Raw genomic sequence first — 115,343 nt, 5'->3', positions numbered from 1 at the left:
GATTATTTGCGCGACTACTTTTGAAATAGCGCCTTTAACTTCAAGTTCACTTGTTGCGTCGATCGCGTTATTTAATTCTGCTAAATGCTGTTCTTCAACTTCAATCAAATGCTTAAGTAGGTCTGGGGGATTTAATTTGACCTGCTTGCTCAAAATATTATGATAATAGTCTTCTATGGAAGTAGAAGTCATGGTTTCTTGTTCGGATAATTGATAGCGGTCTTGGGCAATTTCGACAAGTTCAGGTATCTGTTTGAAATAGCTTTTCGCCATGTCAAAACAGACTTGTTTAATGGCATAGTGTTTAATGTTTTGACCTATAAGGTTATAAAAATCACCACCTAATCGGCACATTTGAATTACCGCTTTGAGAAGCGTCCGGTTGGCTTCTAACCTATCTTCTTTATTATTGTTAACCATTGACATTCTGAGCTCCTTAGTGAATCTTTACCTTAAATTTAGGTGCGCATGTGTTCTTTGTTTACGCTATGTGAAAAGTATTGCTACTTACCAATCTTGTTTAATCGCTATGCTTTACTTGTTATTCAATATTTGCGCCATAGTTTAACTTACTGATTTATATGTATTTATTGGCAATTCTTGATTGGTGATATATTGAGCTTGAGTAAATATTACTTACTTATGTTCGAGGGAGTTGTAAGTTTGCCGAATTCAATCAAGCAGTAAATACCTACTGCTTGATTGAAAATCGTATCGCTTGCATGGCATCCAGCCTAGTTTTTGGGTTGAGAAAAGACCTTCAAGGACTGCGGGTTCTGGGTTACTTGAATGCTATCAGCTTCTCTGTTTTCCCCATCTACTACATACTTTAGTTTGCCTTCGGATTTGACTGTTATGCGTTTAGCTGTGGTGTGCTGAATAGTTTCGTCGTCGCCACTATCAAACATGGTTCGCAGCGCTAGTTGCGCTAATTTTAAGTAATTTTCACTGGCGCTTGAGGTATTAGTAAGCCAAGTAACATCTAACAAACCGTCAGTAAAATCTGGTAGTCCTCCACCTTGTGCTAATACAGTGGTGGCTGGCGCCGCATTGGCAATGACTAGACTTCCAGTATGAATCGATTGCGGATCATTGTTGTCAATTTGGATATTTAAGTTGGCGCTGTTATTGACTTCTATAGCATCGTACAATGCCCCTAAATAAGCGAGTTGACCGCTATTATTCTTTTCATCACGATTAGCCTTTTCTATCATTTTCTGTTCAAAGCCAATGCCTACCACTAAAAGTACAAGTTCATCATTGCAAGTTGCAGTATCAATTTGCATAACATTACCGGCAATAATAGCATCGCAGGCAACTGCTACAGGCGTTACTTTCGAAGAAGGGCCATAGAGTGCGTGACCAAGCGCGTTAGCGGTTCCCATAGGCATTATACCCAACGTTAAATCTGTGTTGACCAATTGAGTCGCAACTTCTGTCAAGGTGCCATCACCGCCGCATGCAATAATGCATTTTGCACCTTCTTTTATGGCTTGTTGAGCCATTTCTTTGCCATCTTGTTCTGGCGTTGTTTGGTATATTTGCAAATCAAAGTGAGGTGACAGGCGTTGAATAATTTCCTCTTTGCTGTCTTGCCATTTACCGCCGCCAGCAACAGGGTTGGCAACTATAGCGAGTCGATTTTTTTGAGTAAATACGCCTTGGCTGTGCAAGTCTTTTAGCTTTTTTAACTGATGTTTATTCAACCTTGCGGTGGAACGGGTTTGATTGATTTCTTTGATGGCTTCTTCTACTGACAATTCTGGACTTTTACTTAACAAGTAAGCGGCCATAACCAATACTGAGCGACCTCTACCTAGCGCACAATGGACAACGACGGCTTTGCCGGTTTTAATATGATTGTCTATCCAGCTAATGGCTTGCATCAAATCATCTTTCGAAGGAGTTTGATGATCTAATACGGGAACATTCAGATAGTCCATATTTTCACCATGGGCAGAAACATCTAGCCCATCGAATTCAGCCGTCACATCGAGTACCGCTTTGACTTCTAAATGATTTAGCTCTGGCATATCGGAAGGAAATAAGCGGCAGGCAAGAAATAGCTTGTCACGAATTTTTTGGATTGGCGGGACGCTGTCGTTTTTACGAGCCCAAGCGTTAAACAACTGCACACCAACAAAAAAGGGCACAAAAACCCACTTCACATAGAATGGGATTGAACCATCAATTTTTTTTCTAAAAATTTTAGGTGATTGGACTGAATAGGCAAAGGTGACCAAAATAAGCGAAAGGCCAATCCAGATAAACAATACTTTGAACAAAAAGCTATCAATCAGCAAGGCAAGAGCTAATGATAAAATCCCGCCCAGTCCATAGTATTTTATAATAAACATACTTCACCCTATTTCGAAAATTGAATCTACTCGACAAAGTAAAGCGAACTACGTGCCAACCTTAATGTTTTCTATCTTATTGATATATAAATAAAAATTATAGTCCTATGTGTTTAAAGGTTAAATGGGCGCAATAAATACAGGCGCTTTCGCATTTTTTACACATTACAAATATTTGAGTTGAATTCCTATACCGTAACGTTGTTGGTGACGGTTGTAGTCAATCAAAGAGTCACCATAACCGTTAAAATATTGGAATACGACATCGTACCTTTTGTTTAAAGGATAGGTGATATTCAACTCAATGCTGCCTTTATTATCTGATTTTAAATTATTTCTGACTAAAGTGAGAAAATTGAAGTTGCCGACCTTTTTTCCATATCCGATCTCAAAATGCCCGAGATAATCGGTAATGTCTGGGTTGTCATCCCCTTCTGGGCTATTTACTGTTTCTTTTTCATCTTCTGGGATCCGATACCAGGCTTTAAGGTAATACACTGAGTCTTTGTCACTAAACAATGCAGACGCATATAAACGGTTCCAGCTCCTCGATTTTAACCCGCTTTGGCCATTGGAATTATGATTTAACCCCAAGTGAACTTGATCAAATTTTATGCCTAGGAATCGATAATGGGTTTTCCAAAAATAGAATATTTCCGGTTCATAATTAGTTTCACGAAATGGTTTTGATGCCTCATCGTTATACACCTGCCAAAAAGATGTCACACTGAAACCGGCGTATATCCCAGATAAGTTGTCATCGTTAATGTGAATTGGCAGCTTCACACTGATTTGATATTTTGCTTCTAGATTATCGACGTTTTCTGAATCCAGCTCAGTTACGCCAATAGTGTTAGGATCTTTTACGTAAGTAACTGGCAAAATATAATTGGTTTTATATTGGGTTATTGCAAAGGGAATTTTTAATGCTAAGTCATCTGAGGCGTCGCGTTTTTCCGTTAAGGTTTCTTCAACCTTACTTGATTCTTCTTCCAGATCTGAATCGGTAATTACTTGCGCCACGGCAAATTGGCTAACAGTTAAACTTATCAGACTAACAAGAATCACTATCCTTTGTTTTAAACGTTCCATGGGGTTGCTGCTCGATGAAGATAAAGTAAACAGATCTTTTCATTAATTACTGACTTTTAAAAGCACAAAAGGCAACTTTTCTTTAAATATTCAGAATTCGTTAAACCAGTATTTTCGTTTTATGACAATGCTTAGTTGTTTAGCTTACTGCGGGGCTGAGAGCTTGCGGACATTAAATAGTAAATTGTTTATAATCTAATCTCCGTTTTTTATTCACAATAAGAAAAACACGATTATGCCAATCATATTCACCGTTTTGCTGATGTTCATCCCTTTAACTGCCATATCAGCTGAAAACACAATTGTTACTGCAAACTTATCAACTAATCGTTCTGTCGACTTCAAACCTGATGCTGCAGCGCAGGGGGGAAGTCATAAAGGGAATATCAACGTGCTATCTTGGAATGTGTCAGGAGATGCGTTTGTGAAGTCTCCTGAGGTACTTAAAGCACTTGTCGCTAGAGGCAAGTCGAATATTTTATTATTAGACGAAGTTTCCCCTTTAACCAATAAATCGCACTTATATAACGCTTTACCTAAAGATAGTTTGGCACAAAACACGGATTGGCATATCAATTTTGGCAGCAGTGGGGGACGGCAACGAAATGTTGTGATTAGCCGTTTTCCTCACGAAGTCTTGCCGGAATTCTCAAACATAATCCCCTATCCAAAGTCTGAAAAAAAGCGCATACACCAGCGTATGATTAATGCAGGTGATGTGAAGTACGCCAATACCTTAGATGACGGAATAGCAGTTAACGGAGTGATATTACTCGAGGGTGGAAATAGATTGTTGGTGGTTTCTGCTGATTTAGAATGTTGTGGTAGTGACCCGAGCAGTTGGGCTGAAGATAAAAGAAGAATTGAGGCAAGGGAAATACGCCGATTAATTGGAAAAGTAATTGAACGCACCCATGTGGATGGAATAATTTTAGCGGGAGATTTCAATCTGGTTAGTACAGTAATGCCTTTGCTGATACTTTCAGGGCCTTACTCTAAACCCCATTTTGGTTTGATCGCCGCAGAGTTGAAGCATTTGGATGGGAAACAAACTTGGACTTGGGATGGTCGAGGTAAAAAGTTTCCCTCTAGAGTGATGGATTTAGTAATTTACAGTCCGAATAGACTTCAGTTGGTCGGCGGTTACATATTTGATCCCGATGACATTACCGCAATGGAGAAAAAAAGTATGGGGATTCAATCGCTTACTTTTTCTAAGCTATCTGAACATCTACCAGTGATAACTCACTTTGAATGGCGATAACATTTACTAACGCATCTAAACAATAAAAAAAACCACTGCCCCCAGTAGTGTTGAAGACAGTGGCTTGCTCTAGAACTTAATCAGAGCAACAGGACCCTAAGTAGGGGAGAGGAACTAAATCGTTAATGAGGTTTTTGCATTTCCACCTGATATTTATCAGCCAGTTGGTCTTTTTGATTGGCTGACAATACCTTTCCAGCTTGCTGGAAAAATTCGTGTTCTTCTTCTTCCAAGTGATGCTCAACTAAGTGTTTAAGTTTTTTCATAGTAGCTAACCAGCCTGGTGAACTCATTTCAGTTTCGTCTAGCTTTTCAATTAGCTCATCAATTTCGTGATGCTCTGCAATTGCGTGTCTCGATTGTTCAATGGTTTGGTCAGACTTCATCAGTGGCGAATAAAAATAACGTTCTTCAGCAATTGCGTGATCTACTAATGCTTGTTTAAGTTCGCCGTAGAAATCACGACGGCTCTGTGTGTCACCAGAGGTTTCTACAAGTATTTTCATCAGTAGACGTTGTTTTTCATGGTCTCTACGAATAGCTTCAAAAATTTCCATTGGATTCTCCCTAAAGAATGTAATTTCGTTTAATTTGCGTTTCTGTGTTAGCTATTGCGAACTTGGTGCCATAACGTCAAGTTTCATCTAACTTTTTGATATTAAAAGATTAAAATATTATTTTTAGCGCGTGAAATTAAACTGAATATGGGTTGATACGGAAATTATTACAGGACAAATGTATCTTTTTCAGACTTGCGGGGTATAAAGAGTTGATGTTCAAATTCAGTAAATAGCAGGGAGTAAAATATGAAATCGTTTTTGGTCGCTTATTTAGGGGTGGCAGTTTGCTATCTGATTTTAGACGGTATATGGCTAGGACTCATTGCTAAAAATACGTATCTGGAGGCGATGCAAGGTATGTTGCGGGAGTCTTACCCGTTAATGCCTTGGATAACATTTTATCTATTGTATTGCGCTGCGGCTGTGTATTTAGTGGTTCTAAAGAACCAACATGCGCAGTGGTGGCAAGTATTCCTCGATGGTGCTGTGTTAGGGGCTGCGGCTTATGGCGCTTATAACCTCACTAATTACGCAATATTAGAAGGATGGCCTTTGGGAATCACGGTAAAAGATTGGGCTTGGGGAACCTTTGTAACTGCGGCTAGCTGTTTATCAGGATGGTTACTACTTTCTCAGTTTAGTCAGGACGCGCCTTGAGTCAATACAATGCGAAAGCTGACGGGCAGCTTTCGCATTGTATTGGCTATCTAAGACTTTTTTAAGCCCGAATTTGACCGTTGCCGTTAACTAAGTACTTTTCGGTGGTTAAAGACTCTAAGCCCATAGGTCCGTAAGCATGCAATTTAGTTGTTGCTATACCAATCTCAGCGCCTAAGCCCAATTGACTGCCATCTGAAAACCGTGAAGAGGCGTTTACCATAACCACTGAGGCATCTACGCTGCGTTGGAAACGTTTTGCTGATACTTCGTTTTGTGTACAAATAACTTCAGTGTGATTACTGCCAAATCTTGCAATGTGATCCAGAGCATCATCCATGCTATCCACTGTTTTTATCGCAATTTCCAAATCTAAATACTCTTCTCCAAAGTCCTCATCTTGAATTACGTTACAGCGGGCTATGTGTTCAGCAGAACGTTCACAGGCATTAATTGTAACTGAGTGGCGAATCAGCACATCGCTAACGATGGGTAATATCTGTTCAGCAATGTCTTTATGAACAACCAAACCTTCAATTGCGTTACACACACCAGTACGTTGTGTTTTACCATTGATCAACAACTGAATAGCGGTTTCAAAGTCGGCGTCAGCATCAAAATACAAATGACAGACACCTTTGAAATGCTGAATGACTGGTATTTTACTGTTTTCAGTTACGTAATTTATCAGGCCTTCACCACCGCGAGGGATAACAACATCAATAAACTCACGCTGTTCTAGTAGTTCCTGCATCAATTTACGATCAGGATTAGGTACAACCGTAATGAGTTCTGCTGGTAAATCATGCTCAACCAGTACGTTTTGTAGAATTTCGGAAATCGCTTTGCTTGAGGCTAGAGCTTCCTTACCGCCGCGTAAAATAACCGCATTGCCAGATTTGAAGCACAAGGCTCCTGCATCGGCTGTTACATTCGGTCTGGCTTCGTAAATCATGCATACAACACCCAAAGGCACGCGCATTTTACTAATTTCTAAACCATTGGGACGTTGGCCCAATTCACGTTGGATACCCACAGGGTCAGCAAGATTAACGATGGTTTCGATACCCACCGCCATATCTTCTACTCGCTGAGTATTCAAAGTGAGTCGGTCCATCATGGCATCAGATAACTGGGCCTGCTTGGCATTATCCAAATCCACTTGATTTGCTTTCAATATGTGTTGCTCACCATTTCTAAGTGCTTTTGCCATGTCTCGTAATACACGGTCTTTCTTCTCGGTATCCAATACCGCTAGTTTTCTGGCTGCCTTTGCAGCCTGTAGAGATAGGTCTCTAATTAAACTCATTGTTTCTCCAATAGTGCTATATTTTTGTCTGATATAATCGGACCCGTCTGACGCTGAAATTCGTTGGCGAAATCTTGGTCCGTTTGTTCAGCAATAAATGTCAAAAGACAACTGCTGTAGTTTGACCGAGCTTTTGCTAACCTTGTACCGTCGCCTTTGCGTACAAGAACGGTATCACCAACTGAAAAGCTACCTTTAATTTCGATGATTTCATCACTGGTTAGAGCATCATCATCGTCCAATGAAGTAATGTCGACGTCGTTGCCAACCACTACCACACCTTGCTCTTTGGATGTGTGTTTCATCCAATGCTCATGTTCTTTCATTGGTGTTTCGTGTGGCTGAAAATGAGTTCCTGGATTTTTACCTTCTAACAGCATGTTGAAGGTGATTTCGGTAAACCCGTTAACAATAAAAGTATCGATGCCGTGAGAAACTGCTTTTTCTGCCGCTTCGATTTTAGTGCGCATTCCGCCTGTGCCTGTTGCACTAGTCGTCCCACCAGCCATTTTGTAAATGTCTTCGTCAATCTTTGAAACCCAAGATAAGAGTTTTGCATCGTCATGAGTATGAGGGTTTTTGTCATAAAGACCGTCGATATCAGAACAGATGATGAGAGAATCAGCATCGGCTGCACCTGCAACCATGGCAGCAAGGTTATCATTGTCACCTACGCGCAAATTGTCGGTTGTCACAGTGTCATTCTCGTTGATGATCGGAATGATGCCGTTTTGCAATAATGAAAAAATTGTTTCGCGTATGCTCACGTAGCGTTCCCTATCTCGTAGGTCGCCGTGAGTTAGTAATATCTGTGCTGAAGGAAAGTCAAATAAACGGTCCCAAGTGGCCATCATTTCAGTTTGCCCTGCGGCAGCCATAGCTTTTTTGATGGCGATACTTTCTGTTTCACCTTGGAATAGGTGACGGCCAGCCGCTACTGAACCAGACGAAACCAATACTACTTCGATTCCTTTAGCGCGACATTTAACAATAAATTGTGCGATTCCCAATAAAAAGTGTGAGCTACACCCCTGATTTTTAGGTGCAATAAGTGCGCTTCCTACTTTAATTACGATTCGTTTCCAATTAAACGTATTCATTTTTCCTGCTTTTTAACTATTAATAATTTGATTTGAGCTAATTAATCGTATTGAATTAATTAGTATACGAACGATATTATGCCTTTTTTTGCTCAAATAAGCAACGACGGGGGCTCTGAGCGAGTTGTTATAGATGTTAATATAAAGATCTGTCTGGATAGCTATTTACCCTAATCAACCCTATGTGAATATGTATGCATTTAATGCGAATAACTAATCATTGTGAATAATATAATTAATTGTAAATTATTATATTAAAACGCTTTTTTATTGCGCTATTTCCTTTATTTGGTAGAGTTCAATGCAAATTAATAGGTAGTTACCACTATGAAAAAATACGAATCGCTTTTGGTTTCTTTGCGTAAGGTCATCCGCGCGATTGACTTGTACTCAAAAAAATTAAGTAAAGAAACAGGCTTAACTTCGCCGCAACTTATTGTCTTACAGCATATTTCGTTTAGCGATGGCGTGATGGTGAAGGATATTGCAAACAGCATAAATTTAAGCTCTGCTACTGTAACCAGTATTCTTGATCGTTTAGAGAGTAGGGGCTTTGTGATCCGTGAAAGGTCTTCTATTGATAAGCGTAAGGTAGAAATTCACCTTACCGAAGAGGGAAAAGACGCAATTAAAGAGTCTCCAACCTTGTTGCAGCAGCATTTTATTGCACGATTTGAAGCCATGGAAGAATGGGAACAATCGCAAATGCTGGCGACAATGGAGAGAATGGCTATGATGATGAATGCTGAAGATATTGATGCAGCGCCACTATTGCAAGTGGGCGGAATTCAAGCTCCTGAGTAGTTTAAAAGAGCACTTTTTACAGTGCGGCCAGTCGCTAAATTGTTTAGTGTTCTAATTGATTTTTGTGGCTCTATATTAACCACCACACTTGATGACCCATGCCCAGCTAGATTAGAACAATCGTATGCCCGTTATCAAAATCTCAGGTTGTCATTATTCGTCATCAGAAATTGATTTCCCTCCTACGCTAAATTGATAATAAACATCCAAAGCTTGCTCTATTCCGCTAGTTGCTTCTAAAAACAATTTAGGTAATATCTGATAACGCAAGGCTACCTCAGTTGAAGAGTCAAACACATTTACGCCATAACGTAACTGCACTCCCGGTGCTATATTTCCTGATAATGAAATTTGCGTACCATCGTCGTCACTGTTGGCGCCTAAGGCTAAATCCTCGATACCTAATTTGCGGCCTAATTGGTCGACCTTATTTTCGCTTCCTTTAAGTCCTTGGCTTAGCAGTGCTGCAGCGAGAACTTGATCATTGGACGTTTGACTTTCGCTAGACATGCTTTTACCCAATAGTAAGTATGATAACGCCTCACTTTGGATCATCGTAGGAGTCGAGAATACCTCGACTGATGGTTGCTCCGCAGCACCTGATACTCGGACACCCGCAATAACATCGTCTTCGGTTTTGCTTTCGTCACGAATGGCTTCTATATCTAAGCGCGGATTGTCCAATGGACCTGAAAATAAAATATTACCTTTTTGAATGACTAAATCTTGACCGAAGGCCTTATAAGTCCCATTAACTAAATTAAGACTGCCGTTACCAGTTAACCTCTGGTTTGACTGTTTTAGCTCTAAGGAACCGCGAAGGTCGGTCTTTAAGCCGAATGCTTCCAGTTTTACATCGTCAGTTTTTTTCGGATCAATGTTGACGTTAAAAACCATATTTAGGTCACGAGTTACGGTTTTTTCCTCAACAGGTTGATTGACTATAATGGTATCGTCAGAGGGTGATTGCGCATTGGCCGGTAAGTCTTTAACTTTAATGCGGGCATAAAAGACATCTGTACTGCCGGACACATTGATTGCCTGTTTCGTCATTTCTACCTGTAAGTTGGGAGAAAAGCGGGTTCTGACTAAATCGCGATACTCCAATTCAAATGTATCTCCTTTAAGGCTGAAATCACCGATTAACTCTTCCGTCCAATCTAATGTCCCAGCACTGCTACCTTTGCCATTACCAAACATAAAGTCACCTTTGAGTTTGGCACTCTGGCCGGCAAATTCCATATCTTGGTTCCAGTCTGAAACCCGCCCAGGTATTTCTTCTCCAGCAAAGTTGAAGTTTTTGAGTTGTAATTTGCCGTCTAGAAGTGGGGTTTTTAAATCGCCAGATAGTGCTAAGTTGCCATTCACAGTTCCTGATAGTTCTGTTAATTGGGGGATCAGTTCTTGATATGGCTTGGCTAAAATATCTTTTAGTTTTAACTCCCCCTGTAAGTTGCGCTTTTGTTCGAGGTCGGTGATGGTTAAATCTAAATCAATTGCGCCAGAGCTCTGTGTTTGAAAGTCAAAATGGGAAATGACTTGTTGCCCATCCACAGACATATCAAACGCGAGTTTTTGCATATCTACAGGCTTTTTTAAGCCCTTTATTTTTACAGATGTAGGTGAAAAATGTCCTGCAACTTTGGCAACAGGTAGGGAATCTGCCTGCCATTTGCCTTTTGCGGTGAAAAAGAATTGAGTATCAGTGGATATGTTCTGCAACTGCGGAACAAACTGACTGATTATTTGTAATAGTTCCAGTTGATTGCCATGTATATCGAATTCTGCAATTTGGTTTTTAAAGGAGGCTTGATTAACACATAGTTCGGCCTGTTGGTCGTTCCAACAATGTGCATCTATTTGGTAGTGCTGGTTCTGCCAATCAGCTAAAAGTTGGGTGTTTTGCTGATCTAGAGAATATGCACCCCATTGGCTGCTGAAGTTACCAGTTATCCACTGGCCAACCCATTTTGTTTCTTCAAGATGACCTTCGATTGTGGAATCTATCTGAAATGCTTGGCTATCGACTTTGGTAATCAGTTTATGTTGCTTTGCGTCACCGGCTAGTTCGAATTGAATCGTATTGATAGGTTCTTGATTAATCACCAGCTGTTCAAGGTTGGTGCGAATATCAAAGCGTTTATTTTCATCCCAATTTACACTTCCTTTTGAGCTTAAGCTGTGCAATGAAATTGTTTGATAGTTAACTTGCGATGCTGTTAATTCATATTCAACTTTCGGTTCAGTTAAAGTACCTGAAATATTGGCGCTTAGTCCTGTGCTTCCGTCCAAATCCGGATACAGTTGAGTTAACTCTTTGCCAATAAAGTCTAATTTTGCTGCAAGAGTATTTTGACTGTCGAGTTTTCCTTTGACGGTGAGCGTGTTTTCACCATTGGCCAAACTTAAACTCGGAATGTCTAACCCCGAGTTTTTATCATAGGAAGCGTTACCAGCTGCTTTGAGCGGATAACCTAACCAATTCCCATCGGCACTCAGCTTGTCTATTTTGGCTTGCAATACGTCTGAACCGTACACGCCACTATGCATAAGGCTTGCGTTAATACTGCCCTCTAAATCCGACCAGAATAACCCAGGTTGAATCTGTTCAACTAGAGCTTTACCTTGCCAGCGGGCTACATCGGTTAACACAACTACGCCGGAGGTGTGAATATTTCCCCCAAGAGTATTGATTTGAGCCTTAGTCAGTTGAATTTTTTGGTTGTTACCACTTGCTGCAACCTGCACCTGACTGGTGGGAATTCCGGTAGCAGATAGGCTAGTTTGCAAATCGAGCTGATAGTTCTCCATATCGCCCACTAAACTAAGATTTCCTGACGAAATATGTATCGGTTGTTCTGCAGGCAAGGTCACTGGTTGCCAGTTTATTTTAAGATTTATTGGTAGCTTAGGTGAGTCTAATGTAGCGCTTCCTTGTGCTGTAGCATTAATGTCCCCAGTTATTTGGGTGTCGAATTCTAAGGCTTTTAAATCACCATTGGCGTTAGCCTGGAGCACTAGTTGATTCTGGTTGTTGTCGGTGGTTTGCGCCTTACTAGAAAGGGCCAACAGATAATCTTTGCTTAGCGCTAAATCGACTTGCACATTGATCAATTCATGTTCCAATTCGAACTGTTCAATAGTAAGACTGCTGTCCTCAATAATTACTCCGGTTGATAAACGGTTGAATGCAAAAATTTCCTCATCTACTTGCATAATACGGGCATTGCGAATAACTATCTTTTTGCCATTAATATCAATGGGAATCATCAATGGTGGTAACTCAACGGGTTGGTATTGCCAGTTAGATATTTGCCCAATATTAATCGTGGGTTGTTGATCTGTAGCAGCTTGCTTAGGCGGTTCCTTATTGGCTAAAACGATCTTTGGCTGGCGTATTTCCAATGATTCTATATTCAATACCTTGTGCATGTTTAGGTTGGCCAATAACGACTGCCAGGATATTTTGGCGACGTTTTCAATCTCTACTGAGAGATTATTGAGTTGGATGTTCGGTGCAATTACAGCCACGGGTAAGCTGATTTTTTGCAAGGCTTCTTGTGTCTCAGTTGGCTCAGACTCGCCCACAGTAATTGTGGTTTTGCCTAAGTAAAGTTCGCTCAAGCAGACTTGCATTAATAAGCTACATGACCAATCAATATTGGTTTTTAAATTGCTGGCATCAATATCTATAGTGCTAGATTGGAATTTGATTTTTTGAAACTCAAGCGTCCCTAGTAAACCACCTGATTTGTGCCTAATGTTCAGGCCATCAACGGAACTGTTGGCGATGGCTATGACGCTTGAGGTTCCCCATGGCGTGAATAAAAAGCCGATTAGACAAATTAAAATGATTAGTATGTATGCGGTCCATTTCCCCGTGCGCTTTAACCACATCATATAGAAGGCCCCATCGCTAAATGAAAACGTACTGAATTACCGTAATCACCATGTCCACTGGCAAGATAAAAGCGAATTGGACCTACCGGAGACATCCAACTTGCGCCGACACCTAGACTGTAGGCTAATTTTTCTAAAGGCTTGTTGCTTGCGCCCCCCACATCCGTGAATATTGCCGCTCGCCATTCATCTGAAACCGGGTAGCTGTATTCGATACTTGCCACATTCAAGTATTTTGCTCCAAGTAGCTCACCATCTTCACCATCATCATCGAATTGCCTAGGCGCAAGTGATTGATAGGCGAATCCTCTGACACTTTGGTCGCCACCGGTAAAATAGCGTAAATCTGATGGTACTTGGTCAAAGTCATTGGTTGATAGAGCGCCGACTTCGGCACGCATTAAGAACCGATGTTCCCCAATACTTCGTAACCACTTGGTTTGAAATGTCACTCTGGCCAAGTTGATATCTGAAACAACAGCGTCGCTTGCTGTTTCAATAGTTACCAACTGCAAATCCCCCCAATTCACATCTAAACCGCCTCTACTGCGATGACGGGATAGGGTGAAACCTGGAATTAATAGCGTGGTAGTTTGCAAAGGTGTTTCTGCTTGTTGGAAGCGAGATTGCTCTAAACGGACGAACGCAATTTTATTCCACTCATTATCTTCACCAGTCCAATGTCGCTGTAAAGCCAGTGAAATCGTGTCACTGTTAGTATCATTATCATATAGCGACTTCACACCAAGTTGGGCTGATACATAGTTATTTAACGGATCTTCAATGGGAATTTTATATTTCACACTAGCCGTTTGTTTGGGCTCAGAAACATATATATTTGCGCTCATACTGTGCCCATCGCTATTTACCCATGGTCGCTGCCAACCCAATGTAACCCTAGGACCTGTATCCGTAGCGCCGCCTACTCCTACATTAAAAATATCTCTGGGACGACTTACTGCGACAACTTCAATTGGAATCTGATGTTGCTCAGCTTCGCCCAATAATGGACGGGCAACAACTTGCTGAAAGTACTCAGTTTGCCCCAAGCTTTGGTTAAATTCGCCTAGCTTAGACGCGAGATAGGGGTCACCCTCTTTAAATGGGAGAACTTGCATAATAAGTTCAGAGGCTCTTTGATCCTCAGGTATCTTTAATTTACCAAATTGATAACGTGGACCTGTCTGGTATTCGAGACGGATTTGCGCGCTGTTTTGTTCTACATCCACCTTTATTTCACTAATAATAAATTTACTATCAAAAAAGCCTCGGTTTAACGCAACGGAATCGAATCTAGACTTGGCAGATTTATATTTACCATGAATTAATGGCTCCCCTTTTTTGATTGGAAACTTATTGATAATACTTTTGAATCCTTCGTCTTCTTTACCATCACCAGTAACTATGACATTTAGTTGAGTAATTTTTACTTGTGGACCTGTTTCAAGTTTTAACTTGAGTGAGCTACATTTCTCGCTGGAATTGTAAGCAATCGAATCGATGGAGAGATTGTAATAGCCAAATGCGCGGCCAGCTTCAGTGACTTTGTTTTCAATGGTTATTTGCTCATCTACAGATAAATTGCAATCCGCTGGAGCTGAGAGCGTGCTTAGGTGTGCCGCAATATTGGTTTCCAAATCGCTATCATCAACGCCCTCTAAAGACACATCAATAGCAACAGCTTGGCGACAAGCCAAAACAAGCAAGAAGCTTAAAAACCAAGCATTTTTTAATTTCTTAAACACTAAATAAATAACCCTACTGATTAGACCCACATACTCGAAAACGGTTTTATATCACTGCAAAAATTATGATTAAGCAAAAACCATGACAACTTAATTAGATAGTGCGTGATTAGAGTAAGAAGAGTGCTCCTAAACCAAGAAAAGACACAAATCCGACAATGTCAGTGACAGTGGTCAAAATCACTGAGCCAGACAATGCAGGATCTAACTTTAGCTTATCTAACAGCACAGGAACCCCTACGCCAGCCAGAGCAGCGGCACATATATTGACTAAAATTGCACAACCTATTACCAGCCCTAACATTCCACTACCAAACCAATATGACGCGACAGTGGCAATGACTATTGCCCAAATAACCCCATTTAAGCCGCCGACTTTTAGTTCTTTGATCAACAACGCCTTCAGGTTTGCAGCATTTACTTGCTTAAGTGCTAATCCACGAATAATCAAAGTTAAAGTTTGACTACCTGCGATTCCACCCATACTTGCTACTACTGGCATTAAGACCGCAAGTGCCACTACTTGTTGCAAAGTGGCTTCAAATAAACCAATAAACCATGACGCCAAGAAGGCCGTAAGTAAATTAATGCCTAGCCACAATGCCCGATTTTTAGCGCTCTTTTTAACCGAAGAAAAAAGATCCTCATCTTCATCCATACCTGCGCCGGCCATTAATTGGCGCTCATATGATTCATTTAATAATTCACATGCTGAACCAATATCGACCCGCCCTAGAAACTTAAAGTTTTCATCTACCAATGGCAGGCTGGTAAAACCCGAACGTTGAACGCTAAGTGCGGCGCTATTACAATCATCACTGGCTTTAACAATGGTAATATCATCCTCGGCTATATCTGCCAGGGGAGTGTGCTCTGGAGTCGAGTAAATTTTGAAAAGCTTCACCGCTTCAGAATATTGCCCGGCTCTGTTTACCAAATAAATACAATCTGCATAATCAGGAATTTCTCTGCGTAAAAATCGTTTCGCATCGCTGACCTTTGCAGACAAGGGTAAAATCAAGTTTTCTGGGTTGCGCCAATGGCCTATTTGCTCTTCTGAATATTGATTTGCACCTTCGTATAATTGTCTTTGCTTCTTATCCATCGCCTCTAATGCGAGATCCAATAATCGGCTATGCAAAGAATCTGATAGCTCTAGTAGGGATTCAGCATCAACGTCGGTGAATAGTGCTTCTAATTCTTCATCAGGAGTGGCCGCGAGTAAGGTTTCCCTTGGATCGCCACGCATTTCTACCAATACATCGAGTTGCTTATGTCGGGGCAAAGCATGCCACGCGCTAATGCGTTGCTCCAGCGGCAGAGACTCCAATAGCAGTGCTATATCAGCCTCATCTTGAACTGCTATTTTACTATGTATTATCTCGCTATCGGATTCATCATCGAGATTGACGGCTTCGTGGATTAAATCGGAAATTTGATCTGCCATTTTACTTCACCTTAATTTATAACCATTTTTTCCACAGCATGGCTGCCAACATAATTATTGCGACTATCACCATTGACGACGCTAAATAATTAAACGCTTCTGGATTCTCAGTACCTGGTAACCCCGCTACATTCATACCAAATATCCCAGTTAAAAATGACAGCGGAAGAAAAATCGCAGTCACTAGGGATAAAACATACATACGCATTCCTTGCTGCTCAGCGATGCGGTTACGAAGCTCATCTTGCAGTACCATTGAACGTTCTTTAGCTAAATCGAGATCCTCAACATAGCGAGTCATGCGATCGGTCAAATCTCTTAGTTCATAGGCTTGCTCTTGACTAAAGAATTTAGCCATTCTGTATAAGTTGTCTAATGCGTCACGTTGTGGCGCTAGATAACGTCTGACGGCCGCTGATTTTCTGCGCACCATGCTCAGTGCATAACGGTCAGAACTTTCGAGTCCACCTTCCGCTTCAAATGCTGACAGCTCTTCGTCTAGCGCTTCAACGACCTCACTAATTCGACTGGCGATTTTACCTATGAGCAATAAAATAAAGTCAGCAGTATCGGTTGGCGCGTCGCCACTTTCAATCATACTCTTGGTATCTTGGACTGAATATAATATGCGGTCTCTGCGACGAGCCGTAACAACATGATGATCATTAAACCAAATGCGCAGTGACACCATGTCTTCTAATTCGGAATCTGGGTTGTAATTTATGCCACGTAGATAAATCAAAATACCATTGTCTTGTAACAACGCTCTTGGACGAGTTTCTAATGCAGACAATGAGTCACATATCACATCAGATAAGCCTAGCCCTTTCATGGTATCCCATGCGTCAAGGGTGTCAGCTTGGAGATGAACCCAGTTGTAACCAGCGCTGATCTCTGGCGTGAATATATCGGCAGTTTTCCCATCACTACTAACCCCTTTTTCATCAACAAATAGTGACCAAATGAGACTCGTTTGTGATGAATCAAGTTGACTGTGGTTAGACATCTTTATTTCTCCTTTTACAGCTTCTTCGCTACAACGTGATAGTGCCCACAATACAAACGTCCATTTGTGAGAAGGCTGTTTCAACCTTGTGCAGAATAAATATTTGTCGACATTAAATCGAACATGCTTTCTGCTTATCTACATCTACCTAGGTGATAAATAGTGGAGTTCAATAGGTTAATTATAGTCGCGCGATCATCTTCTATTAGGCATATAATAACAATATATTTTGTGGCTTTAGATGCAGTCTTACGAGACTATTTGATTGTGGATTAGGAATGCGCAATAAAATCGCCTAAAACAGCAAACAAAATTAACTTTTACTGTGCTCAAACAGAATAAAATAGGTTTAAGGAAAAGTCGTGAAATTAAGGTTGCTTGTGATACTGGGACTAATGATGTTTCTAACCTCGTTCAAAAGTTCCGCGTTTGTTTTTACCATTTCAGAAAAACAACTAAATGCAGTGCTTTTGCTGAGTTTCCCCATTGTTCGCGAATATCAGGGCGTGGAAGCAACGTTTTATGATCCTAGTGTAAAATTAGACGCACTGGACAAAACCGTCGATATCACTACCACAATAAAAGGCTTACAGGATGGTAAATTGTTTATTGCCCGTGGCACCATCGAGGGCCAGTTTGACTATGATCCGTTAAATCGACACCTCAGAATCGAAAAACCCATTCTCAAAGATTTCAAAATGATTGAAAATCAACTCGAAGATAGTGAGCATGCTGTGCGAACTATTAAACAAACTATTGGACGTAATTTACCAGAGATTATGCTGGTGGACTTCAATCAACTTAAAATGGGCTTTGGTGAGATAGCTCCAAAAGATGTTGATATTACCCCGCAGGGATTAGCTATTACTTTTTAATCGCACAATCTGTGCAGTATTGACTGAATCAGATTGTTGCCTATAACGTCATATCGCGACGAATTTAGGCTCTTCAATTAACTGCTTGAAGGTTGAATTTTATTAAATTCAATAAACCATAATTCCATAAACTCTTGCATGATCTTTTGTTCGATTTCTATCGCTCTTTCTGTGGGACAAAAAATAGTACAGCGAATTTCAGTGTGACCTACATTGTTGGTGGACACTTCAATGACAGGTTCTGGCCCAGGTATTTTAACATCTAGTCTTCGCTCAATTATTTGATTGTAACGGGTTGCCACTTCGTAGAAATCTGCGCATTGTTGCTGAGCTTTTTCTCGCAAATTTTCAATGATTAAGTAAGGGTTAATGTCTTCATCACGGGTAATGGTAAAGTGATGAGTAACATAGCGCTTTAAGAAGTTTAGGTTTTTGATAGGGCTGCTAATCAACCTATTGTTCGGTACAAACAAGGTTTTACCTGAGTATTGATAACGATCGATGTCCACTTCCAACATAGTGGTTTTAACCCAGTCGATGGCTGATACTTCACCAGCGAAACCGTCAACTTGAATCCAATCGCCAATCCTAAACGGACGCGTAGACATCACGTAAAAGAATCCAATAATACACTGAATAAATTCTCTCGTTGCAATCACAATTGCCACAGCAAATGCAGCGATGGAAAGAGCAAAATTTTGAATTTCATTTATCCAAAAGCTGAGTAGTAATACGATCAAAATGAAATTCAGTAAGTTTTTAATATTACTTACTAAATAGCGTTTATCTTGACGCTTTTTCTTGGCCCTAGAGCGCACTAAGCTAACTAACAGGTATTTGAGAGAAATCAACACAATGGCAACCGCCAAAGTGGAAATTAAACGATGTTGGTAAATCAATTCGATCATGTTGAGAATGAATTATCCTTGGTTTATGCAGTTTTATGGTTTGCAGGCGTACCGAAATTATAACTGCTAGGCTACATGACACTGCGGATTAGTACAAAACGTTTATTTATTGCACCTTCAAAGAGGAAAAATAGACATTCAAATTTAGAATGTTTTTATGCCTTCTAGAGACTATTCTTTTAATTCGTCAAAGGGGTGTTTAAATCACGCCATCAGCCCATTAAAAGTGCTTTGTAGTTTAGCTAAAGCTAAGTACTATAGGGCCCAGTTTATTATACGGAGTTTTACAATGCGTATCGCTATATTATCGCGAAATCCTAACCTTTATTCTACCAAAAGACTAAAGGAGGCCGGCGAATCGCGGGGACATACAGTTGATATTGTCGATACCATGCATTGTTATATGGATGTCACCAGTAGTCGACCATCAGTTCGTTATAAAGGTCGTGCTTTACCTAAGTATGATGCGGTTATTCCTCGAATTGGCGCGTCTGTTACTTTTTACGGTACTTCGGTTGTAAGACAATTTGAAATGATGGGCACGTTTTCCATAAACGAATCCGTTGCGATTAGTCGTTCTAGAGATAAATTACGCTCATTGCAATTGTTATCTCGCAAGGGTATTGGGATGCCAAGAACAGGTTTTGCTAATCATCCAGACCGGATCGACGATTTGATTAAAAACGTTGGTGGCGCACCAGTGGTCATTAAATTGCTAGAAGGAACCCAAGGTATTGGGGTGGTGCTAGCTGAAACTCAAAAAGCAGCGGAATCGATTATCGAAGCTTTTATGGGACTCAACGCCAGTATTTTAGTCCAAGAGTTTATTAAAGAGGCAGGCGGTTCAGATATTCGTTGTTTAGTGGTGGGTGGAAAAGTGATAGCCGCCATGAAACGTCAGGCGGCCGATGGCGAGTTTCGTTCAAATCTGCATCGTGGTGGAACCGCGAAAATAGTCAGATTATCTCCCGAAGAACGCAAAACAGCGGTAGATGCAGCTAAAACCATGGGATTGAATATGTGTGGCGTTGATTTGTTGCGTTCTAACAATGGCCCTGTTGTGATGGAAGTTAACTCGTCCCCAGGACTCGAAGGAATTGAAAAGGCAACCAACAAAGATATTGCTGGCATGATCATTGAGTTTCTCGAAACCAATGCCAAGCCCAATAGCACTAGAACCAAAGGTAAGGGCTAATGGAGCAACTCATTATAGGTGGCGTTGAAATTCTACCGGGTGAGAAAAAGCACGTACATATTGAAATGCCACCTCTTTATACCGATACCAATATGTCTATTCCCGTATATGTGCAAAGAGGAAGACGACCGGGACCAACTATTTTCGTCAGTGCCGCAATTCATGGTGACGAATTAAATGGGATTGAAATTGTTGGTCGCTTGATTCGCAATCGCTCAATAAAAAATTTACGCGGCACCTTAATTGCTGTGCCTATGGTGAATGTTTATGGCGTTTTGAATCAAAGCCGTTATTTACCCGATAGACGTGACTTGAACCGTAGTTTCCCCGGTAGCAAAAAAGGCTCTCTGGCCGGCCGAATCGCGCACACTTTTTTGAAAGAAGTAGTGGCAAAGTGTGATGTCGGGATAGACTTGCACACAGGGGCAATCCATCGCAGTAATTTACCCCAAGTTCGCGCTAATTTGGATGATGAAGACACGCTAAATATGTGTAAGGCATTTGGTTTACCAGTCATGCTCAATGCTGATATCCGCGATGGCTCATTGCGTCAAGCTGCCGCTGACTTAGGTGTAAAAGTGGTATTATACGAAGCTGGTCAGGCACTTAGATACGATGAATTTTCTATTCGTGCGGGCGTCAAAGGTATTATCAATATAATGCGCGACATCGGCATGTTGAATAAAAGTAGCTCGAAAAAAGAACATGATATTGAGCCTTTTATAGCTCGCCAAAGTGGCTGGGTAAGAGCCCATGAAAGTGGCTTTGTACAGCATATTGCGCAGCTTGGTGATCATGTAGAAAAGGGCGACCCTTTAGCCAGAATTGCCGATCCCTTTGGCAATGAATTAGGCACGCTACTGTGCCCAGCTGAAGGCATTGTTATCGGTAAGCAAAATATTCCATTGGCCCAAGAAGGTGAAGCCATGTATCACGTTGCCTATTTTAAAAAGCCGGATACAGTCGCTGAAAATGTTGAATTGCTACAAGACAACTTAGTATTGAATGAAGCCCCAATGGTTTATTAAACGGGAACGTTAAAATATGCAGACATACCAAAATATGCCAGTAATTGGTGCTTTAGAGCTTTGTAACTTACCTGAATTAGCTATTCAGAATTTAAATATTCGAGTGGATACCGGCGCGACAACCTCTTCTTTGCATGTTGATGATATTGAAGAGTTTGAAAAAGACGGTGAAACCTGGGTGAGTTTTAACATTCATCCAGACATACACGATGTAAATGACATTGTTAGGCGGGAAGCCAAAGTGGAGGCTGTGCGTAAAGTAAAAAGCTCTACTGCAACACGAGAACGTCGTTACTTAATTGAAACGCTTTTAGAAATAGCCGGTGCGTCTTGGAAAATTCATCTTAGCCTTACTGACCGTTCGGAGATGACCTATTTGATGTTGCTAGGCCGAGAAGCTATGAGTGGGCGATTAGTGGTAAATCCTGGGGAAGAGTATTTGCTTGGAACTAATCCGTAATGCAAACTGCCCGTCAGTTGGCGTTCAGTTTTGCGCTATGATGCACTGCAGGAATGGCTTTGGAAATTGCTGTTAGTGCTGAAAACACAATTGTTGCTATTTATTTATTAAGTAAACCGAGGGAGCCTCGCGTATATTTGGCGCTGGAAACTTTGGAAAAGTGGTTATTTGATGTCGGTTAAATCGTTAAAACAACATATTTTTAGGTTATCAAGTGGGTTGGTGTTGCTGTGTGCGATCGCCATTCTGACCAACGTTTGGATATCAACGATTGACCAAGCGAAGTTGCAGTTAGCAAATAATCTTAAAGTCGCCGAATCAGTATTTACCCAAGTACTTGATGCCAGAGAGGACCTGTTGATTAGTTCAGCTGAGGTACTCACTTCTGATTATGGATTCAAAACTGCTATAGGTAGTCAAGATAGTCCAACTATTGATAGTGTTCTGAGTAATCATACAAAGCGTATTTCAGCAGATTTAATGGCCCTGATATCTCTTGACGGCACTGTTACCAACAGTACCTCTGGGCGTTTAATTGTAGGCAATGAATTTCCTTTTCCGCAATTTATAGAACAAGCTGTTTATGAAGGTGGTGCTAGCGAAATTTTGCTGATAAATGATAAATTATATCAAGCAATACTATTGCGGGTAAGAGTTCCTGGGGCACCAGCTGTCGCTCTGGTGGGCTTTGAAATAGATAGAAGTGTACTGGATTTGATGAAAAGTATTACCCAGTTAGATGCCACCATCAAAGTCTATCGTGACCAACAACAAGTGTTTGTCACCTCCACCTTAGCTAAAGAAGCTGTTGACGCTAGTGTAATGTTTGAAAACCAGGATATTTCTTGGTTTAAATTGTCTTTTATGCCAGAGCATCAAATCATATCTAAGTCATTTTTGCTGAAGGAACGAGAAAACGGTCAGATATGGGCCATGATGTCAGAAGATTCTGAACGATTGTTTGGCGAATTCAATCAATTGCAAATCAAAGTAAGCGTTATTGCATTGTTAAGTGTGCTTTTAGCTTTAATACTTGGTGCGCTGGTGGCACGAAAATTATCCAAGCCTTTGGGGAAGTTGTCTTTCGTGGCACACAAAATCGCGGCCGGAAATTATGAACAGCCCATTGATATAAAGGCTAACACCGTTGAAATTGATGAGTTGGCGTCTTCCTTTCAAACTATGCAAGCCAATATTCATGAACGGCAAAAACAAATCAGTTATCAAGCCAGCCATGACTTGCTGACAGATTTACAAAATAGGTACCAGATCAGAGATGTGATAGCTAAAAAGTTTGCGACCAATCAACAGTTTCAAGTTATTGGAGCCAACATTATAGGTTTTAGAGGTGTTAACGATATTTTCGGTTATCAAAGTGGCGACGACTGTCTACAGACCATTGCCAGTCGTTTTAAACAACTCGGTGGCGAAAGTGCAAGATTGAATGGTGGGGAGTTTTTGTGGATCCCTGAAACTCCTTTGTCACTGGAAAAACTAAAAGATATCCAAAAAGAAATCGAATTGCCGATCATAATTGATGAAGTTGTGATGAATATTAAATTGGCAATGGGCATGTTGTGTTGTCCCGAAAACTGTGACGATACCGAAAGTGTGTTTAAACGACTCAATATTTCATTGGATGAAGCGCGTATATCTCCTAGCTTACTCGTTAAGTACCAAGACGATTTTGAAAAACGTTATACCCGACGATTAGCCATAATATCAGAACTAAAATATGCACTGGTGTCGGCTAAATCTGAGTTAAACATGGTTTACCAACCAAAATTAGACTTAAAAACAGGTCAGGTAACCCACGCCGAAGCATTGATTCGCTGGAACAGCAAGTCGTTAGGATTTGTGCCGCCCGATGAATTCATTGGTATTGCAGAACAAGCAGGCCTTATTGGACAGGTAACCGACTACGTGATTCGCACGGCGATAATGGATGCAAAGCGGGTGTCTGAGAGTGGGCTGGATATTTGTATTGCCATTAATTTGTCTGCTAAAGATATCCTTAATCCAAATTTACTTGGTGCTGTCGAGCGTCATTTAAAACACTATAAAGTGGCAGCAAGCCAATTGTCATTTGAAATCACAGAAAGTGATTTGGTCGCCGATCCACAAAAAGCAGTAATAGAATTAAATAAATTCAGAGAAGTCGGGTTTTCATTAGCGATCGACGATTTTGGTACTGGTTATTCTTCACTGGCCTATTTGAAACAATTGCCGGTTTCCGAACTCAAAATTGATAAGAGCTTTGTTTTAAACTTGGCAGATCAAAGCAGTGATCAACAAATTGTACAAACGATATTGGAATTGGCGCATAACTTTAACTTAGGTGTTATTGCCGAGGGAGTCGAAAACCAAGAAACCCTTAAATTATTAAGAAAGTGGGGCTGTGATTGGGTGCAGGGCTACCATGTTTGTAGGCCGATAGCGGTTGAAGATATGATTGAGTGGTGTTTGCAAAATAAACCAACTAACTGGTTTGAATAAAAACTGCTATTTGTAAAAAACCGTAATTCACTGGAAATTTCTCGCATTTGATGATGATTTGAAGGTTTCGTCATTCTTTCGTGATACTTTCGGGATAATTTCCGTCCAGAATTCTTCTCGTCAACTAACTTATTGTCGAGGAAAATTTATGAAAACAAGTACTAAAATGCTTACCGCTAGCCTACTGACCGTTGCTATGCAACCTGCATGGTCTGCTGACCTTACCGTTGAAATCCAAAATCTTACCCAAGGTATCTATTTCACTCCTTTACTAGTAGCTGCGCATACGCCTGAAGCTAGTCTGTTTGAATTAGGTGAAACTGCTTCTGCTGAAATTGAAGCTATGGCTGAGATGGGAAGTTTAGACGGGCTAATGAGTATCGGAACTTCGGTTAATGCCAATATGGTAGCCGACCCCGCTGGTGGTTTACTCGCCCCATCATTATCTATAAGCACAGCTCTTACTACTGATGATTCCAATACAGTATTATCTATTACCGGAATGATTTTGCCATCCAATGATGGGTTTGTTGGACTCGATAATTGGCCTATTCCTAGCGAAGCTGGAACCTATACTTTCTACTTAAATGCTTATGATGCTGGTACAGAAGCAAATGACGAATTGCGTACTAGTATGCCTGTGCCTCCTCCACTTGACCCGCTATTAGGCAGCAATGGTTCTGGAGTGACGAGTGAAGAGTCGAACAGTACCGTTCACGTTCACCGAGGTAATATCGGGGATGCAGAAACGGATGGTGGTACAAGCGATATAGTGAATAGCATTCATCGTTGGTTAAACCCGGTTGCCAAAGTTACTGTAACCGTAAACTAGGAGGCTGTTATGTTGCAATTATTTAAAAACAAGCCGCTACGTTTGGCTATTCTTGCCTCTATTACTCTTGGTTTAGTTGCCTGTAATGATGACGATGATCCTGAAACCCCATTACCGCCTGTGGCCGTGGATGTGACTTATCAAGTTACGGTAACTAATCTAACCAATGGACAGCCACTATCACCGATTGCTGTAATACTGCACTCAGATGATAACCTTTGGATGATTGGTGATTCTGCGTCAGTTGAGTTAGAAACTATGGCTGAATCTGGCGACAACTCAAGCCTGCTTGGTTTACCCATGGTTTTAGCTTCTGCCTCTGGTGATGCACCTGTAGGTCCTGGTGTTAGTGAAACCTTTGAAGTGAATATAGAGGACGTCACCGATGCTAAACTAACCGTTGCGACAATGTTAGTGAATACAAATGATGCTTTTACCGGTCTTAATGCTTGGGATTTATCTCAATTAGCTGTTGGAGATACTTGGAAAGGCGCAATGGCTGCATATGACGCGGGCACTGAAGGTAATTCTGAAGCTGCTGGGACTATTCCTGGACCTGCTGATGGTGGTGTCGGTTTTGAAGATGCGCGCGACGATGTTGATTACGTAGCAATGCATCCTGGAGTGGTTACTTCAGCTGATAACTTAGCCACATCGGTGTTGGATTCTCAACATAAATTCGACAACCCTGTAATCAGTATTAGTGTGACTCGAATCGAATAATAGGGCTACACTCAGTTAACTCTAGTCAATCGAGCTCTAGTAAATTGCAAGATGCTAGAGTTAACTTTGTATTTTTTAGGTAGTGTAAAATGACAGATAATGTGCTCTTGGTAGAAGACGATAACGATATTGCAAATTTGATTCGACTTAATTTATCCGAATTAGGCATTGAAACTACGCATATTGATAATGGTAAAGCTGCCTTAGAGTGTGCACTTAACGATGATTATTCGTTAATGATTTTAGATGTCATGCTGCCACAGATAAGTGGATTGGATATTTGTCGTCAGGTCAGAGATAAGAAACCTCAACAAGCGATTATCATGTTAACGGCAAAAAACTCAGAAACTGATCGTGTATTAGGGTTGGAGCTAGGTGCCGATGACTACATGACAAAACCTTTCAGCGTTAGGGAATTACAAGCAAGGGTGCGTTCGCAGCTCAGAAAAGTCGCACTGCTAGCTGATGCCGGTCGTTACATCGAACCTGAAACTGATAAACCATTGACCATAGGTAGTTTGGTGATTAATCAAAAAAATCACTTAGTACTGTTTGATAATGCAGCCCTGGATCTCACCGCTACAGAATTTGAGTTACTTTTTCATTTGGCCAGTCACCCAAATCAGGTTTTCAGTCGCAGTCAGTTACTTGAGTCAGTTTGGGGATACCATCACAGTGGTTATGAACACACAGTGAATTCTCATATAAACCGTCTTAGAGCTAAGATTGAAGAAGATGCTACTTCCCCGCAAATTGTGCAAACTGTTTGGGGCGTCGGTTACAAATTTAACCCTGAAGGTGTCCATAAATATGCGACAAACAATTGATTTATAAATATAAGTAAATGTTTTTTAATTCCAATTTAATATGATTACGTCGTTTAATTTTAGTCAATATAAGGCATACTAGGCGTCGCAAATTATTGACACTGTTTACCTTTGACCCTTTTTTATCAGCGCAATGTCAATTCTTAAAGATTAACTAATTCATAGGGAAGTGACTTTGGGCAACACTATACTTATCGCTTTTTCGCTAGTCCTCGTGATAGAGGGTATTGGACCTATGTTGTTTCCTAAACGTTGGAAAAGTTATATCTATCAAATTGCCACTCAACCAAATGAACAACTTCGCACTATTGGTGGTGTGATGGTGACTATAGGTGTAGTCAGCCTGTTCTTCCTACTTGAAAAATAAAATGGCGAAAAGTGTGTAAATTTGTTGTTTTTAGACGCTGCAAACATCTTTTTACTGAAAAATTACGATAAGTTAGCAATAAACCCCAGAGAAATTGAAAAAACGGATGATTTATCAACACAAATTTTGGTAGAATCCACGCCTAATTTCCTGACAGTTTTTCTTCAATGGCTAAAAATGTTGTAGTGCTCGGTACCCAATGGGGTGACGAGGGTAAAGGTAAAGTAGTAGATTTACTCACAGATCAAGCGACCTATGTTGTCCGTTATCAAGGTGGACATAATGCAGGTCATACGCTCGTAATCGACGGCGAAAAAACCGTTCTTCACTTAATTCCTTCCGGTGTTTTACGCGACAATATTACCTGTGTCATAGGTAATGGTGTGGTGTTGAGTCCAGAAGCGTTATTTAAAGAAATGAAAATGCTTGAAGACCGAGGAATCCCGGTAAAAGAGCGTTTGGTTATCAGTGAAGCCTGCCCGTTAATTCTTCCCTACCATATAGCTGTAGATATGGCTCGAGAAGAAGCGCGCGGAGCTAAAGCAATAGGCACAACTGGTCGTGGTATAGGTCCAGCTTATGAAGACAAGGTTTCTCGTCGCGGCTTACGTGTGGGAGATTTGTTTAATGCTGAAGACTTCGCTGTTAAACTGAAAGAAATTCTTGAATATCACAACTTTGTACTGACTCAGTATTATAAAGCTGAACCTGTGGATTTTGATACCGTATTAAAAGATGCCCTAGCGGTAGCCGACGTATTAAAATCAATGGTTGTTGATGTCACTGACGTATTGGATAAAGCCAGATTGCGTGGTGATGCCATTATGTTTGAAGGGGCACAAGGAACTTTACTCGATATCGATCACGGTACCTATCCTTATGTGACTTCATCGAACACCACTGTCGGTGGTGTGGCAACCGGTTCTGGTTTTGGTCCTCTTAATCTAGATTATGTACTAGGTATCGTAAAAGCCTACACCACTCGAGTTGGTTCAGGGCCTTTTCCAACTGAATTAGATTGTGAAGTTGGTCAACATCTTGGTATCAAAGGCCACGAGTTTGGTGCGACTACAGGTCGTAAACGTCGTACGGGTTGGTTTGACGCTGTAGCCATGAAACGTGCTGTTCAAATTAACTCAATTACAGGTTTCTGTTTAACCAAACTAGATGTGCTTGATGGTTTAGAAGAATTGAAGATTTGTATTGGTTACAAACAGGCTGATGGCTCAGTAAAAGACGTGCCTCCTATGGCTGCAGATGATTACGAATTGATCACACCTGTTTATGAATCTATGCCAGGTTGGAGCGAAAACTCCTATGGTGTAACCAACTATGATGATTTACCAGACGCTGCGCAAAAATACATTAAGCGTATTGAGGAAATCACTGGGGTACCAATAGATATTATTTCAACAGGCCCTGACAGAAACGAGACGATTATTTTACGTCATCCATTTTCTGCATAAACCTTGTTGTTCGCTATCATAAAGCCGCTTTTAAGCGGCTTTTTTTATGGCGCAATTATTAACAATAATTCATCATAACCATTGCATAATTCGGTTATAGCTACATGTGTAGTTATAGATACTTGAAAATTTTATGAGGTGCTTATGAATACTGCCAGTCAAGATACTGGAAAACCTGCGCAATCTAGCGATATTCAGGACTTAGTGTTGGGAATACGTGAAGTGTTTGCCAGTGGCTACAGTAAAGAGTATCAGTGGCGAGTAGAGCAGCTCAAGCAACTGGAGTTATTAATCCATGAGAAACAGGATGTTTTACTTGCAGCCCTAGAACAAGATTTGGGGAAATGTAAAACAGAAGCATGGATATCTGAATTAGGCTTTGTGCTAGGAGATATTCAACATACTCTTAAGCACTTAAAAAAATGGATGAAACCCCGAAAGAAATCTACTCCACTGGGGGCGCAACCGGGGAAAAGTTATATCTTGCCTGAACCCCTTGGAACTATTTTAATCATTGGTGCTTGGAATTATCCCTTTCAATTGCTTCTTGCACCTTTGGTGGCAGCGATAGCAGCGGGTAATTGTGCCGTTCTAAAACCTTCAGAGTTAGCCGCTAACATGTCTAAACTCTTAGCTGAACTCATTCCTGAATACCTTGATAATAATGCCTTTGCGGTGGTGGAAGGGGCTGTTGATGAAACCACAGAATTGTTAGCCCAACGATTTGACCACATTTTTTATACCGGCGGTGAAGCGGTAGGGAAAATAGTAATGTCAGCTGCGGCTAAACACCTCACGCCAGTCACACTCGAACTGGGAGGGAAAAGTCCCTGCATTGTCGATAATTCGGCGAATATTGACGTTACTGCGGCGAGAATAGTTTGGAGTAAATGGATGAATGCCGGGCAAACCTGCGTGGCACCTGACTATGTTCTGGTTGATAAGAGCATAGCAGACCAATTGTTGGTGGCGATTGAGAGAAAAATAACGGCGTTTTATGGGGCGGCAGCTGAAACGAGTAAAGATTATGGCAAAATTATCAACCAACGACATTTTCAGCGTTTAGCTAATTATTTAGAAGGTCAAAATGTGGTTTTTGGTGGCAAGCAAAACATTCAAACGGGTTACTTCGAGCCGACTTTGGTTCTTAATCCGCCGTTAGACAGTGAGCTAATGCAACAAGAAATATTTGGACCAATCTTACCTATAGTCACATTAGATTCAATTGACCAAGCGATTCCTTTTGTTAACGAGCGATCTAAACCTCTGGCTTTGTACGTGTACACAAACAACGATGATTATGCGCAAAAAGTGTTGCATCAGACGTCAGCTGGCAATGTCTGTGTTAACGATGGATTTATGTTTATGACCAATCCTGACCTACCTTTTGGCGGTGTCGGTAATAGTGGGATGGGAAGTTATCATGGTCAATCTGGCTTTGACCGTTTAAGCCATTTGAAAACGGTGATGGAGCGTAGTTTTAAATTTGATGTTAGTTTGCGTTACCCACCTTTTAGTAAATTCAAATTATCAATTTTGAAAAGGATTTTATAATGAACGACAGTGATATCCGTCCCTTTCATTTAGCTATTCCGGTCGACGATTTGCAACAAGCTGAGCGTTTTTATGGGGAGGTTATTGGTTGCTCGAAAGGACGGCAAAGCGAACAATGGATAGATTGGAATTTTTTTGGACATCAGTTGGTTACACATTTGGTTGAAAATATGCCCTCAGCAGCCAAACCCAATGAAGTGGATAATAAATCCGTTCCTGTACCGCACTTTGGCGTGGTGTTGAGTATGCAAGATTGGCACGCATTAGCTGAGCGAATGCAACAACACAATACCGATTTCGTTATTCAGCCATACGTGAGATTTGCCGGACAAGTTGGCGAACAAGCTACAATGTTCTTTCTTGATCCTAGCGGCAATGCTTTAGAATTTAAGGCGTTTAATGATTTACAACAATTGTTTGCGGTTTAAATAGTAAAACTAATTACCTGAAGACTGTATTGTCTCATCAAACATGAGTTCTTGCTGAGCAGTCGCTTCGGGTTGTTTCTTCTTTACCTTTTTAGTCGCAGTGTATCGACCTGGAATGTGGTTTACTGCGATTAAAATATTTAACGTAACTGCGCCTAAAACTGACAATACAACGATATTGAATTCAAACATCAACAGCGATGACAACAGAATAATACAATCAGCCACTAAACCAATGTGACCCGCTCGAAGATTAAATTTATTTTGCAGATAAAGAGCTAAAATTCCCAGCCCACCTAGGCTTGATTTATGTCTAAACATGATCAACATGCCAATACCGATGAGCATGCCGCCTACAGTTGCCGCAAACACTGGGTTAAGATCAGAAATGACAATAAAGTGATCCATATATTCTGTCATTAGCGACACCAAAGTTACCGAGATAAAGGTATTGACGGTGAAACGTTTACTGAGCTTTGTCCATGCTAAAAAATAAAAAGGGATGTTGACGACAAAGAACACAACACCAAAACTAAAGGGTACAAAATGTGTTCCTATGATTGCGATTCCGGCACTACCACCCGTTAAAATTCCCTGAGTTCCGAAAAATACAACGCCTAAGGATACGAATATACCTGCACTGAAAAGTGCCAAAACATCTTCGTAGAATCGGTGTGTAGGGAATGGCATAGCTGATGGTTTTCCTTTTCTCAATGGGGGTTCTGGAATTTGCCGCAAGTGTACCGCAATTAGCTCAGCTTAAAAGCTTGAAGAGATTATGATGCGGTGGAATTTTGACCGTTTAAGTATCGCTTTCTTTACGACTCTTTACACTAGGGTAAACGGACTGTATATAAGATGTAACTATGCATTGGCAAACGCTAATAATGTCCCAGAATTACAATTTTTTGTCCCAATTTTAATACTTTGCTTGTCCCAAAATTATAAGTTCATGTCCCAAAATTATAAATTGGTGCTCCAATTCTCATGGTGTCGCTTAATTAAAATACATGGATAAATACGACTAAGTGCTTTTCCATCTTTGGAAAATATCGTTTCTTTTCAAAAATTGGGTATCAAAGGTATTTTATAGGTATGTAAGCACTAACTTTTTAGTGCTTCATTTATCTAAAAGGTGCAGCTAAATTACCTATATTAAACCCTAAGTTAACTGGCAGCACCTAGCAGCGTTAATCTGAATATTCATCATCAAATATTTCTTCAATGGGCATACTAAAAAGCCTCGCAGCTTTAAACGCCAAAGGTAAACTGGGATCAAATTTACCTTTCTCAATTGCGTTTATAGTCTGCCGAGATACATCTAATGCATCGGCTAAATCAGCTTGCGTCCAGTCACGCTCAGCCCGCAATACTTTTAGACGATTTTTCACATGTATCTCCTATAACCAATGGCCACTGCAATGCCGTAACTTATCCCCATGACAAATAAAATATTAGACGGGTTAGGAGAGTGAGATATTAGGCGTACTGCTTCTAACAATCCGTACATGGCTCCAAAGACCATACTTACACCCAATGAGATTGCCATCGCTTCCAATTGTATCTTCCGTTGCATTTCATCCATACAGATTAAATGTTGTTTATTTGCGATTATCATTTTGAAACCAAATCCAAGGTTGATGAAAATAGCAATAAGCGTGAAAGTAGTTGCATAATCCCAAAAAAATTTGGGGCCAAATGCCACTAACGCCAAGCTTAATACCCAACAAGATGTCCAAACGAAAAGTTGCTTTGTCGCTGATTTCCCTCTTTGCTTAATATTTTGAGAGTCGTTTTTTATGGAATTCATATGTATGCCTCATTTGATATATAGTAAATTACACTTTACTTTATGGAAAGTGTAGATGTCTTTTATGCTGAGGTCAAGCATGCTTTACAAAATGTTTGGCTTTATTGATATTTCCCGATGCAGAGCTCACTTTAAAGCTCGGTCAAGTGCCCATTGGCTGCAACATATGAGACCTCATATTTTAAAATGTTTTTTCCGCGCTGCACTAAAGTACTATAGCCAATTAACATTTCATTAACTAAAAATAGAGGCTCTACTAACTCACGAGTTCTAACTATGAAAATTCATTTTACTTTGTTCGTAATGTTAATGTCGTTTGCCACTTTTAATACATTTGCAAGCAGTTGCAAAGATGCTGTTGTGCTAGTGCATGGAAATACTGCGTCTCCGGATAGCTGGGACAATACCTATGAGCTGTTGCTCGATGCTGGTTATTCATCGTCAGAAATATTTCGCCCAGATTGGGGATCAAAATCCTGTGCAGTTTGTAATAATCACTCTGGGAGTGAAGAAACACCAGTGAATCAAGCCATCACCAATGCCATAGCAAGTTCTTGTACGGGGAAAATTGATGTTATTGGCCATTCCATGGGAGTCACATTAGCAGCTCAACAGATTTCTAAATTAGCGGTATCGAGCAGTGTAGATACATTTGTTGGTATTGCAGGAGCTGTGCGTGGACTTTGGTCATGCGGCGTTTATCCATTTAATGTTTGGAATTCTACTTGCGGATATTATGGGTTGTCGGTGCAAAGTCCGTTTCTAGATAGCCTCTACGGTACGCCTTTAGGTGCTAAAGTATACTCCATAAAAAGCAACATCGATCAGATAGTGTGTAGCACAGGTGTTTGTTCTGTGGGGGGCGTTCATAGCAGCAGTATTTGGAATGAAGACGCAAGTTATACCTATATGTTAGGGCATTTTGGATTACAAACTGATACGGCTAATCAACAAGTAAACTTGATTCAGTAATTGAGTTTGTACAATTCCAACAACCCAAAGGGTTGAAGTGACATAAAAAAACACCTAATGGGCCTAACCCATTAGGTGTTTTTTAATCAATACTAAGGTTTGTTTATTAGGGTGTTAAACCCGTTCAAACACAGTAGCTATACCTTGACCAAGGCCAATACACATAGTGGCTAGACCAACAGACTTGTCGTTAGCTTCCATTAGATTAAGCAAGGTTGTGGAAATACGTGAACCGGAGCAACCAAGAGGGTGACCTAGTGCGATTGCACCACCATTAAGGTTAACTTTGTCTTCGTAAGTATCGATCCAACCCAACTGTTTAATACATGACAGTGCTTGGGCTGCAAAGGCTTCATTAAATTCAGCCAATTCAATATCGTCCATGGTCATACCGGCACGCTGAAGTGCTTTTTTGGTTGCCGGAACTGGACCAAAGCCCATAATCGCTGCATCACAGCCAGCTACTGCCATCGAACGAATTTTAGCTCTAGGTGTTAAACCAAGGGCTTTAGCGCGTTCGGCAGACATAAGTAACATCGCAGAGGCCCCATCCGATATCGCTGATGAAGTACCAGCTGTAACGGTTCCATTTACGGGATCAAATACCGGGCGAAGTGCCGCCATAGTTTCGATAGTGGAATCTGGACGAATCACTTCATCAGCCTCAATGAGTTTCAATACTCCATTAGCGTCATGGCCTTCAGTTGCCACAATTTCATTCCAGCGACCTTCTAAGTGCGCTTTATGTGCTAACTGATGCGAACGAGCACCAAAGGCATCTTGCATTTCACGAGTAATGCCGTTTTGTCTACCTAGTAATTCAGCTGTCATACCCATGTTGCCAGATGCTTTGGCAGTATATTTGGCTAAGCCAGGGTGAAAATCTAGGTTGAAGTTCATGGGGACATGACCCATGTGTTCAACACCACCAATCATGTACACATCGCCCATGCCAGTCATGATACCTTTAGCGGCATCGTGAAGAGCTTGCATCGATGAACCACATAAACGGTTTACTGTCACAGCAGCCGTTGTGCGTGGTATTTGGGTCAATAGTTGCGCGTTACGAGCAACGTTAAAACCTTGTTCTTTGGTTTGCTGTACGCATCCCCAAATGATGTCTTCAATTTCACTTGGGTCAACACCAGGGTTGCGCTCCAATAATTTCGTCATCAAATGAGCAGATAAAGTTTCTGCTCTTACGTTACGGAAAATACCGCCTTTAGAACGACCCATAGGGGTACGAATGCAATCAATAACAACAACGTCTTTCATGTTAAGTCTCCTTGGGTCAGTTTAGGCTGAAAGTTGAAAGTAAGATTTACCAGAAGCGGCCATTTCGCGAACGCCGTCAGTGATTTGGTAAATCGGCCCTAAATGCGCGTATTTATCCGCTAAGGCAACAAAATTACTCAATCCCATTGTTTCAATGTAGCGGAACACGCCACCTCTAAACGGTGGGAAGCCCAAGCCGTAAAGTAGTGCCATATCAGCCTCAGCTGCACTGCCTACTATGCCTTCTTCTAGACAACGAATCATTTCATTGGCCATTGGAATCATTAAGCGCGCAATGATCTCATCTTTGTCGAAGTCTTTTGTTTCGGCACAAATAGGTTTGATTAACTCATAGGCTTCTGGTGCTGGTGTTTTACTAGGGCGACCACGTTTATCTACGCCAAAGTTATAGAAACCTTTGCCGTTCTTTTGCCCAAGTCGCTCAGCTTTATACATAACAGTGACTGGATCATCGCCAATTTTCTGCATACGTTCAGGTATACCGTCTGACATCACACTTGAGGCGTGGTCAGCAGTGTCCATACCAACAACGTCCAACAAATATGCTGGACCCATTGGCCAACCGAAGATTTTTTCCATTACTTTATCAACGGCAACAAAATCAGCCCCATCGAGGACAATTTTGCTGAAACCTGCGAAGTACGGGAATAAAACACGATTGACTAAAAATCCTGGACAATCATTAACCACAATGGGTGTTTTACCCATTTTTAGAGTGGCAGCTACAACTGTATTAATGGTTTCTTCAGAGGTTTTTTCGCCACGAATGATCTCAACCAATGGCATTTTGTGCACTGGATTAAAGAAATGCATGCCACAAAAGCGTTCAGGCTTGTCTAAGCTCTTGGCTAATTGGTTGATCGAAATTGTTGAAGTGTTAGAACAAATGATCGCATCGTCTGCTACTGCTTGCTCTGTTTCTTTCAATACAATGCCTTTGATCTTAGGATTCTCAACAACGGCTTCTATTACCAAGTCCACGTCTTTAATGGCTGAGTATTCTAGTGTAGGCACGATATTGTTTAAGGTTGAGGCCATCTTGGCAGCATCGACTTTGCCACGTTGCATACCTTTACCTAAGATTTTGGCTGCTTCATTTAAGCCTAGATCCAATGCCGGTTGGGCGATGTCTTTCATGATCACAGGCGTGCCTTTAACTGCAGACTGGTAAGCTATTCCGCCACCCATGATACCTGCACCTAATACCGCTGTTCGTTTAATTTCTTTAGTAGAAGCTTTTGCTTGTTTTTTGCCTTTACTTTTTACTAACTGATCGGCAAGGAAAATTCCAACTTGTGCTTTTGCTTCATCAGATTTTGCTAACTGAGTGAAACCTTCATTTTCAAGCTTCAACGCACCTTCGCGGTCAAGGCCTGCGGCTTTAGTTACCGTATCAACCATCATATGAGGTGCAGGATAATGTTTCCCTGCTTGGGCGGCGACCATGGCTTTAGCCGTTGAGAAGCTCATTAGGGCTTCATTTTTACCAAGTGTAAGTGGTGCTTTCTTTTGAGCTCGTCGTGCTTGCCAGTCAAATTTGCCAGCAATCGCATCTAATAAAATACTTTTACCTGCTTCAATTAAATGCTCTGGTGCCACTACGCTATCAACAGCTCCCTCAGCTAAGGCTTTCGCTGCTTTTCTGTCGCGACCTGTGGTCATCCATTCAAGGGCGTTATCTGAGCCTATCAGACGTGGCAGGCGAACCGTGCCACCAAAACCAGGCATTAACCCTAATTTTACTTCCGGTAAACCTATACTGGCTGTGGTGTCGGCAACACGTAAGTCACAAGCTAACGTCATTTCACAACCGCCACCTAGTGCGAAACCATTTATTGCTGCGACTGTAGGGAAAGGTAAATCTTCAAATCGATCAAATACTTGAGAAGTTTTAGCTACCCAATCAAGCACTTTTTCTTGGGGCATATCAAATAAACTAGTAAATTCGGTGATGTCTGCACCAACGATAAAAGTAGATTTGGCTGAACGAACTAGAAGACCTTTAATATCACTATTTTTAGCTAATGCTTGGGTTGCTTGATCTAATTCATTTACGGTTTGCTGGTCAAACTTGTTCACAGAACCTTGTGCATCAAACACCAGTTCTGCGAGGCCATTTTCCAGTAATTTCGCGCAAAGGCTTTTGCCTTCAAAAATCATCGTTATCTCCTTCAGTTTAAGGCAGAATAAATGGCTTTCGTTAAGTAGAATAAATCGTCTAAAATACTTAAAGCCATTTAGTAGGGTTTTTAAATCTAATTATAATTGTGTAATTTATTGCACTTAAGCAGTAAATTGTTGTCGAAGATCTAGTTATTCTCAACTCTAATCTGAGCTCATAATAACATGTGGTCGGATCTCTATTATTCAATTTATTTATGTATTAATATTTTTTGAACAAAGCATGTTAGTACTTGCCATGCTTTGTACAGGTAATTTATTGTTCGGAGTTATGACAACTGTTATGAACTATTTTTTCCGAAATGTCTTTTTAGTGCTCGCCGTTTTTTTGGTTTTCAGCACTCACCTGCAAGCACAAACGTCGGCGTCTGCCGTTGACGATGCTTTAGCGCATCAACGAAACGTGTTTAAAGCGCTAGAAAATATGGTGGCCAAACCTAACTCTGCGGAATATCGCCGTTTAAGGGAACAATTAAAAGGCTATCCGTTAGAACCTTACATTGAGCAGCAAACTCTCAAAGCCCATCCATATTTAGCTAATCAAGACAAAATAGATACTTTTTTAGCCCAATATGAAGGTTCTCCTTTAGACCGATCGTTGCGTTATAAATGGTTAACCTATTTAAAAAATAAAAATTATGCTGATTTATACATGCAGTATTTTCGACCCACCTCGAATGTGGAGCTCACCTGTCAGTATTTAACGTATCAATTAGCCGATCCTGCGAATCGTGAAAGCGTATTTAAAAAAGCATCTGAACTTTGGGTAGTGGGTAAATCACAGCCAAATGAATGTGATAAGGTTTTTGCTGCTTGGACGCAAGCTGGTTTTAGAACCCAAGAACGGGTTTTGAAGCGGTTGGCGTTGGCTGGAAATGGCGGTAGTCATACCCTGATTCCTTACTTAAAGACGCTGTTACCGGTTGAACAGCAATATTTAGCTGACTTGTGGTTACGGGTCCGTCGCTCGCCCAACTATGTTAGCCATTTATCTAAATTCCCTAAAAAACACCCAGAATTAGAACTGGATATTATTCAGTATGGTTTAGGACGCCTAATTTGGCGAGATGAAGAACTTGCGATTAAAACTTGGCAATCGGTACTCAAAAAATTCGATGTTGAGCAAAGTCGGCAGTATGATCTTGCTGGCAAATTTGCGGTGGCTTTAGCGATTTCTGAACATCAAAAAGCCGATGAGTGGCTCGAAAAAGCCAGCCATGAAAATGCCGACGAACAGTTATTTCGCTGGCACTTAGCGCACGTGTTGAAAACCGGAAATTGGCAACATGCATTGGAAGTGATAGAACAGATGCCGGAAAAAAATAGCACTGAACTGAGTGCTAGATATTGGCAGGCCCGAGCTTTGGAAAAAATGAATGCCCTTGAAAGTGCGAATCAAAATTACCAATGGTTGGCAAAGCAACGCCATTATTACGGTTTTTTAGCTAGTGGTAAGTTAGCGCAAACACCGCAAATTATAGATCGTCCGTTGGAATTTGATAAACAAACCTTAAACCATATTGCCAATATGGATTCGGCGAAACGGGCTTACGAGTTTCTTCAATTGGAACGCTTTACTTCTGCACGTCGAGAATGGTTTCATCTGCAATCGCAGCTAAATCAACAGCAAAAACTGGTATCTGCGGTTTTAGCCGATAGTTGGGGCTGGCATGACCGGGCCATTTATGGTTTTTCTAATACCGGGTATTTAGATGATATTAAACGACGTTTTCCAATGGCCTATCGCGAGGAGTTAGTTAATCATTCTGAGGCCAATCAAGTTGATCCTGCTTGGGCGTTTGCCGTTGCCCGCAGGGAAAGTTCGTTTATGGCAGACGCGAACTCCAGTGCTGGCGCAAAAGGACTGATGCAACTATTACCTGGTACGGCTCGTTATTTGGCAAAAAAACAACTCAAAACCAACGTGCTTTTTGATCCTGATATTAACGCCGGCTATGGCACTCAGTATTTACGTTACTTAATGGACAAAATGGATAATAATCCGGTGCTTGCCACAGCGTCTTACAATGCTGGCTGGCGACGAGTGCAGAAATGGATCCCCAAAGATCACAGTGTAGATATGGATGTTTGGATTGAAACCATACCTTATAAAGAAACCCGCAACTATGTGAAAGCAGTTTTAGCGTATCAGCAAATTTATGCAATGCAGTTAGGTAAAAAGTCACCATTATTCAATGAACTAGCGAATATGCAACTGGGTGGGCAAACGTTATAAATGTGTAAATTGATTTACATTTTAGAGATTAACTTTCGCCGCCTTTGTTGACCAGTTCCCTTTGGTATATGTTAATCTAGCTGCATTGAATCTAATCTATATGAAGTCCGATAAATACTATGCATACACTTTCTGAATTATATCCCAGCCACATTATTGAAATGCAAAAGCGAACTAAAGAAGCTTTGCTGCGTGAGGGCATAGATGGCTTGATTATCCACTCTGGTCAAAGCAAGCGAATGTTTTTGGATGATAATCATTACCCATTTCATGTTAACCCTCAATTTAAAGCTTGGGTGCCGATAATTGATAATCCAAACTGTTGGTTGGTCGTAAATGGTGTCGATAAGCCCAAGTTGATTTTTTATCGACCTAAAGATTTCTGGCATAAGGTGCCACCAGAACCTACTGCCTTTTGGGCGTCTGAATTTGATATAGTGTTATTGACTCAGGCGGATGCCGTAGAAAAACATCTGCCGTACGACAAGAAGAAGTATGCTTACATTGGGGAATATTTAGAGGTCGCCAGAGCGTTAGGCTTTGATATGGTAAACCCTGATAGAGTCTTACATTATTTACATTATTATCGTGCTTATAAAACAGATTATGAATTGCTGTGTATGCGCCAAGCTAATCAAATGGCCGTTAAAGGGCATTTAGCTGCTGAACAGGCGTTTAGAGGTGGCATGTCTGAGTTTAATATTAATCAAGCTTACTTAAAGGCGGTGAAACAAGGCGACAATCAAGTGCCATATAACAACATAGTCGCGCTAAATGAAAACGCCGCGATATTGCATTATATGGAGCAAGAAACCGCTGCCCCCACTAAATCTCGTTCATTTTTAATTGATGCGGGTGCAAGTTTCCATGGGTACGCTGCAGATATTACACGTACTTACAGTCAACAAGATGATCGTTTTGCCGAGTTAGTCGCTGCAATGGATGAGGTTACTCTCAAATTGGTTGACCTATTAAAGCCAGGTGTGGCTTATACTGAAGTGCACTTAGCTGCCCACAAGTACATTGCTGAGTTGTTGAACCGTTTTAATATTGTTAACTTGTCTGCAGACGATATTTTGCAAAATGGCATAACCAAGACCTTTTTCCCCCACGGTATTGGCCACTTTTTGGGGTTACAAGTTCATGATGTAGCTGGACATGTAGCGGATGATCGCGGTACGCCTAATCCTCCTCCTGAAGCGCATCCATTCCTTCGTACTACTCGTATTATCGAATCAAGACAAGTCTTCACAATTGAACCTGGTTTATATTTCATAGATAGCTTGTTGGCAGATTTACGTGCTACTGAACAGTCCAAATACCTAAATTGGGATGTGATTGATGCTTTTAGACCCTTCGGTGGAATTCGTATTGAGGACAATATAATTGTGCATCGCGACCGGAATGAAAATATGACCAGAGAAATGGGCTTAAATTAGTCTTTAAATCTTTGTTAGAGCAAACGCCGCTATTGTTAAGCGGCGCGTTCTACAGATATATTTGCCAAACCAATAAGTGCTTTTTTGTAATCTGAATCAGGCAATGGCGCTAAGGCTTCAATTGCTTGATTAGCTGCTTGCAGCGCTTTTTGTTTGGTGTAAACCAATGAACCAGTTTGTTCCATGGCGGCTAGAATCTCGTCTAGACTTTCCATGCCGTTGTTTAGTTCAATTGCTTCTTTGATAAGGGCTTTTTGTTTCTCATTACCGTTCCACATAGCATAAAGCAGAGGTAAAGTGGGTTTGCCTTCTGCCAAATCATCCCCTACATTTTTACCCATTTCGTCGCTATCAGCGGCATAATCAAGAATATCATCAACTAACTGGAATGCTGTGCCTAAGTAGCGCCCGTAATCTTGCATAGCTTGCTCAATTTCAGGCGTTTGATCGGTGATCACGGCAGCTAAAAGAGTAGCAGCTTCAAATAAGCGTGCAGTTTTACTATAAATGACTTCCATGTAGCTTTCTTCACTGGTGTTGGGATCATTGCAATTCATCAATTGCATGACTTCACCTTCAGCGATAACATTTGTCGCAGATGAAAGAATCTCCATCACTCGCATACGCTTTAAGTCGACCATCATTTGAAATGAACGGGTGTACAAAAAGTCACCTACCAACACACTGGCTTGATTGCCAAAAAGTTCGTTCGCTGTTTCTCTTCCTCTTCGCATCGTGGACTCATCTACTACATCGTCGTGTAATAGAGTCGCAGTATGAATAAATTCAATAATCGCTGCTAGTGTGTGATGCTGCTGGTTTTCAATGCCTACTGCACGGGCGGCAAGCACCGTAATAAGTGGACGTATTCTTTTACCGCCACTGTTAACAATGTAGAATCCCAATTGATTTATTAATGCCACATCTGAATTCACTTGGGATTGGATTAAGGCGTTAACAGCTTGCATGTCAGGATCAGCAAGACGGCGTATGTTATTTAAGTCCATTATTAATTAATTGGCTCATTTTTACGGTATGTTAATATGCGTGCAATTCTACATAAAAACACAGATCTATCTAGTCAAGTAACCGAATATTATGGCTGTTCACGGAAAAAGCTGAGCTTTTACCAAAATAATTACGATTTAGGCTTGCTACGATAGTTCAGTTCACGTACAATTCGCGCCCTGTTTTTGAATTGTAGCGCCGTGGGCGCAGAGCGGAGTTAAATATGTACGCGGTTTTCCAAAGTGGTGGTAAACAACACCGTGTGGCCGAAGGCCAAACCGTTCGTCTTGAGAAAATCGAAGTCGCACCGGGTGAAGCGGTTGAGTTCGATAATGTCTTGATGGTTAGTAATGGTGATGATGTAAAAATTGGTATGCCTTATGTTGATGGCGGCAAAGTAACTGCTGAAGTAGTTTCTCATGGTCGTGGTGACAAGATTAAAATTGTCAAATTCCGTCGTCGTAAGCATTCTCGTAAGACCCAAGGTCATCGTCAGTGGTTCACGGAAGTGAAAATCACTGGTATAAACGCTTAATAGGAGTACGAACTAATGGCACATAAAAAGGCGGGTGGTAGTACTAATAACGGTCGTGACTCAGAAAGTAAACGTTTAGGTGTTAAGCGTTTCGGTGGCGAGTCAGTATTAGCTGGTAATATCATTGTTCGTCAGCGTGGAACTCGTTTCCACCCTGGAGATAATATGGGTATCGGTAAAGACCACACTCTTTTCGCATTGTCTGATGGCAAAGTTGAATTTGGTGTTAAAGGTCCTAAGAACCGCAAATATGTAAGCATCGTTGCAGAGTAAGACGAGCTAACAAGTAAATTGAAAAAGCCCCGCTCTTGCGGGGCTTTTTATTGCTAGAGAAAAAAGTTGGGGCGGAGTAATATATTACTTGGCCCGTGTAAGCTTAATTGAGGTGTGAGATGAAATTTGTAGATGAAGCTGAAATACGTGTTGAAGCTGGAGACGGCGGCAATGGCGTTATCGGTTTTCGCCGCGAAAAATACGTTCCTAGGGGTGGCCCTGATGGAGGCGATGGTGGTGATGGCGGCAGCGTTTATCTGGTAGCAGATGAAAACCTTAACACCTTAATTGATTTTCGCTTTGAACGTTTTCACCGTGCTGAACGTGGCAAAAATGGCCAAGGCAGTGATTGTACAGGGCGTGCAGGCGAAGACTTAGAGCTTAAAGTACCCGTAGGTACCAGAGCCACCGATAAAGATACTGGTGAGGCTTTAGGTGACTTGACCAAACACGGTATGCGTTTGAAAGTGGCGCAAGGCGGTTTCCATGGCCTTGGTAATGCGCGTTTTAAAAGTAGTACCAACCGTGCCCCAAGACAAAAATCTAACGGTTCTCCAGGAGAGATTCGTTGGTTAAGTCTAGAATTGATGTTGCTTGCCGATGTTGGTTTATTAGGGTTACCTAATGCCGGTAAATCGACCTTTATTCGTTCGGTATCGTCTGCAAAACCTAAAGTTGCTGATTACCCTTTTACTACTCTTGTACCTAATTTGGGGGTAGTAAGACAGGATTCTCAACGTAGCTTCGTGATAGCGGACATTCCTGGATTAATCGAGGGAGCTGCAGATGGAGCTGGCTTAGGCATACGCTTTTTGAAACACCTAGAGCGTTGTCGGGTACTGTTACATTTGATTGATTTATTACCCGCTGATGAATCTGATCCGGTAGAAAATGCCAAAGCAATTATTGCTGAATTAGACAAATACAGTCCTAAATTGGCGGCTAAACCACGTTGGTTAGTCTTCAATAAGATCGATTTGTTGCTCGAAGAAGAAGCCAAAGAAATCTGCGATAAGATCATTGAAGCATTAGATTGGGATGGCCCAAGTTTCCAAATCTCAGCATTCCAGAAGAAAAACACCGACGAAGTTTGTCGCGAAGTCATGAATTACTTAGATACACTGCCAAATGAAATGGATAGTTTGGAAGAGTCTGAGGAAGAAGTTAACTTCAAATGGGATGCGTACCACAGTCAGACACAACAAGATGATCACTTAGAAGATGATGATGATTTTGATGACGACGATGACGATTACGATGTAGAAGTGGTTTACACTAGAGAGTAGATTTTTTAATCGACTAAGCTAGGTAATTGACACTGAGCGCCTGAAGTATTTTCAGGCGTTTTTGTGTCTGTTGTTTCTGTTAAGAGTTCAGCATAGCTGCGCTTTAGCAAATCATCATCTGGAAATTTGTCTAAGGCGTATTCCATCAGTTGCCGCGTTTGTACAGGGCATCCTTGATTGGCAAGAGAGTAAGCGTAATTGTTTAGGTAAGCACCCTGATCTTTACCATACTGCCAACCTTTGAAAAACCATTGATTAGCCTGTTGATAATCGAACTCTGCGAAATGATTAGCAAGCAAAAAGTACCCCAGCCATTGTTCAGGCCACTGTTTAGTCGCAGCAATTAAGTTTGTTAAACCGGCTTCCACTTGGCCGGTTTGTAGCATGTCAAATGCTGCACTAGTGTATTTAAATGCGTCCAAATTATTATGGGTTAATCCCGCAGGTAAGGGCATCAAATACCAATAATTCCCCCTTTGCCATAGGCGCTCAAAAAGCTCAAATGACATAGTATGGCTTTCGGTGACCCCTGTGTGGAGCTGAATAGTTTGACTATCGAGATCATATCCAGTGACCAATGCATAATGCCACATAGGCAACCAAGAAATTGATTGGTTCTGAAAAATGATGACAGGCACATCATGCTCAATTGAATAAAGTAATTGTTCCAAATTTCCGCGTCCAGAATAGGCTAAATAGCCATACTGCCTAGCAGCTGAAACCATTTCCAATTGCAAGCTGCCTTCTTTTTCAGGAATAAATAGCTTAGGCGCAATATCTTCAGCGGAGACTTGCTCTCCATAATAGGCGAACACCTCAGATAAGGTTGTTGGCCCGCAGTAAAATTCTTGCTGAGGATAAAAAGGAACGTCATCGAGATTCTTTTGACTCGGTATATCCGTTGGCGCAGACGCCTGCAAGGCGTCCGCTTGTGGCGTCGATTGACATCCGGTTAGCCAGAAAGCGCCAACCAATAGCAGCCACTGCACAACCAAGGTGATATTTTTCATCCGGTAAATATTATGTTAGCTGTTGATTGGACGAATGAACGGATAAACATCGGTAATTCCCAACACATCTAATACCGCAATAACCACAAGCACAGTCACAATAGTTCCTACAATACCACCTGCTGGAGCTTCGTTAAGCTGGGCATTCAGTTGATTAATTTCACTGTCCGTCATTGCATTAATTCTGGCTAGCGCGTCTTTTTGTTCAACGCCTAAATCGACGAGTTTATTCTGCACTTCTTCTCGATCAAACATAGAAATAATTTGTTGTTTGTTATATTGAGTTGATTGAGTTTGCATTACGCTTGAAGAGCTAATTGCTTCGGCATGAACCAAACCGCTGAAAAGCGTTAACGCCATTATGTTTGCAATCAATAGTTTTGTGAGTTTCATAATTACTTCCTTCAAATGGTTTATAAGAATCACGATATCTATGTCAGTAGAGCAAAAACTGAACCAAAATTGGAAAATGCTGGTATAGCATAGACTGCAAGTGGCTTAAGGGCTTTTAGATTAAAAAACTACAGAGAGTTGTTCTGAAAATTTTACCTAAGTTGTAACTATTACACGACACATTTAGATATTTAAAAGTGTTAGAATGAAGCAAGTTAACACAACCAATGCGCTACGCATTTTTTAAATTAGTATTGTTTAAAGGCTGTAAATTTATATGGTGATATCAATGATTGCTGCGATGGCAAAGAATCGTGTGATTGGGGCTGATAACAGTATGCCTTGGCACCTTCCGGCAGACTTAGGTCACTTCAAGCGTACGACTTTGGGTAAGCCTGTAGTGATGGGGAGGAAAACCTATGAGTCCATCGGTAAAGCCCTTCCCGGTAGATTAAACATCGTCATTAGCCGTGATTCTGAGTATCAGCTTGAAGATGCTATCGTTGTGTCGAGTTGTGAGGACGCTGTCAAAGCCGCTGGCGATATAGACGAACTGATGATAATTGGTGGCGGTACAATTTACAGTCATTTTTTACCATTATGCCATCGCCTGTATTTGACTCAAATTGACTTGGCCGTGGCAGGAGATACGTATTTCCCTGATTATAATCAGTCAGCTAATTGGGAAGTTATAGAAACGGAGTCTCACTTAGCCGATGAGAAAAATAAGTATAACTATCAATTTCTTACCTTAAATCGTGTAGAGAGTTAATTAGAAGATTATATGCGCCCAGAACTTAATCTCAGTGATGTGGAAATTGTTGAATTTGCCGAGTTGGATATCGCCATTTTAACCCATCGAGGCTCACCGCGAACTTTACCGCTGAGTATTCAAAACTTCGTTGCGTGGCGAAAAGCCAACCAGCTTTCGCCTGTCAACAGTCGTACATTTAATATTATTTATAATGATCCTAGGCAGGCTACTGAAACTGAATATCGTTTCGGATTAGGCGTAGAAATTAAATCGAATTCGTATGCTCTGGCTGAAAATATGCATTTTGAAACCATTCCTAGTTGTCGATGCGCCTATTTTAGACACATAGGGCCAGAACATTTATTGTCCCATAGCTTAGAGTTTTTGTTCACCCACTGGCTTAATGCTACGCAAAATCTCCCTGGGAAATTCCCGCTATTTTTCGAACGTGTCAGCTTCGGACCCCAAGTGTTAGAAACAGAAATGATCACAGATATATATTTACCCTTAAATTAGCCCTAAAAATCGTATTTTAGCGTGCTAATTACTTCTGTGTTTTTACACTTCGTGATACTTTAATAGTAAGCAATTTTTAAGTTGAGCAAAATAATGCCAAAAGCGAGTGAAGTAAAAAAGAATGCCGCAATTGAACATAACGGTAAAGTCTATCTTGTAAAAGATATCAACAAACTTACCCCTAGTGGTCGAGCTGGTGCGAGTTTATACCGTATGCGTCTGTATGAAGTTTCTACCGGGGCAAAAGCTGATGAAAGTTTTAAAGCGGATGAGATGATCAATACTGCTGAGTTCTTCCGTCGTAAAGTCATGTTTTCTTACGTTGACGGTACAGAATACGTGTTTATGGACAGTGAAGATTACACACCATTTTCATTGGACAAAGATACAATTGCTGAAGAGTTGCTGTTTTTTACAGAGGAAACTGAAGGTCTACAGATATTGATTGTAGATGGTAAACCTGTAGGGATAGAACTACCTGCGTCTGTTGAGCTAGTCATTACTGAAACTGACCCGTCGATTAAAGGCGCATCGGCAAGTGCGAGAACTAAGCCAGCGACACTTTCAACTGGGCTAGTCGTTCAAGTACCAGAATATATTGCAGCAGGTGAAAAAATTAAAATTAATACGGCTGAACAAAAATTTACCAGTCGCGCGTAGTTTTGGGTCATAAGCCATTATAATTCGATGAATAAGATAACCAAAATAGCCTCACTTATCGGTGGGGTTATTTTGTGTTTTTTTCTGTTTGATTTCATTACAAATAAGCAAATCCAAAAAAATGACGAGGTTACTTCGTCACTCAAGCCTGAAATTGCCTTTACTACTTCCTCTAATGCTACCCCGTTGAAAAAAAACACTCAGCAAGTTGCCGAACAGCAAATTGCTTCAATCGAGTCTGGGCCCGAAGCCGATCCCAACTATATTGTTGAATGCGATGTGGAGCAAATCACCGACTATCAAGGCATGAGCAATGGGGAAATATTTGCCAGTTTTGACAGTTCCTTGTCAGAACACAAGCAGTTGGCTTATGCGTTATTCTCTGATTTGTCAGAACAAGCCAGTCGACTAGATAAGTTATTCTCGTTCAATCAACGTTTCCCCAATAATTCCCTAGCACTGGAACAAATTCTAGGTTTATGTACAGAAAATAAAGGTCATCAAGGTTGCAATCAGCAACTGGTTGAACAGGCGATTTCTGTTGGAGGGGATAACGCTGCAATGTGGTTCGCTGTTGCTAATTTCCACGCAAGTAGAAATGCTCTTGATTTGGTTAAAGATGCGCTTCGCCAAGTTAATAGCGCTCCGCTATTCGAAGAAAGTTTCGCAGATTATATCGGACTTTATATAGATAGCTTACAAGGTCGCCCAAATGAAAATTTTACACGAAATGCGCTTTCTGCTTTTGGGGCCGCTGCAACGCAACCGAGTTTTTTCAATATTATATCTAAGCTGTGTACCGACAAACCTAAACAGGATGTTGAGTTTTTACAACTTTGTTTATCCTTAGGGCAGACGATGGAATTTCAAGGGAAAACTAATATTACGCAAAATATCGGCATGGCTTATCAAGAAGTGATTTACGAACTTGAGGGTAATGATTTGGCACTAAAGGAGCTAGAGCTAAGAAGGGAAAAACATTTTGAACATTCGATTTTTCTTTTTCATAAGGCGACAAATTTAGCGTTATTTGATCAACGTTTGTTTCGTAGTTGGTTAGAAAATCTGCGAAACTTAGGTGAGCAAGCTGCTGCGCGTTTAGTGATTGAAGAAGCAATTGAGCTATCAAAAAATACCTTCTATCAACCCTGTCCTTAAGGTTGTTGATTCGCCACATTGGGGATTGACGTTAGCCTGCTTTGACCATGTGTAACGCCGCCGCTTTGCATGCTTCAAATTCATATCTAGATTGAGATACCCTGGAGGACACCAAACCTCCTTGCAACAAAGCAAATGCTATTATGGCTAACTCTTCAGCAGACTTATTCGTTATAGCAAATACGCCTTTGTCTCTGCCATTTTGAATCATTTTGGCTAAGGAATGTTGATGCAGATTATATAACTCTTGTACTTTTGATTTTGTCCGTTCGGGAACCGCGTCCCAAGTCGCAGCAAAACTGGCTGCAGGGCATAGTTTTTGTGCCGCTCCAATATGGTTTTCAAACCAATTAACGTAGATGCTTAGTTGATTTTCTACCGGTTCATTTTGAATCTCGAGCAAACTTTGTTGCAGCATTTTCATTAAGCGATCAATGATAGCTTCACTCAGATCTTCTTTGGTTTGAAAGTGATAATAAACACTGCCTTTTTTAATCCCTACACCTAAGGCAAGCGTTTGAAAGGAGACACTAGAAAATGACTTGGTTTGCAATATCTCTTGCGCCAAGTCCATTAAGGCAACTTTTGTCGGATTTATAGTATTCATTCGACTACCTTACGTCAGCTTTTCAGCTGGTTCAACTTTTGTTCGACGAATACTTTAACTGCTTATCACCCGCACAGCAGCAGTGGATTTTAGACGGAAGCTTCTCTGTCTTTTAGTAACGTGAAGGTATAAACGTAACCATATACACCAGTAAAAAAAATACTTGGGGCAACGGTTAACCACAGGTTGGGAGTTTGATTCAACCAATTTACTGTTATAGCAATAGTGGCCTGAACCAATAAGGGAAGAATAGGTGCTAAAAGTGTACCTGGTACCATAGTACCACTGGCTTTTTGCGCAGATAGATTCAATGCAGCGTTAAAGGTCTTAAAGATAGCAATGTTCTGGGTTGTTTTAGAATGTACTGTACAGATAATTGGTACAACAAAAATAAGCGAAAAACTACTTTGTCCAAATTTCTGCACTGATTTTTCTAATGCAAAGGTGAAAAGTAAGGTGATAGTCGCGCTCAGCGTGCCCTGAACGATAGCCGACCTTAATACTAAACTAGAATCCTCAGAGACCATATTGTTGGCCCAATAGGTCCAAGCAAAATAAAACACAAAAGAGATGAGTGCAGATAAAACTAAGCGTAAATTTGATGACATAGGTAACCTTTGTTTGTGCGAAACCAAAGAATGAGTCCTTAGTCACGTATAAATTCGACTGTGCATTACTAACTGTATTATCGGCTAGTTGGAATCTTAGACCTGCAAAATCATATTTCTATTTCATAGCAATGATCTTTTGCCTCAATAGATGACTATACTGTAGTCTATTGTGAAATAAATCCTCAATAAAATGGAGAGTTAGATGGCAACTGTTACATTACAAGGCAATTCTTTTGAAACTGTTGGTGAATTACCAGCAGTAGGAAGCAAAGCACCAGATTTCAACTTAGTTAAAGTTGATTTATCATCTGCTACCTTAGCGGATTACGCGGGTAGTAAAGTTATTCTAAATATATTTCCGTCTGTCGATACTGGCACATGTGCTACCTCTGTTCGCAAATTTAATGAAAAAGCTGCTGATCTGGATAACACCAAAGTGATTTGTGTTTCAGCAGATTTACCCTTTGCTGCGGCTAGATTCTGTGGTGCAGAAGGTATTGAAAATGTTATTACCGGTTCTAGTTTCCGTGGCTCTTTTGGCGATGAATATGGTGTCGCATTTAAAACGGGTCCACTAGCGGGTTTATTATCTCGTTCAGTGGTGGTTATCGATGCTGATGGTACGGTAATGTTTACTCAACAAGTAGCTGAAACAACTGACGAGCCTGATTACGACGCGGCATTAGCAGCACTATAGTTTGGTTAATTAACCAACCCCTAAGCCGGTGTTTAAGGGCAGGTTAAGCGAAAAATTTCGGCCTGAAACAAATCGTTGCAGGCCGCATCTTTAGCTCTAAGGTTAATTCGTAGGTTACTACGAATAAGCCCCCCGCAATACAGAATGTCCTTATAGGCAGTTGCTTTGGCGTCGTATAATGGCTAAGTAGCTGCAGTGAAATACAGCGAAGAGACAGAAAACAAAAAAGACGTCAATTTTGACGTCTTTTTAATTACTATTTTGATGTTTAATCATCTTTGTTAAACAGCGCTTCTAGATTTAATCCTTGGTGTCCTAACATATCCCGTAAGCGTCGTAATGCTTCAACTTGGATTTGTCTTACCCTTTCTCTGGTGAGACCAATTTCAGCGCCAACATCCTCTAATGTAGAAGGTTCGTATCCCATCAATCCAAAGCGTCTAGCTAAGACTTCACGTTGTTTGGGGTTCAGTTCTTCTAACCAACGAATGATGCTACATTTGATATCTTTATCTTGTAAATCTTCTTCTGGACCGTAACCTTTTTCATCAGCAATGATATCTAGTAGTGCTTTATCATTCTCACTTCCAATTGGTGTATCAACAGATGTGATTCTTTCGTTTAATCGCAACATTTTAGTTACGTCTTCAACGGGTTTGCCAAGTGAATCTGCAATTTCATCTGCAGTAGGTTCATGATCTAGTTTCTGAGCGAGCTCCCGTGATGCTCTGAGATAAACATTTAATTCTTTTACCACATGGATAGGTAATCGGATAGTTCTGGTTTGGTTCATGATCGCTCTTTCGATGGTTTGTCTTATCCACCAAGTAGCGTAGGTTGAGAAGCGGAAACCGCGTTCAGGATCAAATTTTTCTACAGCTCGAATTAGTCCTAGATTACCTTCTTCAATTAAATCTAATAAAGCCAATCCACGATTGTTGTAACGTCTTGCTATTTTAACGACCAAACGTAAATTACTCACAATCATGCGTTTGCGAGAGGCTTCGTCTCCCTTTAAAGCGCGTCGTGCAAAATACACTTCTTCTTCTGCTGACAACAGAGGTGAAAAACCTATTTCACCCAAATACAACTGCGTGGCGTCCAAGTTTTTCTGGATTTCTTCTTGGCCAGCCAGTATTTCTTCCATGGGATCTTTCTCATCATCGGCTTCAATTTCTGCTAATTCCGAGTCGATTTCTTTTTCGTTTACAATCGGCTCAGCCAAATTTACAACGATGGTATTTTTGTCACCCATATACAATTCTCCTAAAAGATTTTATTTAGTCCACATTTCTCCTATAGGCCTTTCTAATTATTATTTATTGTTATTATCTACTAGGTAAATACTTCAATGGGTCAACAGACTTGCCCCTGTACCTAACTTCAAAACGAAGCTTAACTTTGTCGGTACCTGTACTTCCCATGGAGGCTATTTTTTGCCCCGCCTTAATCCACTGTTGTTCTTTTACAAATACAGCATCATTGTGCGCATAAGCACTCAAAAAAGACTCAGAATGCTTAATTATGATCAACTGACCATAACCTCTCAAAGCGTTCCCAGTGTATACAACTTTGCCATCAGCGGCGGCAACGACTTGGTCACCTTTAGAACCCCTGATTTCAATACCCCGACTGCCTTGCTCTGAAAGCGAAAATTTAGTTGCTAATTTCCCTTTTGCAGGCCAAATCCATTTTTCTATTCTACTAGGGAATTCAATGGTTTCTGACCGCTTGTAAGGTTTGTTAACATCTTTATTACTTTCACCATACGCTTGCTTTCGTGGTGGGTCAACTGTCCTGTTTGTTTTTGTTTTGGTGGTCTGACCAGGTTGCTTATTTACTCTTTTTTGAACTGCTTTAGGTGGCGTTTTTAAGACTAATTCTTGCCCTGGATAAATTGCATAGGGCTTTCTTATGTTGTTTTGTGAGGCGATATCTCGGTAGTCATTTCCGGAAAACCAAGCGATTGAAAATAAAGTATCGCCTTTTTGGACAATATACTTGCTGCCTGTGAATCCGTTCTTTTCAAAGTCGCGATAATCTTTCCCTTGGTAGAGTTCGATCACTGGGGCAGGGGTAGAGCGGTTGGAGCAGGCGGATACAAAGACAATTGTTAGACTAAGAGGTAAGATGAAAGCTAGCGCTGAGAAATGTTCTCGCCTTATGTTATTTGCCCATAAACTCGCCAGCTTCTGCATCTGAATTAATCCGGTTTGGTCCCCAACTTTTCTAGAAAAACAACCATAATAGCGCCGATAAGCATCAAAGAGATTGCAGGTATCAGTTGCGCTGGTAGTCCACTGGCAGCCTCATAAGTGGCGGGTAACACGTTGTTCTCTACTAAAGGAATAACTTTTCCGTGACGATTGACCACGCTCTCCACAACTAGTTTCCATGGCCATACTTTGTTTAAAGAACCTAACATAAAGCCCCCAAGTAAGGCCAATGTCATCGTTTTATGTTTTTCAAACATCCAGTGTAAAACTCGAGAAAATGACAATAGACCAACCACACAGCCGCCAGCAAACAGGGCTAGGGTACCAATTTGAAAGGACTTTACGGCAGAAAGAATGGGCATGTACATGCCTAACAATAATAGAATAAAGCTGCCCGATATGCCTGGAAGTATCATTGCACAAATTGCGATCATGCCTGATAGGAATACCATAAGACTGGTAGCTTCAACATGTGTTGGGGTTATAGTCGTGATGTAAAAAGCCGAGATAGCCCCGCAAAGAAAAGCAACTAATATGCTAGCACGCCATTTGTCGATATGTCGCACTACCGACCAAACTGCGGCCAAAATTAAGCCAAAGAAAAATGACCAGAGTAAACTAGGGTAGCTATCGAGTAAAAATATAACAAGGTGTGAGGCGCTAATCACGCTGACTAGAATGCCACCAAAAACACACGCTAGAAAAGCGCCATTGATATGTTGCCAAGCGGCTAAGATTCCTTGTTTAAATAAGATGCTTAGCGCTTCAGGTCCACATTGCTTCAAAGAATAGATTAATTCTTCATAAATGCCTGTCATAAAAGCGATAGTTCCGCCAGACACGCCTGGAATAGCGTCTGCAGCTCCCATCAGAGCACCTTTTAACCCTAGGCCAACAAACTGCTTAGTGTTTCTACTAATTGGTTTCACTAATTTACTTCCTTGGTAATTGACAAACCTTAAATGATATCGCCGGCGACGAGTGGAACAAAACGCACAGATTCCACAATCGTGGTATTGAACTCATCTTTATCACGCACGACCACATGTAGTTTTTGATCGTCGGTTCCAACGGGAATCACTAACATGCCGCCATCATTCAGTTGTTGATAAAGTTCCGTCGGCATATGACTAGCCGCTGCGGTAACGATAATTCCGTCAAAAGGACCTTTATTTGCCCAGCCTTTCCAGCCGTCACCATGTTTCATCGATACGTTGTGCAAATCCAATTGATTCATTCTGCGTTTAGCTTGGAACTGTAAGGCTTTAATTCGTTCAACACTAAACACTTTATTGAACAATTGCGCCAAAATAGCGGTTTGATATCCTGAGCCTGTGCCAATTTCTAATACTGAATGGTTTTGAGCATCAGAACTAAGCAAAAGTTCGGTCATTTTAGCGACTATGTAGGGTTGTGAAATGGTTTGCCCTTGGCCAATCGGTAATGCCGTGTTTTCATAGGCTTTATGATGCAATGCATCTGGCAGAAACAATTCTCGAGGTGTTGCGGCAACGGCCTGCAATACTCGTTGTTCCTGTATACCTTCAGCATGTATCAATTGAGCTAAAGATTGACCTTTTCTAGTGGCGCGTTTCATGTGATTCCTTGTACTTCATCTTATTGTTATGTGATTTCTATATCTAACCATTTTTTCATGTCATTTAGACTATTGTAAGCTGTCATATCTACACTCAAGGGAGTAACAGAGCAACGGTTCTGCGCCACAGCGTAAAAATCGGTTCCCGGGCCTGCGTCTTGTTCTTGGCCTATTGCGCCATACCAATAAACGTCCTGACCCTGAGGGTCTTTATCTTTTACCATGCTTTCAGCCCGATGGCGACGCCCTTGACGAGTCACTTCGATGCCTTGCAGATCTTGGTAGGGAACATCGGGTACATTAATATTAAGAATTTGGTCTGCCGGCAATGGATGTTTGTGCAAACGCTGAATAATTTCTACTACTACTTTGGCTGCTGTTTCAAAGTGTTTACATTCGTGACTTGCTAGTGACACTGCGACAGCAGGTAAACCCATGAATCGCCCTTCTGTTGCCGCCGCGACTGTGCCTGAATAGATAACGTCATCACCTAAATTGGGGCCATGGTTGATCCCAGAAACAACCAAGGTGGGGTCTTTTGCTAGAAACTGGTTTATGCCCAAATGCACACAGTCAGAAGGTGTTCCGTTAACTGCGTAAAATCCGTTATTTTGTTTTTCGATTCGCAACGGTTTTCGTATCGATAGGGCATTACTAAAAGCGCTGCAATTTTCCTCCGGCGCGATCACTGTTACATCATAGAGTTCACTTAAATGGGCGTATAAGGTTTCTAAGCCTTCGGCAAAAAAACCATCATCATTGCTCAGCAGTATTTGCATTTATTAACTCTCTTAATACTGACGTTGCAAAGCATCCTGCAGGCAACGAAAATTGTATATTCAGCGTATCTGAGCTAATTTGCCACTGTAAATTTTGTGGTTTCAAGCAAATAGCTCGACGCTCCTGTTTTAAGCCCAATGCCGCAAGTAATTGACATACGTTGAGTTGTTGCTTTGCGACTTGTTGCTCAAATTCTTTTACTTGACCTTCGGTGGTTAGCTCACCGGTTCCCCACATTGGCGCAGATAATACAATATCATTTTTTTCTAAGCGCAACCGCGTCTCGAGATCTATTTGTTGGGCAATAAAAAAACTATTGCTGCCAGTTAAAATACAGGCCTCGCCAGGTAGTGGTGTAGCATAGGTTTTTTGCAATAACCGTTGGTGTATAAATTCGTTGAATAACCAAGAACGTAACGCTGAAATTGCCATTGAGCGCTTATTTCGATTGCGAATGGTTTCACCGTTTAGCATCGTTTGTGCTAGTAATAAATTTCCCCCCGCCTGATGATGGCGAGATTCACCAAAACGCTGGGCGCCAAAATAATTCGGTACACCATTTTGCTGAATATACTCTAATCTTTGGGTTAACTGTGAAGTATCTGTTATCTCGCGTACAACTAGTTCAAAGCGATTACCTGTTAACGCCCCAACTCGCAGCTTCTTGTTGTGTCGTTGAGATTCAATGATACGCAAACCATCTAATTGTAAGTCTTGCCATTCAAAGGTTTGTTTCCCAGGGGCGTGAACACCGAACCATTGCTGGGTTAATGCGTGTTTGTCTTTGCGCCCAGCATAAGTAATAGCGCGCAAAGGAAGACCGCAAAATTTGGCTAACTGTTCCGCGACAAAAGCGGTGTTTAAACCTTCTTTTTGCACCCACAAATGAATATGCTCACCTTCACCTGTCAGTTCGTATCCGAGTTCTTCACGTACTACAAAATCAGCGAAACTCGATTTAATTGTACCCGATGCGGTTGGCGCCGATTGTTGATGCAGCCAGTGCTCAGTGCCCAAAGCAATCATGTATTGGCTACTTGCAATAACACTACAGCGTGGCAGGCTATGCCTTCTTTTCGACCAGCAAACCCGAGTTTTTCAGTGGTTGTGGCTTTCACATTCACTTGTTCAATATCCACTTGCAAATCGCTACAAATATTCTGCCTCATGGCGGAAATATGCGGCGCCATTTTGGGTGCTTGTGCCACAATCGTCATATCTAAATTAGCCAATTGATAGCCTTTTTGGCGAATCAGGTCATATACATGTTTTAGTAATTCTCGGCTATCTGCACCTGCATAAGCTGAGTCTGTGTCGGGGAAATGCTTGCCAATATCACCTAAGGCGCAGGCCCCTAATAAAGCATCACACAAAGCGTGTAGCGCAACATCACCGTCGGAGTGTGCGACCAAGCCCATTTCATAATCGATGAATTCACCACAAATGACTATGGGGCCTTCACCACCAAATTTATGTACGTCGTAACCATGACCAATTCGCATTGCTATTTTTCCTGAGATAAATAAAACCTCGCCAATGCTAAATCATTGGGACGGGTTATTTTAATATTGCGTTCGCTTCCCTCAACTAAATTAACCGGCCATCCAGCCCATTCCATCGCCGACGCTTCATCGGTGATAGTCACACCTTGCTCTAGTGCTTCAGTGAGTGATTGTCTAAGTTGCTTAAGTGCAAAAAACTGCGGTGTTAAAGCATGCCATAGCCCATCTCTATCGACGGTTTTAGCGACACGATTTGGATGCGCTTGTTGAGCACGTTTCATCGTATCTTTAACCGTATTCGCGAGTATGCCTCCACCATTATTCTTCTCGTAAAGACTGAAAAGTTGGTCCAAATCAGCATGACTTACACAAGGGCGAGCGGCATCGTGAACGGCAATCCAATCTGCATTATTGACTGCGCGTAAACCGGCCAACACTGAATCTGCACGCTCTGAACCTCCGTCCACTCTCGTTATCCATTCTTGCTGACTTAAGGGTAGCAAGTCAAAATAAGGATCCTGCGGATCCAGTGCGATAACAATATGGGAGACTCTAGGATGGGTAATTAACTTTTCAACAGTGTGTTCCAACACAGTTTTATCGCCAATTTTCAAATACTGCTTGGGTTTGTCTGCCTGCATGCGTTTACCGACTCCTGCTGCAGGAACAATTACGCTAAAACTGGGGAAATGTTGAGTCATGGATTCATAAGTCGTTTGCAGTTTAAGTTCGCACTAGTTTGAAATCTATTATGTAGATTTCAAACCAACAAATTTTATATTTTCAATAAATTAGAGTCGGCAGCTTTGCTTTAACTCATTTAATCTTGAGCTGGCAGAATGCGGTAAAATGTCTCACCTTGTTTAATCAATCCTAGCTCATTTCTGGCCCGCTCTTCCATCGCATCTACACCTATTTTAAGGTCGTGAATGTCGGCTAAAAGCAAATTGTTGCGCTGGATTAAATCAGCATTTCTGGCTTGTTGTTCTTCGACTAACTGTTTAATTTCAATATAATCGGGAATACTGTTTTTACCGAACCAAAGACGATATTGCAGTAATAAACATAAACTCACGAGAATTAACGTGATCCATTTCATATTTGTCTGCCCTCGCCACTGCAATAATGTCAATATTATGCCGAGAATCCACAGCCAAAGCCAGCACTAACCCACCATGGAATGATAACTAGTTGCCGAATAATTTATCTTTTAGTTTATCTTTGAGCTTATCTTTTTGTTTTTCAAGGACGTTATTAAACTGCGCGTTTAACATTTCTTCCATGCTGCCCAAATCGCCATCCGCCACACTCTGCCAATCAATCCATTGAGTTAATTGGGCGTTTTTGTCGCCTAAAACATTTTGCGCTTTACTATCAAGTTTAGTGCGCAATTCTCCTAGTTTAGAGGTTTGATCAGCAGTCAGGTTGGTTAACATGGTTTTGCCAATTTGCTGATCTAAATCGGAACTAAAGGAAACATCGGGATGCTCGAAACTGCCAGCAATCTTGGTATTAATGTTAAGGTTGCTCAAGCCGGTTAGGGTTTCTGCGATCACTTTTGTTAGGTTATTGGTGCCTGTTGCGGCCATGCTCAATTGCTTGAAGTCAATGTTACCCGTGCCTTTCATTATGCCATTGGCAACGGCTAAATTACCGCTACTGCCCATTAACGCACTTTCAACTTTGGTTGATAGCTTTTGTTCTTCTAGCAGCGCAATTTCCTGCAGTTTAATGCCTTTCAGATCCCACTCCTGACGTGCAACCATACCGAGATCTGAAAATTCAAAATCTCCGTCTACTTTCAACGATTGCCATAACGAACTCGTGCTTGAATCAATCTTAAAAGTAGTTGGTTGGCCTATTCTGTTATGTTGGTGGGTGATGTTTAACCATTTAGAAGCAATGGTTTCTTGTTGCCATGTAAGGGAAATGTCTGCTTTTTTAACCCAGATGTCTGGGAGTTCAGCGGCATCAGCAAATTCAATCCACTTACCTTCGGCGCGCTGTTGCTGCTGTTCGCTTTGAGCATTGCCCATTAATGGCGCCGCGATTTGGTATGCACTTAATAGATAGTTGCTCCAAACGGCGGCTTTATCGCCAAGGATCATTCGAGTAACGTCTTGAATTGCGCCTTGGTCACCGGCAATCAAATTTTGCAATTGCTTATAATCTTGTCCTGGAGCAGATTTCAGTTCGGCTAACTTGGGAGATAAATCTTTTTGTGCAGCTTTTACTGCCTCGTTGAAGGCCTCAATCTTTTGTTTATCTAGGTTGATTTCTTCCCGTAGGGCATCGAATTGTTTTTTAGCGGCAGCAAGTTTAATTGGATCTTTATAATCTGTTTGGGTAAGAGACTCTATTTCAGTTTTGTAATCTTGAAGTTTCTCTTTACTAGGAAGTTCAGCATATTTTGCTTTTACGTTTTCACTGTGTAGAGCGTATGAGTTCTGAACTTCTTCTATGGCTTTGTCTGTTTTCAAAGGTGAACGGGCTAATATTTCGTCGACACTGGGAATATTTTGCGGATCAACAATCGATTTGGCTCCCGCTTCAATACGTGAAACGTTATAAACACTACCTTCAGTTTCTCGTGGTTGACTAAAAGCCACTCCAGAGATAGTCATATCGTCGATGATAATTTTGTTTAATAACAGCGGCGCTAACTCGATTTGTGCGGTTAGTTTGTCTGCTTGAACTTGGTTATGAGTAGGTTGATTCGGATCGGTTAATTGTATATTTTCAAAAGTAACCCCAAATGGCGAAAAGCTGTGAGATACAGATTCGATATTCACTTCTGCACCTGTGACTTCTTCCAAACCAATGGTCGTTGCCAGTTTTATCCATGTATCTAAAAAAAGAATCAAAATAGCGCTTATTAAGCCTACTATCGCTATAAAGCCTACCAGTCCTTGCCAACGAATAATTTTATTCATGATTAACCTCCAAAGCGCTGATACATTTGATACACACGGCTACCTTTGATGATTTGTAATATTCGCCATTGTTCGACCCATGCTAAAAAGTGTTCACGGTATTTGACGACTAATATACGACTCACAATAAGTACCAAAGGTGATAATGCCAAACTCAGCGCCAGACTGCCCATGGTCAAGGTGTTGTAGAACTGACTTAGCCGGCCAAATCCAGTGTTATAAAAACTCGTCCATATGCTCTGTAAATTTTCGCTGGTTAAAATGGCTTCGCCGATGTTCATCATCATCGGATCGAGTATTAGCGCTAATGCTGAAAACACGCCCCAGGAAAGGATAAATGTGGAAAGGTTGACTCGACAAAATAACACCACAAATAAAATGATCAGATTGTGCAGTTTAATCAGTGGGGTTAGACCGAAAATCATTCCTAACATAATGCCAAAGGCTAGGGACCAAGGGCCGGCATCTGAATGTAAGGCCTTCAATAATTTTGCGAAAACAAACACGTGCAAACTCCTTGTATGAATAATAATTTTCGATTGAAAGTGCAATCACACAAACTAGGCTGTCACTAGAGTGAATATAGCAGCCAAGCTAAAAATGCATTAACTGAGTAAAAATAACCCAGAAAACCTGTGAGACAGGGCTCACAGGTTTGGGTTCATTGTTTTTTGTGATAATTATGCCGCAAATAGCAAATTAATCATCTGACTCTTCTAAGGTCATTAGCTTAGTGTTACCGCCAGATGCAGTGGTATCGATACTAATGGTTTTTTCAGTTAATAACCGTTGAATAAGATTGTCAGAATACTCAGAAGTGATGACAGGTAAAATAGCGCCTTCACGCTGAGCCAATTTTTGCGCCAAATACGCCTTGCTATGACTTTGACTATCTATTACCACACCGGCAAGTTGCGGCGCATCTAATAGCGCTTGCAAATGGGATAATTTAGCTACCTGAAGTACCGCTTCTGGTGCGCCAATTGAACGCCATTTGTTAACGAATTCGGTGGCTTCATCGTAAAACAAATCAGAAACAACCGCGATTACTACGTTACCTGTAGCCAACGCAGTTACAATAGATAATGCCCAATATTCAAATGTTACCTGCTCATCGGCATAACATAACAGCACTCCTCTTGGTTCTAGATAGAGGGTATTGGATTCACCTGTTGGTCCTGGCAACTCAGTAGGCGCTTTGAGCATTTTTTGAATTTTAATCAGTTGAGCTCTAGAAACCGCTAAAGTTTGATCTAAATCTTCAGCCAAATCATCGAGAATATCGACTCTTGCTAGCTTAGCAAGTAGCTGTCGAACCCAAGAAATACGAGAAGTAAGATTAGTCGAACGCCAATCAAATTCTGCCTCTGCGGCATTATTCATTATTTTCAGCGCACCGCTTTCATCAATCCCTGATGCTTCAAAAACTTGTTGAATTTGTAATTCATCTTTGACTTCACTCTTCAACGGAGTGGCTTTTTCGATCATCAATCTAGGTAGATAATTAGGGCCACCTGCTTTAGGTCCAGTGCCGGACAGTCCTCTGCCGCCAAAAGGTTGAACACCAACAATCGCACCAATCATATTGCGGTTGATGTACACATTACCTGCACGGGACAAGCGACCTAATTCCATGGCCTTTTCATCAATTCTTGAGTGCACGCCCATGGTTAAGCCAAAGCCTGTTCCATTAATTTGTTGAATGACATTAAGGGTGTCTTTTTCTTTAAAGCGAACAATGTGCACACAAGGACCAAACACTTCTCGGGTTAACACATCGATGTTATCAATTTCATATAATTTAGGTGTGAAATAGAAACCGTTTTTACAATCTTCCGGCAAAGGTGCGTCGTAAAGTAACTTCGCTTTTCCTTGCATATCAATAACATGCTGCTGCAGACTGTTTAGCGCTTTTTGGTCAATAACAGGACCAATATCGGTAGATAGCATGGATGGGTCGCCGACTCTTAGCTCTTGCATGGCACCAATTAACATTTCAATAATGGTATCGGCAATGTCTTCTTGTAAAAATAATACTCGCAATGCGGAACAGCGTTGTCCGGCACTTTGAAATCCAGATGCGATAACATCATCAATAACTTGTTCTGGCAGCGCTGTTGAATCAACAATCATGCAGTTTTGACCACCAGTTTCTGCAATCAGTGGCACCTGTTCAGTGCCTCTGTTAGCTAGTTCTTTGGCGATTAAGCTACCGGTTTGCGTTGAGCCGGTAAATATCACTGCTTTAATCCGTGAATCAGGGAGTAGCACATCGCCAATAACCGGACCTTTATTCACAAGGGTTTGCAATGTACCTTTTGGAAGTCCAACGTTTTCCATCAGTTCCACCGCTCGAATGGCGATCAAACTGGTTTGTTCTGCAGGTTTGGCGAGTACCGTATTTCCTGTAACCAAAGCCGCAACTACTTGCCCTAAGAAAATGGCTAACGGGAAGTTCCAAGGGCTTATGCACAGCACTACACCCCGAGGGCTAAGTCGATTATCTTCAGATAACTCTTCAGCTCTTGCTGCATAATAGCGACAAAAATCAACGGCTTCACGAATCTCATCGATGGCGTCTTGGGCTATTTTCCCCGCTTCTTTTAAGCATAATGCCATTAATTCATCGGAGTTACGCTCAAGTGCGTCAGCAGTGCGTCTTAATATTTCTGCTCTGGTTTCGACGGGCGTGTTTGACCACTTTTGAAAAGCGCGTTCGGCTAATTCCAACTTATGTTTTATTTGCTCAGGTGAGTCATACACCAAGTGGCCGATAGCTTCATCTTGCTTGGCTGGATTTCGAACCACATGGATGGTCTCATTTTCTTCTGGCTGAGCAACATAATTTTCTGACTGCCAACGATCAAGGGCTAATTTAAGCGGCGCAATATGATTGATATCGGTTAAATCTAGGCCTTTCGAATTAGCCCGTTCAGCACCGTATAAATCTATCGGTTTAAGAATTTGCTGGTTATATTTGAATTTTAATCGTTGGGTTTTTTCAACCGGATCTTCGAGCAAGTCTTCAACCGGTTTGCTGTCATCTACAATGGCGTTTACAAACGATGAGTTAGCCCCATTTTCCAATAGTCTTCTGACTAAATAGGCTAACAAATCTTCATGTTCACCAACGGGCGCGTAAACACGACATTGTACTTTTTCTTCAACCACAATTTGGTCATATAAACTATCGCCCATGCCATGAAGACATTGGAACTCGAAACCTTCTTTATCGTCTCCAGCCAGTTCTAGAATAACCGAAGCTGTGTATGCGTTATGCGTAGCAAATTGCGGGTATATGGTGTCTTTGTACGCTAACAAGCGGTTTGCACAGGCGTGGTATGAAACATCTGTGGATGATTTACGAGTAAAGACCGGAAAGTGTTCCAAACCAGCTTGTTGGGCATTTTTTATTTCCGTATCCCAATAGGCACCCTTCACTAGTCGTACCATCATAGTGCGGCCCGTTTTTAAGGTTAAGTCTCTGAGCCAATCAAGTACATATAAAGAGCGTTTCTGGTATGCCTGAACAGCTAAACCGAAGCCGCTCCAATCACCTAAATCTGGATCTGAAAATACTTTTTCAATGATATCTAACGAGATATCTAAACGATCTGCTTCTTCTGCATCTACCGTTAAACCAATGTCATAATCTTTGCACAACATACATAGTTGTTTTAAAAGTTTAGGAATGACCTCCAACACTTCTTCACGATTGGTAAATTCATAACGAGGATGAATGGCTGATAATTTTACTGAAATACCCGGGCTGCGCTTAGGCCCCTTTTTGTTGGCAGCTTTACCAATTGCATGAATAGCTTCTTCATAAGCATCGTAATATGCCTGAGCGTCCTTAGCGGTGCGCGCCCCTTCACCAAGCATGTCATATGAATACACATAACCTTGTTGTTCTTTTTCGGCGGCCCGTTTCAATGCATCATCAATGTTTTCACCCATGACGAACTGTTTGCCCATTACCTTCATCGCAATGTTCATGGCTTTACGAATTACCGGCTCACCCATTTTTCCAAGGGTTTTTTTCAATAGACCGATGCTGTTGCGTTTACGATGATCGGTATATGAGACCATGTTGCCCGTTAGCAACAAGCCCCAAGAAGAAGCGTTCACAAAAATCGAATCACTGGTGCCTAAGTGTGAACTCCAAGCACCTTTTGAAAGTTTGTCACGGATTAACGCATCTTGTGATTTTTTATCGGGCACCCGCAATAGCGCTTCTGCTAAACACATCAGCACGACGCCTTCAGCCGTCGACAATGAATATTCATTTAGCAGCGCATCTACACCGCCGTGTCCCTCTTGTTCACGGCGTATACGCAAAACCATTTTTCGAGCACGTTCCCAAGCCCGACTGCGGGCTCCGACAGATACTTCTGCATCAGGCAGAATATGATCCACAGCCAAATTTTCGTCTATACGATAAAAATCTCTTATCTTTTGTCGAATTGGACAACTAGTAACCAAATTACCTTGAAAAAGCATACTGTACCTCCGTTAAGGGATTAGCGATTAATAATCGGGCGAGTGTATAGATTGATAGAGTGTAAATACAGTCAAAATGTAGACGTGTTTATACCACTTTGGAAGAAGAAGCGTCGGTTCGATACTAAAAGGATATTACGCTGAAGATTGGCGTTGGGATCAAACATCAATGCACTCCGTTTGAGGAGTGCATTTTTCATACTAAATAATTACATCCATTGGTCACTGCGTTTACGCTTTTTCGGTAAATAGGCAATGATTACACCCAGCAGAATACTCACTAACGCGATAATGCCGCCTCGAGTGAACCACTTCATTTGGGCACTTTGATCTAGCATATCTAGTTCTCTTTGCAGTTTCTGAGTTTCTTTCTTTTGACTTTCTAAGTCTTTAACTAACACCTTGTTTTGGCTAGTTAAATCAGAAAGCTGCTGACTCAATAAATCATTTGATTTGTTAAGTTGCGCAATTTGAGAGGTAGATTGTTTGGCACTCTGTTGCAGTCCGGGAACGAGTTCACGAATGCTTTGTTCATTGCTAACATACTGAGATTCTACCCACCCAGTGCGCTGTTTATCATCGATCACTTCGGTGAATCCAGTCTCTTTATTCTCTTGTAAAACCGTAATACGTGTACCGGCTGTAATCGAGCCTAGAATACGGTAATTCCTAGTCGGACCGGTATGCATAAATGCAGATAGGTCGTCAGTGATATAGCGAATATCACCAGAGCTGTCGTTAGGTTCTTGCTGTGCACTTACGTTGCTAATTGCCAACGTGAAAATAATAAAAATTGTGGTTGAAAGCTTGCCCATAATTCATCAATGTTAAATATAAATTTAGACAAATGGTATGGTCTTGTATTCCCAAAGGCAAGTCATGGTTTGATTGATTGCCTTGGTTTGTTGTTCGGAGTATTGTTTATGCCATTGATTACCCGCTAATTTATCCTCTCATTGGACATGTGTTTTAATGGAAAAAGAAATTGAATTAAAGTTGTTATTGCCCGATGGCATTGACGAATCTGACTTATTATCGACCTTGGGACAGTTTTCAGCGAATATTGAAACGTCCGAATTTACCTTGTTTAATCAATACTTTGATACTCCTGAATGGTTGTTAAGTGCGAATGGCATAGGGTTACGGGTTCGAAGTAGTGATAAAGGTATTGAACAAACGGTTAAGACTGCTGGCAAAAGTATCGGCGGTTTGCATCAGCGCCCTGAATATAATGTTTCCATAGATTCATTGTCTCCCTCTTTAGAATTATTTGATCCCAGTATTTGGCCTCGAGATATTTCAGTTGCTGAACTACAAGAAAAGATCATCCAGATTTTTCACACTGACTTTAAACGTAAAGCCTATTTACTGCGGTTATCCGACGGCACTGATGTAGAATTGGTGTTGGATAAAGGCTCAGTAAGCACTGCCGATAATAGCGCCGACATTTGTGAAATAGAGTTGGAACTGAAAAGTGGTGATGTTGCCGTGTTATTTGATATCGCAGAAAAAATGGCAACTTTAGCACCTAGTCAATTGTGTAATTTAAGTAAAGCAGGGCGCGGCTTTACCCTTGCCCGTAATGCTATTGCGCCAGAACCTCAAAAAATTAGCAGTGTCACTTTATCAGATTCGGATGATTGTGAAAGCGGCTTTATTAAAGGCTTAGGCTACGCGTTGTCGTTCTGGCAAAAAGCTGAATATCGCTACATGCAAACCAAAAAAGTCACTGATTTAATTGATATATACGTAGGTTTGCGATTAACCAGAGATTGTGTGCACATATATTCCAAAGCGCTCCAATGCAAAGCCATAGAAGATCTCAGCAGAGCGCTTAACTTGCGGTTAAATAAGTGGGCTTGGATTGAACAGTTAAAAAGTATTCGAGCGTTACGTTCAAAACGCGGAATGTATAGTAAACGTTTAGCTCAGCATGATGCATTGGTCAGTTATTTACGAGGATTACAAGATGGAACACTAAATCTATCTCGTCCCCATTATTTAATTACCCACCAAGATAATTCGTTATTGCAACTTGGTTTATCGCGACTACTTGTGACTTGTCCTTGGCGACAAAAATCTGATGCCCACACTAAACCGCTAAAAGAACATGCAGAGGCAGTTTTGCAGCAAAAATGGCAGAGCGTATTGGCTGGTATCAACGCCGAAGTTGGCAGCATGGAAGAGTATCTGCAACATTATGAACAGTTACTTAGTGCGTTAAACACTGATTTGCTGTTAGGGTCGTGTTTGGATAACTATCGACGCCAGCCATTTCTTGATCCTTGGAGCGATGTGTTGGAGGGCATACAGGAATTACGCAAACTCAATGTGTTTCAAACCAAGCTATTGGATTCAGATGTGGAAGATAAATCTGAGCTTTTGCAATGGAGTGAGGTTAAGAAAAACAGTCTTCTGACCGTTATAGAGTTAAGTAAAGGAGTGGCAATGTCTATGGAAACATATTGGTGAATACGTAATGGGTGATATGAGTCTCTATCAAATCGCGATTAGCTCAATGCTAGTTGGCTGGTTTATTGGGCTTATTTTAGTCTGGGTTCGTTACGAGCAATTTCCCCACGCCAAATTAATTTTAACCGCCATCTTGGTGTGGCCATTGCTACTTTTAGACGAGTGGTTAAAGTTATCAGGATATCAATCTCAACTTAATTTTTTGGTAGGCTCCTCGCCATTCTTTTCGGCGTTAATCATTGCCTGTTTAGTACTGAGTATCCGACAACTTACGTTGGCAAAGTTTGCCAATAATAATGTCCTATTTTTTATACCCACAGTGCTGCTTTTAGCTGGGCAGTTACCACTTTGGTTAGCACCAACGGAGCTCAGAATTGGGATGCTACAGTCGCCGCCGATGGGTGACATATTGCTAAATTGGCCGTTCTATGCGACCTATTTATTCAGCGCCTTCGTGACATTAAGTTTTGCGGTTCACGCCGCTGAATACCTTGCTTCTTATCATTATTACTTATCAGATCAAGTAGTTGATATCGATATTTTCGAAATGCGTTTTACCAGCAACGGCTGTTATGTATTAATGTTTACCGCATTTTTATCTATTTGTGTCATCGGCTTAGCCGCCTTTGATTTGTTGCCTATCATTGTGCAATGGCAAACCTTAGTGAATATGCTAAATGCGACTGGATGTTTGTATTTGATATTACTTCTGGTGCAAAACCGAAAATACTCTCCCACACCTTTTGCCTATTCACAAATGGATAAAGGGAACTACTCTGAGGATCAGCTCAGGCATACTTTAAAACAAGCGGAAAAAGCGATCATTCAGCATAAAGCCTATAAACGCAAAGGACTTCGTATTAAACAGGTTGCAGACGCAGCACAAGTAGAACCCGCTGCCTTAGCATTGGCCACCAGATTCGTGTTGAAACGAAATTTTCGTGCATTTGTCTATCATTATCGATTGGAATACGCGAAAAAGGTGCTTATGCGCACTGATCAAAAGGTGACTAGTGTGGCCAAGCGACTAGGGTTTAATTCCGAAAAGTACTTGAGCAATGTATTTGTTAGATACATAGGCTTAATGGGCAATCGAGATAAAAACAAAAGTGCAGGACCTGTCAAAGTCAATCCACCTAAGACCGCAAAGTAACTCGCCTGACAATCTGTTTTGTGGTTTTTTTCGTTTGATATAATTAATCGATTAAAGTAATCACATTTAAACATTTAAGTTCAATCAGTTCTGTGTGTACACTCAATCTTGTTTTTGAGAATAATTACGAAAACCAACATTTAATGAGATCTACTACAAAATAACGAGTAGTCGTTCGAGTGACAATCAATCAGCTATGCTGAACAATCTCGAACCCTTAAAGCGTTAAATCTGAATGGCTGGAAAATATCTGTTATTTAGCTTGATGGGAATGATGGACTATCTTTAAAGATTTACACTAGTAGTTCTTGCCAATAATCTAATGGGAAAAATATGAAAGCATCAGATTTATTTGTACAAGCATTAGAAGCGGAAGGGGTCGAATACGTATTCGGTATCCCTGGCGAAGAAAACCTCGATTTATTAGAATCCTTAAGAAAGTCACCTATCAAACTAATTCTTACCAGACATGAGCAAGGTGCAGGCTTCATGGCCGCAACATATGGCCGTTTAACTGGAAAAGTCGGTGTGTGTTTATCCACCCTTGGCCCTGGTGCGACTAACCTAGTGACACCAGCAGCTTATGCGCAACTTGGTGCTATGCCGATGTTGATGATTACTGGCCAAAAACCAATTAAAACCAGTAAACAAGGTCGCTTTCAGGTAATAGATGCGGTTGATATGATGCGTCCTTTAACCAAATACACCACCCAAGTGGTGAGTGGTGATCGCATTCCATCCATAGTTCGTGAAGCATTTCGATTGGCCCATGAAGAGCGTCCTGGTGCTGTTCACATTGAATTGCCGGAAGATATTGCCGCTGAAAAAACCAACGCAAAATTAATCAAAGCTAGCGCCGTAAGACGTCCCATCGCTGAAGATAAGTCGATTGACGGTGCGGTTAACATGATAGAGACAGCTAAGTCACCGGTTTTACTCATTGGTGCTGCTGCAAACCGTAAACTCACCGCTAAGATGCTCAAAGAGTTTGTTGAAAAAACCGGTATTCCTTACATCACCACACAGATGGGGAAAGGGGTTTTAGATGAAAGCGGTAAATTGTTCATGGGCAATACCGCATTATCCGATGGTGACTTTGTACACCGAGTGATTTCACGCGCTGATTTGATCATTAACGTCGGTCATGACGTGGTAGAGAAGCCGCCATTTTTCATGGGTAATGATGGCAAAAAAGTCATTCATATTAATTTCGCCTCCGCTGCGGTTGATCCTGTGTATTTCCCTCAATTGGAAGTGGTCGGTGATATTGCCAATAGCATTTGGCAAATTAAACAAAAAATTACGCCATCCAATAATTGGAAACTTGATTTTTATAGCGATGTTCATGATGCATACATTGCTCATCGTAAAGTGTCAGAAGATGATGACCGTTTCCCTATATTGCCGGAACGTTTTGTACGAGATATTCGTACCGCAATGCCAAAAGACGGCATAGTGACCCTCGATAACGGCGTATATAAAATTTGGTTTGCTAGGAACTATCCTGCTTATCTACCCAATACATTGTTGCTTGATAATGCTTTGGCAACAATGGGGGCAGGGCTGCCGTCAGCTATGGCGGCTAAGATTGTAAACCCCGATAAATCGGTTATTACCGTGTGTGGTGATGGTGGTTTCATGATGAATAGTCAAGAAATGGAAACCGCAGTGCGCCTTAAATTGCATATAGTGGTGATTATTTTACGTGACGATGCGTATGGAATGATCAAATGGAAACAAGCGCATATGGAGTTTGATAATTTTGGTTTGGATTACGGTAATCCCGATTTTGTTAAATACGCTCAAAGCTATGGTGCCAAAGGCTGGCGGATTGATTCAGCCGAAGAATTGTTACCAAGAGTACAGGCTTGTTTAGCTGAGCCAGCTGTACATCTAATTGATGTGCCTGTTGACTATTCTTTGAATGACCAAACATTAAATAAAACCATTCGCGAACTTAGCCAAAAACTATAGGAACAACCATGTTACAAAAAGCTTATCCTTATTATTTAGCGAATAAAGCCGTTTATGCCAATCAAGATTTAGTTGTAACTAACAAGTACACAGGCGAAGCTGCTACTACAGTGGCAATGGCCAAAGCTGATGTGATTGACCAAGCAATTGAAGCTGCAGATAAAAGCCAAGCTGCGTTAACGGCAATGAAGCCATACGAGCGTCAAGCGATATTAAATCACTGTATAAAACGTTTTGAAGAGCGCTTTGAAGAGCTGGCATATGCTTTGTGTATTGAAGCCGGTAAGCCAATTAAAGATGCTCGAGGCGAAGTGACGCGCTTAATTGATACTTTCCGTATTGCGGCTGAAGAATCCGTCAGAATCAGTGGCGAAGTGATGAATTTGGAAATTACCCCTCGCGCCAAAGGCTATCAGGGGATGTATAAAAAAGTTCCGATTGGTCCATGTTCATTTATTTCCCCGTTTAACTTTCCGTTGAATTTAGCGGCTCACAAAGTTGCTCCTGCATTGGCTGTTGGTTGTGCTTTTGTGTTGAAACCAGCAAGTCGCACGCCATTAGGTGCATTGATTATTGGCGAAATCTTGGCTGAAACTGATTTGCCAGAAGGTGCGTTTTCAATCTTGCCTTGTAGTCGTGACGGAGCTGATCTGTTTACAACCGATGACAGATTTAAGTTACTTAGTTTCACCGGTTCTCCTGATGTGGGTTGGGATCTTAAAGCTCGCGCAGGCAAGAAGCCGGTAATACTTGAACTAGGTGGTAACGCTGGTTGTATTGTTGATCATGATACTGATTTAGATGATGCCATTGAACGCATTGTATTTGGAGCTTATTACCAGTCTGGTCAAAGTTGTATTAGTGTGCAGCGAGTATTAGTGCATGAATCTATTTATGCTGATTTTAAAAAGCGTTACGTCGAAAAAGTCGCGAATTTGGTGCATGGCGATCCGCTAAGTGAAGATACATTTATCGGCCCTATGATTTCAGAATCTGAAGCAACTCGTCTTGATGATTGGATTGCCGAAGCCAAATCTAAAGGTGCTAGTGTATTATGTGGTGGCAAACGTGACGGAGCTATGCTGCAGGCAACTGTCTTAGAAAACGTACCAAGCGATGCCAGCATTAGCGCTGATGAAGCCTTTGGCCCAGTGTCAATTATCGCTCCTTTTAGTGATTATGACGATGCTCTAGAAGAAATTAACAATAGCCAATTTGGCCTGCAAGCGGGTGTTTTCACGCGAGATATCTATAAAGCGCATAAAGCATGGGATGTGTTAGATGTTGGTGGTGTCGTAATTGGTGATGTTCCAAGTTGGCGAGTAGACAACATGCCATATGGTGGTGTTAAAGAGTCTGGATTAGGTCGTGAAGGTATTCGCTTTGCTATTGAAGACATGACAGAGCTACGTTTGATGGTATTGAGAACGCCTCAATAATTGTATAATTAAGTGACTAGTCCTGAAATAGGTTGATTCTTATTTCATTTGAAACGCCCGGTGAATTTCATCGGGCGTTTTGTATTTAACGGCCAAGTGTCATCGTCGACTATGCTATGTCTCAACAAGTTCAGCCAGCATAACCTTTGCTTGCTCGAGATTTTGTGGTTTGTAGAGTAATAATTCGCCTTTCCCATTTGGTCGACAACCGCCAATTTAAAACCGCGGAAATAGTCACCTCGAGTAGTCTTAACGGGAATTTCATTGCACTGTCCCAAACCAATTCGAAAAGTGTCAACAGTATTTAGGACGGCTCACACAGCGTAACCCTAACTTCGCCGTTGTTTTTGGAGGGGAAGTTTATTACTCGCTGGTTTTACTTGTTAAATCAAATGAATGTGTTTATATTACTGCACTCTTGTCGGAGTGCTAGCACGATTTAGTTGACTAAGTTGTGTGGGCTGAGACCGTTTATTCGGGATCCGTTGAACCTGATCGGGCTAGTACCCGCGAAGGAAACAAGCGTAACGCTGTAACCATTAAGGCGCTTTTATTGCGGCTTAATCTTACCGCTTATTTTGCCAATTTGGGGGCTATTCTAGGTTGTTAGACGCAATCTGCCCTTAATAAGATAATTGGCGCTTTTCAACACCAAACCTCTCCAGACAAGCAACTTCATTTTTTAACAATATGAGAGATTGCTAATGTCAAATCGTCGTCAAACTCGCGCTAATGCGAAACAATTTATAGATAACTTTACACCTTTTTCCTACCCCAATTCGAACAAAATATATTTATCAGGCAAGCAACACGATATTCGTGTGGGTATGCGCGCAATAACACAAACAGATACGATTTTAGGTGGTAGTAAAGAGGCCCCTATCACCCAACAAAATCCGGATATTCTGGTGTATGACTGCACAGGGCCCTATTCGGATCCTAAGGCTCAAATCAATTTACACCAAGGTTTAAACAAACTGCGTCGCGACTGGATCCTGCAACGGCAAGACGTTGAACAGTTAAAGCAAGTCAGCTCTGAGTTCAGTCAAGAGCGCATCGCCGACGATGGTTTCGAGCACTTGAGGTTCAACCGCTCAGTGAAACCATTAAAAGCCAAATCTGGCAAACGTGTAACTCAAATGCACTATGCCAAAGCGGGAATCATTACTCCAGAAATGGAATATATTGCAATCCGTGAAAATATGGCCAGAGAAGATGTAACAGACCCTGTTTTGCGTCAAAAAGCCCAAGGTAATGCCTTCGGTGCTCTAGTGGGACAACCTATCACCGCAGAATTTGTGCGCCAAGAAGTAGCACGAGGACGTGCCATTATCCCAGCCAATATTAACCATCCTGAATCCGAACCTATGATCATTGGACGTAATTTTTTAGTTAAAGTGAATGCCAATATTGGAAACTCTGCGGTTACTTCTTCCATCGAAGAAGAAGTTGAAAAATTAGTTTGGTCAACACGCTGGGGAGCTGACACAGTAATGGACTTATCCACGGGACGCTATATCCACGAAACCCGTGAATGGATTATTCGTAATTCCCCTGTCCCTATTGGCACAGTTCCTATTTACCAAGCGCTGGAAAAAGTAAATGGCGTGGCCGAAGACCTCACATGGGAAGTCTTCCGTGACACATTGATAGAACAGGCTGAGCAAGGAGTAGACTACTTTACTATCCACGCTGGGGTATTGCTGCGTTACGTACCAATGACCGCGAAGCGCTTGACGGGCATAGTGTCACGGGGCGGTTCGATTATGGCGAAATGGTGTTTATTCCATCACCAAGAAAGCTTTTTATATGAGCATTTTCAGGAAATCTGCGAAATATGCGCCGCCTATGATGTCTCTCTGTCATTAGGCGATGGTATGCGCCCTGGGTGTATCGCCGATGCTAACGATGAAGCACAATTTTCCGAGTTAGAAACCTTAGGAGAGTTAGTCAAAATAGCTTGGCAATATGACGTGCAAACCATAGTTGAAGGCCCAGGCCACATTCCAATGCAATTGATCAAACAGAACATGGACAAACAATTGCAAATTTGTAGCGAAGCGCCTTTTTATACCCTTGGCCCGCAAACAACCGACATAGCTCCAGGCTACGATCACTTTACCTCTGGCATTGGCGCAGCGATGATAGGTTGGTATGGGGTGGCCATGTTGTGTTATGTCACTCCTAAAGAGCATTTAGGGTTACCCAATAAGGAAGATGTTAAACAGGGTTTGATTGCCTATAAAATTGCTGCTCATGCGGCTGATGTGGCCAAGGGCCACTTAGGCGCACAGATCCGCGACAATGCGCTATCGAAAGCTCGTTTCGAATTCCGTTGGGAAGACCAATACAACCTTGGTTTAGATCCCGATACTGCAAGACGTTATCACGACGAAAGCTTACCCCAAGAGTCTGCCAAGGTGGCACATTTTTGTTCCATGTGCGGGCCTAAATTCTGCTCCATGAAAATTACTCAAGACGTGCGCGAATATGCCGCCAAACAACAAGTTCAGATAGAGCAAGATGCCTCACGTTTGCAATTGAGCAAAGCTGGATTGAGTCCGCAGGAAATAGCATCTGCAATGCTTCAAAAATCGAAAGAATTTAAAGCCCAAGGTGCTCAGGTCTATACCCCCATCAATGAACAAACCGTTCGGGAGTCTGAATAAATCATGGGTGTTTATGTAAGCACGAGCAATGTAAGCACGAACATCGACTCGAATAAGTTGCAGTCTGCTACTCGCCCCATTGTTTGGTCTATTGCTGGCTCAGATAGTGGCGGTGGCGCTGGCATTCAGGCTGATAGTCTAACCATTAACGACTTGGGAGGGCATGCATGCACAGTTGTGAGTGCCATCACCGCTCAAAACTCACAACACGTTCAAGGGATCACCGCTACCCAAACAGCCATGCTCATAAAGCAACTGGATTGCTTATTGGAAGATATTCCTCCGGCGGCAATTAAGATTGGTATGTTAGCCAACGCTGAGCAAATTCGATGTATCAGTGAATGGCTTGCCAGCAAGTTGGCATCCTATGAACAAACCAATAATTTGCAAATTCCAGTGATTTGGGATCCTGTGATGGTATCTACTAGCGGTCAAACTTTATCAAGGTATAAGCAACCAAGTTCGTACTCCGCTTATTTGAAACTGGCAAAATACGTTACTCTGATAACCCCTAATCGATATGAGTTAGGCGTATTACTGGAACTAAGCCAGTTACCTAATCACGCTCAACAGGAGGAACTAACAAATCTCGACAATCTCGCCAACTTTCTTGGCTGTAACATACTGTACACCGGTGGAGACGTTCGAAATAGTGAGTCACATAACGCCGCTTTAGCAATCAGTGCAACAAAAGAAAGTGCTTTGTACAGTAGCGCTTTAGATCACGGCAGTGCAATTGATTGGTTAGCGGCTAAAGCGATTCCATTTACCTCACCTGAGCACCAACATCAGCGAATTGGCTTTAGTAGCCCTCGTGTCGTAACCCAACATAATCACGGCACCGGCTGTACCTTATCCAGCGCCATAGCCACGGCCATGGCCGTTGGCTATCCATTATTAGATGCGATTGTGGTTGCCAAAGCATATGTGCATCAAGGACTAACCTATGCATACCCAGTAGGCAAAGGACCGGGAGTTTTAGCGCGTAAAGGCTGGCCGCAAAATCTGGAGCACTTTGCCAAGATCATTGTGCCTAAATATCCAAACATAAACCAAGCCAATGAGCTTAGTTTTGCCAACGTCCAGCAGCCCTTGCAGGTCTATCCAGTGACCCAGTCCATAAATATACTCAAAGACGTATTAAAAGGCGGGGCACGGACCGTGCAATTACGTTTGAAAAACTCATCTAGTGTTGTTTACTCTGAACAGCAACTTGAACAGGCCATACAAGCGGCAGTTGCGTTAGGTCGGCAATATCAAGCGCAGGTATTTATTAATGACCATTGGCAATTGGCGATTAAACATGGGGCATTTGGCGTGCATTTGGGCCAAGAAGATTTATTGCAAGCAGACTTGTCGCAAATCGCAGAGGCCGGTTTAGCATTGGGATTGTCCTCCCATGGATATTTTGAATTGTTGCTGGCGCAACAAATGTCGCCCAGTTATTTGGCCATCGGCCATATCTTTAGCACGCCAACCAAATCAATGCCTTCTCAACCTCAAGGACTGAATAAACTTGAAAAGTATTGCACCTTGATGGGTGATCGCATGCCCCTTGTCGCCATTGGTGGCATAGATCACACTAACCTTTGTGCATTAAAACAAACTCAAGTGGCCGACGTCGCCGTTGTGCGCGCCATCGAAAAAGCAAGTGAGCCAGGAAAAAGCTGGCAAAAACTACAACAAATATGGCAGGCAATGTGATGACAAACAAAAACATAAACGTCAGCACAAACAAAGATACGACTGATACCTTGAGCGACAATCAGTTTATTCAATATTACCGACAAATATTATTGTCTCAAGTTGGCGAGCATGGTCAGCAGAATTTGCTCAATCAACATGTTATCGTAGTGGGTATGGGGGGACTAGGCTGTCATGTCAGCCAGCAATTAAGTGCTGCGGGAATCAGGCATCTTTACCTCATTGATGACGATGTGGTTGAATTGTCTAACCTGCCTAGACAAATTCTGTTTGATGCGAGCTCCATTGGCACACATAAAGTCATTTGTGCGGCTGAAAAAATCACCGCAATGAATCGTGATACACAAGTACGTTATTACTGTCAAAAGTTTACCCACACCTTTGCTCAGCATTTATTGCATAACAATGTTGACCTGCAACAAGCCCACCAAACTGGTCAGTTAAGCATACTTGATTGTTCAGACAACATGCCCACGCGGCAATTAATTAATGCTTGGTGTGCAGCTCACTTTATCCCGTTGATTAGCGCATCAGTAGCGGTTTTTTCCGGTCAACTATTGGTGATTGATGGCCAAGTCGCCCCTCAAAGAGGCTGTTACAACTGCTTTTTCACCAGCAATTCAAGCACCCAAGGCTGTGCTAATTTAGGGGTACTTGGTCCTAGCGTTGGCATCATGGCCAGTATGCAGGCGCTGGCGACTATCAAACATATGTTAAAGCTTGATACAGAGCTTAAATATTTGCACATTTTTGATGGCTTACAACTAAGCTGGCGTCAGCTAATTCGTCACCGAGATCCACATTGCAAAACCTGTGGACATTGGCCGAAGCGCCCACAAAATCAACTTTCCCCGCCGCTTCAAACCACTCAATGCGAGGTAACCTTATGATCAACCTTTATCTAAATGAACGCCCTTTACAGGTCGAAAAAAATAGTAATTTACAACAGGTTTTAGAGCTTGGTATGCCATCACTTGCTGCTAAATTAGACAACATTGCGGCAGTTCACAATCAACATTTGGTGCCGCAAAGCCAGTGGCAGATAACTATCTGTCATGAAAATGATCACATTGAAATATTTAGCGCTGTGGCGGGAGGTTGAGGAATGTTAACAATAGCAGGACAGCGTTTTTCTTCGCGTTTATTTAGTGGCACCGGAAAATTTTCCAGTAGTCAGGTGATGTTAGATGCATTGCACGCATCAGGAACAGAGTTAGTCACTCTGGCGATGAAACGTATTGATTTAAAACATGGCACCGACAATCTAATAGAACCCTTAACAAAGATGGGAGTGAAGTTATTACCCAATACATCAGGGGCCAGAAATGCACAAGAAGCTATTTTTGCCGCTCAACTTGCCCGTGAGATGTTACACACCCACTGGATAAAATTGGAAATTCACCCAGATCCCAAATATTTAATGCCCGATCCCATAGAAACCCTAAAAGCCGCAGAAACCTTGGTGAAACAGGGGTTTGTTGTGATGCCTTACGTACACGCAGACCCCGTGTTGTGTCGGCGTCTAGAGGAAGTTGGTTGTGCAGCTGTAATGCCACTAGCAAGTCCCATTGGTAGTAATCAAGGTTTACTGACCAAAGCATTCTTACAGATCATTATTGAACAAGCTAAAGTACCTGTAGTCATCGATGCAGGCCTAGGTAGTCCTTCAGATGCCACTGCGGCAATGGAAATGGGCGCCGATGCCGTATTAGTTAATACCGCGATTGCTTCAAGCCAACAACCTGTCACTATCGCCCAGTGTTTTCGTCACGCCGTTATCACTGGACGCAAAACTTATCATGCGGGGTTAGCACGGGTTTCGAACCAGGCCAGCCACACTAGTCCATTAACGGGGTTTTTAAATGAGCTTTGTTGATATATATAAAGAATTAGATTTAACCGCCTTACAACTGGCGTTACATAGCGCCACCACCAGAGATGTTGAGCGAGCATTGCAACATCCAAGGGGAAATCTTCATGCTTTAATGGTGTTATTGTCGCCAGCAGCCACTCCCTATCTGGAACAAATGGCGCAGCAAGCCAAAGCAATTACCTTACAACGCTTTGGTCATAATATTCAGCTGTTTGCGCCCATGTATCTGTCTAACTTGTGTGCAAATGAATGCGATTACTGTGGTTTTACCCTAAGCAATAAAATCAAACGAAAAGTGTTATCTACCCAAGAGATAGCGCAAGAAATCAATATTCTTAAAGATCGCGGTTTCGATTCTCTATTGTTGGTTACAGGAGAGCATGAAAGTAAAGTAGGCATAGACTATTTCGCGCAGGTATTACCTCAATGTAAAAGTCAATTCAGCCATGTCTCAATAGAAGTGCAACCTTTGCAAACCGAGCAATACAAACAACTAGTTGGCCTAGGATTAGATGGAGTCTTGCTGTACCAAGAAACTTATCACCCCGTTACCTACGCAAAACATCATACTAGAGGCAAAAAGTCGGATTTTTTGTACCGTTTAGACAGTCCGGATAGAGTCGCTCAGGGGAATGTGGATAAAATTGGCTTAGGGGTGTTGTTAGGCTTAGACGACTGGCGTGTCGACGCACTACTAATGGGGCATCATCTAGCCTATCTAGAAAACCGCTATTGGCGCAGTAAATATAGTATTTCATTGCCACGGTTACGACCTTGTACGGGGGGAATTGAGGCTAAAATGCCAATATCCGACACAGGACTAGTTCAATTAGTCTGTGCATTTAGATTATTCAGTGAAACTTTAGAAATCAGCTTATCCACCCGTGAAACAAAGCAATTTCGAAATAATCTCATGCCACTGGGCATTACCCATATGAGTGCCGGTAGTTCTACTGCGCCCGGTGGTTATGGGAAACCAGCGGATCAATTAGAACAGTTTGATATCAGCGATGAACGCTCGGTAAGGGAAGTTGCCGAGACTATAAAAAACAACGGATATACCCCAGTTTATAAAGATTGGCAAGGAGACTGGATTGCGACTTAGTCAGTTAAGCGACAGGGATTCAAGCTGGCTAAGTTCATTCTCCAATTGGTAAATAAGCGGTTATTAAGGCAGGCATTGTTGCTAATAACATCCTAAACAACGCTAATAACATCCTAAACAACTATTTCAGTTGTTGTAGCACAAACTAAGTATGCAGACCATGCAGCCTTAGTTTGGAGAAACTGGCAGCTAAATGAGTGACTGGTCTTGGAATAGTATGGCTCTTATTTTAAGACTAAACACTGAAACGGATTAATCGCCGAAAAAGCGAATGTACTTGCGGAACTGATACTGGAGAAACAGACTGCTGATATGCGAACCGGTTATTAATTTTTTGAATTGTCAGTTATTTTCACGGTTTGTGTAAAAAACGGATACTTTTTTGAGGGAATCAAAATATCGTTATCGCTTTTTCAGTCCATGTCTGAAAACGCGTTCATTAATATTTGGTGGGTGAACTGTTTACGCAAATAAAAGCCTCTTGGCCGGGTTTTTATTATTGTTCCTTGGGCGCCTACTGCTTCTGTTAGCGCTTTTCCATCTGCAGCTTTGGGGCGAATTTGTAATGCCTGTCCATGTTTTGCAGTGATGTTTTCCACCTCACCTAATACAATCATATCCATTAATTCTTCCCAATCTTGCTTAAGCAAGTCTAATTGAGCGAGGCTTGGTTGCCAAAGAACTGGGGAGGCTACTCTTCGTTCTGCGGGCATTAACTCTCGACTGCCTTCGACAGGCACCCATAAAACACAATTAAGCTTATTTCTTACGTTGCTGGTTTCCCAAGTAATACCGGAAACATTTAGCAAATGCGCAAAACAAACATAGGTAGTTTCTAGGGGCATTCCCATTGAATCTATGGGTAAGGTTTTTAACTCTACCCCTAAATCCGGAAAATCTTGCTCAGGATTGGAACCAGCGTGTGCCCCCAAAAATAGTTCTAATAACTGTCCAGTCCAACCTTTATCACGTTTGAAATTGGCTGGTACTTGAACATTCGCGTACTTAGCTAACTCTCCTAAAGTCAGGCCCGCTAGTGCTTGAGCGCGAGAAACGAGTTCTTCGATTGTGTCTGGTGGGGCGGTAGCCGGTGTGATCAAGATGAACCTTACCTCAATATTATTTATTACCACTTAACATAGTTGGCGATGATATTTCTTTGCTTGACCCTTAGTTTATGGAAGAATGGCAAAATATTAAAGAAATCAATCCCCCCGGGAGTCAAAGTGATTGATGCCGAAGGATTCCGCGCGAATGTCGGTATAGTGATTTGCAATAGAATGGGGCAAGTATTTTGGGCAAAACGCTATGGACAACATTCATGGCAGTTTCCACAAGGCGGAATAGATCAAGGTGAAACTGCTGAACAGGCTATGTATCGAGAGTTAAATGAGGAAGTTGGACTAAAACCAGAAAACGTAAAAATACTCGGAGTTACCAAAAATTGGGTTAGATATAAATTACCCAAGAGGCTGATTAGGCAAGGTACTAATCCAGTTTGCATCGGGCAAAAACAGAAATGGTTTTTGTTGCAATTAGAGTGCAAAGAATCAGATGTCGATGTGTTAAGTTCAGGGCATCCTGAATTTGATGATTGGCGTTGGGTTAGTTTTTGGTATCCAGTAAGAAACGTTGTTTCATTTAAACGAGATGTGTATCGACGAGTAATGAAAGAGTTTGTGTCTTTTGCGATGCCTATTTACAGCAAAAACACGCAGCCTCAACGCAACCGAAGGCGACGGAGATAGTTTTAAAAGGCCCATGATAACTAGCTTAAAACGGATAGTTCAGGAAGTCAGTAAAATCCCCGTACTGGAGGAGGCGCTGAAGCACCTGACTAGCAGCATTAAAGAAGCTATTGGCGTGGACTCTTGCTCGGTTTACCTTGCTAACTACGAAAAACAACATTTTATGCTGATGGCAACTGATGGTCTCGATTCTGCGGCTGTCGGTAAAGTGGCAATTGGCTTTTCCGAGGGCTTGATTGGTTTAATCGGTCAACGTGAAGAGCCGTTAAATATTCTTGATGCTCAGTCGCACCCGCGCTTCAAACACTATCCCGAAGTCAAAGAAGAAAAATATCACGCGTTTCTTGGAACTCCCATAATACATCAACGAAAAGTCTTGGGTGTTCTTACGTTACAACAGAAAAAGAAACGCCGTTTCAGTGAAGATGAAGAAGCCTTTTTAGTTACCCTTTCTACGCAAATTGCGTTAGAAATCGTGCATGCAGAAACCCGTGGTTTTCTGTCTTTTATGGACGACAATAATCGAGATAAATGGCAACGAAAAATATCCGGTGTGCCTGGCTCTGCCGGCTTGGGAATGGGGATTGGTTTTGTACCTCACTTTAAAGTCAGTCTGTCCAGTCATGTTGCCAAACGATCAGACAACAAAGAGCTAGAAATCGCTCGCTATCGTGAGGCGGTGAATGTTACACGTAGCCAAGTCGAGGAGCTATCTTCACGGATTGAGGGACAAGTCCCCAGTGATGTTCAGGCTATTTTCCAAATTTACAGTCACCTTTTAGACGCCAATAGTCTTGGTCATGAGGTAGAAGCACGGATTAAAGACGGCTGGGATGCTGCCAGTTCACTAAAATATATCATTGAAAATTACATTCAACAGTTTCGCAACATGAGCGATCCTTACATGCAAGAGCGAGCTGTTGATATTGAAGATCTTTCCAACCGTATATTGGCTAATATATTGGGAGGTGACAGCCCAGATCAGCGACCACTGGATGTCAATCAAAATGCGATTTTGGTTGCTGATGAAGTTACCGCGCCTATGCTTGCTGAATTTTCTACAATGAAGTTATGCGGCATTATATCTGTGCGAGGTTCTAGCAACTCTCACGCCGCTATTTTGGCTCGAGCAATGGGTTTACCTGCGGTGATGGGGTTATCTGATGCGCCACTTTCTTTACTCGATGGTAAAAAATTGTTGGTCGACGGTTACTCTGGTGAAGTCATCGTTTCGCCCTCAGAAAGTGTTCGACAAGAATTCAATATATTGGTTAACGAAGAGCAAGAACTCTCTGACCGTATTCTGGAGAAAGCTCATCTTCCCTGTGTTACTGAGGATAACTACCCTGTATCTCTGTTTATCAACGCTGGTCTTTCGGCGGAGATGGAGAACACCAATTTCACTTATGGTGAAGGAGTTGGCCTGTATCGCACCGAAGTGCCTTTTATGTTGCGAGAGCGTTTTCCGTCTGAACAAGAGCAGATGACCTTATACCGGGAAATGCTCGAATCTGCTCCAGATAAACCCATTACTATGCGTACCTTGGATGTTGGGGGAGATAAGCCTCTGCCCTATTTCCCGATCAGTGAAGAAAATCCATTTTTGGGCTGGCGTGGAGTTAGACTGACCCTTGATCATCCGGAAATTTTTCTGGTTCAGATACGCGCTATGCTGCGCGCAAATATTGGCTTGGGTAACCTGCAAATCATGTTACCAATGGTCACGTCCGTTTCAGAAGTTAACGAATCTAAACGCTTAATCAAGCAAGCTTACCATGAAGTATCAGAAGAAATTTTAGACACTGGTACTGTATTAGAGATGCCTAAAATTGGGGTGATGCTGGAAGTCCCTGCAGTTATTTATCAAATTCCACAATTGGCTAAAAAAGTCGATTTTTTCTCAGTTGGTAGCAATGATTTGACTCAGTATCTACTTGCTGTAGATCGCAATAACGCCCGTGTTTCAGGATTATACGACAGTTACCATCCAGCAGTACTGGCAGCGCTGTTGAGCATAGTAGAGCAGGCCAATGAGCATAATGTGCCTATTACTGTTTGCGGCGAATTAGCCGGCGAACCAGGTGGTATTATTTTATTGTTAGCCATGGGCTACAATAAATTCAGTATGAATAGTCACAACTTGTTGAAGATTAAATGGGTTGTTAGAAGCGTCACCGTAAAACAATCTAAAATATTATTACAAAGTGTTCTTGCTTGCGACGACCCTTTGGAAGTACGTGAACAGATTAATCAATATCTTGAGTCAATCGGGTTAGGCGGTTTAGTTCGAGCAGGTATTTAATTGTTTGAGATACCTACACTTTTTGCCGTTTATTTAGCGCTTGGTGCGGTTGTTGGTTTTCTAGCCGGTTTACTAGGAATCGGCGGCGGGCTGATTATTGTACCTGTATTGATGTATGTATTTGAACGACAGTTGGGCTTGCCCTTGTTACATGCATTGCCGATGGCCATAGCGACTTCCTTATCGACCATCATTCTAACGGGGTTATCCTCCACTCTATCCCATTTTAGGTTGCGTCATATCAACTCAAACATTGTCATCTGGTGTGCACTTGGTATCATTCTCGGCGCTTTGGCTGGTCCTCAGATAGCGGTGCGAATACCAGCCGAAAGTCTAAAACTAATCTTTGCTTTTATGGTCCTATTTATTGCCTTGCAAATGATTTTTTTAAAGCCGAAAAGTGTCAAAAGCGCAATTTCAAAGCCGATGTTAATCACTATTGGTTGTGTGACTGGGATTATTTCCGCGTTTATGGGCATTGGCGGCGGAGCAATCATGGTTCCTGCTTTGGTTTGGTTTCGAATTGATATTAAACAAGCCATTGGTTGTGCAGCTTTTTGTGGAATGGTCATTGCGATATTTGGTTCTTTTAGTTTTGTCTTGGCTGGTTGGGAAGTGCAAGATCTACCATCAGCTTCATTTGGTTATATTTATTTACCTGCGGTATTGGGCATTGTTATGACATCAATATTTACCGCTCAATTGGGGGCTAAAATTAGCCACCGTTTAAATACACAACGTTTAAAACAAATATTTGCGGCATTCTTGGTCATAGTTAGCCTGCAAATGTTTTTAGGATAATTGAAATTATGTCGCAAAGTTATTACACCCTCCCTGAAATTGATCCTGCTATTTTTAATTTGGGTTTCCTGAGTCCCAAGTGGTATGGAATGATGTATTTGGTCGGTTTTGTTGCAGCTTGGTGGTTAGCTAATCGTCGCCTTGCTCGCACAGGCTGGAGCAAAGAACAGCTTAGCGATATGTTATTTTGGGGATTTTTAGGGGTTATTATTGGTGGTCGCGTTGGCTACGTGATGTTTTATCAGTTTGCTTTGTTTATTGATAACCCTCTGTATCTGTTTAAAATTAATGAAGGTGGGATGTCGTTTCATGGCGGACTACTTGGCGTTTTAACGGCATTATGGCTCAGTGCTCGACGCTTAAAAGTGCCATTTTTAGTGGTGGGGGATTTTATCGCTCCGCTAGTCCCCATCGGCCTGGGCGCTGGGCGCATAGGCAATTTCATTAATTCTGAACTTTGGGGACGCACGACAGACGTGCCTTGGGCTATCATTTTTCCGAATGCGGGCAGTGAACCTCGTCACCCTTCGCAACTTTATGAATTTGCGCTTGAAGGGGTTTTGTTGTTTATTATTTTGTGGTTATATTCTAAAAAGCCGCGCCCAATCGGTGCTGTTAGTGGCATATTCTTATTAGGTTACGGTTGTTTCAGATTCTTTGTGGAGTTTTTCCGTCAATGGGATGGCCATTTAGACTTATATTTAGGTTTCCTCAGCCGTGGTCAAATGTTGTCATTGCCGATGATAATTGCCGGCGTATTAATGATTGTTTGGGCTTACAAACAAAACAAAATATACCAACCTCAAAGTACTAATCAAAAGAAAGGTAAGAAAGTTTAAATGCAGCAATATTTATCATTAATGCGCCATGTTTTAGAAAATGGCAGCAAAAAAGAAGATCGTACCGGTACTGGCACATTAAGTATCTTCGGCCATCAAATGCGCTTTAATCTGGCCGAAGGTTTTCCATTAATCACCACAAAAAAATGTCATATGCGCTCGATAATCCACGAATTATTGTGGTTTATAAAAGGTGAAACCAATATCGCCTATCTAAAGGATAACGGTGTTAGCATCTGGGATGAATGGGCCACGGATGAAGGTGAGCTTGGCCCAGTATATGGGAAACAATGGCGCAGTTGGCAAGGCACAGATGGCAAAGTAGTTGATCAACTTAGCGACCTGCTTGAACAAATAAAAAATAATCCTGATTCTCGTCGGTTATTGTTAAGTGCTTGGAACCCCACGGTATTGCCAGATAGCAAATTATCTCCTAAAGAGAACGCCAAACAAGGTAAACAGGCGCTTCCGCCATGCCATACTATGTTTCAGTTTTACGTCATTGATAACAAGTTGTCCTGTCAGCTTTATCAACGCAGCGGTGATATTTTTCTGGGCGTTCCTTTTAATATTGCTAGTTATGCTTTATTAACCATGATGGTTGCACAGGTGTGCGATTTAGAATTAGGTGATTTCATCCATACTTTTGGCGATGCTCACCTTTATACTAATCATCTGCAACAAGCTGAATTACAGTTAAGTAGAGAGCCTTTGCCATTGCCGAAAATGAAGCTGAATCCAAACATCAAAAGTTTGTTCGATTTTACGATTGATGATTTCGAATTAATCGACTATCAATGTTATCCACATATCAAAGCACCGGTCGCCATCTAATGAGTTTTTTGCGTGTCTACTAAAATACTCATTTGTGACGACTCTGGTTTCGCTCGCAAGCAAATGGCGCGCGCTTTACCGCGCGGTTGGGATGTCAGTATCAGTTTTGCCGAAAACGGCGAGCAAGCGATTAAGATGATCAAAGCGGGTAAAGCTGATTTGGTCTTCTTAGATCTAAATATGCCGGTTATGGACGGTTATCAGACCATGCAGGTGATTAAAGAGCAGGACTTACCCTCTTTAGTGATTGTGGTGTCAGGTGATGTTCAACAACAAGCGCGCTCTCGAATGCAACAAATGGGAGCGTTGGATTTCATTAGAAAGCCGGTAGATAGTCAAAAGCTGGCAGCGATTTTAACCCAATACGGTATTTATTCAGGAAGTGATTTACGCCCAGATACTACCAGTAACCACGGCACCACCCCAAGTGCTCCAACACGCCTATTGAAAACACAGCAATTTTCTGTAGCGGAAAAACTGGACGTTTATCGTGAAATGGCCAATGTTGCTATGGGACAAGCCGGTGAAAAGTTAGCACAGTTGCTGAATATATTTATCGATTTACCCATACCCAATGTCAATTTGATTGAAACCACAGAATTGCACATGGCAATGGCTGAAATTAACAATAATGACAGTGTGTCGGCCATTTCTCAGGGGTTCATTAGTGCCGGCATCAATGGCGAAGCTATACTGATTTTTAATGATGGTAATTTTGCAAATATGGTGAATTTGCTAAATTACAAGAAAGCTAAGCTTGATGAATCCATGGAATTAGAAGCATTGATGGATGTCGCCAATATTGTGGTAAGTGCATGTTTGAGGGCTTTATCAGACCAGTTGAATGTGACTTTTACCCATAATCATCCCATAGTGTTAGGACAACATTGTGGTTTGGATGAGCTGTTACAAAATAATGTGTCTAGATGGAATAGGGTGCTTGCTATAGAAATTGCATATGCCATTAAAGCTAAATCTATTCACTTTGATTTACTCTTACTGTTTCCAGATAAATCAATCGACCTAATGTTTGAAAAACTGGTAGAAGGTAACTAATAACTAATGAGTGATGACTTCTCTGACATAAATGCACTACATTGGCAGTTTGATTTGCTTGGCTCAATTGAAGTGGGAATCACCGTACTTGACCGTGACTTTAATGTGCTGGTGTGGAATCAGTTCATGGAAAATAACAGCGGTATTTTACCTAGTCAAATCAAGTACAAAAACCTTTTTGAATTTTTTCCTGAAATAGATAAAGAATGGTTCTTAGTCAAAACAGAGCCGGTACTGAGGCTCAAGAGTTCAGCATTTATTATTTGGGAACAACGACCATTCTTGTTTAAATTTGAAACCAGTCGCCCAATTACCTCTGCTTCAGACTTCATGTATCAAAATGTCACCATATTTCCACTGACCTCGTTAGAAGGAAGGGTAGAGCAGATTTGTATCGTTGTTTACGATGTTACTGATGAAGCATTAAACAAAAAAGGCATCGAATCTCTTAATCAGCAATTAGAACAGATTAGCCGTGTTGACGGATTGACAGGCGTATTTAATCGGCGCTATTGGGAAGAACAGTTTTCACTGGAGCACAAGCGGATTGTACGTAATGGCTCCCCGGCATCAGTACTGATGTTAGACATCGATCACTTTAAAAAAGTCAACGATACCTATGGTCACCCGGCAGGTGATTATATTATAAAAACCTTGGCTAAGGTTGTGCAACAATCCATCCGAGAAACTGATCTTGCTGGGCGTTATGGAGGAGAGGAGTTTGCGGTGCTACTACCAGAAACCAATGCCGAAAATTCTATGATTGTTGCCGAGCGGATCCGCACTAGTTGCGAAAACTTATTGCCGGTTTACGAGGGCAATGAAATTCCCTTTAGTGTGAGTATTGGCATCGCTGAATTCCGAGTTACTTATCAAGATCATATGGCTTGGTTAGAAAAAGCCGACCAAGCTTTATACACATCTAAAAAAGAGGGACGGAATCGGGTTAGTAAATATTAACCAACTGACAGCGTTCCTAGTTTGATAAGATTTAAGATGTTGGTTCTGCCAATGTGGCGAATTGACATCAGCGCAGGTCACGTTTTTCCAACGCATATATATGATCCTTTATCATCCATAATATGACCAAGCTTGGCAGAACCATTACTGCTGTTAGTATGAAAAAGAAAGCCCAATTTCCATCCATCCAATCAACTAAGAAGCCACTGGCAGATGCCATTAGGGTTCGACTTAAGGTGCCCAAAGAAGCCATAAGCGCATATTGAGAAGCAGAAAACGCTTGGTTACAAAGAAGGGAAATAAATGCAACCAGTGCCACTGAACTCCAAGCTGCAGTAAAGCCGTCTACAAAAATAGTGGCTGCAAATAAGGCTTTATCGGGCCCGACAACTGACATAAGTGCAAACATCAGGTTACTTGCTGCCATGGCTATTCCACCGGTCATTAACCCTCTATAGATACCATATCGAACATTGACCATTCCGCCTAAAACAGCAAAAACAATTGTTACCCACCAATTAAGTATTTTGGAATAACTGCCAATGTCGCTATTGGTAAAGCCCAGTTCTTTATAAAAAACAATACTCATGCGACCTAAAAAAGCTTCGCCGATTTTGAATAAAAAGATAAAGGCTAAAATAGACAGCGCTAGTTTTACGGTATTGCGGCTGAAAAAATCTCGAAAAGGTTCAATTAAAGTCACCATTAACCAATTTGTCACCCGTTGAGAGCGATTTAACTGCAGATCGCCGACCATGGCTTTGGCATATCGTGCACTCGCAGCGACTTGCTGTTCTAAGCGGCTAGTGACAGGCTCATCACTAAAGAAAACCAACAGCATTAATCCAGCCATGATTGCCGCTAAAACAAAATAGATATCCGACCATTGCCAACCTGCCATATCGGCAATGAAAAAGGGAATTGAGCCTAAGCCCCCATAGCCTGTCCACCAACCCGCGGTCGCCATAGAGGATGCGGCGGCGAGCTTGTCTTTTTCATAGGGTTTAATAATATCGATTCGATAAGCATCAATGGCAATGTCTTGGGTTGCAGAAAATATCGCAATTGAAAATCCCACTAAACCAATCACTAACAGGTTTTCCTCTGCCGGAACCACAGCCATACCGACGCAGGCAATGATAATCATTAATTGTGTTGTCACAATCCAGCCTCGGCGTTGACCAAGTACCGGTGGTTGGACTCTATCCAGTAACGGAGACCATAGGAAGTTGATTGAATAAGCAATTGTTATTGAACCAATTAAACCTATAGACGAGCGGCTAAGACCGCTTTCTTGCAGCCAAGCCGATAGCGCAGAACCGATCATCACCCAAGGGAAACCGCTGGCGATACCGAATAAAAAGACAAAAAGAAGACGCTTATCTTTATAACAAAGAAGTGTATTTTTTAATGTTTCAGACACAAATTTTCAATAGCTTAGGAAAAGAGCTATTGGATCACGTATAACTTAACAGTTCAATATCTAATTCAATTTTGCAGCACAAAGAGCGGTTGTTGAGGGTTACGGTCGGATACCGATGCAATCTAAGGGGTATTGCCCTTCACCTTCTAAATAGTTTAAGCAGGTTTCAAGTTCTGAACGAAGATATTGATCATGTAACAATTTTTGTTCTGGCCAATAATTTAGCTGATGTAGCAAGTGCCAGAAAACACGCTCTTTTTGCGAGTAGGGTTCATCCACTCTTTTTTTAACATGCGCCCACTCTTCAAGAGTGTCCCAAAAATATAGGTCTAACTCTATGTAGGGGATTTTGTAAGACCAATATCCCCGAACAAAAAAAGCTAGTTGACCAGCTTTATTATTTATAAAGTTTTCAATATTCACGGCTATTTTGAGTGACTCCGTTTGGTAGAATACTATGAAGTATAGACCGCAAACTTAACGAATGTTCCCTAGGATTGGAATAAAATTTTCATCCAATTGATATATTGAGAAATTAACTACGCAAAAAAAACGGCTAAGGGTAAATTTATGGGCAAGGTGGAGCTTGGCTTTTTTACCAACCCATATGGGTCAACCAACCATAAATTTCTTTGCCTAAGCGGGCAAACTGTTGATTGTCCATAGTTTGACCTATTAACTCTCTTTGCCGATACATCATTTTCAACGATTTTATCGATTGTATTTTCCGTTGACTCACTGTCGCTTTTGCCCAAGAAGTATCCCACGCTGAATAAACATCAAGGTAAGGCATTTGCGTTTCAGCTACCCATTTAGGGAGTTGTTGATTGTAACTACGGTCTGGCCATTGTGGACTAATTGACACCATGCCGTCAGGTTGATCTAATTTATTTTCAGCATATATTTTGGTTAGCCATGCGGCACTTGTTCCTTGCGCAATGACTAGGAAAAAACCATTATATTGACGTGTTTTACCTGTAACTGCCTGCATCTGTTGAATAATCTGCTGTTCATGTAGTTCAAATGCGGGCTGTTCAATTTGACTTGTTGCCGCTTTTGTTAAGGTCTCTTGAACGGCGACAGAAGTGGGCGTATCTGGAGTTTGGCTGCTAGTGTCAGCGGCTTGATTATTAGTTGTGGTCTCATCAAGGGCGGGCCAAAAACCACTGATTGGCGCAGGCATTATCATCGTCACCCAGCCAACATTATTGAGCGACGTAGACAGTTGAGATAATCCATGTTCACTAAATGGGTTTCTGCCTGACTCACTGATCAAAACAGCGACGCCACGGGTTATCGCCGTATTTGATTCCGATATAACAAGTGGAATTTGTTTTTCACCTACCAAAAGGACTTCATATTGATCGTCAAATTGACTGTGTTGAATGTCATTAAGAGCCGCTTCAGGTGATTGCATACCATGCGCAGCAAAGCCGATCATTGATATGATCAGGCCGAGTATTTTGCCTAACGATGACTTACCCACAATTGCTCACAATTCATTTAACGCTAATTATTATCTATATCGGTAGCAACGCTTTGAGACTTGAATGAAAACGGCACTGGGCATTCAAATGCCATGGGCTCATCCGTTAATGGATGGTTTAATTTGAGTGATTTCGCGTGTAGTTGCAAACGATTCGCTGCTTGCAGGGCTTGCTCATGGGCGTAAAGTCGATCACCTAATATTGGATGACCGATACTTAGCATATGTACTCTTAGTTGATGAGAGCGTCCAGTTATCGGTGTTAGTTCAACTAGCGATTCGTCTTTATCACAGGCTAATCGTTTCCAATGGGTCAATGCTTTTTTGCCACGTTCGTGATCAACCATTTGTTTTGGTCGATTAGGCCAGTCACAAATCAGTGGTAAATCAATGCTACCTTGTTCTTCACTTAATTTACCAAATACCCTGGCAATATAAGATTTAGCCGTTTGCCGTAACTCAAATGCTTTGGAGATTTTACGGTGGCTATCCATATCCAATGCTAAGACGATAAGTCCCGACGTTGCCATGTCCAAGCGATGCACAATAGTCGCTGTTGGAAAAGACCGCTGGACTCTGAGCTGCAAACTATCTTTATGTTCAAGTGCTTTTCCAGGCACCGTTAATAATCCACTGGGCTTATTTAGCACCAGCATGCTCTCATCTTGATAAACGATATCGAAATAGGGATATCGGCTTGGGGCATAATTCAAAATTGCCATTTACGCTGTTTTTCCAGTGTGTTTATTGTTCTTCATTAATGATTATTAACCACTAACCTTACCGCTTCTAAATGCACTTCCGCGCTCCCTAAAGCATTATTTAAAGCGTCCAATTGATTGCGAATAAAATCTAATTCTTCTTCTCGAATAGATTTATTCACTTTGCTTAAACTTTGCAAACGCTGGAGTTCTTCGTGCAAGTTACTTTGCATACTGTCTATGCATTGCTGTTTAATCTTGTCGGCATCTACCCTTGCAATGTCGGTAGCTTGTTGGATTGCTCTTTCAATTTGTGATTGCAGAGCATTCACCAACTGAGCTGACATCTTCGGATTCACACTATCAAGCATATGAAATACTTTATCGGTTTGCTGACCTTTCGGATCTACCGTTATCTTAATCGGAGTGGCGGGCATATAACGATTAACTTGCAAGTGCTTTTCTGCTTTGGTTGAGAGCACAAACAAACATTCTAACCAGTAGTATCCTGGTGGAAGTGATTTATCCCTATTCATACCAATCACGCTTTTACCCTGTACATCGGTAGTAATAGTATCCATTGCATGCTGCACCATTGGATGGTCCCAACTGAAAAAATGAACGTGTTCTAGCTTCGTCGCTGTTTGTCGTTCATAAGTGATAGTCATACCCTCTTCTTCTAATCCTGGAAGTTGTGTATGCATCGACTCCGTTTGTTTTAATAAATAACAGTCGTCATCTTTTTCTTCTTGCAATACTCCAATGGTATCAAACAACTGGGTCATGAAACGTTCAAGTTTGGGCGAGTTATCGGAGTCTTCAATACCTTGGATAAGCTGTTGAATTTTCCCTTTACCGGATGAATTAATCTCTAATAATTTGTCTCTGCCTTGCTCTAATTTACTTTTCAATTGGGCATAAATGGTTTGCGTGTCTTCGATGAGTTTGCGCTTAGCTAACTCATCATGGGGATTTTGCAAAGAAGTGAGTAGCATCTCTTCTACTTCTTCGTAAACGCTGGTGCCTGCAGGACAGGTTAATTCAAAGGCGTTGAGTCCATCATGATACCACTCGAGCATGACCTGCTGGGCCGAGTTAACAAAAAACGGCACATGCAATTTAACATCGTGTTTTTGTCCAATGCGATCCAGTCTGCCTATGCGTTGTTCTAACAAATCAGGAACTTGAGGCAAATCAAATAACACCAAATGATGAGCGAATTGGAAATTTCGACCTTCACTGCCAATCTCACTACAAATAAGTACCTGAGCGCCTTCTTCCGATTGAGCAAAGTAATTGGCTGTGCGATCTCGCTCTACAATACTTAACCCTTCATGGAAAACTCCGGCTCTGATCCCTGATTTTCGGCGAATTGCTTCGGCTAACATTAAGGCGGTTGACGCTTTAGCACAAATTGTTAGCACTTTTTCACCGCGCAGTTGCTGTAGATGGTCGATAAACCAATCTATTCTGGGATCAAAATCAGTCCAACTGTCGACTAATTCTGGAATGCGTTCTGGCGAGAGCAAGCGGCTTGAATCAAGTTCTACTTCAAGATGTTGTTCATACTCTTCAGGCATCTGCAGCGGGTAAGAAAGCAACTCTCGGGCTGGAAAACCTGTTACTCCAGAACGACTGTTTCGGAAAAGCACTCGCCCTGTACCGTGCCTATCTAATAGTTGATGAATTAACTTATCTCTGCTTGCTGCATCGGCAAGTTCAAGATTCGATACGAGATCTTCACCTGCAAATTCTTGGATTGCCTGAATCGCGCTTTCGTCCAAGGCTATTTCTTGATTGTCTTTGGCCAGTAAGGGTTCAATGGCTTTAGCAAGTTTGCTGTATTGTTGTTCTTCATGCACAAATTCTTGGTAACTATGGAATCGCGCGGGATCTAATATGCGTAATCGGGCAAAATGACTTTCATGACCTAACTGGTCTGGGGTGGCAGTTAATAATAGAACGCCTTTAGTCACTTGTGCCAGTTGTTCAATCACTTCATATTCTTGAGATGGTTGTCCTTCGGACCAAGTTAAATGATGGGCTTCATCCACTACCATTAGGTCCCAAGGTGCTTCACATGCTTGTTGGAAATAACGACTGTTGTGGGTAAGGAAGTCGAGACTACAAAGAATTAACTGTTCCGCTTCAAACGGGTTACCCGCCTCTTCGGCCATGGCCTGGCAGCGCTCTTCGTCAAAGATGGAAAAAGCCAAGTTAACCCGTCTTAACATCTCCACTAACCATTGGTGAACCAAGCTATTTGGCACCACAATCAATATTCTTTGGGCTCGTCCAGTTAATAATTGTTGATGAATAATCAGCGCCGCTTCAATGGTTTTCCCTAAACCTACTTCGTCTGCTAATAACACTCGTGGGGCATGTCGGCGACCAACTTCGGAGGCAATGTGTAATTGATGGGGAATAATGTCGACTCGAGCCCCCAAAAAACCTAACAAATCAGAGCTGTCATGCTGATATTGGTGAGTAATGCATTTTTCTCGCATTTCGAACCATTTGGGCTCATCCACCTGACCGGCTAAAAGTCGTTTTTGCGGTTGATTCAATTGAAAATGGTGGTCTACAAAAGTTTCTTTTAGATCCACATCTTCGCCAGTGTCTAAACGCTTGCCATGGTAGGTAAGCATATTGTCTCGTTGGCTGATATTTTCTACTATGAATTGCCAATTAGCATGACTAGTTACTTTATCACCAACCTCAAAGGTTACTCTGGTTAAAGGCGCAGAAGCTGGGGCATATGTGCGCGTTTCGCCTATCGCAGGGAAGAGTATTTCAACGGTTCGATTGTTTACGGCAATGATAGTGCCTAGGCCAAGTTCTGACTCAGTATTGCTAAGCCAACGTTGCCCTAAAGCAAAGTTGTTTGTTTGTGTCATAGTAGAAAATCTCTTGGGCTGTAAAGGCTAAATCTTAGCTTGCCTTTGAGCCAATTAAGGGCTTTCGCCAAATCATAAAGAGCGCGATTATAACGTTTATAACGGACTTTTGCAGTGTGTTATCTGTCAGCCTTTAGCAAATTGGTTAACAACTCAGTAAGGGGGAGTAAAAACCCCAGGGTAGGAACGCCTAAGGTGCTCATTAGCCTGTTGAAATTGTCGGTTGAATATCCGCAGTATCTTGTCAACACATTGATGTATAAGATTTTTTTTATAGATTAAAAAGTCTTTTGTAAAAGTTAATGAAAGTGGTGAAAAAGTGGTTTATGGTAAGGATGAATTTAGTCAAAACCATGCGCCTATTTTTTCTATGCGGGCAGTTAATCGGAGTAGCGGATGCCAGAAAAAGCTGAAATGAATACCAAACTTTATGTGCTCGACACCAATATCCTCTTACATGAACCTCTCGCTTTTCTCTCTTTCAAAGAACATGACGTTGTCGTACCTATGACGGTTCTAGAAGAACTGGATTACATTAAAGATAGTAAAAAAGATGTTGCGCGGGATGCTAGAGTCTCTATTCGCGCAATGGAAGATCTGCTGCACGAGGCAACACCTGAACAAATGATTGAAGGGGTTGCTATGTCAGGGCTGGGATCAGGAGAGTCAGCGCCTACAGGTCTATTATCTATCTTTGCTGATCATGGTTTACCTTTTGAGCAGCAGGTTTTTACCAGTAACGATAACGACAATCGAATAATCAATGCAGCCTTGCATCTGCAAAAGATTAAACTGCCTAGACAAGTAGTCTTGGTGACTAAAGATATCAACATGCGTTTAAAAGCCAAGGGCGCTGGATTAGCCCATGTTGAAGACTATCGAACTGACCAATTAATTAGTGATATCAAGTATTTATCGAAAGGTTATCACACCTTCAATGGCGATTTTTGGCAATGCGTGAAAACCGTTGATAGCCGAACCGAAGGTCGAGATACTATTCATACTATCGATAAAAAAGCGTTGCCTGAAGCCTATATCAACGAGTTTTTGATTGATGATGAAGAGCAATTCGCTGGCTTAGTGGAAAACATAACCGACGATACACTCGAGGTACTCGACTTAGGCTACGATCGTCTTATGGGACGCAATGCGTGGGGAATAACACCTAAAAATATTGGTCAGGCTATGGCCTTTCATGCCTTGCTCGATCCACATATCGATTTGGTTATACTCACCGGACCTGCGGGCAGTGGTAAAACATTGTTAGCACTGGCGGCGGCGTTGGAAATGGTCATTGAGAAAAACATGTATGATAAAATCATTGTGACTCGAAGCACCCCAGAAATTGCTGAATCCATCGGCTTTTTGCCCGGAACGGAAGAGGAAAAGATGGCGCCTTGGTTAGCGGCTATTACCGACTCTTTGGAAGTTTTGCACAAAAACGATGAGAACGTAAAAGGCTCGATGAGTTACATCATGGAAAAAGCCAATATACAATTCAAATCGGTAAACTTTATGCGTGGTCGTAGTATCCAAAATGCGATTGTGATTTTACAACCCCGAAATGAAAATAATTTAAAATTTTTACTGTCTTGTTTTTTAAGGCTTATAGACAATGTAAAAAGAATTTATCTAAATTCTAATTTATTTGTGCTTTCAAGTTCACCGCAAAACCTTAAACCTTTACTTTTAAGACGTGCTCTACATCGAAAGTATACTACAAAGTCTAGCAACGACTCAATTTTAGGGGAAGCAGCATAATGAAAAATTCAAATGAAAACAGAAATCCCCGCATACTAGATACCTCTGCTTTAGTTCATGATCCTAAAAGCCTTCTTGCTTATAAAGATGATATTTATATCTGTTTAACTGTTCTAGAAGAGTTAGACAATTTAAAAGAGCGCACTGATAAAAATGTAAGCCAAGATGCTCGTGCAGTAATCAGAATGCTTGAGGACATCATTAATGGCCATACATCTGAAGAGATGGAGAAAGGAATTGAGCTACCGTCAACAGAGTCAGCAAAGCGCGGCAGATTATTTATTGGGATAGACACTCAAATAGATTTTGCCAAAGAATTAAAACATGCAATTGGGAGTGATGCAGACAATCGTATTATTAATTACGCTCTGCATATGCAGAAGGAGCTTAAGCAAAATGTCACGATTGTTAGTCGTGATATTAATATGCGACTCAAAGCTAGGACGATTGGCGTTGACGCGGAAGATGTTTTAGTTGATAACCAGATTTCTGATGTTGATTTGTTGTACACAGGTGTCCAATCATTTGATGGTGATTTATTTGACCGTCTAAAATCTGATAACGATTTTAAACTTTCTGGAGAAGTTTATAAATTTCCAGCAAGTTTCTTTTATGAAGAGGTACAGGCAAATATGTATTGGTACGATGATGCTGGACATATTGGACTTGTAACTGAAGTAGCTGAAGGCAGTGTTTACACTAAATTATTGCCGAGACAGCAAGAGAAAATTTGGGGTATTTCACCTAAAAACCCTCGGCAATCTGTAGCTATTAGCCAGTTAACAGACCCATTTTACGATTTAAATATCATCCTTGGTCCAGCAGGATCGGGAAAAACATTTTTGGCGGTGGCTTCGGCGCTCCACCAAGTTTTGGAGTTGAAACAGTATAAAAAGATAGTCGTTGTGCGCTCTAGAGACTTTATGGACGATGATCCCGGCTTTTTGCCGGGGGATTTAACTGAAAAGTCATTACCACTTTTAGCTGGTGTTACAGATGCATTAATTTCAATGCATGCAGATGATAGTGATGATGAAAAAAGTACTCGTGCGACTGTTGAACACATCATTGAGCGAGCTAATATAGAGTTCACTAGCATGGCCTATTTTCGAGGTCGTTCTATAGATGATGCTGTATTAATCATTGATGAAGCTCAGAACATGACTAGGGCGCAGATGAAAGGGATGCTAAGCCGTGGTGGTAAAAATTGCCGAACGATTGTTCTAGGAAACCTTGCACAAATTGATGATCGATTTGTTACTCCAGCTTCATCTGGAGCCAGTGCTGCTGTAAATATTTTTCGAAATTATGAAAAAGGAAGTGTATTAATTTTTGATGAAGTTGAGCGTAGCTCGTTGGCAGATTTCACTGAGAAGAACTTTTAAAGTTATTTTCTATTATTTAACTTATACAGAAAAAAGGCCATTACCTTAATTGGTTTGGCCTTATGAGTGTCTCAGTAATTAATAATTAACAACTTACACGTCTTTATCACCATATAAACTGTACACATCATAATTGTAATATATGCCAATTCATCATAGGTTCAATACGCTATTGAACGAATTATGAAACCTTTCTACTCAATGATTCATATGGGATCTGAGGTACTGATTATGTATATTTCAATTTAGATATTAAGAAAACAGTAAAAGTCACTCCAGCAATTTCAACCCTTTACGATAATCAACATTAAGTGCTTTACAGTACTGCATATACTCATCAACACTCAGTTTACGCTGTCCTTTTTCTATTTTGCTCACAATCTGGAATGGCTCATCAATTAATAACCCAACATCGCGAACTGTTGCTCCTTGCTCTAAACGCTGACTTTTGAGCCATTTGAGTAATGCCTGATACTTTGGTGTGTTTTTAGATTTCATCATGTTGTCCCTATTATAGGGATGTGATAGGGTGTCCCGAAATTAGGGACTGTGTGAAAATTACGACATAATGATTAATAGACAAAGTATTTTATTATTTAAACGTCAAGTGAATGAAGGTTCTCTTTTTATTGACGAATTTAGTGATGCTTTTATGCTTTAAAAGCATACAAATGAGTTGGATAGTGAATTTTATGTGATTCCGCCGGAACTGACAGGTTATTTCAGTCCTGAAACAATCGAAGACAAAGAGTACTATTCATTTTGTAATGGACAATTAACATTGAATGGCTCGAAGGTAATTCGATGTGAACCAGTTCCCGCGAAACTTAAAAAAGTTAGTAGTTGTAAGTACTTTAATGTTGAAAAGTATGGAGATGATCTATTAAGCACGATGATTTTCATCAATTTTCATTGCGGTAGAAATAGATTTGGTAGTGTTCCTTATTTACATTATTTAATTCAAATAGTTATGCATCTAGTCGAAAAAGCTAATATTAAAAAAGAAATGTATAGGGCGTCAACTACTTTGACCGGTTCGTTCGATATCGGTAATCATCTGTTCAATGCTGTATTCTGCATCACCTTCAAAGTCATCTTTACGTCTCCAATAGAAGCGATCAGAAATAGGACGGTTCGTTTTCCTATGCTGATAAATCTCATTTTGAACTTCACGAAGTCTTTCAATTGTGAGTGCTTGATTAGCTGCATCCGCCCACGCCGATTCCAACAGTTCTTTCAATCTCGTCAAGGTAGAAATTGACTTCCTGTTATCTGAAATTAGTTTCACTGAATAACTAAGGATAGGTAGCAATGGACAAATTACGGTTAATAGCAGCGTTCTAAGCGAGAAATCTTGGTTAAGAGCAATGATCATAATAAAAACACACCAGCAAAGTAGAGAAATAAAAACACGCTGATTAACGGTCTCTCGTAAGGACTTATCCCAGTACAGATTCATTCGTTGACACAACAGCGCCCCTTTGTTGTGACTTATATTGGCGACCTTCGGGTTATACCAGTTGCTCAGATGTTCCCTTTTGTTGCTCTTAACTTTGTAAAAAGCCTTTTGAAGGTTGTAAATCACTTCGCCATCTGGCTTGGGTCCAGCTAAGGTTTTATTCCAAGACAATCCAAGAACGTTTGTATCAAAAAGTTCTTGGATTTTCGCCGCAAGTTCTTTCCCAGTCTCAATGAAGTTGTTAAATAAAAATAAGTCCGCGAGCGCAATCACAATACAGTAAAAAGAAACGTAAATAGTTACATCTAATTGGGGGATACCTAGAAAACCTACAATTAACTGATTTTTCAACGCTAAAGCGAGTAATGCCAATACAATTGGCACCCATACAGACATCAACATCTGTATAAAACTTAACTGCTTAACATCAGAATACTTCTGCCTGAAAGCCGCAATCATATTGATGGAGCTTTCATGGTTTTGCCTGGAATTTATCTCGTTGTTCATTAACTATACTCCGGGAATTCAGCACCAAAAATTTGCCGCAATTTGTTGATACTGCCCTTTTGATCTCCATTTGATTCTAAATGCCTAGCTTCCAATGCTAGATTTGCATCAGTTATCGCTTTATTAGAGATTTTTGAGCGCTCTTCCCTTGTTAGTTTGTCATTCAAGTTAGTTTGAATTCCCTTAGGATCGGAGACGTTTGAATAAATATGATTTGCAATGTATTCAAACACTCCAGCAAGTTCCAAATCTTGAAATTGCGAACAAGCTCCATTGCTCTCAAAATGATTGAGTACCATACACTCCAGAAGATATGACCCCATAGATGGCATAGTTGGGCGACGTTGCCAATACTTTACAAGTCTCAATACATTCAGCATATTGCCTGAACATGTAGTGTTAATTGTGCTAACTCTGTCGCGGTCTTTCCGTGGATCGGTTTTTTTCCAGTGGCCACTCCCGTCAGGAATAATGTAATAGGTTTGTCCATACGCATCTTCCGTAGTGAAAAAACAGGGAACAATGTCAAAAGCCCAATCATATGATTTCAAATTAAGGACGGCAGCCTCTTGGTTTCGTTTGATAGTTGCTGATTTGTATTGGTCTATTTCAGACAATTTTCTGACGAACTCATTCACAACTCGAATTGAGTTCAATGTATTCGAAGAAGCATGCTTATAATATTTATAGGCATCACAATCATCTGGGACATTGATTGTTATTTTCCCTGAAGCATCTTCAAAATACGAGCACCCTTCCCCCATCAATGCAATCATAATATCTATGTCGTCTAACGGCCTAATTTTGGTCCGCCTTGCAAAAGAACCAAAATGAATATGTTTAGCTTTGTATAAAGGAAAAAAATCAGTAAAGGTGTTTATCTTCCCCACCAACCAATTTCGACTATTACGTGCATTTTTAGTTCTTTCGGCATCAAGATTGACCGTTTCTTTTTGAAATGCATTGAATGCTGTGGTGACTGTTGTTGACAATTTTAGTCCTTAATAGTTTTAAATATGTAATTCTGGCTCAAGATATACACGAACAACTTCTTCATAAAAAACTCGCCCCGCGTCGGATAAAATAAACCGTTCATTACCGGGTAACTCAAGTAATAAGTTGCGGTTAATCAGCACGTTCTTGAATTCCGTGAACAAATCACTTTTGAGCCTTGCTTTCTCGATAAGCTCTTGAATATCATCGATCTCTTGGAGTGCCAGAATGTCTGTTTTGGTTATTCCGCCATTTTGCTCAGTCAACTTGCTAAATCGGTAGTTTTGCTCATTAATGTACTTACCTAGCATAAGTAATAGAAGTGCGGCTTTCATCGTAACGTCAGTTTTAACATCTTCCGCTAATTCAGCGCCCTTTCTCAAGTAAACAAAGTCTTTATTACGAACCAATTCTTGTCCCGACATTTCATACTGTGTTGCATATGTAGAAAGGTTATTCATTATTTCTTCAAAGAGCGGATTTGAAATACACTGGCCACTGTTGTTAAGCATCCGGTTATTTATGATCTTTCCAGCCGTTAGTGTTTGGTAGATTTCTACGCTCAAGTCAGTGTTATACATCCAGTTCACCTTGTGCTAATTCAATTTTTAAATATTCCAAGTAATATTGCTCATCCTGCTGCCTCCGTCGCTCTCGACTAAAGACCAAATGCTCTAATGGTGCATACGGCATCACCTCTTCAATACCAAACAAAACGTCTCCTAACCAAAAACTATCCAAGTTTTGGCTTAGCAACTCAAATACGAACTTATGTACGTCGGGGATTGAGATTGGAAGTCCGGCCTCAGCTATTAATCTAGCAATCTCTATCTGTCTTTCCTCTTCGATTCGGACCTCTTCTGGTAAAGGTTTGATCTGTTGTTTTTTAGGTTTACTTTCCACACTTTGGAGCATATTCAAATATTCTTTGAATCGAAGTGTTGTTTTACCTTCATCCCAGTTAAATTTTGGTGCTTGGTTTGTACGTAGGTCTCTCAACCCATCTATAGTTGACAGCGTTAAGAATATTGGTGCATTTGGTGTTAAATACTTATTTTTCTGTTTTCCGTGGCGTAATGGCACAACATTATCCATTAAGGCATTGAATGCATTGTCAATTGCAATGTATCTATCGCGATCCTGAGCCAAATAAGTTGAGTATTGCTTAAGTTTACGGACGAGTAGCCCTATGTCTTTATAATAACTGCTAATTGCCGTAAAACGGTATTGAAGACGGTTTGACTCATGCAGTTTTGCAGGTACATCTGCGAGATGCTTTATTAACTGCTCAATAGACTGAGTTAAAGTTCTTTTTCCTTTCATTTCCATATTTGGGTCAATAAATTCATAACACGGCAATACATATTTGCTGTAAAGATCTGTTACACGGTCATATAATTCAAAAACCGAGGCTTCACTATCCCCTGCGTTGAATTCCTTGTATTGCTGCGAGACGCGCTTTACTTGTGCATCCAGTGCCGATACATTTTCTTTTATCTTCGAATGTATTTCGCTAAGTAATCGATAGAAGCTCCCATACAGTTCTCTTGTATCATCATCTTCCAGATAGGCGCACTCCAATAACCTATCTACAAAGTCAGACACACGCTGGCGCAAATCTTCTAGATCATGCCTGTTCAATTCCCTCGCACGTTTTACATCTATAAACCGGAGCATATTGATGATTACATCCGCAACAGAAATGGTCCCAGTATTCTTATCATGATGAATGAATACTCCGTTCTTTAGTAAGGCCGCCAAACTTAACTGCGCATGAACATTTTGATCATCATCTTCACAAATGTAATGACTATACAAATCTAGAAAAAGTTTTTCTGGTATCTCTGGCACCCCACCTTCCTTGTCAATAAAATCCAATATTTTTAGAAAACTATTTTGATGCTTGAGGATAGAACTGAGGATCACATCACGATTAAGCCTCATTGGATTGACTCCCAAAACTTTCAATATACTCTGGTAGGATGTGCATGTGGCATTTTGGGACACGTGGCTTTTTGATTTTGGCTCTATCAATCATTATCCAACGACCAACGTTTTTGCTAACAAAGCCTGAAAATGTTGGTGTGGCACAAAAGATTGAAAAGCCGTGCTCACTGATTTGCTGAATAGTAGCTTTTGTATTTTTGAAATCTAACGTACCCACTTCATCCACAATAATCGGCATCTTGAGCGATACATAGTCTGGAGTGATTTTCTTAAGTAACACCGATAGCACGAAGGCTGTTATTGTACTAGTCGTTCCTCCTGACTGGCTTTTAGTAAAACGCTCACCAGTTTCTTCTAGGGTATATTCATAATGCACTGCATGAATAATGTCATGCATCTTAAGTTTTCGTGTCCGCTTATCGAAGTAACTATCTGCAAACTGGGTCAGCGCCTGATAAAACTCAGGCTCCAACAATGTCTCATCTGAAATATCTTGCTTATCGAGAGTAGATAGTAAAGATTCAAATCGTACATTGATTTCTGGCCGTAAGTTGATCTCAGAGAGGTTTGAAACAAGTTTACTATTGAGTTCATCATTAATTTCTTTGATGAAATTTGAAAGAAACTGTTTCGATGTTTTCAGTTCTTTTATCTGATTGCTAACAAATTGATTGTGAGTACAAATGCTTGTATTCAACTGTATTAAATCATACTGTAACGTGGCGTACTCGCCTGCGTAACTGTCAACAGCTTTAGATATTGCGGTAACTGAATCGAATTGTTTGTGGGGATCAACACCTTCGATCTGAACCTGTCCTGATAAAAGATGTAATTCTCTAATAACACTGGTTTTCAAAGAAGACAGATCGGTGCTCAATTTGTATAGCTTTTCAAACCACGAATCATTTAGTACTACTTCGTCAGAGATCTCTTCAAACAGAAAGTCAATATCGGCATGCCTCTGGATGGTATTAAAAACACTCTCATACCTTTTAAGTCTGGCTGACTCATCTTTCAAGGTATCAAGTTTATTTTGACACTGATTAGCAGTTGCAGTGTGTTCTTGAAGTTTATTACGCCCTTTTTCAAACGAGATATTCGCCTTAATATACATATCTCTTTTATCTTTAAGTTTTTTGGATGTATCGTCTTCGGCTCTTATGAGTTCACTTAAAGCACGAATATTGTCACGCTGAATTTCAACTTTTTGTAAAGTTTGTTCGGTGTTCGTTATTAGCGATTCAATATCATTATTTTTTAAAGCTCTGCCTTGTTCGGTGATATTTTGCTCCACAATCTCAAGTTGCTGTTCAACTCTAACTAACTCAAGAGTGGCCTCTTCAACCATTCTTTCAGGATTTATCTCTTTAAAATTGACACCTTTGATCGGCTTATCGAGGAAAGTAAGTAATCCTGCATGATCAGAGTCAAATAATGAAGTAAAGTTGACTACCGCATCGCGATGACTCTCAGTCAGAGGTACTATTGTTTTGGCAATATTTTGATTCAATGAGTACAAAATACTCGCACTTGTAGAATTGTTTAACTGACTCGCAACCGTTCTCGATTGATCTTCTATTATGTTTTGTAGTTCTTTTTTTGAACCTAAAAGTTGCTTTTTCTTTGTTAGCTCTTTCTGGAGTTGTCTTTTAACGCCATCCTCCTTGCGAAGTTCTCTTAATAAGCTATCCACGCAGCGATATTCATGGTCCAGATGTTCAAGAGTATTTTCGACTGAAGAAAAGCCTAAAGAAGTATATAGATTTTTCACCTCAGCTACTCGCTTAGACTGAAGCGTTAATTGTTCCTCCAAGTACTCCACTTGGCTTTTAGCTTTAATGGAAGCCTCGTTAGCTTTTTCGACTTCTTCTCTGGTAGTAAATTGTTGTTTACTCGCTTCATCAGTAAGATTCTGCATACTGACGTATCTTTCATCAAAGCTTTCTTTTGCTTCATTTAACAGGTGTCGCAACGATTTATGGATAAGTGTGTAATGTTTGTAACTGTTTGTCAGTTGTTCAAAATTAGATGACACTCTGTTGAAAATTGGCTCAGCATTTTTCAAAGTTTGAAGTTGCGCTTGTTTTGCAAACAGTTCTTCGTAGTCTGTTGCTAAGTCAAGGAGATCTGCGCTCAGTCGCTCTTCATCTCTGCCCCGGCCCATCTCAAGAAGCGTGGCAATGGCTTTAGGTAAGGTATCTGTCTCCGAGCTTTTAATGTCAAACGCTAGTTGATAAATATTCCTGAAAGCTTCAATTGAGTCCAAACGAGCATCTTTCATAGGTAGAATGCAAAAGCGGCGTTGCTTTTTAGTACCACGCATACCTTCAAACATTAAGGAGCGTATTTCTGCCGCGTCCGATGTTTGCAGACCGTCGTTTTCGATAACAAACTGCTTAACTGTTTTGACACTCAGGTCGTCATTGAAATCATCTTTATCCACATCCCAAAAAAGATGGCGCATTTCATCGAATGATAAGGGGACGAAAAGTCGGCTGTAGGTGTAATTGTTGGTTTTGTATAACAACATACAAAACGACCCCTCAGGGTTCTGAACTTCGAGAATAATGAACGAGGTTAAATCAGGAAAGTAAAAATCATAGGAGTCTTCTTGTGAAAAGGTCCCTCTATTACCAACAAATTTAAACTTCTTTTCACAGCGGCTAAAATTAACTTCTGGATACAGTAGCAATTTGGTGCCAGCGAGACTCGCAGTTTTTCCAACATTGTTCCCACCAAACATTGCAAGGTGCCTATCCAGTAATATCTCCGAATACCCATGATTTGCTGAGTTAACATAAACTAGACGTTTAAGTATGTAATCCTCTGCCAATAATCCTTTAGTAACAAAATTATTCATCAAGGTAGCTCTCCTGCTCCAATTCTCTTTCGGTTTTATAAATCAGTTGTGCAATATGAGTTAGCTCTGGGTGTTTTCGTCCCAGTGTGATGGCTTTCTCAATTGATACTGTTTTTGCTGGTACCCTTACCATTTTCAATCTATCTTTTATGTCACTTGGTACGAGAAAAACTACGTTTGAATTAGGTAAAAGAGTGAGGAGGTTACTAGCTATCTGAAGCCCCCCAGCGTCTACATCCAACAACAGGAAAATCGACTTGAATTTACAAAGAAATGATATGTGTAAAGCGTTAGTAATTGCGTTACCTTCGGTGAAAACTGTTAATGTTTTTTGTAAATCTACATCCCCGATATCGCAGTATGTTTTTATAAAAGATAAGGTTTTATCAATGCTGATGAAATTTTGTCTGTTTTCAATTAATAAGGCGTAATCATGCCATTCTCGTTTGGGTAAGTAATTTCCATCAGTATCAAACATTACTACCTGAGGATGTATTATCCCTTCTCTGACGAGAAGCATTGAGCCATTTACACTGTATGCGTGGCTGTTGTTTTGTTTAGCTGCTGAATTACGATCCTTATATATCTCTCCAATGATATTATCAAATTGAACTCTGAGCCAAGGCGCTATATGCGTAACTTTATAGGTATTCGTCCCAACCCTTCTCACTTCAAAGTCTCGATTAGTTGCGTCAAGATTTAACTCAGGAGAATTCAATAAATTGAGGAATTGGGCGTAATCAATTGCCCTTCCTTCATCAATCTTCTTTAAGTACTTTACAATTTGCTTGCCGTAATTCATTTTACATTCCACAAAGATTTGTGTGTATATTAATATTCACTATACATTAGTATGCACTATATATTATATTATGTAGATAGATCAACTGGGATTTTATTGACCAATGGAAAACATCACCGACATTCGGCAAGAAAGACGACTACGTTATATCGATTTATGTGCTTTTGTACTCGGAACTACAAACAGACGTCAGCTAATGAATCGTTTTGAAATCAAAGAAGCTTGGTCCACCCGTGACTTTAAGTGTTACCAAGAAATGGCTGAGAACAATCTTATTTATAACCATCGATTGAGAGCCTACGCTCCAACAAAATGGTTCAGCCCTTGTTTTGAACATCAAATAGAAGAAGCAATTGATCTAGTTTCTTCTGGTACGCAACGACTTGTGTGTGAGCCTAAGTTTGCCAAAAACGTAAATAGTTACAGAATTCCAAGTGTTATGCCGGAGTTAAAGGTTGTCGCACCGATTTTCAGAGCACTCAACCTTGGAATTAAAGTAGACATTAATTACTTATCGCGTAGCAGTGGCGAATCCAGCAGGATAATTGCCCCGCACACACTGATCGAAACAGGTAATTTTGTGTACATCAGGGCTTTTGACCACAAGTCAGGAGACTTCAGAAGCTTTAAGTTGAATCGAGTCGTTGCCTCTCGTGACTCTGAGATTTCAGTTGAGGAAAAACAGACCAAACCTTTTGATCCTGATTGGAATCAAGAGGTTGAAATTAAAATTGGTATCAATGGTAAACCAAAAAAACCTGAAGCCATTACCTTTGATTACGGATTAGAGTCAGGACAAATAGTACTTAAGATGAGAAAAGCCTTAGTGTTCTATTTTTTATCTGATTGGAATATTGCTCCTTTAGAGTACGACTGTCTACCAGATAAGCTTTTCCCCCTCAAAGTGCTGGAAATTACCACATTGTAACTATGTAATTGGTGAAACTATCAGTGTAATGGCATAGTTGATTTGGCCACCTAACTAGAGGTGCTATGCTATTGGCATAGTAGAGTTAGGTGACAAAATGAGCAAGCAAACAAGGCGAACATTCAGCCCAGAATTGAAGTTGATCTAACGTAGAGGTCGTTCTATATCTGTCGGCCCATTAAAAAGCCATGTCAATATCAGCAACCAATTTCAGTTAATAAAGTCGGTTATTACAAGGCCTTTATAAATTTTCTCATGATGGTAAAACCCAAGCCTGACTGGCGAACCTAATGTCTTAGCTCGTCGAGCATTCGTCTCCGTCTTCATAAAGCCTGAAACCGTTCCTGCCATTGCGCTTCATCCGGTAGAGCGCGAGGTCAGCCTTTTTCAAAAGGTCATCAATTGAATCTGAACTCTGAGGGTCGAAGATAGCAATGCCAACACTAAGAGTAACCTGCATCTGAATATTATCGACACTAAATACTTCACTTATCGTATGAAAAATCTTTTCAGCTATCACTACGGTGTCATCAGGTTTGCTGATTTCGGTTAACATCAATACGAACTCGTCACCACCATGTCTAGCCAAAGTATCAGATGTTCTGATACAGAAACTTATTTTGTTCGCCAACCATTTAAGCAGTTTGTCACCAACATCGTGGCCATATTCATCGTTAACCTGTTTAAAATGATCGATATCTATATACATAACCGCAATAGGGCGGTTGTAGCGGCGACTTAGGGCAAAAGTACTGGATAGTCTGTCATACAATAACCGACGATTGGGCAGGCCCGTTAATTCATCATGAGTAGACTGATGCAAAATTTTATTCTGAAGCTCCTTTCGGTCAGTGATGTTCACAATCTGGGATACATAGTGAATAGGGGCTCCATAAATGTCGGTTACCATTGAAACACTGAGATAGATCCAGATAATTGAGCTATCTTTTCGAAAATAACGTTTCTCCATCTGATAGGTTTGTATTTCCTTTGCTGTAAGCGCTTTTAATTGTGCAAGGTCTGAGCTGATGTCATCAGGGTGAGTAATATCTTGGAAAGTCAGATTTAAAAGTTCTGCCTCCTCATATTGAAGCATGTCCAGCAATGACTGATTGACTTTGATCCATTCGCCGTTTAATCCCACCAGAGCGATTCCTATTGCCGACGTTTCAAATACTCCTCTAAACCGTTGCTCGCTTTCTCTGAGCGCCAACTCCAGACTTTTTTGAGATGTTATATCGGTATGGGTTCCAATAGTGCGAGCAACATCGCCATTTTCAGTCCAGCTAACGATGTCTCCTCTGGCTACAATCCAAAGCCATCGGCCATCACGGGCTTTAAGCCTGTGCTCTAAGCTGTAGAACTCCGTTTTACCGCTGATGAATTCATCAATAACAGCTTCAGCCCGCTCCCTGTCTTGGGGATGAAGCAAACGCTGCCACTCTGAAAATTCATTCTTGATCTCATCATCCGCATACCCCAGCATGGATTTCCATTTAGAGTCATAAGTCACTTCATTGGTCAGGTTATTCCAATCCCAAACGCCATGTGCAGCTCCAGATAGCGCGACATTTAACCTGAATTCTGTTTCAGACAACTCTCGGGTCATTGCCGCCGCTTTAGTTTCAGCACGTCTTTTGCTGGAAGATAATGTCCAGATAAGGAAAGTCAAAAGTACGGTAAATAATCCACCTACAAACATCACAATACTGGGCTCGATGTTGTCATATGTTTGGGCAAAACGGTTGTCTGCTGAGAACACGAATGTCCATGAACGTTGGGCAATCACTAACTGTTTGGTTCGAAGAAAAGGCAATTCGATGGTTTGTTGAGATGTACCCTTCGAGGAATAAAGCAATGACTCTCCGTTGGCAATGGTGTCATCGTAGATTGCCACGTTAATTTGCGACTCATTTAAAAGGATATTCTCAATTAGCGCACTAAAACTTAAAGACGCCTCAATCCAACCCAGAAAATTATCCGTAATTCCATTCGCTTGATTCACGCCCCCTCTGTACAAAGTAAGAAACAGCCTTACACCAGATAAAGGATCAGGAACACTCTCGCTTATCTGACTTGCCTTACCTGCAAGTGTCAATGCATTGCTCCGTTTTGCATCATCCATTGCAAGTTGAGCCGCCTTTTCGGTATACATGTCGAATCCGAAAACGCTTAAATTACCTTCGCTAAAAGGTTCGATAAATTTTATAGCAGTATACTGTTCCCGCTCCCCCTTTGGTGTCAAAGTATACTGAGGGAAACCTTCAGACCGAATACTGGCTATGTGCTGTTCGATTTTATTCGCCGCGATGCTAGTAATGAACGAGACGCAAATGATTTCCGGATAGTTTTCTTCCAGATTAAGTTCGTTTATATAGGCTTTAAACTCGCTTCTACTTATTTTTCTGAACCAACAAACAATCCCCTCACGCCATGAAGCACTTGTTCATAAGTTGCAAACCGTTCTTGGACTAAATCCAGAATATTGGTGGTTTTTTGCTGGAAGATTTTTTGTTTTTTTGTAGCGACCATATCTACAGTGTACTGATATGCCACTAGAGTCAGCGATAGACTCGTCACAAAAACGAAAATAGTTAAAACTAAAATCAGGTTTACGCGACACCATTTAAACAACAAACATATAGCTTCCTTCATAAACGCTTTTAACCGCCTCTTGGTTGACTATGTGCAATGTTTGAATATCCTGACCTTAGTCTATTCGCTAAAATGCTAATCAGACTCCGCGCTTTACAAAATTAACGCAACCGATATTGGGCTGGCTCATTACTGAGTAAATTTGCTTAATTTACGTCACCAATAGTCCGCCCTTATTGGCGGCATAAAAAACATTACGCTGTCCTTGAATCACCTAAGCAATACAAATTTATAGTTGCAACGCTATAATCGGCTGTCAAGTGTTAATCACTACGGATAAATAGTTAGAATTCATACCGCAATTAATGGCGCTCCGAATTGCCATTAAGTCAACCGGCAATAAATTCATCATTCCACAGTTGCTTAGGTCAGCTTTTTTATAAATTTTGTCGTAAGCAAGTTAACTTCATTGAGCACTTTTCAGACTAAAGAATATGTATTTAATGCATATTGCAAATGACAGCTTAGGGAAAATTCCTTAGTACAATAAACCAATTTTAATACGTACTACTTGATTAAAATTAAGAGTAACTAACATTACCGTTTTTGCAATGACTCTAATTTTCCTTCGAGCTTTCCAAAATCACGTTGCAATTTCTCGTATTGTTTTTCTTTTTCTTCTAACTTGAGGGAACGCTCAACTAAGGTGTCGAGTGAACCTTGTAACTTTGAGTTTTCCGCTAATAGTTTTTCATTTTTCGTACTTAGAGAGTCTAAAGTTGATTCAAGTTGATCTATTTTTCTGTCACTTGAGTCGATAGCTAATGAAGCTTGGTTTTCGGATTCTTCAAACGCAGCTATTTTTGATTGGTAATCCTCAATAGTAGATTTAACTCTCTTTTCAGCTACTTGTTGAGCTACCCGATAACTTTCAAGTGCTAATTTCTCCAGTTGGAGTTTGGCAGTTTGCTGATTCTTTTCTAATTTATCTAAAATTTCACTTGGTAGATCAATTTCTTCGACTTTTTCATCAACTACCACTTCTTTTTGGGCTACGTATTTTTCCCATACTTTTTTTATTCGTTCTGAGCTACCGCCGTCCAATCGATTTCTAATTGCAAACGGACTCACAAGCTTGCCTTCTGTTTCGATGATAATTCCCGCATCGATAATTTGTTGATCTGTAAATTCAGCTTTTCTACCCATACTTCACCCAAATAAGTTAATTAAGTTATTTAACTTAAATAAGTTTAGTAAATAATTTTTTGATTTTCAAATCAAAAATTGCTCACAACCCGCATTTGTTCACTTGCTCTTTGTAAGCGACATATATTTAGCGTACGTAAGTACCTTTGTTATTTCGTTCGTGTACGAATGTATAGATTTTGACTTACGTACAGTCATTGATTAGCCTGTACGAAAGGTATTGGTTTCGTACATATGAAAGTAGGGTTTGCACGAGTTTCTACTCAAGAACAAGATTTAAAGGTTCAACTGTCCAAGTTGAATGGCTTCGGCTGTGAAAAAGTTTTTCAAGGTAAGCAATCAGGCGCTTCAATTAAAAATGAAGAAAAACTTAAAGAATTAATTGAATTTATTCGTGAAGGTGATGAAGTTATTGTTACACGCCTTGATCGCTTAGGGCGCTCATTAAAGTCTATTCTTGATGCGATAGATAATATTCATAGTAAGGGCGCGTGTTTGAATATCATTGACGGCTCATTCAATACTAGCAATGATAATCCTTTCTCTAACGCTATGATAAATTTGTGTGGAGTCTTCGCTCAGCTAGAGCGGGATTTGATAAAGGCGAGAACTGCGGAGGGGCGAGCAGAAGCGAAGGCCAAAGGTAAACACCTTGGCCGAACATCTGCCTTGACAGACAAACAAGCTAAAGAGTTATATCAAGCGAAATTAAAAGGCGAATCTATATCCGCTCTTTCACGAAAATATGGTATTGGTAGACCTACTGTTCATCGCACATTAGAACGTATCGCGAAAGGGATTACTAAAAAGGAGGATAAATGATCAGACGGAAATTTGGGCTATACATTATTTCTCTTTGGTTATTATTTTTGTTAGTCATAATAATTACGGCGAAGATTCCGATCTGTTGGGGGGATAGTTGTCACTTTGTTGGTATCGAAAATTTAAATTCTTCTATCATAGTCCCGGCAATATGTGTTGTATGTTTGATTTGGGGTGGGTATGAATTCAAAAAATTTGATTTTGCAATAAAAGGCTCAACCAATATTCCTTTTAAATTGGTTAAGGTTGAAAGTATCAACTACGAACACTTAACATTTTTGGCGACATATATAATTCCATTGGTAACCTTTGATTTTGAAAGTACTCGATATTTGATTGTGTTAGCTTTGTTATTAGTCTTTATGGGGGTTATCTACATAAAGACGGATTTGTTCTATGCAAACCCTTCATTAGCATTACTGGGATTTCATATTTATAAGGCTGATGGTGACTTCAAAAACCATGAGTCTAGGCAAAATATAATAATCATTACTCGATGTAAGTTAAAAAGTTTAGATCGAGTGTCATACATTAAATTAGATGAAAGAATATACTACGGAGCAATAGTTGAATAATGAACAAGGAAGAACTTAATAATAAGCTGCAATACTTCTCCGACAATATCGAACAAATTGGCGTTACAGTATATGTACTTTTGAAAGGCGAAATTGTTCCGAAAAAACTAGATATAAGAGCGGATGATCTTCCTAGTATTAGAGCAATGTTTGTCGGAAATCTCGTCGATACAATAATTAATGATGAAGAATTAAGTGTTGTTCCTTTATCTACTTCTGACGAAAGAAAGAATGTTATTTACGAATATGATATTGATGTACCTGAGTCTTTGCAGGGCTTACAGTCAGTGATCGAGTCAGATGATCAAGATACTTTTGATCTTGAGAATGATGAAATTACTTCTGTATCCTCTCTTATCATTGAAATAGGTGACGAACAAAATCAAGTTGTATTATATAAAACGATGGCTCAAATTAATATATACGGGCGATCCAGTTTCTTTTTGAAAAAATCAGCTCATCGGTTTGAAGAGTTAAAAGAAGAGTTCTTCAGGTTAAGTTCAAATTTTCAATTTTTTAGGATTGATGATTCCTTACTGGTAATTGATCTTAAAACGTTGGAAAAGTCATTTGGCTTCCACGAAGTGATACAAAAAGAAGCTATGCTAGCGGTCGAAGCTGTTGAAGCTATTGAGTTGTTGGAAAATCCTGAAACTTTACATGAGTTAATTGACGATGTAACAACTGCTAGGAAACTCACCAAGATAGCAAAGAATTCCCCTGTTTTAAAAGCTGGCATTGAAAATCAGCGCATTGTTGAATTTTGTAGAGCATTCCCATCATTGAGGGGGAAAATTAGATTCAACGCAGCCAACGATAAGATTCAATTGGATACTAAAGTGTCAAAGAATTTATTTATTAAATTATTGATGGATGATTTCTTAACTTCTGAATTAACCAGTTTCCACTATACAAGCTTAGCTAAAGATGAAGCTGATGAGCAAGCTGATAATGATACTACATAGCATAATATTTTTAGATGGTTTTCATTAAAATAGATCTAATTTAAAGGGACGTAACAAAACGATATGGAAGCACGTTTAGAGCCACAAATAAAAAATAACGAAGAAATTAAAACAGTTTTAAGAAGAGTGAATGTTTCCTTTCAGTTAGCTGATGAAAGATGTGTCGAAACTTTGCTAGTTTATTTGCCTCCTGCCGATACAAATGACGCACTTACACAATTATTTTTAGCAATTAAAAACGGAATAATGGCTAATTTTGTTTTTAAATGCTCTGAAATTGAAAAGAAACTTGGCATCAAGAAAGATGGCGCTGCTAATAGACTCTTTGAAAAGGCAATTCGAAAACTGAGCCAACACACAGCTCAAGGCGAGTTGGGAGAGTTAATATTATTTACGTTAATGGATGTTTATTTAGAAGCCCCAAAGTTGCTCAGTAAAATCTCTACTAAGACTTCTCGCAAGGTGCCTGTTTTTGGTGCAGATGGTGTACATGGGCAATTTTATGATGGAAAGTTTAAACTTTTCCTTGGTGAATCTAAGCTCTATAAGGATTTCAAGTCTGCCGCAAGTGATGCTACTAAATCAATTAAATCTGCAAAAGATAAATATCAAGATGAGTTTGATTTAATTGATAGCTTCATGGACTTCCCAAATTTAGATGAAGAGTTGGAAGATCACCTTTTAGATATTTTGAATCCTGTTTCAAATTCTGACCTCGAAGATATATTGCACAATTCCTGCTTCATTGGTTTTGCGAAACCTGAGTTGCAAGAATGTACTCCGGATGAATTCGAACAAAAGTATATTGATATTGCTGGTGATTATATAGGTGATTTTTATAGGAAACTTGAAAAACAAGAGTTGCCTGTCAATAAAACGGTACTGATGATATTACCTTTCGAGTGTATTGATGATCTCGTTAAGCAATTTATTAAATATATGGATATTAAAAAATGAGTGAATTTGTAAAAAAGCTTACTTTAAAAGCTATGGCTAGTGACGACTTTAAAAGTGCTAGCAATGAATTGTTTCGCTCTTATATATTCAAGATGGTTGGAGGTAATGGGGAGCTTGATAGGAAACATGTAAAACAGTTGGCTTCAGTAGCCCAATACTTATATCAGGTTAATGATAGCAAGTTTCGAAAAGAAGGGGCAGCATTGCTCTCAATGCTTATAGATGTATCTGGTGATACATACCCAGAGGTAATAGGTATTGCGAATAAGGTATTTTCAAGCGCAGGTGATTTTCCTAATATTACACTTATTGAAAATAATTATCCCGAACTCAACTTTAGATATAGTTTTTATTCTGAAGCTGAAATGGAGTTCAGACAAGAGTTGAATACAGTAGAGGAATTAAATTTTCCACTCACGGACTTCCAAAGAACGCTTTGGGAAAACTTAATGTCCGATAATGATGTTATAACTGTTGCGCCAACTTCAGCGGGAAAAACTCATATTATCTTGAGTTATTTAACACGTCGGATGATTGACTCAGATGGTGCTTTTGCTGCGATAATCGTTCCAACTAGAGCGTTAATTTCTGAAGTGGCTAGTAAATTATATGAAATTGCCAAAGAACAAAGTTTTGAGCAGGAAATTGAAATTTGCACTGTTCCTCAAGATGGTGGTTATGCCGATAGAACATTTTTCGTAATGACTCAAGAAAGGTTATTTGATGCACTGCAATCAGGTGACATATCTTTTAACTTTTTGTTTATTGATGAAGCTCACAATATTGCTGATGAAAGCCGAGGCGTATTACTTCACTTAACAATAGATAAATTGCTGGAAAATAGTTTCCCTCAAGTAATTGTAAGTATGCCTTCTGCAAGCTATCAAGATTCCTTTTCATCTGTATTTAAAGATGTTGAATTCAAAAAAGAAATTACATCTTTTTCTCCTGTTGCGAAAATTATGATGGAGGTAAAGCTTGTAGGTAGAGAACTAGCTATTAATAGACTCAATACCAACGACAGTATACGAATTCCAAAGAACTTTACAGGCCTACATTTGGCAGACATATCCTTACGGCTTGGGCAGGGGCAAAGTAATATTATTTATAGAAATCAAACTGACCACTGTGAAAATATTGCACAAAATATAGCTAGTAAGATAGACAGTTTTGATACAACTGATGAGCTTGAAGAGGCCGCAGATTATGTGGAAAAGTTTATCCATAATCGTTTCACATTGGCTAATAACCTGCGCAAAGGAGTTGCCTTTCACTATGGACCACTACCTAGTTCATTGAGAGTTCTGATAGAAAACCTTGTTAAAGAGGATCAGATAAAATTTGTTGCATGTACTAGTACACTAGCCGAAGGTGTTAATCTACCTGCCAAGAACTTGTTTTTATTTAAGCCTATGCAGTCAAAAGGAAGGGGTGCTCCAGAAAGATTGGATGATGTCAAAATTAATAATATTACTGGTCGAGCTGGAAGAATGCTTGAACATTTTGCTGGTAATATTTTTATAGTTGAACCTGATGAATGGCAAGTAGATGATTATTTCGATGAAAATGATGGTGATGAAGACAAAATCCCTACATATTATAAAGCTTTAAATGAGGAACTCGTCTTTGTATTTCAAGCATTAGCCGGAACCTTTGCGCACGATGAGGACAACCAGTATAAGTTTTACACTATTGCAAACAAATTGATTAAAGAAATTGCAGAAGGGAAATTATATAACACTTTAGAGTCTCCTGAGTTAGAGTTAAGCCAACATGAAATTACTGCCTTGGAGAACGCAGTTAAAATTGCTTATAGAAGCTTGAAAGTTGCACCCTTCACACTTGAAGCAAGTCCTACTATTGGTTATATACAACAAAACAAATTGTTTAATTTTTTGAATGGAATTGATGATTTGACTGATTGGATATTACCCCATCCAAAATCAAAAAGTCTCTATAGCGTATTAGTAAAAGTCTGTGAGAAGTTGGAGGAGTTTGGTGTTTATGCTCCGACTGGAGAATATCATATGTCATACATGTGCGTTATTGCCGCTAAATGGGTTCAAGGTGATAGTTTAAAAGAGATTATAAATGAACAAATCTTATGGATGGAAAAACGCAAAAATAAGGGGGATGGAATAAACCCTAATAAAGCCGTGAGGGATGTTATTAAAGTTATTAATAATGATATTAGGTTTAGAATGGCAAATGCTTTACGGTGCTATCAAGTATTACTAACAAATGTTATAGCCCTAAAAAAATTAGAACTATCGAGTACTAAGTTACATACATTTATTGAAATAGGAGCAAGTGACGATAGAGTGATTGAATTAATTAATATCGGTTTATCTCGTGAAGCTTCTAAAGAAATTAATGAAACGCTTGCTGATAATATTGAAGTAGGTTCTTTACATAAACTTTTAGAGTTGCTCAATAATGACGTGTTGGCTGGCATTCACCCTATAACCAGAAAAGAAATATTATCAATGTCTAAATAAAATAACGATTATGCACTCGTTATTACAAGGATTTAAAACTGGTTAGGGCTGCTTCTAAAACTTCTTGAGCAGCTTTTTCATCGATATATTTATGGCGTGTAGTAATTTCAGTTTTATAATTAAAGAATGCATTACCAAAATCTAAATGAACTACAGAGCCGTCTTCATTTTTTCCTTTAACTTTTAAAAGTGTACAGTCATCATGATTTGATAAATAATTTACAATCTCAATGACATTCTCTTTTGATAAACCCGAATCTTCTTTTTCATCAATGGC

General features: G+C 40.8%; 103 protein-coding genes and 1 riboswitch (2 of these 104 running past the window's edge). Of the genes, 52 read left to right on the top strand and 51 right to left on the bottom strand.

Annotation, left to right across the window (positions count from 1 at the left end; translation table 11 throughout):
• The 3 genes from KO530_RS14215 to KO530_RS14205 form a co-directional block, all read right to left on the bottom strand.
• Window positions 1–426 carry the 5' portion of a hypothetical protein gene (locus KO530_RS14215; RefSeq protein ID WP_216049101.1) on the bottom strand. 60 nt of this gene lie to the left of the window's left edge, so only the first 426 of its 486 coding nucleotides appear in the window; the start codon lies at window positions 424–426; the stop codon falls past the left edge of the window.
• A 308-nt stretch (window positions 427–734) separates the two neighbouring features.
• Entirely contained in the window at window positions 735–2,357 is a 1,623-nt protein-coding gene (locus tag KO530_RS14210) for a diacylglycerol kinase family protein (protein WP_216049100.1), read from the bottom strand.
• 165 nt (window positions 2,358–2,522) lie between these two features.
• Window positions 2,523–3,449, bottom strand: a complete 927-nt coding sequence (locus KO530_RS14205) for a phospholipase A (RefSeq protein ID WP_216049099.1) — start codon at window positions 3,447–3,449, stop codon at window positions 2,523–2,525.
• Between the two features lie 235 nt (window positions 3,450–3,684).
• On the opposite strand from KO530_RS14205, the gene KO530_RS14200 reads away from it, so the two are divergent.
• Window positions 3,685–4,713 carry an endonuclease/exonuclease/phosphatase family protein gene (locus tag KO530_RS14200; protein ID WP_216049098.1) on the top strand — a complete coding sequence of 343 codons (1,029 nt, stop codon included), beginning with the start codon at window positions 3,685–3,687 and terminating at the stop codon, window positions 4,711–4,713.
• A gap of 122 nt (window positions 4,714–4,835) precedes the next feature.
• Here the strand turns inward: KO530_RS14200 and KO530_RS14195 are convergent, their stop codons facing one another.
• Window positions 4,836–5,270 (bottom strand): hemerythrin domain-containing protein, encoded by a 435-nt coding sequence (locus KO530_RS14195; RefSeq protein ID WP_216049097.1) that lies wholly within the window; start codon window positions 5,268–5,270, stop codon window positions 4,836–4,838.
• Window positions 5,271–5,519: 249 nt separating this feature from the next.
• Here KO530_RS14195 and KO530_RS14190 point away from each other — a divergent pair, with 249 nt between their 5' ends.
• The gene (locus tag KO530_RS14190; protein WP_216049096.1) at window positions 5,520–5,930 is read left to right on the top strand and encodes a DUF2177 family protein; all 411 of its coding nucleotides are present in this window, start codon (window positions 5,520–5,522) and stop codon (window positions 5,928–5,930) included.
• Between the two features lie 61 nt (window positions 5,931–5,991).
• On the opposite strand, the gene KO530_RS14185 is transcribed toward KO530_RS14190, so the two are convergent.
• Together KO530_RS14185 and proB are read right to left on the bottom strand one after the other, a co-directional pair.
• Window positions 5,992–7,239: a glutamate-5-semialdehyde dehydrogenase gene (locus tag KO530_RS14185; RefSeq protein WP_216049095.1), complete on the bottom strand. Its 1,248-nt coding sequence runs from the start codon at window positions 7,237–7,239 to the stop codon at window positions 5,992–5,994.
• Entirely contained in the window at window positions 7,236–8,339 is a 1,104-nt protein-coding gene (gene proB / locus KO530_RS14180; protein WP_216049094.1) for a glutamate 5-kinase, read from the bottom strand. Before proB ends, KO530_RS14185 begins: the two co-directional genes overlap by 4 nt.
• Window positions 8,340–8,666: 327 nt before the next feature.
• Here proB and KO530_RS14175 point away from each other — a divergent pair, with 327 nt between their 5' ends.
• The gene (locus tag KO530_RS14175) at window positions 8,667–9,143 is read left to right on the top strand and encodes a MarR family winged helix-turn-helix transcriptional regulator (RefSeq protein WP_216049093.1); all 477 of its coding nucleotides are present in this window, start codon (window positions 8,667–8,669) and stop codon (window positions 9,141–9,143) included.
• A gap of 153 nt (window positions 9,144–9,296) precedes the next feature.
• On the opposite strand, the gene tamB is transcribed toward KO530_RS14175, so the two are convergent.
• The 4 genes from tamB to KO530_RS14155 form a co-directional block, all read right to left on the bottom strand.
• On the bottom strand, window positions 9,297–13,043 hold the full coding sequence (gene tamB, locus KO530_RS14170; RefSeq protein WP_216049092.1) for an autotransporter assembly complex protein TamB: 3,747 nt from the start codon (window positions 13,041–13,043) through the stop codon (window positions 9,297–9,299).
• The gene (locus KO530_RS14165; protein WP_354667879.1) at window positions 13,040–14,788 is read right to left on the bottom strand and encodes an autotransporter assembly complex protein TamA; all 1,749 of its coding nucleotides are present in this window, start codon (window positions 14,786–14,788) and stop codon (window positions 13,040–13,042) included. Before KO530_RS14165 ends, tamB begins: the two co-directional genes overlap by 4 nt.
• A 109-nt stretch (window positions 14,789–14,897) precedes the next feature.
• Window positions 14,898–16,235, bottom strand: coding sequence for a magnesium transporter (locus KO530_RS14160; protein WP_216049090.1), 1,338 nt, complete (start codon window positions 16,233–16,235; stop codon window positions 14,898–14,900).
• A gap of 16 nt (window positions 16,236–16,251) precedes the next feature.
• Window positions 16,252–17,241 carry a zinc transporter ZntB gene (locus tag KO530_RS14155; protein WP_216049089.1) on the bottom strand — a complete coding sequence of 330 codons (990 nt, stop codon included), beginning with the start codon at window positions 17,239–17,241 and terminating at the stop codon, window positions 16,252–16,254.
• A gap of 362 nt (window positions 17,242–17,603) precedes the next feature.
• On the opposite strand from KO530_RS14155, the gene KO530_RS14150 reads away from it, so the two are divergent.
• Window positions 17,604–18,116, top strand: coding sequence for a hypothetical protein (locus tag KO530_RS14150; protein WP_216049088.1), 513 nt, complete (start codon window positions 17,604–17,606; stop codon window positions 18,114–18,116).
• Between the two features lie 77 nt (window positions 18,117–18,193).
• On the opposite strand, the gene KO530_RS14145 is transcribed toward KO530_RS14150, so the two are convergent.
• Window positions 18,194–19,024, bottom strand: a complete 831-nt coding sequence (locus KO530_RS14145; protein WP_216049087.1) for a mechanosensitive ion channel family protein — start codon at window positions 19,022–19,024, stop codon at window positions 18,194–18,196.
• 289 nt (window positions 19,025–19,313) lie between these two features.
• Here KO530_RS14145 and rimK point away from each other — a divergent pair, with 289 nt between their 5' ends.
• The 12 genes from rimK (at window position 19,314) to KO530_RS14090 (ending at window position 30,400) form a co-directional block, all read left to right on the top strand.
• Window positions 19,314–20,219 carry a 30S ribosomal protein S6--L-glutamate ligase gene (gene rimK / locus KO530_RS14140; protein WP_216049086.1) on the top strand — a complete coding sequence of 302 codons (906 nt, stop codon included), beginning with the start codon at window positions 19,314–19,316 and terminating at the stop codon, window positions 20,217–20,219.
• Window positions 20,219–21,247, top strand: coding sequence for a succinylglutamate desuccinylase/aspartoacylase family protein (locus KO530_RS14135; protein WP_216049085.1), 1,029 nt, complete (start codon window positions 20,219–20,221; stop codon window positions 21,245–21,247). Before rimK ends, KO530_RS14135 begins: the two co-directional genes overlap by 1 nt.
• Window positions 21,248–21,263: 16 nt before the next feature.
• Window positions 21,264–21,707, top strand: a complete 444-nt coding sequence (locus tag KO530_RS14130) for an ATP-dependent zinc protease family protein (RefSeq protein ID WP_216049084.1) — start codon at window positions 21,264–21,266, stop codon at window positions 21,705–21,707.
• A 59-nt stretch (window positions 21,708–21,766) separates the two neighbouring features.
• Complete coding sequence (locus KO530_RS22150) at window positions 21,767–21,889, top strand: hypothetical protein (RefSeq protein WP_289847896.1); 123 nt, start codon at window positions 21,767–21,769, stop codon at window positions 21,887–21,889.
• Window positions 21,879–24,203 (top strand): bifunctional diguanylate cyclase/phosphodiesterase, encoded by a 2,325-nt coding sequence (locus KO530_RS14125; RefSeq protein ID WP_216049083.1) that lies wholly within the window; start codon window positions 21,879–21,881, stop codon window positions 24,201–24,203. The genes KO530_RS22150 and KO530_RS14125 overlap by 11 nt, the downstream gene beginning before the upstream one ends.
• A gap of 148 nt (window positions 24,204–24,351) precedes the next feature.
• Complete coding sequence (locus tag KO530_RS14120) at window positions 24,352–25,035, top strand: spondin domain-containing protein (protein ID WP_216049082.1); 684 nt, start codon at window positions 24,352–24,354, stop codon at window positions 25,033–25,035.
• 9 nt (window positions 25,036–25,044) lie between these two features.
• A complete protein-coding gene (locus tag KO530_RS14115) occupies window positions 25,045–25,758 on the top strand; it encodes a spondin domain-containing protein (RefSeq protein WP_216049081.1) in 714 nt (237 codons plus the stop codon).
• Between the two features lie 89 nt (window positions 25,759–25,847).
• Window positions 25,848–26,585: a response regulator transcription factor gene (locus tag KO530_RS14110; RefSeq protein ID WP_216049080.1), complete on the top strand. Its 738-nt coding sequence runs from the start codon at window positions 25,848–25,850 to the stop codon at window positions 26,583–26,585.
• A gap of 175 nt (window positions 26,586–26,760) precedes the next feature.
• The gene (locus tag KO530_RS14105) at window positions 26,761–26,952 is read left to right on the top strand and encodes a DUF2065 domain-containing protein (RefSeq protein WP_216049079.1); all 192 of its coding nucleotides are present in this window, start codon (window positions 26,761–26,763) and stop codon (window positions 26,950–26,952) included.
• Between the two features lie 167 nt (window positions 26,953–27,119).
• Entirely contained in the window at window positions 27,120–28,418 is a 1,299-nt protein-coding gene (locus tag KO530_RS14100; RefSeq protein WP_216049078.1) for an adenylosuccinate synthase, read from the top strand.
• A gap of 144 nt (window positions 28,419–28,562) precedes the next feature.
• Window positions 28,563–29,972: an aldehyde dehydrogenase family protein gene (locus KO530_RS14095; protein ID WP_216049077.1), complete on the top strand. Its 1,410-nt coding sequence runs from the start codon at window positions 28,563–28,565 to the stop codon at window positions 29,970–29,972.
• Entirely contained in the window at window positions 29,972–30,400 is a 429-nt protein-coding gene (locus KO530_RS14090) for a VOC family protein (RefSeq protein WP_216049076.1), read from the top strand. Before KO530_RS14095 ends, KO530_RS14090 begins: the two co-directional genes overlap by 1 nt.
• 9 nt (window positions 30,401–30,409) lie before the next feature.
• On the opposite strand, the gene KO530_RS14085 is transcribed toward KO530_RS14090, so the two are convergent.
• The 3 genes from KO530_RS14085 to KO530_RS14075 form a co-directional block, all read right to left on the bottom strand.
• Window positions 30,410–31,090 (bottom strand): YitT family protein, encoded by a 681-nt coding sequence (locus tag KO530_RS14085; protein WP_216049075.1) that lies wholly within the window; start codon window positions 31,088–31,090, stop codon window positions 30,410–30,412.
• A gap of 500 nt (window positions 31,091–31,590) precedes the next feature.
• Complete coding sequence (locus KO530_RS14080; protein ID WP_216049074.1) at window positions 31,591–31,791, bottom strand: helix-turn-helix transcriptional regulator; 201 nt, start codon at window positions 31,789–31,791, stop codon at window positions 31,591–31,593.
• The gene (locus KO530_RS14075) at window positions 31,788–32,210 is read right to left on the bottom strand and encodes a DUF2178 domain-containing protein (RefSeq protein WP_216049073.1); all 423 of its coding nucleotides are present in this window, start codon (window positions 32,208–32,210) and stop codon (window positions 31,788–31,790) included. Before KO530_RS14075 ends, KO530_RS14080 begins: the two co-directional genes overlap by 4 nt.
• A 276-nt stretch (window positions 32,211–32,486) precedes the next feature.
• Between KO530_RS14075 and KO530_RS14070 the strand changes: the two genes are divergently transcribed.
• Entirely contained in the window at window positions 32,487–33,182 is a 696-nt protein-coding gene (locus KO530_RS14070) for an esterase/lipase family protein (protein ID WP_216049072.1), read from the top strand.
• A gap of 114 nt (window positions 33,183–33,296) precedes the next feature.
• On the opposite strand, the gene fadA is transcribed toward KO530_RS14070, so the two are convergent.
• A complete protein-coding gene (gene fadA, locus KO530_RS14065) occupies window positions 33,297–34,457 on the bottom strand; it encodes an acetyl-CoA C-acyltransferase FadA (RefSeq protein ID WP_216049071.1) in 1,161 nt (386 codons plus the stop codon).
• 21 nt (window positions 34,458–34,478) lie between these two features.
• Window positions 34,479–36,638 carry a fatty acid oxidation complex subunit alpha FadB gene (fadB, locus tag KO530_RS14060; protein WP_216049070.1) on the bottom strand — a complete coding sequence of 720 codons (2,160 nt, stop codon included), beginning with the start codon at window positions 36,636–36,638 and terminating at the stop codon, window positions 34,479–34,481.
• Window positions 36,639–36,942: 304 nt separating this feature from the next.
• Here fadB and KO530_RS14055 point away from each other — a divergent pair, with 304 nt between their 5' ends.
• Together KO530_RS14055 and pepQ are read left to right on the top strand one after the other, a co-directional pair.
• Window positions 36,943–38,895 carry a lytic transglycosylase domain-containing protein gene (locus KO530_RS14055; protein ID WP_216049069.1) on the top strand — a complete coding sequence of 651 codons (1,953 nt, stop codon included), beginning with the start codon at window positions 36,943–36,945 and terminating at the stop codon, window positions 38,893–38,895.
• A 119-nt stretch (window positions 38,896–39,014) separates the two neighbouring features.
• The gene (gene pepQ / locus KO530_RS14050) at window positions 39,015–40,334 is read left to right on the top strand and encodes a Xaa-Pro dipeptidase (protein ID WP_216049068.1); all 1,320 of its coding nucleotides are present in this window, start codon (window positions 39,015–39,017) and stop codon (window positions 40,332–40,334) included.
• 35 nt (window positions 40,335–40,369) lie between these two features.
• Here the strand turns inward: pepQ and ispB are convergent, their stop codons facing one another.
• On the bottom strand, window positions 40,370–41,341 hold the full coding sequence (gene ispB / locus KO530_RS14045) for an octaprenyl diphosphate synthase (protein ID WP_216049067.1): 972 nt from the start codon (window positions 41,339–41,341) through the stop codon (window positions 40,370–40,372).
• Between the two features lie 224 nt (window positions 41,342–41,565).
• On the opposite strand from ispB, the gene rplU reads away from it, so the two are divergent.
• From rplU to cgtA, 3 genes are all read left to right on the top strand, one after another.
• Window positions 41,566–41,877 (top strand): 50S ribosomal protein L21, encoded by a 312-nt coding sequence (gene rplU / locus KO530_RS14040; RefSeq protein WP_216049066.1) that lies wholly within the window; start codon window positions 41,566–41,568, stop codon window positions 41,875–41,877.
• A 15-nt stretch (window positions 41,878–41,892) separates the two neighbouring features.
• Entirely contained in the window at window positions 41,893–42,150 is a 258-nt protein-coding gene (rpmA, locus tag KO530_RS14035) for a 50S ribosomal protein L27 (protein ID WP_216049065.1), read from the top strand.
• A 119-nt stretch (window positions 42,151–42,269) separates the two neighbouring features.
• Window positions 42,270–43,436 carry an Obg family GTPase CgtA gene (gene cgtA, locus KO530_RS14030; RefSeq protein ID WP_216049064.1) on the top strand — a complete coding sequence of 389 codons (1,167 nt, stop codon included), beginning with the start codon at window positions 42,270–42,272 and terminating at the stop codon, window positions 43,434–43,436.
• Between the two features lie 5 nt (window positions 43,437–43,441).
• Here cgtA and KO530_RS14025 read toward each other — a convergent pair whose 3' ends face one another.
• Window positions 43,442–44,446: a PA2778 family cysteine peptidase gene (locus tag KO530_RS14025; protein ID WP_216049063.1), complete on the bottom strand. Its 1,005-nt coding sequence runs from the start codon at window positions 44,444–44,446 to the stop codon at window positions 43,442–43,444.
• A 15-nt stretch (window positions 44,447–44,461) separates the two neighbouring features.
• Window positions 44,462–44,839 (bottom strand): PA2779 family protein, encoded by a 378-nt coding sequence (locus tag KO530_RS14020; RefSeq protein WP_216049062.1) that lies wholly within the window; start codon window positions 44,837–44,839, stop codon window positions 44,462–44,464.
• Between the two features lie 289 nt (window positions 44,840–45,128).
• On the opposite strand from KO530_RS14020, the gene folA reads away from it, so the two are divergent.
• The 4 genes from folA (at window position 45,129) to KO530_RS14000 (ending at window position 47,927) form a co-directional block, all read left to right on the top strand.
• A complete protein-coding gene (gene folA / locus KO530_RS14015; protein WP_216049061.1) occupies window positions 45,129–45,611 on the top strand; it encodes a type 3 dihydrofolate reductase in 483 nt (160 codons plus the stop codon).
• Window positions 45,612–45,623: 12 nt separating this feature from the next.
• A complete protein-coding gene (locus KO530_RS14010; protein ID WP_216049060.1) occupies window positions 45,624–46,109 on the top strand; it encodes an AraC family transcriptional regulator in 486 nt (161 codons plus the stop codon).
• Window positions 46,110–46,202: 93 nt separating this feature from the next.
• Entirely contained in the window at window positions 46,203–46,769 is a 567-nt protein-coding gene (efpL, locus tag KO530_RS14005) for an elongation factor P-like protein EfpL (RefSeq protein ID WP_216049059.1), read from the top strand.
• Window positions 46,770–46,796: 27 nt separating this feature from the next.
• Window positions 46,797–47,927, top strand: a complete 1,131-nt coding sequence (locus KO530_RS14000; RefSeq protein WP_216049058.1) for a hypothetical protein — start codon at window positions 46,797–46,799, stop codon at window positions 47,925–47,927.
• A 31-nt stretch (window positions 47,928–47,958) separates the two neighbouring features.
• On the opposite strand, the gene KO530_RS13995 is transcribed toward KO530_RS14000, so the two are convergent.
• Both KO530_RS13995 and KO530_RS13990 read right to left on the bottom strand, forming a co-directional pair.
• Window positions 47,959–48,534 carry a TetR/AcrR family transcriptional regulator gene (locus KO530_RS13995; protein ID WP_216049057.1) on the bottom strand — a complete coding sequence of 192 codons (576 nt, stop codon included), beginning with the start codon at window positions 48,532–48,534 and terminating at the stop codon, window positions 47,959–47,961.
• An 89-nt stretch (window positions 48,535–48,623) separates the two neighbouring features.
• Window positions 48,624–49,142 carry a hypothetical protein gene (locus KO530_RS13990; RefSeq protein ID WP_216049056.1) on the bottom strand — a complete coding sequence of 173 codons (519 nt, stop codon included), beginning with the start codon at window positions 49,140–49,142 and terminating at the stop codon, window positions 48,624–48,626.
• 205 nt (window positions 49,143–49,347) lie between these two features.
• Here KO530_RS13990 and tpx point away from each other — a divergent pair, with 205 nt between their 5' ends.
• On the top strand, window positions 49,348–49,842 hold the full coding sequence (gene tpx, locus KO530_RS13985; protein ID WP_216049055.1) for a thiol peroxidase: 495 nt from the start codon (window positions 49,348–49,350) through the stop codon (window positions 49,840–49,842).
• Window positions 49,843–50,110: 268 nt separating this feature from the next.
• Here the strand turns inward: tpx and rpoS are convergent, their stop codons facing one another.
• From rpoS to KO530_RS13920, 13 genes are all read right to left on the bottom strand, one after another.
• Window positions 50,111–51,097 carry an RNA polymerase sigma factor RpoS gene (gene rpoS, locus KO530_RS13980; RefSeq protein WP_216049054.1) on the bottom strand — a complete coding sequence of 329 codons (987 nt, stop codon included), beginning with the start codon at window positions 51,095–51,097 and terminating at the stop codon, window positions 50,111–50,113.
• Window positions 51,098–51,170: 73 nt separating this feature from the next.
• Window positions 51,171–52,040: a peptidoglycan DD-metalloendopeptidase family protein gene (locus KO530_RS13975; RefSeq protein ID WP_216049053.1), complete on the bottom strand. Its 870-nt coding sequence runs from the start codon at window positions 52,038–52,040 to the stop codon at window positions 51,171–51,173.
• A 5-nt stretch (window positions 52,041–52,045) separates the two neighbouring features.
• Complete coding sequence (locus tag KO530_RS13970; protein ID WP_303500461.1) at window positions 52,046–52,987, bottom strand: DUF368 domain-containing protein; 942 nt, start codon at window positions 52,985–52,987, stop codon at window positions 52,046–52,048.
• 29 nt (window positions 52,988–53,016) lie between these two features.
• Complete coding sequence (locus tag KO530_RS13965) at window positions 53,017–53,655, bottom strand: protein-L-isoaspartate(D-aspartate) O-methyltransferase (RefSeq protein ID WP_216049052.1); 639 nt, start codon at window positions 53,653–53,655, stop codon at window positions 53,017–53,019.
• A gap of 26 nt (window positions 53,656–53,681) precedes the next feature.
• Window positions 53,682–54,434 carry a 5'/3'-nucleotidase SurE gene (gene surE / locus KO530_RS13960; protein ID WP_216049051.1) on the bottom strand — a complete coding sequence of 251 codons (753 nt, stop codon included), beginning with the start codon at window positions 54,432–54,434 and terminating at the stop codon, window positions 53,682–53,684.
• A complete protein-coding gene (truD, locus tag KO530_RS13955) occupies window positions 54,412–55,461 on the bottom strand; it encodes a tRNA pseudouridine(13) synthase TruD (RefSeq protein WP_216049050.1) in 1,050 nt (349 codons plus the stop codon). The genes surE and truD overlap by 23 nt, the downstream gene beginning before the upstream one ends.
• Complete coding sequence (gene ispF / locus KO530_RS13950; protein WP_216049049.1) at window positions 55,458–55,937, bottom strand: 2-C-methyl-D-erythritol 2,4-cyclodiphosphate synthase; 480 nt, start codon at window positions 55,935–55,937, stop codon at window positions 55,458–55,460. The genes truD and ispF overlap by 4 nt, the downstream gene beginning before the upstream one ends.
• A 2-nt stretch (window positions 55,938–55,939) precedes the next feature.
• Window positions 55,940–56,638 carry a 2-C-methyl-D-erythritol 4-phosphate cytidylyltransferase gene (ispD, locus tag KO530_RS13945; protein ID WP_216049048.1) on the bottom strand — a complete coding sequence of 233 codons (699 nt, stop codon included), beginning with the start codon at window positions 56,636–56,638 and terminating at the stop codon, window positions 55,940–55,942.
• 119 nt (window positions 56,639–56,757) lie between these two features.
• Entirely contained in the window at window positions 56,758–57,036 is a 279-nt protein-coding gene (gene ftsB, locus KO530_RS13940; protein ID WP_216049047.1) for a cell division protein FtsB, read from the bottom strand.
• Between the two features lie 88 nt (window positions 57,037–57,124).
• Entirely contained in the window at window positions 57,125–58,870 is a 1,746-nt protein-coding gene (locus KO530_RS13935; protein WP_216049046.1) for a TIGR03545 family protein, read from the bottom strand.
• A 2-nt stretch (window positions 58,871–58,872) separates the two neighbouring features.
• Entirely contained in the window at window positions 58,873–59,376 is a 504-nt protein-coding gene (locus KO530_RS13930) for a TIGR03546 family protein (protein ID WP_216049045.1), read from the bottom strand.
• A gap of 193 nt (window positions 59,377–59,569) precedes the next feature.
• The gene (gene putA / locus KO530_RS13925; protein ID WP_216049044.1) at window positions 59,570–63,370 is read right to left on the bottom strand and encodes a bifunctional proline dehydrogenase/L-glutamate gamma-semialdehyde dehydrogenase PutA; all 3,801 of its coding nucleotides are present in this window, start codon (window positions 63,368–63,370) and stop codon (window positions 59,570–59,572) included.
• Window positions 63,371–63,579: 209 nt separating this feature from the next.
• A complete protein-coding gene (locus KO530_RS13920) occupies window positions 63,580–64,185 on the bottom strand; it encodes a TIGR04211 family SH3 domain-containing protein (RefSeq protein WP_216049043.1) in 606 nt (201 codons plus the stop codon).
• A 157-nt stretch (window positions 64,186–64,342) separates the two neighbouring features.
• On the opposite strand from KO530_RS13920, the gene KO530_RS13915 reads away from it, so the two are divergent.
• The 10 genes from KO530_RS13915 (at window position 64,343) to thiH (ending at window position 77,759) form a co-directional block, all read left to right on the top strand.
• Window positions 64,343–65,842, top strand: coding sequence for a CYTH domain-containing protein (locus tag KO530_RS13915; protein WP_216049042.1), 1,500 nt, complete (start codon window positions 64,343–64,345; stop codon window positions 65,840–65,842).
• A 7-nt stretch (window positions 65,843–65,849) separates the two neighbouring features.
• On the top strand, window positions 65,850–66,995 hold the full coding sequence (locus tag KO530_RS13910; protein WP_216049041.1) for a helix-turn-helix transcriptional regulator: 1,146 nt from the start codon (window positions 65,850–65,852) through the stop codon (window positions 66,993–66,995).
• A gap of 333 nt (window positions 66,996–67,328) precedes the next feature.
• Window positions 67,329–68,969, top strand: coding sequence for an acetolactate synthase large subunit (locus KO530_RS13905; protein ID WP_216049040.1), 1,641 nt, complete (start codon window positions 67,329–67,331; stop codon window positions 68,967–68,969).
• A gap of 8 nt (window positions 68,970–68,977) precedes the next feature.
• The gene (locus KO530_RS13900) at window positions 68,978–70,408 is read left to right on the top strand and encodes an aldehyde dehydrogenase family protein (RefSeq protein ID WP_216049039.1); all 1,431 of its coding nucleotides are present in this window, start codon (window positions 68,978–68,980) and stop codon (window positions 70,406–70,408) included.
• Window positions 70,409–70,820: 412 nt separating this feature from the next.
• Window positions 70,821–70,943: riboswitch (TPP riboswitch) on the top strand.
• A 169-nt stretch (window positions 70,944–71,112) separates the two neighbouring features.
• The gene (gene thiC / locus KO530_RS13895; RefSeq protein WP_216049038.1) at window positions 71,113–73,077 is read left to right on the top strand and encodes a phosphomethylpyrimidine synthase ThiC; all 1,965 of its coding nucleotides are present in this window, start codon (window positions 71,113–71,115) and stop codon (window positions 73,075–73,077) included.
• A gap of 3 nt (window positions 73,078–73,080) precedes the next feature.
• Entirely contained in the window at window positions 73,081–74,781 is a 1,701-nt protein-coding gene (gene thiE / locus KO530_RS13890; RefSeq protein WP_216049037.1) for a thiamine phosphate synthase, read from the top strand.
• Window positions 74,781–75,671, top strand: a complete 891-nt coding sequence (locus tag KO530_RS13885; protein WP_216049036.1) for a HesA/MoeB/ThiF family protein — start codon at window positions 74,781–74,783, stop codon at window positions 75,669–75,671. The genes thiE and KO530_RS13885 overlap by 1 nt, the downstream gene beginning before the upstream one ends.
• Entirely contained in the window at window positions 75,668–75,883 is a 216-nt protein-coding gene (gene thiS / locus KO530_RS13880) for a sulfur carrier protein ThiS (protein WP_216049035.1), read from the top strand. The genes KO530_RS13885 and thiS overlap by 4 nt, the downstream gene beginning before the upstream one ends.
• 3 nt (window positions 75,884–75,886) lie before the next feature.
• Window positions 75,887–76,657, top strand: coding sequence for a thiazole synthase (locus KO530_RS13875; RefSeq protein ID WP_216049034.1), 771 nt, complete (start codon window positions 75,887–75,889; stop codon window positions 76,655–76,657).
• Entirely contained in the window at window positions 76,644–77,759 is a 1,116-nt protein-coding gene (gene thiH / locus KO530_RS13870) for a 2-iminoacetate synthase ThiH (RefSeq protein WP_216049033.1), read from the top strand. The genes KO530_RS13875 and thiH overlap by 14 nt, the downstream gene beginning before the upstream one ends.
• A gap of 413 nt (window positions 77,760–78,172) precedes the next feature.
• On the opposite strand, the gene mutH is transcribed toward thiH, so the two are convergent.
• On the bottom strand, window positions 78,173–78,856 hold the full coding sequence (gene mutH / locus KO530_RS13865; protein ID WP_216049208.1) for a DNA mismatch repair endonuclease MutH: 684 nt from the start codon (window positions 78,854–78,856) through the stop codon (window positions 78,173–78,175).
• A gap of 129 nt (window positions 78,857–78,985) precedes the next feature.
• Between mutH and rppH the strand changes: the two genes are divergently transcribed.
• The 7 genes from rppH to KO530_RS13830 are packed head-to-tail and all read left to right on the top strand — an operon-like array spanning window position 78,986 to window position 86,299.
• Entirely contained in the window at window positions 78,986–79,507 is a 522-nt protein-coding gene (rppH, locus tag KO530_RS13860; RefSeq protein ID WP_216049032.1) for an RNA pyrophosphohydrolase, read from the top strand.
• A gap of 13 nt (window positions 79,508–79,520) precedes the next feature.
• Window positions 79,521–81,809 (top strand): phosphoenolpyruvate--protein phosphotransferase, encoded by a 2,289-nt coding sequence (gene ptsP, locus KO530_RS13855; RefSeq protein ID WP_216049031.1) that lies wholly within the window; start codon window positions 79,521–79,523, stop codon window positions 81,807–81,809.
• Window positions 81,810–82,610: a sulfite exporter TauE/SafE family protein gene (locus tag KO530_RS13850; RefSeq protein ID WP_216049030.1), complete on the top strand. Its 801-nt coding sequence runs from the start codon at window positions 81,810–81,812 to the stop codon at window positions 82,608–82,610. It begins immediately after the preceding gene.
• An 8-nt stretch (window positions 82,611–82,618) separates the two neighbouring features.
• Window positions 82,619–83,449, top strand: a complete 831-nt coding sequence (lgt, locus tag KO530_RS13845) for a prolipoprotein diacylglyceryl transferase (RefSeq protein ID WP_216049029.1) — start codon at window positions 82,619–82,621, stop codon at window positions 83,447–83,449.
• On the top strand, window positions 83,450–84,283 hold the full coding sequence (locus KO530_RS13840) for a thymidylate synthase (RefSeq protein ID WP_216049028.1): 834 nt from the start codon (window positions 83,450–83,452) through the stop codon (window positions 84,281–84,283).
• A gap of 12 nt (window positions 84,284–84,295) precedes the next feature.
• Complete coding sequence (locus KO530_RS13835) at window positions 84,296–85,339, top strand: response regulator (RefSeq protein ID WP_216049027.1); 1,044 nt, start codon at window positions 84,296–84,298, stop codon at window positions 85,337–85,339.
• Between the two features lie 6 nt (window positions 85,340–85,345).
• Entirely contained in the window at window positions 85,346–86,299 is a 954-nt protein-coding gene (locus KO530_RS13830) for a sensor domain-containing diguanylate cyclase (RefSeq protein ID WP_216049026.1), read from the top strand.
• Between the two features lie 67 nt (window positions 86,300–86,366).
• Here the strand turns inward: KO530_RS13830 and KO530_RS13825 are convergent, their stop codons facing one another.
• The 5 genes from KO530_RS13825 to rapA form a co-directional block, all read right to left on the bottom strand.
• Entirely contained in the window at window positions 86,367–87,722 is a 1,356-nt protein-coding gene (locus tag KO530_RS13825) for an AmpG family muropeptide MFS transporter (RefSeq protein ID WP_216049025.1), read from the bottom strand.
• A 99-nt stretch (window positions 87,723–87,821) separates the two neighbouring features.
• Window positions 87,822–88,145 carry a hypothetical protein gene (locus KO530_RS13820; RefSeq protein WP_216049024.1) on the bottom strand — a complete coding sequence of 108 codons (324 nt, stop codon included), beginning with the start codon at window positions 88,143–88,145 and terminating at the stop codon, window positions 87,822–87,824.
• 172 nt (window positions 88,146–88,317) lie between these two features.
• Window positions 88,318–89,208 carry a DUF3530 family protein gene (locus KO530_RS13815; RefSeq protein ID WP_354667878.1) on the bottom strand — a complete coding sequence of 297 codons (891 nt, stop codon included), beginning with the start codon at window positions 89,206–89,208 and terminating at the stop codon, window positions 88,318–88,320.
• Window positions 89,209–89,231: 23 nt separating this feature from the next.
• Window positions 89,232–89,930, bottom strand: coding sequence for an RluA family pseudouridine synthase (locus tag KO530_RS13810; RefSeq protein ID WP_216049023.1), 699 nt, complete (start codon window positions 89,928–89,930; stop codon window positions 89,232–89,234).
• A 35-nt stretch (window positions 89,931–89,965) separates the two neighbouring features.
• Window positions 89,966–92,806: an RNA polymerase-associated protein RapA gene (gene rapA / locus KO530_RS13805; RefSeq protein ID WP_216049022.1), complete on the bottom strand. Its 2,841-nt coding sequence runs from the start codon at window positions 92,804–92,806 to the stop codon at window positions 89,966–89,968.
• A 396-nt stretch (window positions 92,807–93,202) separates the two neighbouring features.
• Between rapA and KO530_RS13800 the strand changes: the two genes are divergently transcribed.
• Window positions 93,203–94,567 (top strand): PhoH family protein, encoded by a 1,365-nt coding sequence (locus tag KO530_RS13800; RefSeq protein ID WP_252729259.1) that lies wholly within the window; start codon window positions 93,203–93,205, stop codon window positions 94,565–94,567.
• The gene (locus tag KO530_RS13795; RefSeq protein WP_216049021.1) at window positions 94,567–95,952 is read left to right on the top strand and encodes a PhoH family protein; all 1,386 of its coding nucleotides are present in this window, start codon (window positions 94,567–94,569) and stop codon (window positions 95,950–95,952) included. The genes KO530_RS13800 and KO530_RS13795 overlap by 1 nt, the downstream gene beginning before the upstream one ends.
• A gap of 270 nt (window positions 95,953–96,222) precedes the next feature.
• Here the strand turns inward: KO530_RS13795 and KO530_RS13790 are convergent, their stop codons facing one another.
• From KO530_RS13790 to KO530_RS13760, 7 genes are all read right to left on the bottom strand, one after another.
• Window positions 96,223–96,450 carry a helix-turn-helix domain-containing protein gene (locus KO530_RS13790; protein WP_252729258.1) on the bottom strand — a complete coding sequence of 76 codons (228 nt, stop codon included), beginning with the start codon at window positions 96,448–96,450 and terminating at the stop codon, window positions 96,223–96,225.
• A gap of 520 nt (window positions 96,451–96,970) precedes the next feature.
• Complete coding sequence (locus KO530_RS13785; protein ID WP_216049019.1) at window positions 96,971–97,918, bottom strand: S-4TM family putative pore-forming effector; 948 nt, start codon at window positions 97,916–97,918, stop codon at window positions 96,971–96,973.
• Complete coding sequence (locus KO530_RS13780; protein ID WP_216049018.1) at window positions 97,918–98,910, bottom strand: nucleotidyltransferase; 993 nt, start codon at window positions 98,908–98,910, stop codon at window positions 97,918–97,920. Before KO530_RS13780 ends, KO530_RS13785 begins: the two co-directional genes overlap by 1 nt.
• 18 nt (window positions 98,911–98,928) lie before the next feature.
• A complete protein-coding gene (locus KO530_RS13775) occupies window positions 98,929–99,492 on the bottom strand; it encodes a condensin complex protein MksE (protein ID WP_216049017.1) in 564 nt (187 codons plus the stop codon).
• The gene (locus tag KO530_RS13770) at window positions 99,485–100,855 is read right to left on the bottom strand and encodes a hypothetical protein (RefSeq protein WP_216049016.1); all 1,371 of its coding nucleotides are present in this window, start codon (window positions 100,853–100,855) and stop codon (window positions 99,485–99,487) included. Before KO530_RS13770 ends, KO530_RS13775 begins: the two co-directional genes overlap by 8 nt.
• A complete protein-coding gene (locus KO530_RS13765) occupies window positions 100,845–103,718 on the bottom strand; it encodes a hypothetical protein (RefSeq protein ID WP_216049015.1) in 2,874 nt (957 codons plus the stop codon). Before KO530_RS13765 ends, KO530_RS13770 begins: the two co-directional genes overlap by 11 nt.
• Window positions 103,711–104,520 (bottom strand): hypothetical protein, encoded by an 810-nt coding sequence (locus KO530_RS13760; RefSeq protein ID WP_216049014.1) that lies wholly within the window; start codon window positions 104,518–104,520, stop codon window positions 103,711–103,713. Before KO530_RS13760 ends, KO530_RS13765 begins: the two co-directional genes overlap by 8 nt.
• Before the next feature lie 103 nt (window positions 104,521–104,623).
• Here KO530_RS13760 and KO530_RS13755 point away from each other — a divergent pair, with 103 nt between their 5' ends.
• Window positions 104,624–105,448, top strand: a complete 825-nt coding sequence (locus KO530_RS13755; protein ID WP_216049013.1) for a WYL domain-containing protein — start codon at window positions 104,624–104,626, stop codon at window positions 105,446–105,448.
• Between the two features lie 295 nt (window positions 105,449–105,743).
• Here KO530_RS13755 and KO530_RS13750 read toward each other — a convergent pair whose 3' ends face one another.
• From KO530_RS13750 to KO530_RS13740, 3 genes are all read right to left on the bottom strand, one after another.
• Window positions 105,744–107,807, bottom strand: coding sequence for a sensor domain-containing diguanylate cyclase (locus KO530_RS13750; RefSeq protein WP_252729283.1), 2,064 nt, complete (start codon window positions 107,805–107,807; stop codon window positions 105,744–105,746).
• Between the two features lie 38 nt (window positions 107,808–107,845).
• A complete protein-coding gene (locus tag KO530_RS13745) occupies window positions 107,846–108,103 on the bottom strand; it encodes a hypothetical protein (protein ID WP_216049011.1) in 258 nt (85 codons plus the stop codon).
• 537 nt (window positions 108,104–108,640) lie between these two features.
• The gene (locus tag KO530_RS13740; protein ID WP_216049010.1) at window positions 108,641–109,249 is read right to left on the bottom strand and encodes a DNA-binding protein; all 609 of its coding nucleotides are present in this window, start codon (window positions 109,247–109,249) and stop codon (window positions 108,641–108,643) included.
• Window positions 109,250–109,483: 234 nt separating this feature from the next.
• Between KO530_RS13740 and KO530_RS13735 the strand changes: the two genes are divergently transcribed.
• The 5 genes from KO530_RS13735 to KO530_RS13715 all read left to right on the top strand — a co-directional run bounded on the left by KO530_RS13735 (window position 109,484) and on the right by KO530_RS13715 (window position 115,066).
• Entirely contained in the window at window positions 109,484–110,071 is a 588-nt protein-coding gene (locus KO530_RS13735) for a recombinase family protein (protein WP_216049009.1), read from the top strand.
• A complete protein-coding gene (kwaA, locus tag KO530_RS13730) occupies window positions 110,068–110,646 on the top strand; it encodes an anti-phage protein KwaA (protein ID WP_216049008.1) in 579 nt (192 codons plus the stop codon). The genes KO530_RS13735 and kwaA overlap by 4 nt, the downstream gene beginning before the upstream one ends.
• Window positions 110,646–111,611 carry an anti-phage protein KwaB gene (gene kwaB, locus KO530_RS13725; protein ID WP_216049007.1) on the top strand — a complete coding sequence of 322 codons (966 nt, stop codon included), beginning with the start codon at window positions 110,646–110,648 and terminating at the stop codon, window positions 111,609–111,611. The genes kwaA and kwaB overlap by 1 nt, the downstream gene beginning before the upstream one ends.
• A gap of 63 nt (window positions 111,612–111,674) precedes the next feature.
• Window positions 111,675–112,568 carry a HamA C-terminal domain-containing protein gene (locus KO530_RS13720; RefSeq protein WP_216049006.1) on the top strand — a complete coding sequence of 298 codons (894 nt, stop codon included), beginning with the start codon at window positions 111,675–111,677 and terminating at the stop codon, window positions 112,566–112,568.
• Window positions 112,565–115,066: a DEAD/DEAH box helicase gene (locus KO530_RS13715; protein ID WP_216049005.1), complete on the top strand. Its 2,502-nt coding sequence runs from the start codon at window positions 112,565–112,567 to the stop codon at window positions 115,064–115,066. Before KO530_RS13720 ends, KO530_RS13715 begins: the two co-directional genes overlap by 4 nt.
• Window positions 115,067–115,088: 22 nt before the next feature.
• Here KO530_RS13715 and KO530_RS13710 read toward each other — a convergent pair whose 3' ends face one another.
• Window positions 115,089–115,343: the 3' portion of a DUF6731 family protein gene (locus tag KO530_RS13710; RefSeq protein ID WP_216049004.1), read on the bottom strand. Its footprint extends 600 nt past the window's final position; the window shows 255 of its 855 coding nt (coding positions 601–855); its start codon lies off the right edge, out of view — the gene reads right to left on this strand; it ends in the stop codon at window positions 115,089–115,091.

Source organism: Aliiglaciecola lipolytica (genome assembly GCF_018860635.1).
In the GTDB taxonomy this organism is placed as follows: domain Bacteria; phylum Pseudomonadota; class Gammaproteobacteria; order Enterobacterales; family Alteromonadaceae; genus Aliiglaciecola; species Aliiglaciecola lipolytica_A.
This window is presented reverse-complemented; position numbering and strand designations above follow the sequence as displayed.

What these genes read in the sequence shown, in the direction of transcription:
- KO530_RS14210 (WP_216049100.1), bottom strand. Translation starts at nt 2,357, where the DNA reads ATGTTTATTATAAAATACTATGGACTGGGCGGGATTTTATCATTAGCT.
- KO530_RS14205 (WP_216049099.1), bottom strand. Translation starts at nt 3,449, where the DNA reads ATGGAACGTTTAAAACAAAGGATAGTGATTCTTGTTAGTCTGATAAGT.
- KO530_RS14200 (WP_216049098.1), top strand. Translation starts at nt 3,685, where the DNA reads ATGCCAATCATATTCACCGTTTTGCTGATGTTCATCCCTTTAACTGCC.
- KO530_RS14195 (WP_216049097.1), bottom strand. Translation starts at nt 5,270, where the DNA reads ATGGAAATTTTTGAAGCTATTCGTAGAGACCATGAAAAACAACGTCTA.
- KO530_RS14190 (WP_216049096.1), top strand. Translation starts at nt 5,520, where the DNA reads ATGAAATCGTTTTTGGTCGCTTATTTAGGGGTGGCAGTTTGCTATCTG.
- KO530_RS14185 (WP_216049095.1), bottom strand. Translation starts at nt 7,239, where the DNA reads ATGAGTTTAATTAGAGACCTATCTCTACAGGCTGCAAAGGCAGCCAGA.
- proB (WP_216049094.1), bottom strand. Translation starts at nt 8,339, where the DNA reads ATGAATACGTTTAATTGGAAACGAATCGTAATTAAAGTAGGAAGCGCA.
- KO530_RS14175 (WP_216049093.1), top strand. Translation starts at nt 8,667, where the DNA reads ATGAAAAAATACGAATCGCTTTTGGTTTCTTTGCGTAAGGTCATCCGC.
- tamB (WP_216049092.1), bottom strand. Translation starts at nt 13,043, where the DNA reads ATGATGTGGTTAAAGCGCACGGGGAAATGGACCGCATACATACTAATC.
- KO530_RS14160 (WP_216049090.1), bottom strand. Translation starts at nt 16,235, where the DNA reads ATGGCAGATCAAATTTCCGATTTAATCCACGAAGCCGTCAATCTCGAT.
- KO530_RS14155 (WP_216049089.1), bottom strand. Translation starts at nt 17,241, where the DNA reads ATGTCTAACCACAGTCAACTTGATTCATCACAAACGAGTCTCATTTGG.
- KO530_RS14145 (WP_216049087.1), bottom strand. Translation starts at nt 19,024, where the DNA reads ATGATCGAATTGATTTACCAACATCGTTTAATTTCCACTTTGGCGGTT.
- rimK (WP_216049086.1), top strand. Translation starts at nt 19,314, where the DNA reads ATGCGTATCGCTATATTATCGCGAAATCCTAACCTTTATTCTACCAAA.
- KO530_RS14135 (WP_216049085.1), top strand. Translation starts at nt 20,219, where the DNA reads ATGGAGCAACTCATTATAGGTGGCGTTGAAATTCTACCGGGTGAGAAA.
- KO530_RS14130 (WP_216049084.1), top strand. Translation starts at nt 21,264, where the DNA reads ATGCAGACATACCAAAATATGCCAGTAATTGGTGCTTTAGAGCTTTGT.
- KO530_RS14125 (WP_216049083.1), top strand. Translation starts at nt 21,879, where the DNA reads ATGTCGGTTAAATCGTTAAAACAACATATTTTTAGGTTATCAAGTGGG.
- KO530_RS14120 (WP_216049082.1), top strand. Translation starts at nt 24,352, where the DNA reads ATGAAAACAAGTACTAAAATGCTTACCGCTAGCCTACTGACCGTTGCT.
- KO530_RS14115 (WP_216049081.1), top strand. Translation starts at nt 25,045, where the DNA reads ATGTTGCAATTATTTAAAAACAAGCCGCTACGTTTGGCTATTCTTGCC.
- KO530_RS14110 (WP_216049080.1), top strand. Translation starts at nt 25,848, where the DNA reads ATGACAGATAATGTGCTCTTGGTAGAAGACGATAACGATATTGCAAAT.
- KO530_RS14100 (WP_216049078.1), top strand. Translation starts at nt 27,120, where the DNA reads ATGGCTAAAAATGTTGTAGTGCTCGGTACCCAATGGGGTGACGAGGGT.
- KO530_RS14095 (WP_216049077.1), top strand. Translation starts at nt 28,563, where the DNA reads ATGAATACTGCCAGTCAAGATACTGGAAAACCTGCGCAATCTAGCGAT.
- KO530_RS14090 (WP_216049076.1), top strand. Translation starts at nt 29,972, where the DNA reads ATGAACGACAGTGATATCCGTCCCTTTCATTTAGCTATTCCGGTCGAC.
- KO530_RS14085 (WP_216049075.1), bottom strand. Translation starts at nt 31,090, where the DNA reads ATGCCATTCCCTACACACCGATTCTACGAAGATGTTTTGGCACTTTTC.
- KO530_RS14075 (WP_216049073.1), bottom strand. Translation starts at nt 32,210, where the DNA reads ATGAATTCCATAAAAAACGACTCTCAAAATATTAAGCAAAGAGGGAAA.
- KO530_RS14070 (WP_216049072.1), top strand. Translation starts at nt 32,487, where the DNA reads ATGAAAATTCATTTTACTTTGTTCGTAATGTTAATGTCGTTTGCCACT.
- fadA (WP_216049071.1), bottom strand. Translation starts at nt 34,457, where the DNA reads ATGAAAGACGTTGTTGTTATTGATTGCATTCGTACCCCTATGGGTCGT.
- fadB (WP_216049070.1), bottom strand. Translation starts at nt 36,638, where the DNA reads ATGATTTTTGAAGGCAAAAGCCTTTGCGCGAAATTACTGGAAAATGGC.
- KO530_RS14055 (WP_216049069.1), top strand. Translation starts at nt 36,943, where the DNA reads ATGAACTATTTTTTCCGAAATGTCTTTTTAGTGCTCGCCGTTTTTTTG.
- pepQ (WP_216049068.1), top strand. Translation starts at nt 39,015, where the DNA reads ATGCATACACTTTCTGAATTATATCCCAGCCACATTATTGAAATGCAA.
- ispB (WP_216049067.1), bottom strand. Translation starts at nt 41,341, where the DNA reads ATGGACTTAAATAACATACGCCGTCTTGCTGATCCTGACATGCAAGCT.
- rplU (WP_216049066.1), top strand. Translation starts at nt 41,566, where the DNA reads ATGTACGCGGTTTTCCAAAGTGGTGGTAAACAACACCGTGTGGCCGAA.
- rpmA (WP_216049065.1), top strand. Translation starts at nt 41,893, where the DNA reads ATGGCACATAAAAAGGCGGGTGGTAGTACTAATAACGGTCGTGACTCA.
- cgtA (WP_216049064.1), top strand. Translation starts at nt 42,270, where the DNA reads ATGAAATTTGTAGATGAAGCTGAAATACGTGTTGAAGCTGGAGACGGC.
- KO530_RS14025 (WP_216049063.1), bottom strand. Translation starts at nt 44,446, where the DNA reads ATGAAAAATATCACCTTGGTTGTGCAGTGGCTGCTATTGGTTGGCGCT.
- KO530_RS14020 (WP_216049062.1), bottom strand. Translation starts at nt 44,839, where the DNA reads ATGAAACTCACAAAACTATTGATTGCAAACATAATGGCGTTAACGCTT.
- folA (WP_216049061.1), top strand. Translation starts at nt 45,129, where the DNA reads ATGATTGCTGCGATGGCAAAGAATCGTGTGATTGGGGCTGATAACAGT.
- KO530_RS14010 (WP_216049060.1), top strand. Translation starts at nt 45,624, where the DNA reads ATGCGCCCAGAACTTAATCTCAGTGATGTGGAAATTGTTGAATTTGCC.
- efpL (WP_216049059.1), top strand. Translation starts at nt 46,203, where the DNA reads ATGCCAAAAGCGAGTGAAGTAAAAAAGAATGCCGCAATTGAACATAAC.
- KO530_RS14000 (WP_216049058.1), top strand. Translation starts at nt 46,797, where the DNA reads ATGAATAAGATAACCAAAATAGCCTCACTTATCGGTGGGGTTATTTTG.
- KO530_RS13995 (WP_216049057.1), bottom strand. Translation starts at nt 48,534, where the DNA reads ATGAATACTATAAATCCGACAAAAGTTGCCTTAATGGACTTGGCGCAA.
- KO530_RS13990 (WP_216049056.1), bottom strand. Translation starts at nt 49,142, where the DNA reads ATGTCATCAAATTTACGCTTAGTTTTATCTGCACTCATCTCTTTTGTG.
- tpx (WP_216049055.1), top strand. Translation starts at nt 49,348, where the DNA reads ATGGCAACTGTTACATTACAAGGCAATTCTTTTGAAACTGTTGGTGAA.
- rpoS (WP_216049054.1), bottom strand. Translation starts at nt 51,097, where the DNA reads ATGGGTGACAAAAATACCATCGTTGTAAATTTGGCTGAGCCGATTGTA.
- KO530_RS13975 (WP_216049053.1), bottom strand. Translation starts at nt 52,040, where the DNA reads ATGCAGAAGCTGGCGAGTTTATGGGCAAATAACATAAGGCGAGAACAT.
- KO530_RS13965 (WP_216049052.1), bottom strand. Translation starts at nt 53,655, where the DNA reads ATGAAACGCGCCACTAGAAAAGGTCAATCTTTAGCTCAATTGATACAT.
- surE (WP_216049051.1), bottom strand. Translation starts at nt 54,434, where the DNA reads ATGCAAATACTGCTGAGCAATGATGATGGTTTTTTTGCCGAAGGCTTA.
- truD (WP_216049050.1), bottom strand. Translation starts at nt 55,461, where the DNA reads ATGATTGCTTTGGGCACTGAGCACTGGCTGCATCAACAATCGGCGCCA.
- ispF (WP_216049049.1), bottom strand. Translation starts at nt 55,937, where the DNA reads ATGCGAATTGGTCATGGTTACGACGTACATAAATTTGGTGGTGAAGGC.
- ispD (WP_216049048.1), bottom strand. Translation starts at nt 56,638, where the DNA reads ATGACTCAACATTTCCCCAGTTTTAGCGTAATTGTTCCTGCAGCAGGA.
- ftsB (WP_216049047.1), bottom strand. Translation starts at nt 57,036, where the DNA reads ATGAAATGGATCACGTTAATTCTCGTGAGTTTATGTTTATTACTGCAA.
- KO530_RS13935 (WP_216049046.1), bottom strand. Translation starts at nt 58,870, where the DNA reads ATGAATAAAATTATTCGTTGGCAAGGACTGGTAGGCTTTATAGCGATA.
- putA (WP_216049044.1), bottom strand. Translation starts at nt 63,370, where the DNA reads ATGCTTTTTCAAGGTAATTTGGTTACTAGTTGTCCAATTCGACAAAAG.
- KO530_RS13920 (WP_216049043.1), bottom strand. Translation starts at nt 64,185, where the DNA reads ATGGGCAAGCTTTCAACCACAATTTTTATTATTTTCACGTTGGCAATT.
- KO530_RS13915 (WP_216049042.1), top strand. Translation starts at nt 64,343, where the DNA reads ATGGAAAAAGAAATTGAATTAAAGTTGTTATTGCCCGATGGCATTGAC.
- KO530_RS13910 (WP_216049041.1), top strand. Translation starts at nt 65,850, where the DNA reads ATGGGTGATATGAGTCTCTATCAAATCGCGATTAGCTCAATGCTAGTT.
- KO530_RS13905 (WP_216049040.1), top strand. Translation starts at nt 67,329, where the DNA reads ATGAAAGCATCAGATTTATTTGTACAAGCATTAGAAGCGGAAGGGGTC.
- KO530_RS13900 (WP_216049039.1), top strand. Translation starts at nt 68,978, where the DNA reads ATGTTACAAAAAGCTTATCCTTATTATTTAGCGAATAAAGCCGTTTAT.
- thiC (WP_216049038.1), top strand. Translation starts at nt 71,113, where the DNA reads ATGTCAAATCGTCGTCAAACTCGCGCTAATGCGAAACAATTTATAGAT.
- thiE (WP_216049037.1), top strand. Translation starts at nt 73,081, where the DNA reads ATGGGTGTTTATGTAAGCACGAGCAATGTAAGCACGAACATCGACTCG.
- KO530_RS13885 (WP_216049036.1), top strand. Translation starts at nt 74,781, where the DNA reads ATGACAAACAAAAACATAAACGTCAGCACAAACAAAGATACGACTGAT.
- thiS (WP_216049035.1), top strand. Translation starts at nt 75,668, where the DNA reads ATGATCAACCTTTATCTAAATGAACGCCCTTTACAGGTCGAAAAAAAT.
- KO530_RS13875 (WP_216049034.1), top strand. Translation starts at nt 75,887, where the DNA reads ATGTTAACAATAGCAGGACAGCGTTTTTCTTCGCGTTTATTTAGTGGC.
- thiH (WP_216049033.1), top strand. Translation starts at nt 76,644, where the DNA reads ATGAGCTTTGTTGATATATATAAAGAATTAGATTTAACCGCCTTACAA.
- ptsP (WP_216049031.1), top strand. Translation starts at nt 79,521, where the DNA reads ATGATAACTAGCTTAAAACGGATAGTTCAGGAAGTCAGTAAAATCCCC.
- lgt (WP_216049029.1), top strand. Translation starts at nt 82,619, where the DNA reads ATGTCGCAAAGTTATTACACCCTCCCTGAAATTGATCCTGCTATTTTT.
- KO530_RS13840 (WP_216049028.1), top strand. Translation starts at nt 83,450, where the DNA reads ATGCAGCAATATTTATCATTAATGCGCCATGTTTTAGAAAATGGCAGC.
- KO530_RS13830 (WP_216049026.1), top strand. Translation starts at nt 85,346, where the DNA reads ATGAGTGATGACTTCTCTGACATAAATGCACTACATTGGCAGTTTGAT.
- KO530_RS13810 (WP_216049023.1), bottom strand. Translation starts at nt 89,930, where the DNA reads ATGGCAATTTTGAATTATGCCCCAAGCCGATATCCCTATTTCGATATC.
- rapA (WP_216049022.1), bottom strand. Translation starts at nt 92,806, where the DNA reads ATGACACAAACAAACAACTTTGCTTTAGGGCAACGTTGGCTTAGCAAT.
- KO530_RS13800 (WP_252729259.1), top strand. Translation starts at nt 93,203, where the DNA reads ATGCCAGAAAAAGCTGAAATGAATACCAAACTTTATGTGCTCGACACC.
- KO530_RS13795 (WP_216049021.1), top strand. Translation starts at nt 94,567, where the DNA reads ATGAAAAATTCAAATGAAAACAGAAATCCCCGCATACTAGATACCTCT.
- KO530_RS13790 (WP_252729258.1), bottom strand. Translation starts at nt 96,450, where the DNA reads ATGAAATCTAAAAACACACCAAAGTATCAGGCATTACTCAAATGGCTC.
- KO530_RS13785 (WP_216049019.1), bottom strand. Translation starts at nt 97,918, where the DNA reads ATGAACAACGAGATAAATTCCAGGCAAAACCATGAAAGCTCCATCAAT.
- KO530_RS13775 (WP_216049017.1), bottom strand. Translation starts at nt 99,492, where the DNA reads ATGTATAACACTGACTTGAGCGTAGAAATCTACCAAACACTAACGGCT.
- KO530_RS13770 (WP_216049016.1), bottom strand. Translation starts at nt 100,855, where the DNA reads ATGAGGCTTAATCGTGATGTGATCCTCAGTTCTATCCTCAAGCATCAA.
- KO530_RS13765 (WP_216049015.1), bottom strand. Translation starts at nt 103,718, where the DNA reads ATGAATAATTTTGTTACTAAAGGATTATTGGCAGAGGATTACATACTT.
- KO530_RS13760 (WP_216049014.1), bottom strand. Translation starts at nt 104,520, where the DNA reads ATGAATTACGGCAAGCAAATTGTAAAGTACTTAAAGAAGATTGATGAA.
- KO530_RS13755 (WP_216049013.1), top strand. Translation starts at nt 104,624, where the DNA reads ATGGAAAACATCACCGACATTCGGCAAGAAAGACGACTACGTTATATC.
- KO530_RS13745 (WP_216049011.1), bottom strand. Translation starts at nt 108,103, where the DNA reads ATGAAGGAAGCTATATGTTTGTTGTTTAAATGGTGTCGCGTAAACCTG.
- KO530_RS13740 (WP_216049010.1), bottom strand. Translation starts at nt 109,249, where the DNA reads ATGGGTAGAAAAGCTGAATTTACAGATCAACAAATTATCGATGCGGGA.
- KO530_RS13735 (WP_216049009.1), top strand. Translation starts at nt 109,484, where the DNA reads ATGAAAGTAGGGTTTGCACGAGTTTCTACTCAAGAACAAGATTTAAAG.
- kwaA (WP_216049008.1), top strand. Translation starts at nt 110,068, where the DNA reads ATGATCAGACGGAAATTTGGGCTATACATTATTTCTCTTTGGTTATTA.
- kwaB (WP_216049007.1), top strand. Translation starts at nt 110,646, where the DNA reads ATGAACAAGGAAGAACTTAATAATAAGCTGCAATACTTCTCCGACAAT.
- KO530_RS13720 (WP_216049006.1), top strand. Translation starts at nt 111,675, where the DNA reads ATGGAAGCACGTTTAGAGCCACAAATAAAAAATAACGAAGAAATTAAA.
- KO530_RS13715 (WP_216049005.1), top strand. Translation starts at nt 112,565, where the DNA reads ATGAGTGAATTTGTAAAAAAGCTTACTTTAAAAGCTATGGCTAGTGAC.